105 protein-coding genes and 2 pseudogenes (1 of these 107 cut by a window edge) are annotated in these 111,439 nt (G+C 73.5%); 58 read left to right on the forward strand and 49 right to left on the reverse strand.

All coding sequences use genetic code 11. The features are described from left to right. A pseudogene (locus GA0070213_RS23780) lies at window positions 1-319 on the forward strand (hypothetical protein); the annotation flags it as partial. A gap of 40 nt (window positions 320-359) precedes the next feature. Here GA0070213_RS23780 and GA0070213_RS23785 read toward each other — a convergent pair. Beyond that, on the reverse strand, window positions 360-953 hold the full coding sequence (locus GA0070213_RS23785; RefSeq protein ID WP_245716528.1) for a class I SAM-dependent methyltransferase: 594 nt from the start codon (window positions 951-953) through the stop codon (window positions 360-362). 129 nt (window positions 954-1,082) lie between these two features. On the opposite strand from GA0070213_RS23785, the gene GA0070213_RS23790 reads away from it, so the two are divergent. The 3 genes from GA0070213_RS23790 to GA0070213_RS23800 all read left to right on the forward strand — a co-directional run bounded on the left by GA0070213_RS23790 (window position 1,083) and on the right by GA0070213_RS23800 (window position 3,756). Continuing rightward, window positions 1,083-2,258 carry a sensor histidine kinase gene (locus tag GA0070213_RS23790; protein WP_091069129.1) on the forward strand — a complete coding sequence of 392 codons (1,176 nt, stop codon included), beginning with the start codon at window positions 1,083-1,085 and terminating at the stop codon, window positions 2,256-2,258. Beyond that, entirely contained in the window at window positions 2,255-2,947 is a 693-nt protein-coding gene (locus tag GA0070213_RS23795) for a response regulator (protein ID WP_091069134.1), read from the forward strand. The genes GA0070213_RS23790 and GA0070213_RS23795 overlap by 4 nt, the downstream gene beginning before the upstream one ends. A gap of 80 nt (window positions 2,948-3,027) precedes the next feature. After that, window positions 3,028-3,756 carry a DedA family protein gene (locus GA0070213_RS23800; protein WP_091069137.1) on the forward strand — a complete coding sequence of 243 codons (729 nt, stop codon included), beginning with the start codon at window positions 3,028-3,030 and terminating at the stop codon, window positions 3,754-3,756. Window positions 3,757-3,894: 138 nt separating this feature from the next. Here the strand turns inward: GA0070213_RS23800 and GA0070213_RS23805 are convergent, their stop codons facing one another. Beyond that, window positions 3,895-4,293: a VOC family protein gene (locus GA0070213_RS23805; RefSeq protein ID WP_091069142.1), complete on the reverse strand. Its 399-nt coding sequence runs from the start codon at window positions 4,291-4,293 to the stop codon at window positions 3,895-3,897. Beyond that, window positions 4,290-4,862: a cob(I)yrinic acid a,c-diamide adenosyltransferase gene (locus tag GA0070213_RS23810; protein ID WP_091069145.1), complete on the reverse strand. Its 573-nt coding sequence runs from the start codon at window positions 4,860-4,862 to the stop codon at window positions 4,290-4,292. Before GA0070213_RS23810 ends, GA0070213_RS23805 begins: the two co-directional genes overlap by 4 nt. On the opposite strand from GA0070213_RS23810, the gene murA reads away from it, so the two are divergent. Then, on the forward strand, window positions 4,861-6,291 hold the full coding sequence (murA, locus tag GA0070213_RS23815) for a UDP-N-acetylglucosamine 1-carboxyvinyltransferase (RefSeq protein WP_091069149.1): 1,431 nt from the start codon (window positions 4,861-4,863) through the stop codon (window positions 6,289-6,291). The two genes, GA0070213_RS23810 and murA, sit on opposite strands and share 2 nt — an antisense overlap. Window positions 6,292-6,357: 66 nt before the next feature. Further along, window positions 6,358-7,206 carry a 3-hydroxyacyl-CoA dehydrogenase family protein gene (locus GA0070213_RS23820; RefSeq protein WP_091069163.1) on the forward strand — a complete coding sequence of 283 codons (849 nt, stop codon included), beginning with the start codon at window positions 6,358-6,360 and terminating at the stop codon, window positions 7,204-7,206. Between the two features lie 28 nt (window positions 7,207-7,234). On the opposite strand, the gene GA0070213_RS23825 is transcribed toward GA0070213_RS23820, so the two are convergent. The 3 genes from GA0070213_RS23825 to GA0070213_RS23835 all read right to left on the reverse strand — a co-directional run bounded on the left by GA0070213_RS23825 (window position 7,235) and on the right by GA0070213_RS23835 (window position 9,814). Next, the gene (locus GA0070213_RS23825; protein ID WP_091069166.1) at window positions 7,235-8,044 is read right to left on the reverse strand and encodes an alpha/beta hydrolase; all 810 of its coding nucleotides are present in this window, start codon (window positions 8,042-8,044) and stop codon (window positions 7,235-7,237) included. A gap of 79 nt (window positions 8,045-8,123) precedes the next feature. Next, the gene (locus GA0070213_RS23830; RefSeq protein ID WP_091069168.1) at window positions 8,124-8,969 is read right to left on the reverse strand and encodes an ABC transporter permease; all 846 of its coding nucleotides are present in this window, start codon (window positions 8,967-8,969) and stop codon (window positions 8,124-8,126) included. Next, window positions 8,966-9,814 (reverse strand): ABC transporter ATP-binding protein, encoded by an 849-nt coding sequence (locus GA0070213_RS23835; protein WP_091069170.1) that lies wholly within the window; start codon window positions 9,812-9,814, stop codon window positions 8,966-8,968. Before GA0070213_RS23835 ends, GA0070213_RS23830 begins: the two co-directional genes overlap by 4 nt. An 86-nt stretch (window positions 9,815-9,900) precedes the next feature. Between GA0070213_RS23835 and GA0070213_RS23840 the strand changes: the two genes are divergently transcribed. The 5 genes from GA0070213_RS23840 to GA0070213_RS23860 all read left to right on the forward strand — a co-directional run bounded on the left by GA0070213_RS23840 (window position 9,901) and on the right by GA0070213_RS23860 (window position 15,725). Continuing rightward, on the forward strand, window positions 9,901-10,425 hold the full coding sequence (locus tag GA0070213_RS23840) for a PadR family transcriptional regulator (RefSeq protein WP_091069172.1): 525 nt from the start codon (window positions 9,901-9,903) through the stop codon (window positions 10,423-10,425). Next, a complete protein-coding gene (locus GA0070213_RS23845) occupies window positions 10,422-11,102 on the forward strand; it encodes an ABC transporter ATP-binding protein (RefSeq protein WP_091069174.1) in 681 nt (226 codons plus the stop codon). The genes GA0070213_RS23840 and GA0070213_RS23845 overlap by 4 nt, the downstream gene beginning before the upstream one ends. Next, window positions 11,099-13,252, forward strand: a complete 2,154-nt coding sequence (locus GA0070213_RS23850) for an FtsX-like permease family protein (protein WP_091069176.1) — start codon at window positions 11,099-11,101, stop codon at window positions 13,250-13,252. The genes GA0070213_RS23845 and GA0070213_RS23850 overlap by 4 nt, the downstream gene beginning before the upstream one ends. Before the next feature lie 111 nt (window positions 13,253-13,363). Then, window positions 13,364-15,358: a protein meaA gene (locus tag GA0070213_RS23855; RefSeq protein ID WP_091069178.1), complete on the forward strand. Its 1,995-nt coding sequence runs from the start codon at window positions 13,364-13,366 to the stop codon at window positions 15,356-15,358. Between the two features lie 70 nt (window positions 15,359-15,428). Then, window positions 15,429-15,725 (forward strand): DUF1540 domain-containing protein, encoded by a 297-nt coding sequence (locus tag GA0070213_RS23860; protein WP_091069181.1) that lies wholly within the window; start codon window positions 15,429-15,431, stop codon window positions 15,723-15,725. Between the two features lie 12 nt (window positions 15,726-15,737). On the opposite strand, the gene GA0070213_RS23865 is transcribed toward GA0070213_RS23860, so the two are convergent. Next, a complete protein-coding gene (locus GA0070213_RS23865; protein ID WP_091069184.1) occupies window positions 15,738-16,355 on the reverse strand; it encodes a DUF4126 domain-containing protein in 618 nt (205 codons plus the stop codon). A 71-nt stretch (window positions 16,356-16,426) separates the two neighbouring features. On the opposite strand from GA0070213_RS23865, the gene nucS reads away from it, so the two are divergent. Next, window positions 16,427-17,086, forward strand: coding sequence for an endonuclease NucS (gene nucS, locus GA0070213_RS23870; protein ID WP_091069606.1), 660 nt, complete (start codon window positions 16,427-16,429; stop codon window positions 17,084-17,086). On the opposite strand, the gene GA0070213_RS23875 is transcribed toward nucS, so the two are convergent. Beyond that, complete coding sequence (locus GA0070213_RS23875) at window positions 17,083-18,585, reverse strand: aldehyde dehydrogenase family protein (protein WP_091069187.1); 1,503 nt, start codon at window positions 18,583-18,585, stop codon at window positions 17,083-17,085. The two genes, nucS and GA0070213_RS23875, sit on opposite strands and share 4 nt — an antisense overlap. A 241-nt stretch (window positions 18,586-18,826) precedes the next feature. Between GA0070213_RS23875 and GA0070213_RS23880 the strand changes: the two genes are divergently transcribed. The 7 genes from GA0070213_RS23880 to GA0070213_RS23910 all read left to right on the forward strand — a co-directional run bounded on the left by GA0070213_RS23880 (window position 18,827) and on the right by GA0070213_RS23910 (window position 25,220). Next, complete coding sequence (locus GA0070213_RS23880; RefSeq protein ID WP_091069193.1) at window positions 18,827-19,273, forward strand: FHA domain-containing protein; 447 nt, start codon at window positions 18,827-18,829, stop codon at window positions 19,271-19,273. An 85-nt stretch (window positions 19,274-19,358) separates the two neighbouring features. Then, window positions 19,359-20,423 (forward strand): alpha/beta fold hydrolase, encoded by a 1,065-nt coding sequence (locus tag GA0070213_RS23885; protein WP_091069197.1) that lies wholly within the window; start codon window positions 19,359-19,361, stop codon window positions 20,421-20,423. 121 nt (window positions 20,424-20,544) lie between these two features. Further along, complete coding sequence (locus GA0070213_RS23890; RefSeq protein WP_091069201.1) at window positions 20,545-22,335, forward strand: 3-hydroxyacyl-CoA dehydrogenase family protein; 1,791 nt, start codon at window positions 20,545-20,547, stop codon at window positions 22,333-22,335. Between the two features lie 41 nt (window positions 22,336-22,376). Continuing rightward, entirely contained in the window at window positions 22,377-22,871 is a 495-nt protein-coding gene (locus GA0070213_RS23895) for a SigE family RNA polymerase sigma factor (RefSeq protein ID WP_091069205.1), read from the forward strand. Then, entirely contained in the window at window positions 22,868-23,932 is a 1,065-nt protein-coding gene (locus tag GA0070213_RS23900) for a hypothetical protein (protein ID WP_091069209.1), read from the forward strand. The genes GA0070213_RS23895 and GA0070213_RS23900 overlap by 4 nt, the downstream gene beginning before the upstream one ends. 96 nt (window positions 23,933-24,028) lie before the next feature. Beyond that, entirely contained in the window at window positions 24,029-24,355 is a 327-nt protein-coding gene (locus GA0070213_RS23905; protein ID WP_091069213.1) for a hypothetical protein, read from the forward strand. Between the two features lie 55 nt (window positions 24,356-24,410). Next, window positions 24,411-25,220 (forward strand): alpha/beta hydrolase, encoded by an 810-nt coding sequence (locus tag GA0070213_RS23910; protein WP_091069216.1) that lies wholly within the window; start codon window positions 24,411-24,413, stop codon window positions 25,218-25,220. A gap of 4 nt (window positions 25,221-25,224) precedes the next feature. On the opposite strand, the gene GA0070213_RS23915 is transcribed toward GA0070213_RS23910, so the two are convergent. The 5 genes from GA0070213_RS23915 to mce all read right to left on the reverse strand — a co-directional run bounded on the left by GA0070213_RS23915 (window position 25,225) and on the right by mce (window position 32,864). After that, a complete protein-coding gene (locus tag GA0070213_RS23915) occupies window positions 25,225-26,298 on the reverse strand; it encodes an AI-2E family transporter (RefSeq protein WP_091069608.1) in 1,074 nt (357 codons plus the stop codon). Between the two features lie 671 nt (window positions 26,299-26,969). Next, window positions 26,970-29,060, reverse strand: coding sequence for a coiled-coil domain-containing protein (locus GA0070213_RS23925; RefSeq protein WP_091069220.1), 2,091 nt, complete (start codon window positions 29,058-29,060; stop codon window positions 26,970-26,972). Between the two features lie 170 nt (window positions 29,061-29,230). Next, window positions 29,231-30,484, reverse strand: coding sequence for a DivIVA domain-containing protein (locus tag GA0070213_RS23930; RefSeq protein ID WP_091069222.1), 1,254 nt, complete (start codon window positions 30,482-30,484; stop codon window positions 29,231-29,233). 264 nt (window positions 30,485-30,748) lie between these two features. Next, window positions 30,749-32,104, reverse strand: a complete 1,356-nt coding sequence (ccrA, locus tag GA0070213_RS23935) for a crotonyl-CoA carboxylase/reductase (protein ID WP_091069225.1) — start codon at window positions 32,102-32,104, stop codon at window positions 30,749-30,751. A 295-nt stretch (window positions 32,105-32,399) separates the two neighbouring features. Beyond that, window positions 32,400-32,864 carry a methylmalonyl-CoA epimerase gene (gene mce, locus GA0070213_RS23940; protein WP_091069231.1) on the reverse strand — a complete coding sequence of 155 codons (465 nt, stop codon included), beginning with the start codon at window positions 32,862-32,864 and terminating at the stop codon, window positions 32,400-32,402. 62 nt (window positions 32,865-32,926) lie between these two features. Here mce and GA0070213_RS23945 point away from each other — a divergent pair, with 62 nt between their 5' ends. From GA0070213_RS23945 to GA0070213_RS23970, 6 genes are all read left to right on the forward strand, one after another. Next, window positions 32,927-34,126, forward strand: coding sequence for an acetyl-CoA C-acetyltransferase (locus GA0070213_RS23945; protein ID WP_091069236.1), 1,200 nt, complete (start codon window positions 32,927-32,929; stop codon window positions 34,124-34,126). Beyond that, window positions 34,123-35,115, forward strand: a complete 993-nt coding sequence (meaB, locus tag GA0070213_RS23950) for a methylmalonyl Co-A mutase-associated GTPase MeaB (protein WP_091069240.1) — start codon at window positions 34,123-34,125, stop codon at window positions 35,113-35,115. The genes GA0070213_RS23945 and meaB overlap by 4 nt, the downstream gene beginning before the upstream one ends. A gap of 49 nt (window positions 35,116-35,164) precedes the next feature. Next, the gene (locus tag GA0070213_RS23955; RefSeq protein ID WP_091069244.1) at window positions 35,165-35,578 is read left to right on the forward strand and encodes an Asp23/Gls24 family envelope stress response protein; all 414 of its coding nucleotides are present in this window, start codon (window positions 35,165-35,167) and stop codon (window positions 35,576-35,578) included. A 570-nt stretch (window positions 35,579-36,148) separates the two neighbouring features. Next, window positions 36,149-37,837, forward strand: coding sequence for a coenzyme B12-dependent isobutyryl-CoA mutase large subunit (gene icmA / locus GA0070213_RS23960; protein ID WP_091069246.1), 1,689 nt, complete (start codon window positions 36,149-36,151; stop codon window positions 37,835-37,837). An 81-nt stretch (window positions 37,838-37,918) separates the two neighbouring features. After that, window positions 37,919-38,836 (forward strand): tetratricopeptide repeat protein, encoded by a 918-nt coding sequence (locus GA0070213_RS23965; protein ID WP_091069250.1) that lies wholly within the window; start codon window positions 37,919-37,921, stop codon window positions 38,834-38,836. A 65-nt stretch (window positions 38,837-38,901) separates the two neighbouring features. Beyond that, entirely contained in the window at window positions 38,902-40,113 is a 1,212-nt protein-coding gene (locus GA0070213_RS23970; protein ID WP_245716530.1) for an arginase family protein, read from the forward strand. A gap of 181 nt (window positions 40,114-40,294) precedes the next feature. Here GA0070213_RS23970 and GA0070213_RS23975 read toward each other — a convergent pair whose 3' ends face one another. Then, window positions 40,295-42,256, reverse strand: coding sequence for a penicillin-binding transpeptidase domain-containing protein (locus tag GA0070213_RS23975; RefSeq protein ID WP_091069254.1), 1,962 nt, complete (start codon window positions 42,254-42,256; stop codon window positions 40,295-40,297). Window positions 42,257-42,542: 286 nt separating this feature from the next. On the opposite strand from GA0070213_RS23975, the gene GA0070213_RS23980 reads away from it, so the two are divergent. Further along, the gene (locus GA0070213_RS23980; RefSeq protein WP_091069258.1) at window positions 42,543-47,603 is read left to right on the forward strand and encodes an NAD-glutamate dehydrogenase; all 5,061 of its coding nucleotides are present in this window, start codon (window positions 42,543-42,545) and stop codon (window positions 47,601-47,603) included. A gap of 79 nt (window positions 47,604-47,682) precedes the next feature. On the opposite strand, the gene GA0070213_RS23985 is transcribed toward GA0070213_RS23980, so the two are convergent. Both GA0070213_RS23985 and GA0070213_RS23990 read right to left on the reverse strand, forming a co-directional pair. Beyond that, on the reverse strand, window positions 47,683-48,480 hold the full coding sequence (locus tag GA0070213_RS23985) for a class F sortase (RefSeq protein WP_091069610.1): 798 nt from the start codon (window positions 48,478-48,480) through the stop codon (window positions 47,683-47,685). A gap of 79 nt (window positions 48,481-48,559) precedes the next feature. Continuing rightward, window positions 48,560-49,756, reverse strand: a complete 1,197-nt coding sequence (locus GA0070213_RS23990) for a hypothetical protein (protein WP_091069613.1) — start codon at window positions 49,754-49,756, stop codon at window positions 48,560-48,562. A gap of 485 nt (window positions 49,757-50,241) precedes the next feature. On the opposite strand from GA0070213_RS23990, the gene GA0070213_RS23995 reads away from it, so the two are divergent. Further along, window positions 50,242-52,044, forward strand: coding sequence for a glycoside hydrolase family 6 protein (locus tag GA0070213_RS23995; protein ID WP_091069261.1), 1,803 nt, complete (start codon window positions 50,242-50,244; stop codon window positions 52,042-52,044). A 109-nt stretch (window positions 52,045-52,153) separates the two neighbouring features. Here GA0070213_RS23995 and GA0070213_RS24000 read toward each other — a convergent pair whose 3' ends face one another. The 5 genes from GA0070213_RS24000 to GA0070213_RS24020 form a co-directional block, all read right to left on the reverse strand. Then, window positions 52,154-52,531: a hypothetical protein gene (locus GA0070213_RS24000; protein WP_091069265.1), complete on the reverse strand. Its 378-nt coding sequence runs from the start codon at window positions 52,529-52,531 to the stop codon at window positions 52,154-52,156. Window positions 52,532-52,612: 81 nt separating this feature from the next. After that, entirely contained in the window at window positions 52,613-52,933 is a 321-nt protein-coding gene (locus tag GA0070213_RS24005) for a hypothetical protein (RefSeq protein WP_091069268.1), read from the reverse strand. A gap of 16 nt (window positions 52,934-52,949) precedes the next feature. Continuing rightward, complete coding sequence (locus GA0070213_RS24010; RefSeq protein ID WP_091069272.1) at window positions 52,950-54,605, reverse strand: sodium:solute symporter family protein; 1,656 nt, start codon at window positions 54,603-54,605, stop codon at window positions 52,950-52,952. Window positions 54,606-54,792: 187 nt separating this feature from the next. Continuing rightward, a complete protein-coding gene (locus GA0070213_RS24015) occupies window positions 54,793-55,956 on the reverse strand; it encodes a hypothetical protein (RefSeq protein WP_091069275.1) in 1,164 nt (387 codons plus the stop codon). Between the two features lie 12 nt (window positions 55,957-55,968). Further along, window positions 55,969-56,562 carry a hypothetical protein gene (locus GA0070213_RS24020; protein WP_091069279.1) on the reverse strand — a complete coding sequence of 198 codons (594 nt, stop codon included), beginning with the start codon at window positions 56,560-56,562 and terminating at the stop codon, window positions 55,969-55,971. Window positions 56,563-56,867: 305 nt separating this feature from the next. Between GA0070213_RS24020 and GA0070213_RS24025 the strand changes: the two genes are divergently transcribed. The 7 genes from GA0070213_RS24025 (at window position 56,868) to GA0070213_RS24055 (ending at window position 65,391) form a co-directional block, all read left to right on the forward strand. Beyond that, window positions 56,868-59,240, forward strand: a complete 2,373-nt coding sequence (locus GA0070213_RS24025; RefSeq protein ID WP_091069282.1) for a sensor histidine kinase — start codon at window positions 56,868-56,870, stop codon at window positions 59,238-59,240. Further along, window positions 59,240-59,662, forward strand: a complete 423-nt coding sequence (locus GA0070213_RS24030; protein WP_091069286.1) for a roadblock/LC7 domain-containing protein — start codon at window positions 59,240-59,242, stop codon at window positions 59,660-59,662. Before GA0070213_RS24025 ends, GA0070213_RS24030 begins: the two co-directional genes overlap by 1 nt. Further along, the gene (locus GA0070213_RS24035; RefSeq protein WP_091069289.1) at window positions 59,652-60,041 is read left to right on the forward strand and encodes a DUF742 domain-containing protein; all 390 of its coding nucleotides are present in this window, start codon (window positions 59,652-59,654) and stop codon (window positions 60,039-60,041) included. Before GA0070213_RS24030 ends, GA0070213_RS24035 begins: the two co-directional genes overlap by 11 nt. Further along, window positions 60,022-60,624, forward strand: a complete 603-nt coding sequence (locus GA0070213_RS24040) for a GTP-binding protein (RefSeq protein WP_091069293.1) — start codon at window positions 60,022-60,024, stop codon at window positions 60,622-60,624. Before GA0070213_RS24035 ends, GA0070213_RS24040 begins: the two co-directional genes overlap by 20 nt. 101 nt (window positions 60,625-60,725) lie before the next feature. Beyond that, the gene (locus GA0070213_RS24045; protein ID WP_175441465.1) at window positions 60,726-61,760 is read left to right on the forward strand and encodes a lactonase family protein; all 1,035 of its coding nucleotides are present in this window, start codon (window positions 60,726-60,728) and stop codon (window positions 61,758-61,760) included. 177 nt (window positions 61,761-61,937) lie between these two features. After that, window positions 61,938-63,695: a substrate-binding domain-containing protein gene (locus GA0070213_RS24050; protein WP_091069299.1), complete on the forward strand. Its 1,758-nt coding sequence runs from the start codon at window positions 61,938-61,940 to the stop codon at window positions 63,693-63,695. A gap of 214 nt (window positions 63,696-63,909) precedes the next feature. Continuing rightward, window positions 63,910-65,391 carry a sugar transferase gene (locus GA0070213_RS24055; RefSeq protein ID WP_091069302.1) on the forward strand — a complete coding sequence of 494 codons (1,482 nt, stop codon included), beginning with the start codon at window positions 63,910-63,912 and terminating at the stop codon, window positions 65,389-65,391. Here the strand turns inward: GA0070213_RS24055 and GA0070213_RS24060 are convergent. Then, window positions 65,385-66,533 carry a PP2C family protein-serine/threonine phosphatase gene (locus GA0070213_RS24060; protein WP_091069306.1) on the reverse strand — a complete coding sequence of 383 codons (1,149 nt, stop codon included), beginning with the start codon at window positions 66,531-66,533 and terminating at the stop codon, window positions 65,385-65,387. The genes GA0070213_RS24055 and GA0070213_RS24060 overlap by 7 nt on opposite strands. A gap of 95 nt (window positions 66,534-66,628) precedes the next feature. Between GA0070213_RS24060 and GA0070213_RS24065 the strand changes: the two genes are divergently transcribed. Next, the gene (locus GA0070213_RS24065) at window positions 66,629-67,207 is read left to right on the forward strand and encodes a MarR family winged helix-turn-helix transcriptional regulator (protein ID WP_091069310.1); all 579 of its coding nucleotides are present in this window, start codon (window positions 66,629-66,631) and stop codon (window positions 67,205-67,207) included. An 8-nt stretch (window positions 67,208-67,215) separates the two neighbouring features. Here the strand turns inward: GA0070213_RS24065 and GA0070213_RS32580 are convergent, their stop codons facing one another. The 3 genes from GA0070213_RS32580 to GA0070213_RS24080 form a co-directional block, all read right to left on the reverse strand. Beyond that, entirely contained in the window at window positions 67,216-68,211 is a 996-nt protein-coding gene (locus tag GA0070213_RS32580; RefSeq protein WP_091069313.1) for a cobalamin B12-binding domain-containing protein, read from the reverse strand. Beyond that, on the reverse strand, window positions 68,208-69,797 hold the full coding sequence (locus GA0070213_RS24075) for a PP2C family protein-serine/threonine phosphatase (RefSeq protein WP_245716531.1): 1,590 nt from the start codon (window positions 69,795-69,797) through the stop codon (window positions 68,208-68,210). The genes GA0070213_RS32580 and GA0070213_RS24075 overlap by 4 nt, the downstream gene beginning before the upstream one ends. 210 nt (window positions 69,798-70,007) lie before the next feature. Further along, window positions 70,008-71,267 (reverse strand): ROK family transcriptional regulator, encoded by a 1,260-nt coding sequence (locus tag GA0070213_RS24080; RefSeq protein WP_091069316.1) that lies wholly within the window; start codon window positions 71,265-71,267, stop codon window positions 70,008-70,010. Window positions 71,268-71,316: 49 nt separating this feature from the next. On the opposite strand from GA0070213_RS24080, the gene xylA reads away from it, so the two are divergent. The 3 genes from xylA to GA0070213_RS24095 all read left to right on the forward strand — a co-directional run bounded on the left by xylA (window position 71,317) and on the right by GA0070213_RS24095 (window position 75,550). Next, window positions 71,317-72,504 carry a xylose isomerase gene (xylA, locus tag GA0070213_RS24085; RefSeq protein ID WP_091069319.1) on the forward strand — a complete coding sequence of 396 codons (1,188 nt, stop codon included), beginning with the start codon at window positions 71,317-71,319 and terminating at the stop codon, window positions 72,502-72,504. 11 nt (window positions 72,505-72,515) lie between these two features. Beyond that, window positions 72,516-74,000, forward strand: coding sequence for a xylulokinase (locus tag GA0070213_RS24090; protein WP_091069322.1), 1,485 nt, complete (start codon window positions 72,516-72,518; stop codon window positions 73,998-74,000). Window positions 74,001-74,113: 113 nt separating this feature from the next. Further along, window positions 74,114-75,550: an MFS transporter gene (locus tag GA0070213_RS24095; protein ID WP_091069326.1), complete on the forward strand. Its 1,437-nt coding sequence runs from the start codon at window positions 74,114-74,116 to the stop codon at window positions 75,548-75,550. Between the two features lie 59 nt (window positions 75,551-75,609). Here the strand turns inward: GA0070213_RS24095 and GA0070213_RS24100 are convergent, their stop codons facing one another. From GA0070213_RS24100 to GA0070213_RS24120, 5 genes are all read right to left on the reverse strand, one after another. Then, on the reverse strand, window positions 75,610-77,250 hold the full coding sequence (locus GA0070213_RS24100) for a glycoside hydrolase family 13 protein (RefSeq protein ID WP_091069330.1): 1,641 nt from the start codon (window positions 77,248-77,250) through the stop codon (window positions 75,610-75,612). Between the two features lie 40 nt (window positions 77,251-77,290). After that, window positions 77,291-78,361, reverse strand: coding sequence for a LacI family DNA-binding transcriptional regulator (locus tag GA0070213_RS24105; RefSeq protein ID WP_091069333.1), 1,071 nt, complete (start codon window positions 78,359-78,361; stop codon window positions 77,291-77,293). A gap of 63 nt (window positions 78,362-78,424) precedes the next feature. Beyond that, entirely contained in the window at window positions 78,425-79,384 is a 960-nt protein-coding gene (locus GA0070213_RS24110; protein WP_091069337.1) for a carbohydrate ABC transporter permease, read from the reverse strand. A gap of 1 nt (window position 79,385) precedes the next feature. Beyond that, window positions 79,386-80,435 (reverse strand): carbohydrate ABC transporter permease, encoded by a 1,050-nt coding sequence (locus GA0070213_RS24115; protein WP_091069340.1) that lies wholly within the window; start codon window positions 80,433-80,435, stop codon window positions 79,386-79,388. 72 nt (window positions 80,436-80,507) lie between these two features. Beyond that, window positions 80,508-81,848 (reverse strand): ABC transporter substrate-binding protein, encoded by a 1,341-nt coding sequence (locus GA0070213_RS24120; RefSeq protein ID WP_091069344.1) that lies wholly within the window; start codon window positions 81,846-81,848, stop codon window positions 80,508-80,510. Between the two features lie 238 nt (window positions 81,849-82,086). Here GA0070213_RS24120 and GA0070213_RS24125 point away from each other — a divergent pair, with 238 nt between their 5' ends. Further along, a complete protein-coding gene (locus GA0070213_RS24125) occupies window positions 82,087-82,863 on the forward strand; it encodes a M23 family metallopeptidase (protein ID WP_091069348.1) in 777 nt (258 codons plus the stop codon). Between the two features lie 43 nt (window positions 82,864-82,906). Here GA0070213_RS24125 and GA0070213_RS24130 read toward each other — a convergent pair whose 3' ends face one another. The 5 genes and pseudogenes from GA0070213_RS24130 to GA0070213_RS24145 form a co-directional block, all read right to left on the reverse strand. Then, window positions 82,907-83,404 (reverse strand): TspO/MBR family protein, encoded by a 498-nt coding sequence (locus GA0070213_RS24130; RefSeq protein WP_091069352.1) that lies wholly within the window; start codon window positions 83,402-83,404, stop codon window positions 82,907-82,909. Between the two features lie 145 nt (window positions 83,405-83,549). Continuing rightward, a complete protein-coding gene (locus GA0070213_RS31680; protein ID WP_013288160.1) occupies window positions 83,550-83,696 on the reverse strand; it encodes a GPGG-motif small membrane protein in 147 nt (48 codons plus the stop codon). Further along, window positions 83,687-84,464: pseudogene (locus GA0070213_RS24135) on the reverse strand (metallophosphoesterase family protein). Before GA0070213_RS24135 ends, GA0070213_RS31680 begins: the two are co-directional and overlap by 10 nt. A 10-nt stretch (window positions 84,465-84,474) precedes the next feature. Then, window positions 84,475-84,684, reverse strand: a complete 210-nt coding sequence (locus GA0070213_RS24140; RefSeq protein WP_245716536.1) for a hypothetical protein — start codon at window positions 84,682-84,684, stop codon at window positions 84,475-84,477. A 56-nt stretch (window positions 84,685-84,740) separates the two neighbouring features. Then, window positions 84,741-85,499, reverse strand: coding sequence for a nucleotidyltransferase (locus GA0070213_RS24145; protein ID WP_281182318.1), 759 nt, complete (start codon window positions 85,497-85,499; stop codon window positions 84,741-84,743). On the opposite strand from GA0070213_RS24145, the gene GA0070213_RS24150 reads away from it, so the two are divergent. Next, window positions 85,462-86,115, forward strand: a complete 654-nt coding sequence (locus GA0070213_RS24150; RefSeq protein ID WP_245716532.1) for a dTMP kinase — start codon at window positions 85,462-85,464, stop codon at window positions 86,113-86,115. The two genes, GA0070213_RS24145 and GA0070213_RS24150, sit on opposite strands and share 38 nt — an antisense overlap. Here the strand turns inward: GA0070213_RS24150 and GA0070213_RS24155 are convergent. After that, the gene (locus GA0070213_RS24155; RefSeq protein WP_091069621.1) at window positions 86,100-86,783 is read right to left on the reverse strand and encodes an SDR family NAD(P)-dependent oxidoreductase; all 684 of its coding nucleotides are present in this window, start codon (window positions 86,781-86,783) and stop codon (window positions 86,100-86,102) included. The two genes, GA0070213_RS24150 and GA0070213_RS24155, sit on opposite strands and share 16 nt — an antisense overlap. A 336-nt stretch (window positions 86,784-87,119) precedes the next feature. On the opposite strand from GA0070213_RS24155, the gene GA0070213_RS24160 reads away from it, so the two are divergent. The 3 genes from GA0070213_RS24160 to GA0070213_RS24170 all read left to right on the forward strand — a co-directional run bounded on the left by GA0070213_RS24160 (window position 87,120) and on the right by GA0070213_RS24170 (window position 90,423). Next, window positions 87,120-88,034, forward strand: coding sequence for a MurR/RpiR family transcriptional regulator (locus GA0070213_RS24160; protein WP_091069367.1), 915 nt, complete (start codon window positions 87,120-87,122; stop codon window positions 88,032-88,034). Further along, window positions 88,031-88,978 carry an N-acetylmuramic acid 6-phosphate etherase gene (gene murQ, locus GA0070213_RS24165; protein WP_091069370.1) on the forward strand — a complete coding sequence of 316 codons (948 nt, stop codon included), beginning with the start codon at window positions 88,031-88,033 and terminating at the stop codon, window positions 88,976-88,978. Before GA0070213_RS24160 ends, murQ begins: the two co-directional genes overlap by 4 nt. A gap of 455 nt (window positions 88,979-89,433) precedes the next feature. Continuing rightward, a complete protein-coding gene (locus tag GA0070213_RS24170) occupies window positions 89,434-90,423 on the forward strand; it encodes a sigma-70 family RNA polymerase sigma factor (RefSeq protein ID WP_175441474.1) in 990 nt (329 codons plus the stop codon). 68 nt (window positions 90,424-90,491) lie between these two features. Here the strand turns inward: GA0070213_RS24170 and GA0070213_RS24175 are convergent, their stop codons facing one another. Then, window positions 90,492-91,457: a C40 family peptidase gene (locus GA0070213_RS24175; RefSeq protein WP_091069376.1), complete on the reverse strand. Its 966-nt coding sequence runs from the start codon at window positions 91,455-91,457 to the stop codon at window positions 90,492-90,494. Window positions 91,458-91,743: 286 nt separating this feature from the next. Between GA0070213_RS24175 and GA0070213_RS24180 the strand changes: the two genes are divergently transcribed. After that, window positions 91,744-92,226 (forward strand): DUF6232 family protein, encoded by a 483-nt coding sequence (locus tag GA0070213_RS24180; RefSeq protein ID WP_091069381.1) that lies wholly within the window; start codon window positions 91,744-91,746, stop codon window positions 92,224-92,226. 7 nt (window positions 92,227-92,233) lie between these two features. On the opposite strand, the gene GA0070213_RS24185 is transcribed toward GA0070213_RS24180, so the two are convergent. Next, window positions 92,234-92,563 carry a DUF3817 domain-containing protein gene (locus GA0070213_RS24185; RefSeq protein ID WP_091069384.1) on the reverse strand — a complete coding sequence of 110 codons (330 nt, stop codon included), beginning with the start codon at window positions 92,561-92,563 and terminating at the stop codon, window positions 92,234-92,236. 25 nt (window positions 92,564-92,588) lie between these two features. Beyond that, window positions 92,589-93,038, reverse strand: a complete 450-nt coding sequence (locus GA0070213_RS24190; protein ID WP_091069624.1) for a hypothetical protein — start codon at window positions 93,036-93,038, stop codon at window positions 92,589-92,591. A gap of 121 nt (window positions 93,039-93,159) precedes the next feature. Here GA0070213_RS24190 and GA0070213_RS24195 point away from each other — a divergent pair, with 121 nt between their 5' ends. From GA0070213_RS24195 to GA0070213_RS24205, 3 genes are read left to right on the forward strand one after another with little or no spacing between them, the layout of a single operon-like run. Further along, window positions 93,160-93,459, forward strand: a complete 300-nt coding sequence (locus GA0070213_RS24195; protein ID WP_091069388.1) for a DUF6158 family protein — start codon at window positions 93,160-93,162, stop codon at window positions 93,457-93,459. Further along, window positions 93,459-93,776, forward strand: a complete 318-nt coding sequence (locus GA0070213_RS24200) for an SRPBCC family protein (RefSeq protein WP_091069392.1) — start codon at window positions 93,459-93,461, stop codon at window positions 93,774-93,776. Before GA0070213_RS24195 ends, GA0070213_RS24200 begins: the two co-directional genes overlap by 1 nt. Before the next feature lie 11 nt (window positions 93,777-93,787). Beyond that, complete coding sequence (locus tag GA0070213_RS24205; RefSeq protein ID WP_175441467.1) at window positions 93,788-94,348, forward strand: DUF1360 domain-containing protein; 561 nt, start codon at window positions 93,788-93,790, stop codon at window positions 94,346-94,348. Window positions 94,349-94,405: 57 nt separating this feature from the next. Here the strand turns inward: GA0070213_RS24205 and GA0070213_RS24210 are convergent, their stop codons facing one another. The 3 genes from GA0070213_RS24210 to GA0070213_RS24220 are packed head-to-tail and all read right to left on the reverse strand — an operon-like array spanning window position 94,406 to window position 96,006. Further along, entirely contained in the window at window positions 94,406-94,609 is a 204-nt protein-coding gene (locus tag GA0070213_RS24210; protein ID WP_091069400.1) for a hypothetical protein, read from the reverse strand. A gap of 25 nt (window positions 94,610-94,634) precedes the next feature. After that, complete coding sequence (locus GA0070213_RS24215) at window positions 94,635-94,868, reverse strand: hypothetical protein (protein ID WP_374709203.1); 234 nt, start codon at window positions 94,866-94,868, stop codon at window positions 94,635-94,637. A gap of 40 nt (window positions 94,869-94,908) precedes the next feature. Then, window positions 94,909-96,006: a 3-deoxy-7-phosphoheptulonate synthase gene (locus GA0070213_RS24220; protein WP_091069629.1), complete on the reverse strand. Its 1,098-nt coding sequence runs from the start codon at window positions 96,004-96,006 to the stop codon at window positions 94,909-94,911. A gap of 252 nt (window positions 96,007-96,258) precedes the next feature. On the opposite strand from GA0070213_RS24220, the gene GA0070213_RS24225 reads away from it, so the two are divergent. Continuing rightward, the gene (locus tag GA0070213_RS24225) at window positions 96,259-96,474 is read left to right on the forward strand and encodes a hypothetical protein (protein WP_091069403.1); all 216 of its coding nucleotides are present in this window, start codon (window positions 96,259-96,261) and stop codon (window positions 96,472-96,474) included. On the opposite strand, the gene GA0070213_RS24230 is transcribed toward GA0070213_RS24225, so the two are convergent. Then, window positions 96,449-96,700, reverse strand: a complete 252-nt coding sequence (locus tag GA0070213_RS24230) for a hypothetical protein (protein ID WP_245716533.1) — start codon at window positions 96,698-96,700, stop codon at window positions 96,449-96,451. The genes GA0070213_RS24225 and GA0070213_RS24230 overlap by 26 nt on opposite strands. 116 nt (window positions 96,701-96,816) lie before the next feature. Between GA0070213_RS24230 and GA0070213_RS24235 the strand changes: the two genes are divergently transcribed. The 7 genes from GA0070213_RS24235 to GA0070213_RS24265 all read left to right on the forward strand — a co-directional run bounded on the left by GA0070213_RS24235 (window position 96,817) and on the right by GA0070213_RS24265 (window position 104,431). Next, window positions 96,817-98,109 (forward strand): M16 family metallopeptidase, encoded by a 1,293-nt coding sequence (locus tag GA0070213_RS24235; protein ID WP_091069406.1) that lies wholly within the window; start codon window positions 96,817-96,819, stop codon window positions 98,107-98,109. Then, window positions 98,106-99,449: a M16 family metallopeptidase gene (locus tag GA0070213_RS24240; RefSeq protein ID WP_091069409.1), complete on the forward strand. Its 1,344-nt coding sequence runs from the start codon at window positions 98,106-98,108 to the stop codon at window positions 99,447-99,449. Before GA0070213_RS24235 ends, GA0070213_RS24240 begins: the two co-directional genes overlap by 4 nt. A 99-nt stretch (window positions 99,450-99,548) precedes the next feature. Then, entirely contained in the window at window positions 99,549-100,571 is a 1,023-nt protein-coding gene (locus tag GA0070213_RS24245; protein ID WP_091069412.1) for an aspartate-semialdehyde dehydrogenase, read from the forward strand. A 100-nt stretch (window positions 100,572-100,671) separates the two neighbouring features. Beyond that, a complete protein-coding gene (locus GA0070213_RS24250; RefSeq protein ID WP_091069416.1) occupies window positions 100,672-101,352 on the forward strand; it encodes a TMEM175 family protein in 681 nt (226 codons plus the stop codon). A 68-nt stretch (window positions 101,353-101,420) separates the two neighbouring features. Beyond that, window positions 101,421-101,837, forward strand: coding sequence for a CBS domain-containing protein (locus GA0070213_RS24255; RefSeq protein WP_091069419.1), 417 nt, complete (start codon window positions 101,421-101,423; stop codon window positions 101,835-101,837). A 162-nt stretch (window positions 101,838-101,999) separates the two neighbouring features. Further along, entirely contained in the window at window positions 102,000-102,371 is a 372-nt protein-coding gene (locus GA0070213_RS24260) for an SCP2 sterol-binding domain-containing protein (protein WP_091069422.1), read from the forward strand. Continuing rightward, window positions 102,371-104,431, forward strand: coding sequence for an amylo-alpha-1,6-glucosidase (locus GA0070213_RS24265; protein ID WP_091069426.1), 2,061 nt, complete (start codon window positions 102,371-102,373; stop codon window positions 104,429-104,431). Before GA0070213_RS24260 ends, GA0070213_RS24265 begins: the two co-directional genes overlap by 1 nt. Before the next feature lie 23 nt (window positions 104,432-104,454). Here GA0070213_RS24265 and GA0070213_RS24270 read toward each other — a convergent pair whose 3' ends face one another. Continuing rightward, a complete protein-coding gene (locus GA0070213_RS24270; protein ID WP_091069429.1) occupies window positions 104,455-104,847 on the reverse strand; it encodes a VOC family protein in 393 nt (130 codons plus the stop codon). Between the two features lie 9 nt (window positions 104,848-104,856). After that, window positions 104,857-105,516 (reverse strand): alpha/beta hydrolase, encoded by a 660-nt coding sequence (locus tag GA0070213_RS24275; RefSeq protein ID WP_091069433.1) that lies wholly within the window; start codon window positions 105,514-105,516, stop codon window positions 104,857-104,859. Window positions 105,517-105,615: 99 nt separating this feature from the next. On the opposite strand from GA0070213_RS24275, the gene GA0070213_RS24280 reads away from it, so the two are divergent. After that, complete coding sequence (locus GA0070213_RS24280; protein WP_091069436.1) at window positions 105,616-106,368, forward strand: lysophospholipid acyltransferase family protein; 753 nt, start codon at window positions 105,616-105,618, stop codon at window positions 106,366-106,368. A 19-nt stretch (window positions 106,369-106,387) separates the two neighbouring features. On the opposite strand, the gene GA0070213_RS24285 is transcribed toward GA0070213_RS24280, so the two are convergent. The 4 genes from GA0070213_RS24285 to GA0070213_RS24300 form a co-directional block, all read right to left on the reverse strand. After that, window positions 106,388-107,131, reverse strand: coding sequence for a hypothetical protein (locus tag GA0070213_RS24285; protein ID WP_091069440.1), 744 nt, complete (start codon window positions 107,129-107,131; stop codon window positions 106,388-106,390). A gap of 74 nt (window positions 107,132-107,205) precedes the next feature. Then, window positions 107,206-107,922 carry a response regulator transcription factor gene (locus GA0070213_RS24290; protein ID WP_091069443.1) on the reverse strand — a complete coding sequence of 239 codons (717 nt, stop codon included), beginning with the start codon at window positions 107,920-107,922 and terminating at the stop codon, window positions 107,206-107,208. Next, a complete protein-coding gene (locus GA0070213_RS24295) occupies window positions 107,892-109,088 on the reverse strand; it encodes a hypothetical protein (protein ID WP_091069446.1) in 1,197 nt (398 codons plus the stop codon). Before GA0070213_RS24295 ends, GA0070213_RS24290 begins: the two co-directional genes overlap by 31 nt. Next, entirely contained in the window at window positions 109,078-110,250 is a 1,173-nt protein-coding gene (locus GA0070213_RS24300; RefSeq protein ID WP_091069448.1) for an ATP-binding protein, read from the reverse strand. Before GA0070213_RS24300 ends, GA0070213_RS24295 begins: the two co-directional genes overlap by 11 nt. Window positions 110,251-110,391: 141 nt before the next feature. On the opposite strand from GA0070213_RS24300, the gene GA0070213_RS24305 reads away from it, so the two are divergent. Together GA0070213_RS24305 and GA0070213_RS24315 are read left to right on the forward strand one after the other, a co-directional pair. Further along, window positions 110,392-110,832, forward strand: coding sequence for an Rv0361 family membrane protein (locus GA0070213_RS24305; protein ID WP_091069450.1), 441 nt, complete (start codon window positions 110,392-110,394; stop codon window positions 110,830-110,832). Between the two features lie 250 nt (window positions 110,833-111,082). Next, window positions 111,083-111,439: the 5' portion of a hypothetical protein gene (locus GA0070213_RS24315; protein WP_091069455.1), read on the forward strand. The gene runs 30 nt beyond the window's last position; the window shows 357 of its 387 coding nt (coding positions 1-357); the start codon lies at window positions 111,083-111,085; its stop codon lies off the right edge, out of view.

Consider the following 111,439-nt stretch of genomic DNA (forward strand, 5'->3'; position numbering starts at 1 on the left):
CGCCGCGGTCGTCTCGATCGCCACCGCCCTGCAGGAGTCGAAGCTGGAGAACCTCGGGCACCTCGGCGACCGCAATGACCACGACTCGCTGGGCCTGTTCCAGCAGCGCCCCTCCAGCGGTTGGGGCACCCCGGAGCAGATCACCGACCCCGAGTACTCCACCCTGGCGTTCCTCAAGGGCCTCAAGCAGGTCGACGGCTGGCAGGACATGCCGCTGACCAAGGCCGCCCAGACCGTACAGGTCTCGGCCTACCCGGACGCCTACGCCCAGTGGGAGAAGCAGGCCACCGACCTCGTCAACCAGCACTGGACCAAGTAAGCACACACGTGAAGGCCGGCACCCCGAGGGGTGCCGGCCTTCAGCGACTCACCGGCCGGCGGCAGTGGTAGACCAGGGCCGGCGGCAGGTTGGCCCAGACCGTCCGCCCGATCGTCACCTCTTCGAACGACCCGGTCAGCAGCCGCCGGAAGCGGCGGGCGGGCCGGGTCGGCGATGCGTGTCGGTACGCGAACGTGGTGAACGCTCCGCCCGGCCGTAGGGATCGCCGCACCGCGTCCAGGACGGCGATCTGCCGCCCGCCGCCGAACGCGGCCCAGGGCAGCCCGCTCACCACGACGTCGGCGGCCGGCAGGTGCCGGTCGGCGAGCACCCGGTCGAGGCTCGCGGCGTCGGCGCGTACCACGTCCACGGTCGGGTGCCGGCGCGCCAGGGCGGCGGCGAAGGTCGGGTTGAGTTCGACCGCCAGGTGGTGTCCGCGTCCGGCCAGTCGCTGCTGGATGGCGCGGGTGAACGCGCCCGTGCCGGGGCCGAGTTCCACCACCAGCGGATGCCCGGTGCGCGGCACGGCGGCGGTGATGTCCCGGGCGAGGACCGTGCCGCTGGGCAGCACCGCGCCGGTGGCGAACGGGTAGCGGGCGAACTGGCCGAGGAAGGCGGGGGCGTCACTGATCACGCCGACCGACGCTAGGCGGGTCGGGGCTGTCCGGATCTCGTGCGGCGGGCCGGCACACCGGCCAGTCGGAGGAGGGGTAGCGGCCGGAGGTAGGGCCGTCCGGTCCGCCCGGCTCCGTATGGTGGCCGGGTGAGCGACGGGCGGTGGATCCGGTGGCCCGAACTGCTGCTCGGGCTCGGCACGGCCACCCTGGGGTTGATCAGCACGCGTACCGCCGTCCCCGCCGTCCCGCACGCGGCGCGTGTGGTCGTCTTCGCAGTGCTCGCCGGAGTGGCCCTCGTCGGAGTCCGCCGCTGGCCGTGGCCGGTGCTGCTCGTCACGTCGACGCTGACGGTCGCCGCCGACGCGGCCGGCGTGACCGCCGGGGACATCGCCCAGATCGCCGCCGCTGTCGCGCTGGGCTACGTCGCCTACCACTCGGGCTGGCCGGCCACGGCCGCCGGGTACGTGCTCTTCCTGGCCGTGACGCTGGCCAATGTGATCGACCCGGAGAACCCGGAGATGCTCCGTGGCGGTCTCGGGGTGCTCCGGCTGGTGACGCTGGCCGGGTTCGCCGCCGCGCCGGTCGCCTTCGGCCGCTACCTCGGCGGGGTGCGCCAGGCGGCGGCCGCGGCGGAGGAACGGGCCCGGGAGGCGGAGGAGCGGCGGGCGGCCGAGGCGCGCATGGCGCGGCTGACCGAGCGGACCGCGATCGCCCGGGACCTGCACGACATCGTCGCCCACCACGTCGCGGCGATCGCCCTGCGCGCCGGCGCGGCCCGGTACGCGGTGCAGCACACCGGACGCCCCGAGGAGGCGGTGCTGGCGCTCGGGGAGTTGCGGGACACCGCCGGGCAGGTGCTGGACGAGTTGCGGGATCTGCTGGAGGTGCTCCGCGACCCGGACGCGGTGGAGCCGGCGGAGTCGCAGGTCGAGCCGGAGCAGGTGATCCGGGACGCGGCCCGTCGGGTGCGGGAGGCCGGGCTGGCGGTGCAGGTGCGGATGCCGGAGGCGCTGCACCGGGTTCCGCTGGTGGTCGGGACCACGGCGGCCCGGGTGGTGCAGGAGGCGTTGACCAACAGCCTGAAGCACGCCGGACCGGGCACGATCGTCTCGGTCGACGTCGAGGTGGCCGGCGGAGCCCTGCTGGTCGAGGTGCTGGACAGCGGCCCGGTCCGCCCGCGTACCCGGCTGCCCGCCTCCGGACACGGTCTGCGGGGGATGCGTGAGCGGGTCGGTCTGCTCGGTGGCACGCTCGTCGCGGGGGCCACCGACGGAGGCGGCTGGCGGGTGCGGGTTCGGCTGCCGATCAGGGAGAACGAATGATCAGGGTGCTGGTGGTCGACGATCAGGCGCTCGTCCGTGCCGGGGTGTCCCTGGTGCTGCGGACGGCCGGTGGCTTCGAGGTGGTGGGCGAGGCGGGGGACGGCCACGAGGCGGTCCGGCTCGCCGAGCGGCTGCGGCCGGACGTGATCCTGATGGACCTGCGGATGCCCCGGCTGGACGGCATCGAGGCGACCCGGCGGATCCTGCGGCAGCAACCGGCGGCCCGGGTGCTGGTGCTCACCACGTTCGCCGACGACGCGAACGTCTACGGGGCACTCGGGGCCGGCGCGCAGGGCTACCTGGTCAAGGACGGCGCTCCTGAGGACCTGGTGGACGCGGTACGGCGGGCGGCCTCGGGCGAGCCGCTCCTGGCTCCGCCGGTGCTGGCCAGGGTGTTGCGTCGGGCGATGGCCGCCCACGACCGTGACCGTGCCCCCGATCCGGCCGCCGCGGGGCTCGGTCACCTCAGCCCCCGGGAGCGGGAGGTGCTGGCACTGGTCGGCGCGGGCCTGTCGAACGCCGAGATCGGGGCCCGGCTGCACCTCGGGGTGACCACCGTGAAGACGCACGTCTCGGCCGCGATGGAGAAGTTGGAGCTGCGCAACCGGGTGCAGGCCGCGGTGGTGGCGCACCGGCTCGGCCTGGTCGACGACGGGTTCAACCCAGTGCCGGGTCCGGGGGGACCCTAGGGCGGCGGCCGGCCAGTCGGAGGACCCGTCCGGGCCACGGGCAGGACGTCACCGGTTGGCCCACGCGTGACGCTTGGCGTATGACCTTCCTGGACTCCCTGGTGGACCGGCTCGACGCGCTGCCGCCGAGCCTCGTGCTGCTGGTCGCGGCGGCGGTGCTCGCCGGCGAGGTGGGTCTGTTGGCCGGCCTGGTGCTGCCGGCCGCGACCACCATGCTGACGGTCGGGCTGCTGGCCCGCGCCGGCCGCGTCGACCTGGGAGCCGCGCTGGCGGTGACCACCGCCGCCGCGTTCGTCGGCGACCAGATCGGCTATCTGGAGGGGCGGCTGCTCGGTCCCCGGCTCCGGCGCGGCGCGCTGGGCCGGTGGGTGGGGGAGCGGCGCTGGCGGCGGGCCGAGGAACTGGTTGCCGCCCGGGGCGGGAGCGCGGTGCTGCTCGGCCGCTGGACCGCCTTCGCCCGCACGCTGGTGCCCCGGGTGGCCGGCGCGGCCGGGTTGCCGTACCGCCGGTTCGTGCTCTTCGACGGCGCGGCGGTGGCGGTCTGGGTGCCCGGCACGGTGCTGGTCGGCTGGGCGGCCGGCGGCCTGCCGCCCGGTCTGCCGGCCGCCGCCGGGGTGGCGGTCGTGGCGGCGGTCGCCCTCGCGGCCGGGTTCCGGCGCCTTCGGGTACGCCGGCAGCGCGCCGCCCGCCGGGCCTGCTCCGGAGCGGTCCCGGCCCGGCGAGGACCGGCCCGGCGCCGGCCGGGTTCCCGCCGTCCCGGTGCGGGCCGGACCGCGCCCGTCCGGCGAGGCGCGGTCGACCGCTGCTGACCGGCCGACCCGGTTCGCCGGCCGACCGGTGCTGCCCGGCAGACGCGGTCGACCGATGCCGATAGTGCCGGCTCTGTGCGGGCGGTGACCCGGTGCTCGGCCGGCGCGCCCGGGCGCGGCGCCGCCACCGGACGCCGGTCAGCCCGTCTCGGCCACCAACTCCACCTCGTACCCCTGGTTGTCGGTGAGGTAGGCGGCGTAGCTGTCCGGGCCGCCGGCGTGCGGGTGTCGGTCGCCGAAGAGCAGCGCCCAGCCGTGCTCGGGAGCTGCCGCGACCAGGCGGTCGACGGCGGCCGGCGGACCGGCGTGGAAGGCCAGGTGGTTGAGGCCGGGCGCGAGCCGGTCGTGGGTCCGGCCGGTGAGCGCCGGCGACTCCTCCAGCACCAGGTAGGTGGGCCCGTGCCGCCAGGAGACGCCGACGGGCCAGTCCTGGTACGGCGTCCAGCCCAGTTCGCCGAGAAGCCAGCCCCAGGCACGTCTGGCCGCCGCCAGGTCGGGTACCCACACCTCCACGTGGTGCAGGCCGCCGACGGTCAGCGCTTACCGCCCGGCACCCATAGCACATCTCCACCGGGATTGGCCGTTCTTGACAGGATGAAGAGCAGGTCGGAGAGCCGGTTGAGATACTTCGCCGGGAGGGTGCTGGTCCGATCGGGGTCGTGGGTGACCAGCGCCCATGCCGCACGCTCGGCGCGCCGGGCGGTCGTCCGTGCCACGTGCAGCAGTGCCGCGCCCGCGGTGCCGCCGGGGAGGATGAAGGAGTCGAGCTTGCTCAGGCGCGCGTTGAACTCGTCGCACCACCCCTCGAGGCGCTCGACGTACTCCTCGGTGACCCGCAGCGGCGGATACTTCGGGTCCGGCTCCACCGGCGTCGCCAGGTCCGCGCCGACGTCGAACATGTCGTTCTGCACGGATTCCAGCACGGTCCGCAGCTCGTCCGGGAGCTGCCCCAGGGCGAGCGCGACGCCGATCGAGGCGTTGCACTCGTCGACGTCGGCGTACGCGGCGATCCGCGGATCGGTCTTCGGCACCTGCTCGTTGTTGCTCAGCCTGGTCATGCCGGCGTCGCCGGCCTTGGTGTAGATGCGCGTGAGGTGGACGGCCATGACGCACAGCCTACGGATACCTGACCTGACCATTCCGGTGCGGCCGGACCGGCCGACCGCGGTGGGGCCGGGCGATGCCGGCGACCCGGCGCTCGGTGACGTCGACGTCATCCGGGTGCGCGGGAACGCCCGGCTGACCGGCACCGTGCACGTGGTGGGCGCGAAGAACTCCGCGTTGAAGCTGATGGCCGCCGCGCTGCTCGCGCCCGGCCGCAGCGTGATCACCAACGTGCCCCGGATCACCGACATCGCGATCATGGGCGAGGTGCTGCGGCGGCTCGGCTGCGGCGTACGCTTCGGCCCGGACGACCCGGTCGATCCGATGGTTGCCGGCGGCGGCCGGGAACGGTCCCGCTCGGTCGTCATCGACGTGCCGGAGCGGCCCGGCGCGGAGGCCGACTACGACCTGGTCCGCCGGCTGCGCGCGTCGATCTGCGTGCTCGGCCCGCTGCTGGCCCGGCGCGGCCACGTGCGGGTGGCCCACCCCGGCGGCGACGCCATCGGCTCGCGCGGCCTGGACATGCACATCGCCGGGCTGGCCCGGATGGGCGCGGAGATCTCCGGCGAGCACGGCTTCGTCATCGCCGAGGCGCCGGACGGCCTGCACGGCGCGGACATCGTGCTGGATTTCCCGAGCGTCGGCGCGACCGAGAACCTGGTGATGGCGGCGGTGCTGGCCCGCGGCGACACGACGATCGACAACGCGGCCCGGGAGCCGGAGATCGTCGACATCTGCGCCATGCTGAGCCGGATGGGCGCGCGGATCGCCGGCGCCGGCACCTCGACGCTGCACATCGTCGGCGTGCCGGAGCTGCACCCGGTCCGGCACGCCACGGTGGGCGACCGGATCGTCGCCGGCACCTGGGCGTTCGCCGCGGCGATGACCCGGGGGGACGTCACCGTGACCGGTCTCGACCCGGCCTACCTGGAGGTCGCGCTGGACAAGCTGGTCTCGGCCGGCGGCCTGGTGGAGACCCGCGGCGACGCCTTCCGGGTACGGATGGACGACCGGCCGGCGGCCGTCGACGTGGTCACGCTGCCCTATCCGGGCTTCGCCACCGACCTGCTGCCGATGGCGATCGGGCTGGCCGCGGTCAGCGAGGGTGGATCGCTGATCACCGAGAACATCTTCGACGGCCGGTTCATGTTCGCCAACGAGATGATGCGGCTCGGCGCGGAGATCCGCACCGACGGTCACCACGCCCTGGTGTGCGGCCGGGAGCGGCTCTCCGGCGCCCCGGTGCGCGCCACCGACATCCGGGCCGGCGCCGGCCTGATCATCGCCGGGCTCTGCGCCGACGGCGTCACCGAGGTCTCGCACGTGCACCACGTCGACCGGGGCTACCCGGATTTCGTGGCGGACCTGCGGGCGCTCGGCGTCGAGGTGGAGCGGGGCACCGCGCCGGAGGAACCCGACCTGGCCATCTGACGGGCCTTATCCCTCGTTAAGTAGGGTTCTCCCAGACGTTGTAGGACACGGGCGAGGGAGAAGCAGATGGCGGGTCGACTCGCGGTCGTCGGTGCCGGGCTGATGGGCTCGGGCATCGCCCAGGTGGCGGCGCAGGCGGGCTGGCAGGTGACGCTGCGCGACGTCGACGACGCGGCCACGAAGCGGGGCGTCGACGACATCCGGAAGTCGCTGGCGAAGTTCGCCGAGAAGGGGAAGATCGAGGCGTCCGACGTCGAGGCGACGCTGGGCCGGATCACCCCGACCACCGAGCTGGAGGCGGCGGCGGACGCGGACATCGTGGTCGAGGCGGTCTTCGAGAAGATCGAGATCAAGCACGAGGTGTTCCGCGCGCTGGACAAGATCTGCAAGGCGGACGCGGTGTTGGCCACCAACACCTCGGCCATCCCGGTCACCCAGATCGCCACCGCCACGCAGCGCCCGGAGTCGGTGGTCGGCACCCACTTCTTCTCGCCGGTGCCGATGATGAAGCTCTGCGAGCTGGTCCGGGGCTACAAGACCAGCGACGCGACGATGGACACCGCCCGTGGCTTCGCCGAGGAGATCGGCAAGACCGTCGTGGTGGTCAACCGGGACATCGCCGGCTTCGTCACCACCCGGCTGATCTGCGCGCTGGCGATGGAGGCGGTCAAGCTGGTCGAGTCCGGCGTGATCTCCGCCGAGGACCTGGACACCGCCTGCAAGCTGGGCTTCGGGCACGCCATGGGCCCGCTGGCCACTGTCGACCTGACCGGCGTGGACGTGCTGCTCAACGCCACCCGCAACATCTACACCGACACCGCGGACGAGAAGTTCTTCCCGCCGGAGCTGCTCCAGCGCATGGCCACCGCCGGCGACCTGGGTCGCAAGACCGGGCAGGGCTTCTACCCGTACTGACCGTGCCGACCGCCCCGCCCCGGACGGCTCACGTCCGGGGCGGGGTGAGCGCGGCGCCGAGCAGCGCGAACGCGTCCGGGATGACGGTGCCCCAGTAGCCGAAGTTGTGCCGCCCGTCCGCCCAGGCGGCGCGTACCGGGCGCTCGGGCAGCACCCGGGCCAGCGCGCGGACGTCGGGAAGGAAGTTGTCCTGCCGGCCGCACCACAGCCCGACCGGGGTCCCGCGCAGCTTGTCCACGCCGGTGAAGACCGCGTCGCCGGGGCGCACCGCGGGGGAGAAGGCGGCGGCCATCCGCAGCCACGTCGGGTACGTCTCGGCGAGCAGCAGCGCCCCGAAGCCCCCCATCGACCAGCCCCACACGGCCAGCCGGCTGCTGTCGAAGCCCCGTCGGGCGCACCAGGTGGGCACCTCCTCGCGCACCATCCGCCGCGGGTCGTCGGCGCCGTTCGGCCGCCAGGAGAGCCGGCCGCCGGTCGCGCCGGCGAGCGCGAACGGCGGGGCGCCGCGGCGTACCGCGTCGGTGAGGAAGCGGGCCAGCCCGAACCGGCCGAAGTCGCGCGGGGTGGCCGACGCGCCGTGCAGCACCAGGCAGACGGGCAGGCCGCGGCCGTCGCCGTACCCCTCGGGCACGGCGGTCCAGAAGTCCACCTCCCGGCCGCGGGCGGCGGAGGCGATGCGGATCAGCCGCTCGTCGCCGGCCGGGGCGTCGGGCAGGTCGGGTCCCGCCCCGGGCCGGGGCCCGGACAGTTGCCGGGCGGCCAACCCGCCGACCAGCGCCGCGCCGGCGACCCCGCCCCCGGCGGTCAGCAGTGCCCGCCGGCTCAGCATGCGTCCCATGCTCGGCAGTGTGCCATCTCGTGTTAAGCGGGGCCCCTTCCGATACACCAGGCGTTAAGCGGGGCCCCCGCCTTACACCTCAGCCGTCGCGGCGGGTGGTCCACCGGAAGGTGGTCAGGCACAGGATCAGGCCGAGCACGCACCAGGCCCCGAGCACCAACGCCACCCGGCCCAGCTCGAACGAGCCGCCCGGCTCCTGGGCGCCGAAGCTGTCCGGCAGGAAGACCGAGCGCAGCCCCTGGCACATCCACTTGAGCGGGAAGATCGCGGCGACCTGCTGCATCCAGGTGGGCAGGCTGGTGAAGACGAAGAACACGCCGGAGATGAACTGGAGCACCAGCGCGACCGGGGTGACCACGGCCGAGCCGCTGCGCGCGGTGCGGGCCAGCGACGAGATGGCGATGCCGCAGAGCGTGCAGGCGGTGACGCCGAGGACCGCGACCCAGCCGAACGTCAGCCACTTGGCGGCGGTCTGTGGCAGGTCCAGGTCGAACAGGGCGACCGAGACGGCGAGCAGCAGCGCGGTCTCGGCGATGCCGATGACCACCACCATGATCACCTTGCCGGCGAACCAGACCCACTTCGGCATCGGCGTGCCCCGGTAGCGCTTGAGCACGCCCCGGTCCCGCTCGATCGGGATCCAGATGCCGAGGTTCTGGAAGCTCACCGTCATCAGGCCGGTCGCGATCATGCCGGTGATGAAGTATTGCGTGTAGCTGACGCCCGGGGCGATCTCGTCGCTGAAGATCGCCGCGAAGATCAGGATCATGATGATCGGGAAGCCCATCGTGAACACGACGGACTCCCGGCTGCGCAGGAACTGGGTGATCTCCAGCCGCCCCTGGCGCAGGGCCAGCGCGCCCGCGCCGAGCCGCCGGGCCGGCGCGGCGGTGACCGGGGCCGCCGGCTTCGTGGTGGTGGTCATGAGTGTCCGATCATCCGCAGGTAGACGTCTTCCAGGGTCGGCCGGGTCACGGCCAGGCCGGGGACCTCGCCGCCGAAGCGCGCGGCCAGCTCGGCCACCAGCGCCGTCGGCGTCGCGGTCTCCGCCGACTCGGCCAGCCCGTCCGGGGTACGCCAGGAGACGGTCGCCAGCGCCTCCTGCCGGTTGCCGAGCCGGTTCGGCGGCGCCACCTCCACCACCCGGCCGGCCGCGATCACGCCGACCCGGTCGGCGAGCGCCTCGGCCTCGTCGAGGTAGTGGGTGGTGAGCACGATCGTGGTGCCGGCGGCGGAGAGGTCCCGGATCAGCTCCCAGAACTCGCGCCGGGCCTCCGGGTCGAAGCCGGTGGTCGGCTCGTCGAGGAAGAGCAGCTCGGGGCGGCCGATGATGCCCAGCGCCACGTCGAGGCGGCGCTTCTGCCCGCCGGAGAGCGTGTGCGTACGGGCCTTGGCCTTGGCGCCCAGCCCGACCCGCTCGACGACCTTGGCCGGGTCGTCGGCGTCCGGGTAGAAGCCGGAGAAGTGCCGGACCACCTCGCCGACGGTCAGCTCGTCGAACTCGCCGGTGCCCTGGAGCACGATGCCGACCTTCGAGCGCCAGTCGGCGTCCGGCTTGGCCGGGTCGACGCCGAGCACCCGGACCTCGCCGGCGTCGCGGTGCCGGTAGCCCTCCAGGATCTCGACCGTGGTGGTCTTGCCCGCGCCGTTCGGGCCGAGCAGGGCGAACACCTCGCCCCGGTGGACGTCCAGGTCCACCCCGGCCACCGCGACGTTGTCGCCGTACGTCTTGCGCAGTCCCCGTACGGAGATCGCGAGCTGCTGGTCCATGACTCAAGTGTGCGTGCTGCCGTCGCCCGCTGCGATCCCGGGGTTCACTATATACGCGAGGTATACACCCGGTGTAGTCTGCCCGCATGACGGTGCCCCTGACCCTGCTCGGCCTGCTCGAACGCGAGCCGAGCCACGGCTACGACCTGAAGCGTGACTACGACACCTTCTTCGGGCGCGGCAAGCCGCTGCCCTACGGGCAGGTCTACTCGACGCTCAGCCGGCTGGCCCGCGACGGCAAGGTGGTGGTCAGCGACGTCGAGCCCGGCGCCGGCCCCGACCGCAAGCGCTACGTCATCACCGACCGGGGCGCCACCGAGGTGGAGCACTGGCTGACCGAGCCGGTCGAGCCGGAACCCCATCTGCAGACCGTGCTGTTCGCCAAGGTCGTGCTCGCCCTGATGCTGGGCCGCCCGGCGGAGGAGTACCTGGACACCCAGCGCGCCGCCCACCTGCGCCGGATGCGGGAGCTGACCGAGGTCAAGCGGGCCGGCGGACTGGTCGACGTGATGCTCGCCGACCACGGCCTCTACCACCTGGAGGCGGACCTGAGATGGATCGAGATGGCCGGCGCCCGACTGGACGCGCTACGGAAGGCGGTACGGCGATGACCGTGACGATCGAGGCCCGGGACGTGACGTTCTCGTTCGGCGAGACCCAGGCCCTGCGTGGCGCGAGCCTCGCCGTCGAGGCCGGTGAGATCGTCGCCGTGATGGGCCCCAGCGGCTCCGGCAAGTCGACGCTGCTGCACTGCCTGGCCGGCATCCTGGTGCCCGACTCCGGCGAGGTCCGCTTCGGCGACGTGCGGCTCGACACGCTCGGCGAGGCGGAGCGGAGCGCGCTGCGCCGCGACCGCTTCGGGTTCGTCTTCCAGTTCGGCCAGCTCGTCCCGGAACTCACCGCGGCGGAGAACGTCGCGCTGCCGCTGCTGCTCGGCGGCGTCCGGCGCGGCCCGGCGCTGCGGTCCGCCCGCGCCTGGTTCGAGCGGCTCGGGCTGGGCGGCCTGGAGCACCGCCGCTCCGGCGAACTCTCCGGCGGGCAGGCCCAACGGGTGGCGCTGGCCCGGGGCCTGGTCGCCCGGCCGCAGGTGCTCTTCGCCGACGAGCCCACCGGCGCGCTCGACTCGCTCACCGGCGAGGAGGTGATGGACCTGCTCGTCGACACCGCGCGGGAGCAGGGCACCACCGTCGTCCTGGTCACCCACGAACCGCGCGTCGCCGCGTACGCCGACCGCGAGGTCGTGGTGCGGGACGGCCGGGTCAACGCGCCGGCCGGGGTCGGCTCGTGATCGCGCTCGCGCTCCGCCTGGCGGTCGCGGGCGGCCGGGAGGCGCTCGTCCGGCTGGCCGCCGTCGCCGCCGCCGTGGCGATCGGCGCCGGGCTGCTGCTCACCACCGTGGCCGGCGTGCACGCCACCAACGCCCAGCTCGGCCGGTACGCCGCGATGTATCCGCAGGAGACGGCCGGCGGCGCGGCCGACCCGCTGCTCTGGTCGACCCGGTTCGACTACTTCCACGGCACCCAGATCCAGCGCGTCGACGTCGCCGCGACCGGGCCGACCGCGCCCACCCCGGTCGGCGTGCCCCGGGTGCCCGGCCCCGGCGAGTACTACGCCTCCCCGGCGCTGCGGAAGCTGCTGGCCACCACGCCGGCCGACCAGCTCGGCGACCGCTATCCCGGCCGCGACCTCGGCGCCGTCGGCCCGGCGGGGCTCACCTCGCCGGAGAGCCTGCTCATCCTGGTCGGCGGGACGCCGGAGCAGGTGGGTGCGCTGGACCGGGTCCGGAAGGTCACCCGGGTGGCCGGCAACGAGGCGCCGCTGCCGGAGACCGCGATCGACCTCATCCTCGGCGTGGTGGCCGGCGGGCTGCTCTTTCCCGTGCTCATCTTCATCGGCACCGCGACCCGGCTCGGCGCCGCCCGCCGGGAGCAACGCTTCGCCGCGATGCGCCTGGTCGGCGCCACCCCACGACAGATCTCGGTGGTCGCGGCCGTGGAGGCCGCGCTCGCGGCGGCGATCGGCGCCGCGGTCGGCTTCGCCCTGTTCCTCGCGTTCCGCGGGCAGCTCGCCGCGATCCCGTTCACCGGCGTGCCGTACTTCCCCGGCGACCTCGCCCTCGGGTTGCCGGACGTCCTGCTGGTGGCGCTCGGGGTGCCGGCGGGCGCGGCGGTCGCCGCCTGGGTGGCGTTGCGCCGGGTGCGGATCTCCCCGCTCGGCGTCACCCGGCGGGTGACGCCGCGGCCGCCGCGGGCGTACCGGTTGATCCCGCTCGTGCTCGGTTTCGCCGGGCTGGGCCTCGGCCTGCTCTACCGGCCCGTCACCGGCGACGGTCAGACCGCGCTCTTCCTGCCCTCCCTGCTGCTGGTGATGACCGGGCTGGTCACCGGCGGGCCCTGGCTGGCCATGGTCGGCGCCCGGGCGATGGCCGCCCGCGCCGGCCGGCCGGCCGCGCTGATCGCCGCCCGCCGGCTCGCCGACAATCCGGCCGCCGGGTTCCGGGCGGTGAGCGGGGTGATGCTCGCGTTGTTCGTGACGACCGTGGCGGTCGGCGTGATGGGGACGATCGCCGCCGAGCGCGGCCCGGCCCCGCGGGGTTCGCTGGAGGCCGGCCGGCTGTCCTTCAGCCTGCTGAACGACGCGCCGGTGCCCGCCACGCTGCCGACCGAGCTGGCCGCGGTCCCCGGCGTGCGCAACCCCGTGGTCATCCGGGAGAACCCGGTGCAGGGCGCGGGTCACGACGACGGGGTGATCGCCTGCGCCGACATCCCGGCCGCCTACGGGCGGTGCGCCGACGGGGCGACCGTCGCCGAGGTGACGGAGGGCCTGATCCCCTGGCGGGAGTCCGCCTCCGCGGACCGGGTCTGGCCCGCCTCCGAGGTCGACCCGACGGCCCTCCCTCAGCTGCCTGTCGCTTCCCTGGCGGTCGACGCGGACGGCCCGGTCGCGATCGAGCGGGCCCGGACGATCATGGTGGCCGCGTTCCCCGGCTACGTGGTGGCGCCGACCGTGCCCGGCGACTTCGAGTCCGACTTCGCGAACACCATGCGGGGTTGGCAGCGGTTGGCCGACGTGGTGGTGGTGTTCAGCCTCGCGCTCGCCGGGTGCAGCCTGGCGGTCGCCGTGGCGGCCGGCCTCAGCGAGCGGAAGCGGCCGTTCAGCCTGCTGCGGCTCAGCGGCGCGCCGGTGCGGCTGCTGCGCCGGGTGGTGGCGCTGGAGAGCGTGGTGCCGATGCTCACCGTCGCCGCGGTCGCGGTCGGGATGGGCCTGGTCGCCGCGCACCTGTTCCTGCGCGCGCAGATGCACTACGACCTGCGCCTGCCCGGGCTCGGATTCGCCGCCGTGGTGGCCGTCGGGCTGCTCGGCTGCCTCGCCGTCATCGCCGCCACGCTGCCGCTGCTGGAACGCGTCACCGGCCCGCAGGCCGCCCGCAACGAGTGAGGTCCAGGTGGGCCGGCCACATCCGGAGCCCCGGTCGGCCCACCGGCGCGGACATCCAACTGTGTGGTTTTGCACAGCCTCTTTTACTGAACGGTAACTTAGACTCCGGCCATGGACGACGCGATGCCGGGACGCCTGCCGGAGCGGGACCGCCCGTGGGTGATGCGCACGTACGCCGGGCACTCCTCCGCCGCGGCCTCCAACGCGCTCTACCGCCGCAACCTGGCCAAGGGGCAGACCGGCCTGTCGGTCGCGTTCGACCTGCCCACCCAGACCGGGTACGACCCGGACCACGAGCTGGCCGCCGGTGAGGTGGGCCGGGTCGGCGTGCCGGTGGCGCACCTCGGCGACATGCGCGCGCTCGTCGACGGCATCCCGTTGGCCGACATGAACACCTCGATGACCATCAACGCGCCGGCCATGTGGATGCTCGCGCTCTACGGCACCGCCGCCGTCGAGCAGGGCGCCGAGCTGCGCCGCTGCGCCGGCACCACGCAGAACGACATCATCAAGGAGTACCTGTCCCGGGGGACCTACATCTTCCCGCCGGCCGCGTCGCTGCGGCTGACCGCGGACGTCGTCGCGTACACGCTGCGGGAGATGCCGCGGTGGAACCCGGTCAACATCTGCTCGTACCACCTCCAGGAGGCCGGTGCGACGCCGGTGCAGGAGGTCGGCTTCGCGCTCGCCACCGCGGTCGCCGTGCTGGACACCGTGCGCGACTCCGGGCAGGTGCCGGCCGAGCGGATGGGCGACGTGGTCCAGCGGATCTCGTTCTTCGTCAACGCCGGGGTGCGCTTCGTCGAGGAGATCGCCAAGATGCGCGCGTTCGGCGCGCTGTGGGACGAGATCACCCGGGACCGCTACGGCGTTACCGAGCCCAGGCAGCGCCGGTTCCGCTACGGCGTGCAGGTCAACTCGCTGGGCCTGACCGAGGCGCAGCCGGAGAACAACATCCAGCGGATCGTGCTGGAGATGCTCGGCGTCACGCTCTCCCGCGACGCCCGGGCCCGGGCCGTGCAGCTGCCCGCCTGGAACGAGGCCCTCGGCCTGCCCCGCCCGTGGGACCAGCAGTGGTCGCTGCGCATGCAACAGGTCCTGGCGTACGAGTCGGACCTGCTCGAATATCCCGACCTGTTCGAGGGGTCGCACGTGATGACCGCGCTCGTCGACGACATCGTCGCCGGGGCCCGGGTCGAGCTGGACAAGGTGCTGGAGATGGGCGGCGTGGTGACCGCCGTGGAGTCCGGCTACCTCAAGAGCGCGCTGGTCGCCTCGCTGGCCGACCGCCGCCGACGGATGGAGTCCGGCGCGGACGTGGTGATCGGCGTCAACCGGTTCACCGAGACCGAGCCGTCCCCGTTGACCGCGGCCGGTGCCGAGGCGATCGAGCAGGTCGACCCCGCGGTCGAGGCGGCCGCCGCGGCCGGCGTACGCGAATGGCGGGCCGGGCGGGACGCGGGCGCGGTGGACGCCGCGCTGGACCGGCTGCGCGCGGACGCCGCCACCACGACGAACCTGATGCCGGCGACGCTGGCGTGCGTGGCCGCCGGGGTGACCACGGGGGAGTGGGCCGGCGCGCTGCGCCAGGTCTTCGGCGAGTACCGGGCGCCGACCGGGCTGTCCGGGGCGGCCGGGGCCGGCGGCGACGCGAGCCTCGCGGCGGTCCGCGAGCGGGTCGCCGCGACCGCCGGTGAGCTGGGCAGCGGCCGGCTGCGCCTGCTGGTCGGCAAGCCGGGGCTGGACGGGCACTCCAACGGCGCCGAGCAGATCGCGGTACGCGCCCGCGACGCCGGCTTCGAGGTGATCTACCAGGGCATCCGGCTGACCGCCGGGCAGATCGTGGCCGCCGCCGTGGAGGAGGACGTCGACCTGGTCGGGCTCTCCGTGCTCTCCGGCTCGCACCTGGCCGCCGTGCCGGCGGTGCTGGACGGGCTGCGCGCCGCCGGGCGGGGCGACCTGCCGGTGGTGGTGGGGGGCATCATCCCGCCGGCCGACGCCGAGGCGCTGCGGGCCGCCGGGGTGGCCCGGGTGTTCACGCCGAAGGACTTCGCGCTCACCGGCATCATCGACGAGCTGGTCACCGTCATCCGCGAGCGGATGTAAGCGGGGATCCGGCCCGGTGTCCGCCGGAAAAGCCTAAAGTCGGGGCAAGACACCACGGAAGGGCGGAAAGATGACCGCGTCTTTGGAGATGCCCCGGGTCCAGGAATGCGCCGTCCGGTCCTGCGCCTACAACCACACGAACGACTGCCACGCGTTCGCCATCACGATCGGCAGCAGCGACCACGCCCACTGCCACACCTACGTGGACATGCCGGTGCGCGGCGGCATCGAGCAGTTGACCGCCCAGGTCGGCGCCTGCTCGCGGTCCGACTGCCAGCACAACTCCGACCTGGAGTGCCACGCCCCGGCCATCACCGTCGGCCCGGACATGGACATGGCCGACTGCATGACCTACCGCAGCCGCTGACGCGGCCCCCGCTCAGACGCGGAAACCGGCCGCCCGGGCCGCCGCGCGTTCCCGGCGTCGGTCCTTGCGGCGGCGGAACAGCCAGACCACGAACGCCACCAGGCCGACCGCGAACACCAGCACCAGCACCGGCAGCAGGATCGCCACCACCGACATGATCACGCTGGTGGCGTCCTCGGCGGTGCTCGCCACCGGCGCGCCGAAGCCGGCCGTGGTCGCGTTGACCACCGGCCGGGCGGCGGCCTTGAGCAGGTGCACGCCGAGCGCGATGAGCACGCCGACCACCACCGGCACCCACTGGTGGGTGGAGAAGAACGTGTCCGGGTCGCTGACCGTCACCGTCTCCGAACCGGACCCGGCGCCGAACGCCAGACCACCCGCGGTCGGCCGCACCACGGTCTGCACCATGTCGTTGACGTGGTCGACCACCGGCACCTTGTCGGCCACCACCTCGACCGCGAGCAGCACGGCGAGGATCAGCAGGACCCAGCCGTTGCCCAGCCACTGCCAGCCGCCGGGCAGCTCGATCAGGTTGGTGTAGCGGGCCAGCAGGCCCATCAGCATCAGCGGGATGTAGGCGTTGAGGCCCGCCGAGGCGGCGAGACCGGAACCGGTGAGGACTTCGAGCACGATCTCAATATGGCACCGGTGCGCCAGTGGCGCTCGTCGGCGCCGGCCGGGGGCTCGGCTACCCTCGTCGGGTGCGGTTGGTCATTGCGAAGTGCTCGGTGGACTACGTCGGACGACTCTCGGCTCACCTGCCGCCGGCCACCCGGCTGCTCATGGTGAAGGCGGACGGCTCGGTGTCGATCCACGCGGACGACCGGGCCTACAAGCCTCTGAACTGGATGAGCCCGCCGTGCCGGCTGGAGGAGGCACCCGGCGTGTGGCGGGTGGTCAACAAGGCCGGCGAGGAGTTGCGCATCACCCTGGAGGAGATCTTCCAGGACACCTCGTACGAGCTGGGGGTCGACCCCGGCCTGCGCAAGGACGGCGTCGAGGCGCACCTGCAGGAGCTGCTCGCCGCCAACCCGGCAACGCTGGGCGAGGGCTACACGCTGGTCCGCCGCGAGTACATGACCGCGATCGGCCCGGTCGACCTGCTCTGCCGCGACGCCAACGCCGGCGCGGTCGCGGTCGAGGTGAAGCGGCGCGGCGAGATCGACGGGGTGGAGCAGCTCACCCGCTACCTGGAGCTGATGAACCGCGACCCGCTGCTCGCGCCGGTCACCGGCGTCTTCGCGGCGCAGGAGATCAAGCCGCAGGCCCGGGTGCTCGCCACCGACCGCGGCATCCGCTGCGTGGTGGTCGACTACGACAAGCTGCGCGGCATCGAGCGCGACGAGCTGACGCTGTTCTAGCGCTTCCGGCCGTACATCAGCTTGGCCACCCTGACCAGGCGGGCGACGTCGGCCGGGGTGCGCTCGAACGTCATGGCGGGCAGCAGCGAGCGGGCCCGCCGGCGGGTGATCGCCTTGGGGCGGCCGAACTCGCGCAGCCCGTCCTCGCCGTGGATCCGCCCGAAGCCGGACTCGCCGGTGCCGCCGAACGGCAGCGTCGACATGCCGGCGAACGTCAGCGCCGAGTTGACCGAGGCCATCCCGGAGCGCAGCCGCCGCGCCACCGCCACCGCCCGCGCCCGGCCGAAGACCGAACCCCCGAGGCCGTACGGCAGCGCGTTGGCGCGCTCCACGGCCTCGTCGACGTCGCGGACCCGGCTGACGGTCAGCGTCGGGCCGAACGTCTCCTCCCGGACGGCGGTCGAGTCCTCCGGCACGTCGACCAGCACGGTCGGGTGCACGTACGGCGGCCGCACCGCCTCCGGACCGCCGAGCACGGCCCGGCCGCCCCGGGCGACCGCGTCGTCGATGTGCCGGCGGATCACGTCGATCTGGGACGGCATGGTGATCGGGCCGAGGTCGGACCCCTCGGCGCCCACGGTCAGCCGGCCGGCCTTCGCCACCACCTTGTCGACGAACGCGTCGAAGACCTGCTCGACCGCGTAGACCCGCTCGATGCCGATGCAGGTCTGGCCGGCGTTGGTCAGGCCGCCCCAGACGGCCGCCTCGGCGGCGGCGTCCAGGTCGGCGTCGGAGTCGACGATCATCGCGTCCTTGCCGCCGGCCTCCAGCAGCACCGGGGTGAGCGTCTCGGCGCAGGCCGCCATCACCTTCTTGGCGGTGGCGGTGGACCCGGTGAAGGCCACCTTCGCCACCCCGGAGCGGCAGAGCGCCGCGCCCACGTCGCCCAGCCCGTGCACGGCCTGGAACACCGGCTGCTCCGGCACCACCTCGGCGAACCGGTCGACCAGCCACTGGCCCACGGCCGGGGTGTACTCGCTGGGCTTGAACACCACCGCGTTGCCGGCGGCCAGCGCGTAGGCGGCGGAGCCGATCGGCGTGAAGACCGGGTAGTTCCACGGCCCGATGACGCCGACCACGCCGTACGGCTGGTATTCGAGGTGGCCGGTGAACTCGGCGAGGATCAGCCGGGAGCGGACCCGCCGGGGGCCGAGCACCCGCCGGGCGTTGCGCGCGGCCCAGTCGACGTGCTCCAGGGCGGTGAGGATCTCGACCACGGCGTCGCCGACCGGCTTGCCGCCCTCGGTGTGCATCAGGTCGGCCAGCTCCTCGATGCGCCGGGCGAGCACCCCGCGCCAGCGCTGGAGCCGGTCCCGCCGGCCGTCGAAGCCGAGCCCGGCCCACCAGTCGGCGGCGGGGCGGGCCCGCTCGACGGCGGCACGCACGTCGGCCTCGGTCGCCACCGGCAGCCGGCCGGCCTCCGCGCCGGTCGCCGGGCTGGTCGACACCAGTCGGCCGGCGGAGATGAGCGGGGTCCCGGGGACATGCACGGCGGTCATGGCCGCAGTCTAGACCCGAACATTACTCACCGGTAGGTGTCGCGGGGCCCGCACGCTGCCCGTACCGATCACCATCGCATCGACATCAGCTAATGGCCGATCGCGCCCTTCCCGGCCGTCCGAACGGCGAACGGGAGTTGACCACCCGGGGTCGCGGGGGTGACCGCGCGGCGGTGGGAGCCACTACGGTGAGGTGGCAGGCTGGCGCCGCGGGGCGATGTGGGGTGGAGGTCGACTGTCCATGGAGGAGCATCCTGAGCTGATGCCGTTGCTGACGGTGTCGGGCGGGGCGATGCGCGGGCTCAGCTTCCGGGTCGGGCGGGGCGTGCAGGTGATCGGCCGGGCGCCGACCGCCGACGTGGTGCTCGCCGACCCGCACCTGAGCCGCCGGCACGCCACCGTCCAGGCCACCGGTGAGGGGGTGGTGCTGACCGACCTCGGCTCCACCAACGGCACCTGGCTCAACGACACGCGCATCACCGGCAGCGTGCCGATCTCCGACGGGGACGTGGTCCGGCTCGGCCGCACCGACCTGCGTCTCTACGATCCGGGCGTGGCCCGCACCGATCCGGTCGGAATGAGCTTCGGCCAGCCGCGCCGCGACCAGCGGCCCACCCTCCCGCTGCCCGTGCCGGCACCGCGGCAGTCGATCGAGTCGCGCGAGGCGCAGCCGGTCGACGCCGGCTGACCGGGCGCTCGGCCACAGGCGCGGGCCGCGCGGCATGGCTGCCGGCCACCTGGTCACCGACCGGGCGGTGTGTCAGCATGCGCGGATGCGGAGCGCGCGGCAGACGGTTCAGGCCAACGGCATCACCCAGGCGGTCCGGGTGGCCGGCCCACCGGACGGCGTGCCGGTGCTGCTGGTGCACGGCAACGTCTCGTCCTCGGCGTTCTGGGAGCCGTTGCTGCCCCGGCTGCCGGAGACGCTCCGGGTCGTCGCCCCCGACCTGCGCGGATACGGCGAGACCGACACCGCCCCGGTCGACGCCACCCGAGGGCTCGGTGACGTCGCCGACGACGTGGCCGCCCTGCTCGACGTCCCCGGGCTGTTCGCGCCCGGCGCCCGGCCGGTGGTGGCCGGGCACTCGCTCGGCGGCGGGGTGGCGATGCGCCTGCTGGTCGACCACCCGGAGCGGGTGGCCGGGCTGCTGCTGGCGGCGCCGGTCTCGCCGTACGGCTTCGGCGGCACCCGGGACGTCGACGGCACCCCCACCACGCCCGACTTCGCCGGCACCGGGGCGGGCGGCGCGAACCCCGACTTCGTGGCCCGCCTCGCCGCCGGTGACCGGGGCGCCGACGGCCCCACCAGCCCGCGCAACGTGCTGCACGCCGCCTACGTGGCCGACCCGGCGTCGCTCGGCGAGCACGAGGACCTGCTGTTGGAGAGCATGCTGACCACCGTCACCGGGGACGACAACTACCCGGGCACCGCGGTCGGCTCGGCCAACTGGCCGGGCACCGCCGCCGGCCGGCGCGGCGTGCTCAACGCGTTGGCCCCGGCCCACTTCCGGCTCGCCGACGAGTTGGTCGCCGTGCCGGTCAAGCCGCCGGTGACCTGGGTACGCGGCGACGCCGACGTGATCGTCTCGGACACCTCGCTGTTCGACCTGGCGTACCTCGGTCAGCTCGGGATCGTGCCCGGGTGGCCCGGCGCCGGCGAGTGCCCGCCGCAGCCGATGGTCGCCCAGACCCGCGCGGTGCTGGACCGGTACGCGGCGGCCGGCGGCGCCTACCGGGAGGTGGCGCTGCCGGGCTGCGGGCACAGCCCGCACCTGGAGCGCCCGGCCGAGTTCGTCGCCGAACTGCTGGCGCTCGCCGGGGTGGTCGCGCCCGCCTGAGGCAAGCTCGTGAAATATCCCACGGCGTCTCGACAACACAGCGTCACGTGGCAGACTCCGGCGCATAACCTTAGCGGCCGTTCAAGTCGGCAACGGCGGAGTCAACCGAGGGAGGCCGGTCGTGGCGCGCGAGTTCACCAGGGTGGGTGTGGTGGGTCTGGGCACCATGGGTGCCGGCATCGTCGAGGTGTTCGCCCGTAACGGCGTCGACGTGACCGCCGTGGAGATCTCCGACGCCGCCCTGGAGCGCGGCCGGGTCACGCTGACCGGCTCCACCGACCGCGCCGTGGCCAAGGGCAAGCTCGCCGAGGCCGACCGGGACGCGCTGATGTCGCGGGTCGACTTCCGGGTCGGGCTGGGCGCCCTGCACGACGTCGACCTGGTGATCGAGGCGGTGCCCGAGCACCTGGACCTGAAGCAGCGGATCTTCGCCGAGCTGGACCGGGTCTGCAAGCCCGACGCCATCCTGGCCACCAACACGTCGTCGCTCAGCGTCACCGAGATCTCCGTCGCGACCACCCGGCCGAACCAGGTCATCGGCATCCACTTCTTCAACCCGGCCCCGGTGATGAAGCTGGTCGAGGTGGTGCGCACGGTGGTCACCTCGGCCGAGGTGGTGGCCGACGTGGAGGCGCTCTGCGAGCGGCTCGGCAAGGTCGACGTGACCATCAGCGACCGGGCCGGGTTCATCGCCAACGCGCTGCTCTTCGGCTACCTGAACCACGCCGTCGGCATGTTCGAGGCCCGCTACGCCACCCGCGAGGACATCGACGCCGCCATGAAGCTCGGCTGCGGCCTGCCGATGGGTCCGCTGGCGCTGATGGACCTGATCGGGCTGGACACCGCCTACGAGATCCTCGACACCATGTACCGGCGCGGCGGCCGGGACCGGCGGCACGCCCCGGCCCCGCTGCTCAAGCAGATGGTCACCGCCGGGCTGCTCGGCCGGAAGTCCGGGCGCGGCTTCTACACCTACGAGCGGCCGGGCTCGCCCAAGGTGGTCGCCGACGAGCACACGCCGGTCGCCGCGGAGGCCGCGGTCGCCGACGGCGCCCGGGCCGTGGCCAAGGTGGGCGTCGTGGGGTCGGGCACCATGGCCACCGGCATCATCGAGGTCTTCGCCAAGGCCGGCTACGAGGTCGTCTCGGTCACCCGGGGCGCGGAGAAGTCCGCCAAGGTCTGCGAGGCGGTCAAGACCTCGCTCAACAAGGGCGTGGTCCGGGGCAAGCTCGCCGAGACCGACCGGGACGCCGCGATGGGCCGGATCACCTGGTCGGCCACGCTGGAGCACCTCGCCGACGTCGACCTGGTGGTCGAGGCCGTGGTCGAGGAGTTGAGCGTCAAGAAGGCGCTGTTCGCCAGCCTGGACGAGATCTGCAAGCCGGGCGTGGTGCTCGCCACCACCACCTCCTCGCTTCCGGTGATCGACGTCGCGATGGCCACCCAGCGGCCGGCCGACGTGGTCGGCCTGCACTTCTTCAACCCGGCGCCGATCATGCCGCTGGTGGAGGTGGTCCGGACCATCCGCACCTCCGCCGAGACGTCGGCCACCGCCCGGGCGATCTGCGCCGCGGTCGGCAAGACCGGTGTGGTCTGCGGCGACCGGTCCGGCTTCATCGTCAACGCGCTGCTCTTCCCGTACCTGAACGACGCGGTGAAGATGCTGGAGGCCAGCTACTCCACCGCCGACGACATCGACTACGCGATGAAGCTCGGCTGCGGTTACCCGATGGGCCCGTTCGAGCTGCTCGACGTGGTCGGCCTGGACGTCTCGCTGGCCATCCAGCGGGAGCTGTACCTGGAGCTGCGCGAGCCCGGATTCGCCCCGGCGCCGCTGCTGGAGCACCTGGTCACCGCCGGCTACCTGGGGCGCAAGAGCGGTCGCGGGTTCCGCGACCACACCAACCGCTGAGCCGGGTCAACAAGCCGCGCCGGTGACGGCGTCATGAGGGTGTGACCTTCGAGGAGTACGTCGGCAGCCGGGGCCCGGCCCTGTTACGCCTGGCCCGGCTGCTGACCGGCGACGCGCACCGCGCCGAGGACCTGACCCAGGACGTGCTGGCCCGCGCGTACGTGCACTGGCGGCGGATCGCCCGCGCGGACCGGCCCGACGTGTACGTGCGGCGGATGCTGGTCAACGCCAACAACTCCTGGTGGCGGCGGCGCTCCAGCCGCGAGCTGGCGGTGGACACGTTCGCCGAGCGGCCCCAGCGGGGCGACCTGGACGGCGAGGCGGCCGCCCGGGACGAGATGTGGCGGTTGATCCGCGCCCTGCCCGACCGCCAGCGTGCCGTGCTCGTGCTGCGCTACTACGAGGATCTGGACGACCACACGATCGCCCAGATCCTCGACTGCTCCCCGGTCACCGTCCGCACCCACGCGATGCGGGCGCTCACCCACCTCCGGGAGCGCTGCGGCGTCCCGACGACCAAGGGGAGCCGGCCGTGACCGACCTCGACCAGCGGATCGCCTCGGTGCTGCGCGAGCGCGCCGAGGGGGAGATCGACGCCCGCCGCCTGCTGCGCGGCTCCCGCGCGCTCGGCCGACGCCGGCAGATCCGCCGCCGGGCCGCCGCCGGGACCGCGCTCGCCCTGGTCGGCGTGCTCGGTTTCGTCGGCGTGGTGCGGGCGGACGTGGGCGGGCTGGCCGGGCGGCTGCCGTGGACCGCCACGACGCCGGCGGTGGCGCCGCCCCCGGTGCCGCCACTCGCCGGCGGGGTGCCCGGCGCGGCCACCGAGCCGACCCTGGTCGGTAGCGATCCGCAGGTGCTGCACTTCGGCGTGGACCCGGACCGGGCTCGCTATCTGAGCTGGGCTGCGCACCAGGGGACGATCGAATCGGTCCGGTTCAGCGTCGGCGCCGGCACGCCGGTCCTGGTCGAGGTCACCGCTGCGGCGGGAGGACTGGACGACTTCCCGGTCGAGGGACTGCCGGTGGACGTGGTGCGGGACCCGTTGCCGTTCGACGGCAGCATCAGGCCCGTGTCGGGGAGCGCCGGGCTGCTGATGAGCTGGCAGCCGGTGCCGGGGTTGTACGCCCGCGCCAGCACGACGGACCTCGACCAGAGCGCGTTTCGCCGTGCGGTGGACGTGCTCCGCTTCGACACCGCCCGCCGCTGTGCCAGCCCGGTACGGCCGACGGAGCTGCCGACCGGCGCGCGGGTCGCCGGTTGCGACGTGGACGTCTCCTCGTTCCCGGGCCTGGTGACCGCGGAGGTGACGATCAACCGCGCGCGGACGCAGTACATGTGGCTGCGGTACCGCTACGCGAGTCACGTCGCCGGTGGTCGGACCGAGGGAAACCGGACGGTGGCCGGGCGCCCCGCGTACCTCAGCCCGGACGGTACGAGCCTGGAACTGCTCGGCCTGCCGAGAGTGGACCTGATCGCCCAGTTGCGGTGGGCGGTCGCGGGAGCCGAACCGTCGGGGTTCACCGAGGCGGAGGCGGGGACGCTCCTGGCCGGCGCGAAGGTGGCCGGGAACCCCGCCGACCCGCAGACCTGGCCCTGACCCACCACGCGCGCGATCTTGGTGCGGAACCCGTCCCCTCCCGCGGGGCGTGCCCGTGCCGAGAACGCGCGGACTCGGGCCGTAGGCTTGGCAGTTGTGAGTCCCCGTCGCAATCGGCCCCGCCGGGAGGAAGGTCCCGGCCTGGACGCCGAACGAGCCCGGCACGGCGTGCCGACCGTGCAGCAGTGGCGCGACGGCGACTGGCAGGTACGCGGGATCAGCGGGGGCGCGTCCGCCAAGACGTACCGTTGTCCCGGCTGTGACCAGGAGATCCGTCCCGGCGTGCCGCACCTGGTCGCCTGGCCGGCCGACGACCGGGGGGACCTCACCGACCGCCGGCACTGGCACAGCGGTTGCTGGCGCGCCCGGGATCGACGCGCCCCCAACCTCCAGCGCGGTCGCGGCGCCCCGCGCCACGGCTGAGCGATCTGGATCACCCCGGCGGGCGGCGCGGCCGGGGACGCGGGAGACTGGCAGGGTGAGCACTGCGATCCGCGCGTCGTCGATCCTGCCCGGCCGCCGGGAGGACATCGAGCTGCACACCGCCGACGGCCTGACGCTGGTCGGCGAGCTGGCCCGGCCGCTGGACCGCGAACCGGTCGGCACGCTGATCTGCCTGCACCCGCTGCCCACCCACGGCGGGATGATGGACAGCCACGTGTTCCGCAAGGCGGCCTGGCGGCTGCCCGCGCTGGCCGACCTGGCCGTGCTCCGGTTCAACACCCGGGGCACCAGCAGCGTCCGGGGCACCAGCGAGGGGGCGTTCGACAACGCCGACGGCGAGCGGTTCGACGTGGCCGCCGCGATCGAGTACGCCGAGTTCCACGAGCTGCCGAACATCTGGCTGGTGGGCTGGTCGTTCGGCACCGACCTGGCGCTGAAGCACGGCTGTGACCCGGCGGTCACCGGCGCGATCCTGCTCTCCCCGCCGCTGCGTTTCTCCGCCCCGGAGGACCTCGCGGTCTGGGCCGAGTCGGGCCGGCCGCTGACCGCCCTGGTGCCGGAGTTCGACGACTACCTGCGCCCCGAGGAGGCCCGCCGGCGGTTCGCCGCGATTCCGCAGGCCGAGGTGGTCGGCGTGGACGGCGCGAAGCACCTCTGGGTCGGCGACGCGGAGACGGTGCTCGACGAGATCGTCCGGCGGGTCGCCCCGGCCGTGCCGCTGCCGCTGCCGACGACCTGGGACGGCCCGATGGAGACCGGCGACGTCAGCTCGTACGCCGACCGCACGGTGGCCGCGTTCGCCGACACGCCGGTTCCCGGCCCGGCCCAGCGCAGCGCCGAGTAGCGCCTCAGCGCGCGTCCTGGCGGGGCAGCACCACCTCGCGCAGGATCAACTGCAACGCGGCCACCGTCGGGATGGCGATCAGCGCGCCCACCACGCCCAGCAGCGACACCCCGAGGAGCGCGGCGAGCAACGCGGCCACCTCGTTCACCGACACCGCCCGGCGCATGATCTTCGGGTAGATCAGGTAGTTCTCCACCTGCTGGTAGACCACGAAGAACACCAGGCAGGCGATGCCCACCGGCAGGTCGGTGGCGAGGCCGACAAGCGTCACCACCACCGCGCCCAGGGTCGCCCCGATCTGCGGGATCAGGTCGGTCACCGCCACCACCACGGCCAGTGCGAACGGGTAGGGCAGGTCGACGACCATCGCGAACACGAACGTGCTCGCCCCGGCGAGCACCGCGATGGCCAGCGCGCCGACCATGTACGCGCCGACCCGGGTGAGGATCTCGTCGCCGATCAGCCGTACCCGCTCCCGGCGCGAGCGCGGCACCAGCGCGTACCCGAGGCTGCGCAGCTTGTCGAAGTAGGCCAGGAAGTAGATCGTCAGCACCAGCACGGTCAGGACCCGGAAGATCGTGCCGAAGATCAGTTGCGCTCCGCCGAGCACGCCGCCGAGCGCCCGGCTGATGGTGTCGGCGTTCGCGGCCGACCGGACCCGCTCCATCACGTCGTAGCGGACCACGAGGTCGTTGACGGTGGGATTGCGGCGCAGGTCCTCGACGTAGCCGGGTAGCTGCTGGACGAACTGCCCGGACTGGGTCACCACCGGGGGCACCAGCGCGAGCAGGCCGCCCACGATCAGCAGCACCACGGTCAGCGTCACCACCGCCACCGCCAACCCGTGCGGCAGGCCCCAGCGGCGCAGCCGGACCACCGCCGGGTGCAGGCCGACCGCCAGGAAGAGCGCGATCACCACCAGGACCAGGATGCCGGCCGCGTTCCGGACGCCCAGGAAGACGGCGTACGCCAGCAGCACGCCGAGCGCGCCGGTGAACCCGACCAGGAAGCTGTTGCGCCGCAGCGGCCGCCCCGGCACGCCGAAGCGCCCGGACGGCTCGAACTCGCCCGGCTCGATCTCGGTGACGGCGGCGCCGGTGCTTCCGGCCCGGGGTGTCGGGCCGGCGCCGGTGCTTGCGGTCGGGGTGGTCGGGCCGGGTTCGGTGCGGGCGGTGCCGGTGCTTGCGGTCGCGGTGGTCGGGCCGGGTCCGGTGCGGGCGGTGCCGGTGCTTGCGGTCGGGTTCGTCGGGCCGGGTCCGGAGCTGGAGCGGCGCGCTGCGCCGGAACCCGGAGGTCGGGCCGGCGCGGTGTCCTTCGGAGCGGCCTCGTGCGGCGGTGTCGGCGCGCGACCCGGGTCGCGCGGCTCCGGCTCCTCGCGCAACGCCTCGAACGGGTCGTCGTCCTCCGGCGCGGCGGATCCCTCCTGCGACACCGTGCCTCCCCCGCAGCTCCCCGTCGCCCCGACCGGCATGTCGGAGCGCTCCTGAGCCGCCCGCGCGTGGTCGACGCCGCGGCCCCGCCCCGCAGGTTAGCGGCCGCCACGCGTGCCGACCATCCCTCGGCCCGCCCTCTCCCCGCCCGGTCGATCATGAGGCTGACGGTGTGGAAAGCGCTCTCCGAGGCGGACAACTTCATGATCACCCACGCGACGTGCCCCGGTGGGGTGGGGCCGGATGGTGATCAAGGGGTTCGTGTCATCGGGGAGATCGACTCCGACACGAACTCCTTGATCAATCCGAGGGGGGCGGGTCAGTCCTTGTCGACGGTGACGGCGCTGGGGTTGGCGCTGCGCTCGTCGGTGGTGGGCTTGGTCGGGCGCTTGCCGTTCTCGCCGGTGCTGGTGATCTTCGTGGGTGTGGCGCCCCGGCCGCCCTCGCCCGGTACGGCGGCCACGGTGGGCTCGCCGTCGACGCCCGCCCCGACGGCCGAGTCCATCGTCGTCACCGGCTCGGCGATCGGCTTCGCCTGCCCGGCCTCGGCCGGCTCGCCGGTCGACCGGGTCCCGCCCTTCTCCGGCCCGGTGCCGTTGGCCGGCACCGCGGCCGTGCCCTTCGCCGCCCCGGCGCCGACCAAGGCGCCACCGTCGGCCGGGTCGCCGCCGCCCACGGGAACACCGTCACCCGTCGACCGGCCGCCGCTGCCCACGGGAACGCCGTCGCCCGTCGGCCGGCCGCCGTTGGCGGCGGTGGCGAGGTCACCGGGGTCGACCGGGGTGGCGGCGATGCCGGCCGAGTCGGCGTCCCGCCGCAGCGCGGTGAGCCGGTTCTCCAGGTCGTCGGACTCCTGCCGGGACTTCCACGTCTCGGTGCGCAGGTCGGCAAGCTCCTGCTGGGCCTTGGCGATCTCCAGCATCACCCCGGCGAGCTGCTGCCGGCCGGCGGCCACCTCCTGCTGGGTGGCGGCGAGGTGCTGCTGGGTGGTGGCCAGGTGCTGCTGGGTGGTGGCCGCGTACTCCTCGAACTGGCGACGCGAGGCCGCGACGTGCTCGTCGGCCTTGCGGCGCTGCTCGGTGGCGCTCGCCTCGGCCCGGCGCAGCAACTCGGCGGCCTCCAGCTCGGCCTGCTGCCGCATGGTCAGCGCGTCTTCCTCGGCGGCCTGCCGGATGCTCGCGGCGTTGCGCTCGATCTCGTCACGCCGGGTCGTGTACGCCTGCTCCAGCTCCTCGTGCCGGGCGGTGTGCTGCTTGTCCAGCTCGTCGCGGCGCTTGGCGAACTCCTGCTCGGCGGCGGCCCGGCGCTGGGCCAGCTCCTTCTCCGCCTTCTCCCGCTGCCCGGCCACCTCCTTCTCCACCCCGGCCCGCCAGGCGCCCAGCTCCTGCTGGGTCTGGGCGCGGGACTGCTGCACGTACGCCTCGGTCTCGGTGCGCATGCGCTGCACGTACGCCTCGACCTCGGCGCGGTTGCGCTTGCCGGCCTCGACGGCCTCGGTGGTGAGCCGGTTGGCCTCGGTGCGGGCCCGGCCACGGGTGGCCTTGGCGGCCTCCTCCGCGTCGTCCACGATCTTCTTGGCCTCGGCCAGCGCCTTGGCGTGGGTGGCCCGACCGGCCTCGGCGGCGGCGTCGGTGAGCCGCTTGGCCTCCTGCTGACCCTTGGCGTGCACCTCCTTGGCCGCCTCGCGCAGCTGGTTGGCCTCCTGCTGGGCCTTGGCCAGCGCCTCCTTGGCCGACTCGCGCAGTCGCGCGGCCTCCTGCTGGGCCCGGGAGTGGATCTCCTTGGCGGTGTCCCGCAGCTGGGTGGCCTCCTGCTGGGCCTTGGCCAGCGCGTCCTGGGCGGTCCGGCGCAGCTTCTCGGCCTCGTCCTGGGCGGCCGTCCGCAGCTTGGTGGACTCGTCCTTGGCGGCCTTCAGCGTGGCCTCCGCCTCGGCCTTGCGGGCGGCGGTGTGCCGCTCCTCCTCGGCCCGGCGGGCGGCGAGCGCGATCTCGAAGTCCTTGAGGGCCTGCGCGGCCTGCTCCCGGGCCTCCTCGACGATGTGCTCGGCGGCGGCCCGGCGAGCCTCGATCTCCTCGTTGGCGGCGGCGAGGATGTCGTCGGCCTGTTCCTCGGCCATGGTGAGGATCTGCTCGACCCGGGGACCGAGATGCCGGAACGAGGCTCGGTCGACCACACCCACCTGCTTGCGCACCTGGGCGAGGTCGCGTTGCAGCACCTCGACCTGGCCGGCCAGCTTGTGGATCTGGGTGTACGCCTGCTCCCGCTCGGTGGTCAGCGCCGCGATCTCGTGCTCGGCGCGGGCGACGTAGCGGTCGACCTGACGTTTCTCGTATCCCCGCAGCGCGGACTCGAAGCTGGGTTCCGTGGTCACGTCCCCGCCGAGCGCGAACAGTTCCTCGCCGTGCGACATGCCCCCATCCTCACACGCATCCGGCTCTGTGGGGGCGATACGGACGCCCCTTCTGGGACCTACTTCACCCTCGTGGCGAAACGGTCCGGAGAAAGCATGACGGCGCGGAGTGGCACCGGTAACCCGGTGTCACTCCGCGCCGCGGCTCATGCCCCGTCAGCGGGTGGTGCTCAGCCGGCCGACTCGGCCGTGACCTTCTGGCCGGCGGCGTCGGCCTTCGGCGCCTCGGCCTTGTTGCCGCCCGCCGGCACGCCCGGCACGATGCCGGCCAGGCCGGAGAGCATCTGCCCGAGCTGCGAGGTGACCGCGTCCTTCTGGCGGGTGAGGTCCTCCACCTCGCGGCGGGCCGCCTGCGTGGTCAGCTCGGCCTCGGTGCGAGCCTCGTTGAGCACCCGCTGCGACTCGGCCCGGGCCTCGTTCAGCGTCTTGTCGGCCAGCGCCTTGGCCTTGTCGACGGTGTCGTTGGCGGTGCGCTCGGACTCGACCCGGCGCGCCTCGGCCCGCTGCTCGATCTCCTTCGCCCGCTCCTGGGCGGCGCGCGCCCGCTGCTCGGCCTCGTTGACCATCTTCTGGGTCTGGCTGACCTGGGCGGCGTGCCGCGCCGACTCCTCGCGCTCGGCCTTCTCGCGCCGCTCGGCGAGCTGCAGCTCCAGCGCCTGCAGGTCCTTGTCGCGCTTGTCGCGCGCGTCGGTGAGCAGCTTGGTGGCCTCGGCCCGCTTCTCCTCGGCCTCCCGGGCGGCCTTGGCCCGCTGCTGGGTGATCTCCCGCTCGGCGGTGGCGCGCAGGGTGGCGACCTCCCGCTCGACGGTCGACTTCAGCTCGGCCACCTCGTGCGCGGTGACCGTACGCAGCTGCTTGGTCTCCCGGTCGGCGTCGGCGCGCAGGGTGTCCGCCTCCCGGCGGGCCTGCACGCGCACCTCGGCGGCCTCACGCTCGGCGGCGGTGCGGACGCTGCCGGCCTCACGCTCGGCGGTGGCCTTCATGGCGGCCGCCTCGGCGCGCGCCTTGTCGGTGATCTCCCGGGCCTCGAGGCGGGCGGCGGAGAGGATGCCCTCCGACTCGCGCTTGGCCTCGTTGCGGTGGTCGTTGGCCTGCTCCTCGGCCAGCCGGAGGATCTGCTCGACGCGGGTGCCCAGGCCGGAGAGGGTCGGCCGGCTGTTCTCCTCGAGCTGCTTGTTGGTCTCGGTGAGCTTCTGCTCGAGCGCGCCCTGGCGCTGCTCGGCCTGCCGGAGGCGGCGCTGGGCGTCGTTCATCCGCTGCTCGGCCTCGGCGCGGGCCTGCTCGGACTGGCTCAGTGCGGCGCTCAGCCGGCCGATGAAGTCGTCGACCTGGTTGGTGTTGTATCCGCGCAGGCCAACAGTGAAATCGGGCTGTGAGTTCGCGTTATCGAAGAACGCAAGAGGGGAGGACTGCTGCTGGGGCATTGGGACATACTCGCAGACGCCCCAGGGTGGTTCGCAAGAGTGGTCGGCAGCTTTCGCGTCCTCTTTACATGGTCAACTCGCACGACCGGCGAGGCCGGACCAACCGGCGATCTTGGCAGGTCCCGGGCGCGGCGGGCGTCGCGGCGACGATGCCGGGAAAGGGCCGCGGGTCGGTACCCGCGGCCCTTTGTCCGCACGACTGTCTGCACGCCAGTCGAATGGCGTCACGGTCGGCCGGAAAGGCAATCCGGCGTCGCCGTACGGTCAGTGCCCGCGGAACCTGTTGATCGCGCTTTCGTGCCGGGACCGCAGCTCGGTGTCCCGGACGCCGAGCCCGTCGCCCGGCGCGAGGCAGCGCACGCCGACCTTGCCCTGGTGCGCGTTGCGGTGCACCTCGTACGCGGCCTGGCCGGTCTGCTCCAACGGGTACGTCTTCGACACGGTCGGATGCACCTTGCCGAGCGCGACCAGCCGGTTGGCCTGCCACGCCTCGTGGTAGTTGGCGAAGTGGCTGCCGACGATGCGCTTGAGGTGCATCCACAGGTAGCGGTTGTCGTACTGGTGCAGGAAGCCGCTGGTGGAGGCGCAGGTGACGATCGTGCCGCCCTTCTTGGCGACGTAGACGCTGGCGCCGAACGTCTCCCGGCCCGGGTGCTCGAACACGATGTCCGGGTCCTCGCCGCCGGTCAGCTGACGGATCCGCTCGCCGAAGCGGCGCCACTCGTCCTGGTCCTGCGTGTTCTCGTCGGACCAGAACCGGAAGCCCTCGGCGGTGCGGTCGATGACCAGCTCGGCGCCCATCTTCCGGCACAGCTCGGCCTTCTCCGGGGAGGAGACCACGCAGACCGGGATCGCGCCGCCGTTGAGCGCCATCTGGGTGGCGTACCCGCCCAGGCCGCCGGAGGCGCCCCAGATCAGCACCACGTCGCCCTGCTTCATGTTCGCCCCGTGGTGCGAGACGAGCTGCCGGTAGGCGGTGGAGTTGACCAGCCCGGGGCTGGCCGCCTCCTCCCAGCTCAGGTGGCGCGGCTTCGGCATCAGCTGATTGGCCTTGACCACGCACAGCTCGGCCAGGCCGCCGAAGTTGGTCTCGAAACCCCAGATCCGCTGCTGCGGGTCGAGCATGGTGTCGTCGTGGCCGGCGGCGTCCTCCAGCTCGACCGACAGGCAGTGCGCGACGACCTCGTCGCCGGCCTTCCACCGGGTCACCCCGGGCCCGGTCCGCAGCACCACGCCGGCCGCGTCCGAGCCGACCACGTGGTACGGCAGGTCGTGCCGGCGGGTCAGCTCGGAGAGCCGGCCGTAGCGCTGGAGGAACTTGAACGTGGGCAGCGGCTCGAAGATGCTCGTCCACACGGTGTTGTAGTTGATCGCGCTGGCCATCACCGCGACCAGCGCCTCACCGGGAGCCAGCTCCGGGGTGGGCACCTCCTGCAGGTGCAGCGCCTTGCGCGGGTCCTTGTCCCGGGTGGCCATGCCGTCGAACATCCGGGTGTCCTCGGCGCGGACCACCACGCCGCGGTAGCTCTCCGGCACCGGCAGGCCGGCGAGGCCGGCGAGTTCCCGTTCCGGCTGCGTCGAGCCCTCCGCCGCCATGATCGCTTCAAGGATGTCCTGCACGGTGACCTCCCGTTCGTCAGCACCCGCACCGGGGCAGGGGTGCTGCCATCGTCGGCGCCGGCGCGACGGGGAACCATGTCGGCAATCGACACATCCGGCACCGGTCGCGCTCCTGTGGGCCCGGACGTTACTGAACGGTAGCTAGGGCGGGAAGTCCTCTGTGAAAAACTGCATCGGCCGATGCGTGGAGATGTCCGTGGGAACGTGAAACCGCGCATGGCCGCGCGTCTTCCCACGTGTTAGGAAGGGCCCCCTATTAACAGACGTCTGTTAACAAGGGGGCCCTGCTTGCATCTCAGGCGGGCTGGACCAGCTCGATCAGCACGCCGCCGGCGTCCTTCGGGTGCACGAAGTTGACCCGGGAGTCGGACGTCCCGCGCCGCGGGGCCTCGTAGAGCAGCCGGACGCCGCGCTCGCGCAGCGCCGCGCAGGCCACGTCGATGTCCGCCACCGTGTAGGCGACCTGCTGGATGCCGGGACCGCGCTTGTCCAGGAACTTGCCGATCGTGCTGTCCGGCGAGAGCGGGGCCAGCAGCTGCACCATGCCGCCGGAGGCGTCCGGCCCGACCGCCAGCATCGCCTCGCGTACGCCCTGCTCGTCGTTCGTCTCGGTGTGCACGCAGCGCATGCCGAAGGTGCGCTGGTAGAAGTCGATCGCGGCGTCCAGGTCCGCGACCGCGATCCCGACGTGGTCGATGCGGCGCAGACCGATGTCTGTGACAAACTCGGCAGCGGGCTCGACGGAGGAGTTCTCAGCCATGGCGCTAGTCTGACCGAACAATCGTTAAGGCGTACAGGTCGGCACCCCCCTCGGAGGCAGGCATGGCTTCGGTGATCGTCAGCGGCGCGCGGACCCCGATGGGCCGCCTGCTGGGCAACCTCAAGGACCTCCCGGCGACCAGGCTCGGCGGCATCGCGATCAAGGCGGCGCTGGAGCGCGCCGGCGCGGCACCCGACCAGGTGCAGTACGTGATCATGGGGCAGGTGCTCCAGGCCGGCGCGGGCCAGATCCCGGCCCGGCAGGCCGCCGTCGAGGCCGGCATCCCGATGTCCACCCCGGCGCTGACCATCAACAAGGTCTGCCTCTCCGGCCTGGACGCGATCGCGCTGGCCGACCAGCTCATCCGCGCCGGCGAGTTCGACATCGTGGTGGCCGGTGGCATGGAGTCGATGACCAACGCCCCGCACCTGCTGCTCGGGCAGCGCTCCGGCTACAAGTACGGCGACGTGACGGTCAAGGACCACATGGCGCTCGACGGCCTCACCGACGCCTGGGACTGCTGCTCCATGGGTGAGTCCACCGAGCGGCACGGCGCGCGGCACGGCATCGCCCGCGAGGAGCAGGACGCGTTCGCCGCCGCCAGCCACCAGCGCGCCGCCGCCGCCCAGAAGAACGGCCACTTCGCCGAGGAGATCACCCCGGTGATCATCCCGCAGCGCAAGGGTGACCCGCTCGTGGTCGGCGAGGACGAGGGCATCCGGCCGGACACCACCGCCGAGTCGCTGGGCAGGCTGCGCCCCGCCTTCACCAAGGACGGCACCATCACCGCCGGCAGCTCCTCCCCGATCTCCGACGGCGCCGCCGCGGTGGTCGTGATGAGCAAGGCCAAGGCGACCGAGCTGGGGCTCACCTGGCTGGCCGAGATCGGCGCGCACGGCAACGTGGCCGGGCCGGACAACTCCCTGCACTCGCAGCCGTCGAACGCCATCAACCACGCCCTGAAGAAGGGCGGCCTGGGCATCGACGACCTCGACCTCATCGAGATCAACGAGGCGTTCGCCGCGGTCGGCATCCAGTCCACCCGTGACCTCGGGATCAGCCCGGACAAGGTCAACGTCAACGGCGGCGCCATCGCGCTCGGCCACCCGATCGGCATGTCCGGCGCCCGACTGGTGCTCACGCTCGCGCTGGAGCTGAAGCGGCGGGGTGGCGGCACCGGCGCGGCCGCGCTCTGCGGTGGCGGCGGCCAGGGTGACGCGCTGATCATCCACGTGCCGACGGGCGGCGAGTCGCACGCGTGAGTGACGTGACCAACCCGGGCCCCGGCCCGGTGCGCCGCAGCCGGGACGTACCCCTGCTGGTCGAGCGGGCCCGCGCGGGCGACCCCCGCGCGGTGGCCCGGCTGATCACCCTGGTCGAGTCCGGCGACGAGGTGCTGCCGCGGGTCGCGGCCGCGCTGGCGCCCTACGCCGGGCACGCCCAGGTGGTCGGCCTGACCGGTTCGCCGGGCGTGGGCAAGTCGACCACCACGAACGAGCTGGTACGCGCCCTTCGGGCGCGCGGTCACCGGGTCGGCGTGCTGGCCATCGACCCGTCCAGCCCGTTCACCGGCGGGGCGATCCTCGGCGACCGGGTCCGGATGCAGGACCACGCCACCGACCCCGGGGTGTACATCCGTTCCATGTCCAGCCGGGGCCACCTCGGCGGGCTCTCCGCGGCCACGCCCCAGGCGGTCCGTGTGCTGGAGGGCGCCGGCTGCGACGTGGTGCTGGTCGAGACCGTCGGGGTCGGGCAGGCCGAGGTGGAGGTGGCCTCGCTGGCCGACACCACGCTGGTCCTGCTCGCCCCGGGCATGGGCGACGCGATCCAGGCGGTCAAGGCCGGCATCCTGGAGATCGCCGACGTCTTCGTGGTCAACAAGGCCGACCGGGACGGTGTCGACGCCACCGTGCGCGACATCCAGGGCATGATCGCGCTCGGCGAGCGCGGCCCGGGGGAGTGGCGCCCGCAGGTGGTGCGTGCGATCGCCGCCCGGGCCGAGGGCATCGACGACATCGCGGCCGCGATCGACAAGCACCGCGACTGGCTGGAGCAGCACGACGAGCTGCGCCGCCGCCGGGAGGCGCGGGCCGCCGCCGAGATCGAGGCCATCGCGCTCGGCGCCCTCCGCGCCAAGATCGGTTCGCTGCGCGACGGTACGCAGCTCCCGTCGCTCGCCGCCAAGGTGGCCGAGGGCACCCTTGATCCGTACGCCGCGGCGGACGAGTTGCTGACCCAGCTCGGCACCTGAACCGCTACGCTCCCGGGGTCTGGTTGGGCGAGGGGGATGGGGAGCAGGCGTGGAGCACGAGGCTACGCAGGAGCTGTCGATGACGCCGGACGCCACCGCGGGCGGGACGACGCACGTCGCCGACGAGGTGGTGGAGAAGATCGCGGTGGCCGCCGCGAAGTCCGTCCCCGGCGTGGCCGAGCTGGGTGGTGACGTGGCCCGGTTCTTCAACGCCGTGTTCGACCGGGTCGGTCTGGACCAGCTCGGCGACGCCCGACGGGGCTGCTCGGCGCACGTCACCGACGGCGCGGCGGTGGTCAACCTGGTCATCGTGATCGACGGTGGTCACCCGGTGCCACAGGTCACCGACGGCGTGCGGGCCGCTGTCACGTCCGCGGTCGAGGCGTACGGGCTGCGCGTCGACGAGATCAACATCCGGGTGGACGACGTGGCGATCGGTGCCCCGGGCACGTCGCTCAGCTGATTCCGTCCTCCGGACGCCGGCCCGCCCGCCCGGGCGGTACGTCACCGCCCCCGCGCCGTACGCGGACCGTGGGTGGAACACCATGGGTGTGTTCGAGGCACCGCGAACGCGTCGAACGGACATGCAGGCCCACCGGACGCGAGGCAACGGCGGGTGCCTGAGTCATCCTCGTCGTCGGCTCGACAGGCGCCCAGCCTGGCGTTGATCAACGCCGGTACGCCGAAGTGGCGGTGTCACGCCGGTGGGGATCCCGCCACTTCGACGAACTGGCGTCGGTTGCGAGTCGGCCCGTGACTCGGGGCGTCGGGGCTGACGGGCCAGGTCGGGACGATGCCCGAGGCTGGTCGGTCGGGTCAGGCGTCGTGGGGGCGGACCAGCTCGACCTCGTCGCCGGGCAGCAGGTCCACCTCGCCCGTCGGGCCGTGGACCTCCGTGTCGGCCGAGGACGCGGGCCGGCCACGACGGGCCCTGCTCGCGGGTTACCGGCCGGTACGCCCGTCCTTAGCGATCGTTCAGGTGCACGTTCTACACTCGGTCTTCTGACGAGGACTTCGAGGAGGAGCTCCGCGCATGGACGCTGACGAGATCGCCGCTGGCCGTGCCCGCTGGCAGGCCCGCTACGACGCCGCCCGCAAGCGCGACGCGGACTTCACCACGCTCTCCGGGCTGCCGGTCGACCCGGTGTACGGCCCGCCGGAGGGGACCGCGTACCCGGGCTTCGAGCGGATCGGCTGGCCGGGCGAGTTCCCGTACACCCGGGGTCTGCACCCCACCGGCTACCGCGGACGGGCCTGGACCATCCGGCAGTTCGCCGGCTTCGGCAACGCCCGGCAGACCAACGAGCGCTACAAGATGATCCTCGGCGCCGGTGGCGGCGGGCTCTCCGTCGCCTTCGACATGCCGACGCTGATGGGGCGCGACTCGGACGACCCGCAGTCGCTCGGCGAGGTCGGTCACTGCGGCGTGGCGGTCGACTCGGCCGCCGACATGGAGGTGCTCTTCGACGGCATCGACCTGGCCGGCGTCACCACCTCGATGACCATCTCCGGCCCGGCCGTGCCGGTCTTCTGCATGTACCTGGTGGCCGCCGAGCGGCAGGGCGCCGACCTGTCCACGCTGGACGGCACGCTGCAGACCGACATCTTCAAGGAGTACATCGCGCAGAAGGAGTGGCTCTTCGACCCCGAGCCGCACCTGCGCCTGATCGGCGACCTGATGGAATACTGCGCCGCCGAGATCCCGCGCTACAAGCCGCTCTCGGTCTCCGGCTACCACATCCGGGAGGCCGGCTCGACCGCCGCGCAGGAGCTGGCGTACACGCTGGCCGACGGCTTCGGCTACGTCGAGCTGGGCCTGTCGCGCGGGTTGGACGTCAACGTCTTCGCCCCCGGGCTGAGCTTCTTCTTCGACTCGCACCTCGACTTCTTCGAGGAGATCGCCAAGTTCCGGGCCGCGCGCCGGATCTGGGCCCGCTGGCTGCGCGACGTCTACGGGGCCACCAGCGAGAAGGCGCAGTGGCTGCGGTTCCACACGCAGACCGCCGGGGTGTCGTTGACCGCCCAGCAGCCGGTCAACAACGTGGTACGCACCGCGGTGGAGGCGCTGGCGGCGGTGCTCGGCGGCACCAACTCGCTGCACACCAACGCGCTGGACGAGACGCTCGCGCTGCCCACCGACGAGTCCGCCGAGATCGCCCTGCGTACCCAGCAGGTGCTGATGGAGGAGACCGGGGTGACGAACGTGGCCGACCCGCTCGGCGGCGCCTGGTACGTCGAGGCGCTCACCGACCGGATCGAGGCCGAGGCGGAGGAGATCTTCGCGCGGATCAAGCAGCTCGGCGGCGAGGGTCCGCACCAGATCGGCCCGATGACGTCGGGCATCCTGCGCGGCATCGAGGACGGCTGGTTCACCGGGCACATCGCCGAGTCGGCGTTCGTCTACCAGCAGGCGCTGGAGAAGGGCGACAAGAAGATCGTCGGCGTGAACTGCCACACCGGCACGGTCGCCAAGGAGCTGGAGATCCTGCGTATCTCGCACGAGGTGGAGCTGGAGCAGCGCCGGGTGCTGGCCGAGCGCAAGTCGGTCCGCGACGACGCCGCGGTCACCGCCGCCGTACGCCACATGGTGGAGGTCAGCCGCACCGGGGAGAACATGATCCCGGCGATGCTGGACGCGGTCCGCGCCGAGGCCACCCTGGGCGAGATCTGCGACGCGCTGCGCGGCGAGTGGGGCGTCTACCGGGAGCCCGCCCGTTTCTAGCGTCTGAGCAGGGGTGAGAGTCGCAACGTCGCCGTTGCGGCTGAGCGGAGTTCGGTGCGGCACGTGCGAGACTAGACAACCATGAGCGACCCACGGATCACCTCGTCGATCTTCACCCGCGGCGCGGTCGACCTCAGCGCGCTGCGCACCCCCGCACCGGCCGACACCCCTCCCGCCACACCGTCCCAGGGCGCCCCACCCGCCGGGCTGCCGGGCAGCCCGGCGGGCTCGGCCGCCGTGATCGACGTGACCGAGGCGAACATCCAGTCCGAGGTGCTCGAACGCTCGCTCAGCACACCGGTCGTGGTCTTCTTCGGCGCCGCCGGTTACCCGGAGAGCGACCAGTTCGCCCCGGTGCTGGAGAAGCTGGCCGCCGAGGGCGCCGGAGCGTGGCTCCTGGCCCGGGTCGACGTGCAGCAGCAGCCCCGGCTCGCGCAGATGTTCCAGCTCCAGGCGCTGCCCACCACCTACGCCATCGTCGGTGGCCGCCCGGTCGACGCCTTTCCCGGCCCGCTGCCCGAGTCGGAGTTGCGCAAGTGGCTCCAGGCCGTGCTCAAGGCCGCCGGGGTCAGCGTGGCCGAGCCGGAGGATCCGAGGCTCGACGCGGCCGACGACGCGCTGATGAGCGGCGACCTCGACGCCGCCGAGGCGGAATACCGGAAGATCCTGGCCGAGTCCCCGGCCGACGCGGCGGCGGAGGCCGGCCTGGCGCAGGTCGGGTTGGCCCGTCGGGTGGCCGGCGCGGACCCGCAGGGCGCGCTCGACGCCGCGGCGGCCGCCCCCGACGACGTGGACGCCCAGTTGCTGGCCGCGGACATCGAGGTGCTCAGCGGCCTGGCCGAGCAGGCCTACCAGCGCCTGGTCGCCACCGTCCGCCGGACCGCCGGCGAGGAGCGGGACCGGGTACGCCAGCACCTGATCGCCCTGTTCACCATCGCCGGCCCGGACGACCCCGCCGTGGCCTCCGCCCGACGCGCACTGGCCAGCGCGTTGTTCTGAACCCGACGCACACCCGCGCGGGCCGGCGCACCGCCGGCCCGCCCGACCACCGAGGACGGGAGCTCATGATGCGCCGGATCGCCGTCCTCGACGCGCCGACGAACCTCGGGCTGCGCCCGCCCACGGCCAGCTCCGTCCCCGGCTGCGGCAAGGCGCCCGGCGCGCTGCGCGACCACGGGCTGCTGGCCCGGCTGCGGGCCCGCGACGCCGGCTGCCTCACCTCGCCCCGGTACGACCCCGGTGACTGGCGCCCGGGCGACGGCGTCTGCCACGCGCCGGAGATCTCCGCGTACTCGGTGGCGCTGGCCGACCGGATCGGCGCCATCATCGACCGTGGCGAGTTCCCGCTGGTGCTCGGCGGGGACTGCTCGGTGCTGCTCGGTTCGGCGCTGGCCATGCACCGGCTCGGCGAGGCGGTCGGCGGGCGGATCGGGCTGGTCTTCGTCGACGGCCACTCCGACTTCCGGCACCCCGGCAACGCCTCGTACGTCGGTGCCGCGGCCGGGGAGGACCTGGCGCTGGTCACCGGGCGGGGGCAGCCCGACCTGGCCGCGATCGAGGGGCGCCGCCCCTACTTCCGGGACGTCGACGTGGTGGTGCTCGGCATCCGCGCGCAGGACGAGTACCGGCTCGACCTGCAGGCCGCCGGCATCACGACCCGGCCGGTGCCGGCGCTGCGCGCGGAGGGTGCCGCCCGGACCGCGCAGTGGGCGCACGAGCAGCTCGTGGACTGCGCCGGTTACTGGGTGCACATCGACGTGGACGTGCTCGACCCGGCGGTGATGCCGGCCGTCGACGCGCCCGACCCCGGCGGGATCGCCTTCGCCGAGCTGGAGATCCTGCTCGCCGGGCTGGTCGACACCCCGCACTGCCTCGGCGTCGAGCTGACCGTCTTCGACCCGGACTACGACCCGGACGGCGCGTACGCGGCGGAGATCGTGAACACCGTGGTGGCCGGCCTCGCCCCGGTCGCCGCCCCGGGAGCGGTGCCGCCCCGGCTGCTGCCGGCCGGGCCGGTCGCCCCGGCGCCCCGCGCGGGCACGAGCCACCCGGCCGAACGTGTCGCGGCGGGCGTGCCCGCGCCCGCCGTCGCGACCGACCCGATCGGCCCGCCGGCCGCCCCGGAGGGCGTCGAGCGCGACCCGGCGCCGGAGGCGCCCGGTGGCGGGGAACCCCGGTCGGCGGTCGGCCCCGGCCTGCTCCGCCGGGTCGCGGTCCCCGACGCGGACGCGGCCCCGATCGGGGAGGCGTCTGCCGTCGGCGACGGCACCGACTGACCGGGCGGCGGAGCCGGGCGGACAGCGCGCCCAGTGCCTCCGCCGCCGACCTCGGTCGGTGGGACGCCGTCGGCTCGCCGGGCCGACCTCGGTCGGTGGGACGCCGTCGGCTCGCCGGCCGACCTCGGTCGGTGGGACGCCGGTGGGGTCGCCGGGCCGCTCCCGGTCGGACGCCTCCGGGTCAGCGGGGCAGACCGCGCAGGAAGCGCTCGGCGATCGGCACCGCGCTGGTGGTGCTGGAGCCGCCCTGCTCGACGAAGACGGCGAAGGCCACGTCGCCCTGCCAGCCCACGAACCAGGCGTGGGTGTGCGCCGGGTTGTTGTCGTATTCGGCGGTGCCGGTCTTGCCGTGCACCGGGTCGCCGGGCACGTCCGCCAGCGCGGCGCCGGTGCCGCCGGTGACCACGCCGCGCATCAGCGTCCGCAGCGCCGCCACGGACTCCGGCTTGAGCTCCGGCCCGGCCGGGGCGGGCTCGGCCGGCGCCGGGTCGAGCAGCAGCTTGGGCTGCTCGAAACGGCCCCGGGCCACCGCCGCGGTGGCACCGGCCATCGCCAGCGGGCTGACCACCGTGGTGCCCTGGCCGATCGCGGCGGCCGCCTGCTCGGTCAGCCCGCCGTTCGCGGAGACCTTGCCGGTGAACACGTCCACCCCGAGGTCCCACCCGGCCTCCAGACCGAGCGTACGGCCGGCGCGGGCGAGGCCGTCCGCGCCGAGCTTCGGGGCCAGCGCGGTGAAGGCGGTGTTGCAGGACTTGGCGAAGTCGGTGGCGAACGGCACCGCGCCCAGCTCGAAGTTGTCCGAGTTCTTGAAGATCCGGCCGTCGACCTCGGCGGTCTTCGGGCAGGCGACAGTGGTCTGCGGCGTCACCGCGCCCTGGTCGAGCAGGCCGAGCGCGCTGACCATCTTGAACGTCGAACCCGGCGGCACCTGGGCGGTGAAGGCGAGGTTCTCGCCGGCCGCGCCGGGGCCGTTCGCGGTCGCCAGCACCGCGCCGTCGCTGATTCGCAGGGCGACCAGCGCGGAGCGCCGCTTCTCGCTCCGTAGCGCCGAGTCGGCGGCGTTCTGGGTGGCGACGTCCAGAGTGGTCCGCACCGACTGCCCGGGCTTCGGGTCGCTGCGGAACACCTCGGTGCCGGTGGGTTCGGTGGCGCCCTCGGCGGCCGGCCGCTCGGTGATCACGGTGACGCCGGGGGCACCGCGCAGCCGTTCGTCGTAGCGGCCCTGGAGACCGCCGTGGCCGACCAGGTCGCCGCGGGCGTAGCGGTCGGGGTGGGCCTTGAGGTCGTCGGCCTGGGCCGGGTCGACCGAGCCGAGCAGCGCCCGGGCGAACTCCCGGGTCGGTGCGAGCATGAGCTTGTCGGTGGGAAACCGGGTGCCGGGCAGGTCGTAGATGCGGGGCTTGATCTGCCGGTAGGCCTCGTCGCGCAGGGTCACCACCTCGACGAGCGCGCCCCGGTCCGCCTCCTTGAGGCGCTTGGGCAGGTCGCTGAGGTCGACCGGCGGGTTGAGCGGGGGCCGGATCGCCTTGAACGCGGCGTCGAGCCGCCGGACCAGGCCCGGCGCGTCGGTGACCTCGCCCGGCGCGATCTGCACCCGGACCACCGGGCGGGGCGAGACGATCGGGTTGCCCGCGGCGTCCAGCACCCCGGCGCGCTCCGCCACCTCCCGGCGCAGGGCGAGATGGTCGTCGGCCTCCAGCTTCTCGTGCACCAGGCTCGGCTCCCAGATCACCTGCCACTCGTCACCGCCGCCGCGGAGGCGGACCGGGTTCTCGTACGCCCAGCGGGCGCCGCCCGGCAGCGGCCAGGTCACCCGGACACGGGCGGTCGCGATGTCCCCGGCGACCTTGATCTCGCCGGTGCGCGCCAGCTCCGGCGGGTTCGCGGCCAGCTCGCCGGAGAGCGCCCGGAGCCGCTTCGTCACCTCGGTGGCCGGCACCCGCCCGCCGGTCGGCTCGACGAAGCCGACCGCCTGCAGGTCACCCGAGCGCCAACCGCTCAGGAAGGCGTCGACGGTGCGCTCCGGCCCGTCCTCGCCCGAGCACCCGGCCAGCACTCCGGCGGCCATCAGCGTGGCGGCCAGCGCCGCGGTCAGCCGGCGGCGGGATTGGCGGCGGGGGCGAACGGGGTACGACACGGGCATGAAGGGGTCCCTCCGGTGCGTAGCTGACCTGCACGCTAATACGGCACGTGGTTCCCCACCGCCCCGCCACCGTGTGGGCGGGGTGAGAAGTGGCGTGTGGCAGTGTGATGAACATCGCCAGCCGGGGTACTCCGGGACCGGCCGACCACGCACCCGCAACAGGTGAAAGGGCACAGTCCCGATCCGGACGTCCGGCCAGTGGTCCGCCGACCGAGGGGCACGACGGCAGGCCTAGGCTGGGCGGCAGAGTGACCCACAACGCGGTGGGTCGAGGGGAGTGGCACCGATGGACCGGCGTCCGGCGATCAAACCGGGACCCGATCTCCAGGCTGACACCAGCCGGGACGATGACAGCTTCGATTCGGCGACCGACGGGGACGGTTTCGGCCGTCTCGACACAGGAGTGACCGGCCTGACCGGTTCCAGCATCGACACCCTCTACGACCTGGGTCTGCCCGCGCAGGCGCTGGCCGACGACGTCGAGGACGCCGAGCTGGACGAGCCGGTGCCCAACGCGGAACGGCTGGTCGCCCAGGCGGTCGCGCTGGCCGGCGAGGACCATGACGCCGCCACGCTGGTGGACCGCTTCTGGCGGTTCGCGCCGGACGAGGAGCTGATCGGCTTCACCGCCGAGGAGATGCTGGAGGCGGCCCGGGCGCACCGGGACCTGGCCCAGCAGCGGGTGCCGGGCGAGCTGAAGCTGCGGATCCACGAGCCGGACGCCGAGCAGCACCACACCGTCGTCGAGATCGTCACCGACGACATGCCGTTCCTGGTCGACTCGGTCACCGCGCTGCTGAACTCCCGGCACCTCGACGTGCACCTGCTGGTGCACCCGCTGGTGGTGGTCCGGCGCGAGCCGCTGGGCCGGCTCACCGAGGTCTCCGCCGACGTGGAGCCGGACGACGCGATCGCCGGTGACCTGGTCGAGAGCTGGATGCGGATCGAGATCGACCCGGTTCGCGACCCGGCCGAGCGGGAGACGGTGCGGCGCGAGCTGCAGCGGGTGCTCACCGACGTGCGGGAGGCGGTCGAGGACTGGCCCAAGATGCGCCAGCGGGCGCTGGCGCTCGCCGACGAGCTGGCCGCCGCACGCACCTCGGACAATCGCCCGCCGGTGCCGGAGAAGGACATCACCGACTCGGTGGAGCTGCTGCGCTGGCTGGCGCACGACCACTTCACCTTCCTCGGCTACCGGGAGTACCGCCTGGTCGACACGGACGGGGCGGACGGCGGGCAGGCGCTCGAGGCGGTCCTCGGCACCGGGCTGGGCATCCTGCGGTCCGACTCGCCGGAGGCCCGGTCGCTGAACTCGATGACCCCCGAGGCGCACGAGCGGGTGCTGGAGAAGCGCCTGCTCATCATCACCAAGGCCAACTCCCGCGCCACCGTGCACCGGTCGGCCTACCTGGACTACATCGGCTTCAAGATTTTCAACGAGGCCGGCGAGGTGGTCGGGGAGCGGCGCTTCCTGGGCCTGTTCTCCACCGCCGCCTACCGGACCAGCGTGCAGGAGCTGCCGGTGGTCCGCCGCAAGGTGGCCGAGGTGCTCGACCGTTCCGGCCTGAGCCTGCGCAGCCACTCCGGCAAGGACCTGCTCCAGATCCTGGAGACCTACCCGCGCGACGAGCTGTTCCAGATCAAGACCGACGACCTCTACCACGCGGTGATCGGCGTGCTGCGGATGGCGGGTCGCCGGCAGTTGCGGGTCTTCCTGCGCCGGGACGCGTACGGGCGGTTCATCTCCTGCCTGATCTACCTGCCCCGGGACCGGTTCACCACCCAGAACCGGCTGCGCATGCAGGACATCCTGCTGCGCGAGCTGAACGGCGTCGGGGTCGACTACACCACCCGGGTCACCGAGTCGATGCTGGCCCGGGTGCACTTCATCGTCCGCACCGACCCGAACAATCCGCCCGGTGAGATCGACGCCGACCTGCTGGCCGAGGAGTTGGCCGACGCCACCCGGCTCTGGGACGACGACTACCGGCTGGTGCTGGAGCGCAAGCTCGGTGACGAGCAGGCCAAGCACCTGTTCGGCCGCTACGCCGACGCGTTCCCGGAGGGCTACAAGGACGGGCACACGCCGTACGAGGCGATGAAGGACCTGGCCAAGCTGGAGCTGCTGGAGGAGCCCGGCCAGCTGGAGATGCACCTGTTCCGCAAGCAGTTGGCGCCGCGCGCCTACTCGGGCCGGGCGAACGACGCCGACGAGTCGATGGACGTGCGGTTCAAGGTCTACCGGTACGGCGAGCCGATGATGCTCTCCGCCGTGCTGCCGGTGCTGCACTCGCTCGGCGTGAAGGTGGTCGACGAGCACCCGTACGAGGTGGAGCGGGTCGACGGCCGGATCTGGCTCTACGACTTCGGTCTGGAGCTGCCCGAGCGGCACCAGGACCTGGCCGAGGTGCGCCCGCACGTGGAGAACGCCTTCGCCGCCGCCTGGCGGGGCGAGGCCGAGGTGGACGGCTTCAACGAGCTGGTGCTGCGTACCGGGCTCACCTGGCGGCAGGTGGTGGTGCTGCGGGCCTACGCGAAGTACCTGCGGCAGGCCGGCACCGTGTTCTCCCAGGAGTACATGGAGCAGACGTTCATCGCGTACCCGCGCATCGCCGGGTTGCTGGTGCAACTCTTCGAGACCCGGTTCGCGCCCGGCGCGACCACCCTGGACGAGCGCCGGCAGCGCAGCGGCGAGCTGGTCGACGCGATCGGTGAGGCGTTGGACGAGGTGGCCAGCCTCGACCAGGACCGCATCCTGCGGGCCTACCTGACGCTGATCCAGGCCACCCTGCGCACCAGCTTCTACCAGAAGCCGGTGGGCGGTCGGCCCAAGCCGTACGTGGCGTTCAAGCTGGACCCGCAGGCGATCCCGGACCTGCCGGCCCCGCGGCCCAAGTTCGAGATCTTCGTCTACTCGCCCCGCTTCGAGGGCGTGCACCTGCGGTTCGGGCCGGTGGCCCGGGGCGGCCTGCGCTGGTCCGACCGGCGCGAGGACTTCCGCACCGAGGTGTTGGGCCTGGTCAAGGCGCAGATGGTGAAGAACGCGGTGATCGTGCCGGTCGGTGCCAAGGGCGGCTTCGTGCTGAAGCAGAAGCCGGGCGACCGGGACGAGGCGGTGGTCTGCTACAAGGAGTTCATCTCCGCGCTGCTCGACGTCACCGACAACATCGTCAGCGGCGAGATCGTGCCGCCGGACGACGTGGTGCGGCACGACGCCGACGACCCGTACCTGGTGGTGGCGGCGGACAAGGGCACGGCGACGTTCTCCGACATCGCCAACGAGATCTCCACCGCGCACCGCTTCTGGCTGGGCGACGCGTTCGCCTCCGGCGGCTCGGCCGGCTACGACCACAAGAAGATGGGCATCACCGCCCGCGGCGCCTGGGAGTCGGTGAAGCGGCACTTCCGGGAGCTGGGGCACGACACCCAGACCCAGGACTTCACAGTGGTCGGCGTCGGCGACATGTCCGGTGACGTGTTCGGCAACGGCATGCTGCTGTCGGAGCACATCCGGCTGCTGGCCGCCTTCGACCACCGGCACATCTTCCTGGACCCGGACCCGGACGCGGCCACCTCGTTCGCCGAGCGCAAGCGGCTGTTCGACCGGCCCCGGTCCTCGTGGGAGGACTACGACCCGGGGCTGATCTCGGCCGGTGGCGGCATCTTCCCGCGTACCGCGAAGTCGGTGCCGATCACGCCGCAGGTGCGCGCGGTGCTCGACCTCGACGACGACGTCACGCAGCTCAGCCCGCAGGAGTTGATGAAGGCGATCGTCACCGCGCCGGTGGACCTGTTCTGGAACGGCGGCATCGGCACCTACGTCAAGGCGTCGACGCAGACCAACGCCGAGGTCGGGGACAAATCCAACGACGCCATCCGGGTGGACGGCAAGAGCCTGCGCTGCCGGGTGGTCGGCGAGGGCGGCAACCTGGGCTTCACCCAGCAGGGCCGGATCGAGTACGCCGCGACCGGTGGCCGCATCTACACCGACTTCATCGACAACGCGGCCGGGGTGGACTGCTCCGACCACGAGGTGAACATCAAGATCCTGCTCAACACCGCGGTCGCCGACGGGGAGCTGGACCGGCCCGAGCGCGACGAGCTGCTGGCCCAGATGACCGACGAGGTCGCCGAGCTGGTGCTGCGGGACAACTACGACCAGGCGCGGGCGCTCAACAACGCCCAGGCCCAGGCGGCCTCGCTGCTCCCGGTGCACCGCCGCATGATCAACGAGCTGGAGCGGTCCGGCGCGCTGGACCGGGCGCTGGAGGCGCTGCCGCCGGACGAGGAGCTGGCCGTCCGCACCGAGAGCGGCCTCACCGCGCCGGAGTTCGCGGTGCTGCTCGCGTACGTGAAGATCGTGCTGGAGCGGGAGATCGTCAGCGAGGGGCTGGCGGACGAGGAGTGGACGACCGACGTCCTGGTCAACTACTTCCCGACGCCGCTGCGGCAGCGCTTCGCCGACCGGATGGGGCGGCACCGGCTACGCCGGGACATCGTCACCACGGTGCTGGTCAACGAGGCGATCAACCGGGGCGGCATCTCGTTCGTGTTCCGGGTGGTCGAGGAGACGGCCGCCTCGGCGGCGGACGTGCTGCGGGCGTACGTGGTGGTCCGCGAGGTGTTCGAGCTGGGCGACCTGTGGAACGCGGTGGAGGCGCTGGACAACAAGGTCTCGCCCGAGCTGCAGACCGCCGTCTACCTGGACACCCGGCGGCTGCTCGACCGGGCGGTGCGCTGGCTGGTCACCAACCGGCGCTCGCCGATCGACGTGCCGGCGGAGATCGCCCGGCTGCGCGACGGGGTGGCCCGGCTCATGCCGGACCTGGAGCACCTCTTCTGGGGCACCGAGCGGGAGGCCATCGCGGCGCACATCGAGGCGCTGGTCGGCAAGGGGCTGCCGCGGGAGCTGGCCGTGCAGGCGACCCGCCTGATGTACAGCTTCGGCCTGCTCGACATCGTCGAGACGGCGCAAACGAGCGGGCGGGAGGTGAGCGAGGTGGCCTCGGTCTACTTCGTGCTCTCCGACCGGTTCCGGGTGGACGCCCTGCTGTCGAAGATCTCCCTGCTGCCGCGGGAGGACCGCTGGCAGACGCTGGCCCGGATGGCGCTGCGCTACGACCTGTACGCCGCGCTGGCCGCGCTCACCGCGGAGGTGCTGGGCTCCACCTCCGACGACCTGCCGCCGGTGGAGCGGGTGCAGGAGTGGGAGCAGGCGAACGCGACGTCCATCCACCGGGCGCACCGGGCGATGGGGGAGTTCGACGAGTCCCGCGCCGACCTCTCCGCGTTGTCGGTGCTGCTGCGGCAGATCCGTACCCTGGTGCGGACCTCGGCGGCGGCCTGACGGTAAGGCGGGGCCCCCTGTTAACGCCTCCGGTAGAGGAGGGGGCCCCGCTTAACACCACCCCGACGCGCCGCGCCGGTCACGCGGTCATGTGTGCGTAGACCACGATGTTGTTCAGGTAGCTGCCGGCGCTCCGGTCGAACACCCCGCCACAGGTGACCACCCGCAGGCCGGGCACGCCGGACGGTCCGTAGACCTGCTCCGCGGGAAAGGCGGTCTTCGGGTACGACCGGACCTCGTCCACGGTGAAGGTGGCGGTCGAGCCGTCCTGCCGGGAGACCGCGATGGTGTCGCCGCGCACCAGCGCACCGAGGTTGAAGAAGACCGCCGGGCCGAGCTTGGCGGAGTCGACGTGCCCGACCACCACCGCGTTGCCGACCTCACCGGGGCTGGCGCCGGGGGAGTACCAGCCCGCCTTCATCGCCTGGTCCAGCGGGGGCACCTGCACCGTGCCGTCCGGGTTGGTGCCGAGCGTCATGATCTCTGCGCGTACCCCGATCCGGGGGATCGTGATGGTGGTCGGCGCCGATCGGGGCAGACCGACCGGCACGCCGCCGGCGCCCGCCGGGGAGCCGGGCGGCGCGGCCGGAGCGGCTCCGGCCGTGGCCGGCGGGACGGCTCCGCCCGGCGAGACCGCCGGCGTCTGCCCGGTCGGTGCCCCGGGGGTGGTGGGACCCGTCGACGGTGCGGGAACCGTCGGGGCCGGAGTGGTCGGGGGAGTCCAGTCCCACGGCGCGGCGGTCGCGACGTCCGCGTCGGGAACGCCGGCCGGATCGGCGGTGCCGGTCGGGCCGGCCTGCGCGATCGGCTGCGGCTGCGGCGGGGTGGGCGACGGCACGGTACGGACCGACGCGCCGATCAGGCCGGAGCCCACCATGGCGAGCAGGACGACGAGCGCCGCGCCGGCGGCACGCCACGGTCTCCCGTGACGGCCGCCGGCCCGGTTCGTCGTCCGGTCAGACCAGGTCACCGGCCCGCCGCCGGCGCAGCAGCACCAGCCCGCCCAGTGCGGCGGCACCGATCATGCCGGCGCCCCCGGTGGCGAGACCGCGGTCCAGACCGGTGCCGGCCATGCCGCCGTCACCGCCGTCGACCCCGCCGTGCGGCAGGACCACCAGTTCGCCCTCGCCGCAGGAGCCCCGCAGCTCGTAGCGGCCCGGGTGGACGTCCTTCCAGACGCTGGCCTCGCCGTAGTAGACGAAGTCCTTGCCGTGCTCCCAGCCGGCCTCGTCGCCGCCGGAGCCGTACTCGTCCCCGCCCTGCCAGGCGTCGCCGCCCTGCCACTCGGCCCCGTGCTCGTCCTTGCCGTCCTTGCCGTACTCGTCCCCGGCCTCGGGGCCCTTGCCGTGGTCGTCCTTGGCCTCGGGGCCCTTGCCGTGCTCGTCCTTGGCCTCGGGGCCCTTGCCGTGCTCGTCCTTGGCCTCGGGGCCCTTGCCGTGCTCGTCCTTGGCCTCCGGGCCCTTGCCGTGGTCGTCCTTGCCGTCCGGGCCGTGCCCCTCCTTGCCGTCCTTGCCGTGCTCGTCGTCGGCCCAGTCGGCGGCGTCCCAGCCCGGCTCGGCGGCCTGGCCGTACTCCTCCGGGACCTGCAGGTCCGCACCCTGGGCGGCGGGGTCGGCGGCGGCACCGGCACCCGTGCCGCCGGGCTGGGGCGCGTCGGCCGGCGGCTGCGGCATCCCCGCCTCGCCCGGCCCGTGCCCGTCCTTGCCCTGCTCGTCCTTGCCCTCGGGGGCCTTGCCGTCGGGGCCCTTGCCGTGGTCGTCCTTGCCCTGCTCGTCCTTGCCCTCCGGGCCCTTGCCGTGGTCGTCGCCGCCGTGCGCGTCCTTGCCGTCGGGACCCTGGTCCGCGTCGGCCCAGTCGCCACCACGATCGGCCCAGTCGGCGCCGTCGGCCCAGTCGCCGTGCTCGCCGTCGCGGGCCGGGTGCAGGTCGACCTTCCCGGTCACCTTCGACCAGACGTAGGCGTGCTCCTGAGGCTCGGAGCAGATCTGGAGCAGTTCCACGGTGTCGCCCGCCTTGACCACGTGCGGCTTGGCGATGACCTTGCCCTCGTCGTCGTGCCCGCCCGCGTAGGCCAGCCCTGGGGTGAACACGAGAAGGCCCGCGCCGCCGAGAGCGGCACCCGCGACGACCTTCCCGAGCATCTTCTTAGCCATGAGCAGCGTCACTCCATCCCTGTTCGTCCTGAGCCCGACGTCAGTCGAGCTACCGCCGACGTTAGACCTTTTCGCGACTTATTCGGGGAAAGATTCGTTTTTAGGACTTTGCCGATGATGTGGCTTTCGCGCGTGCGGAGCGCCGCCGCGCCCGGTCTGGGCCTCGAAGAACCCGCTGCGCGGTAGGGTCGGGGAGGGCGTATCGAGGCATTGCCATGGAAGCGCTCCCATGCAAGAATCGCTGCACGCGGTTCGGGGAGCCACACCGCGAGCTCAGACGTCGAGGGCAACCGGCACCGCCGGACGACGTCCGCTCCTACGGCCGGTCCTGCGGACCGGTCGGCACCACCACCCCCTCACGCCCGTCCGGGTCGGGCGTCCCCCGAAGCAACCCGTGGCGCGCACGGTCGATCCCGCAGGGCGACCGCCACCGCCATTCCGCCGGGCCGTACGCGGATCCGGTCTCGCCCAAGGAGATCAGTGGTATGAATCTGTGGAGAAGGCTGTCCGGCCGGAGCCGGACGCTCGCGCTCACCGGCGCCGGCGTCCTCGTGGCCGGTGGGCTCGTGACCCTTCCGGTCACCGCGGCGCAGGCCGCGACCCAGTGCAGCGTGGAATACACCACCAACGACTGGGCCGGCGGCTTCACCGCCAGCGTGGTCATCAAGAACCTCGGTGACCCGGTCAGCTCGTGGAACCTCGGCTTCACGTTCCCGAACAGCAGCCAGCGCGTGCAGCAGGGCTGGTCGGCGAAGTGGACCCAGAGCGGCCAGAACGTCACCGCGCAGAACGAGTCCTACAACGGCTCGCTGGGCACCGGCGCCAGCACCAACATCGGGTTCAACGGCGCCTGGAGCGGCAGCAACCCGAAGCCGACGCAGTTCACGCTGAACGGCACGGTCTGCAACGGCGGCACGCCGCCCACCAGCACGCCGCCCACGAGCACCCCGCCGACCAGCACCCCGCCCACCAGCACCCCGCCGACCAGCACGCCGCCCACGAGCACGCCGCCCACCAGCACCCCGCCGGGGCAGAAGGTGGACAACCCCTTCGTCGGGGTCAAGGGCTACGTGAACCCGGAGTGGAAGGCCAAGGCCGAGTCGGTCGCCGGCGGCAGCCGGGTGTCGAACAACCCGACCGCGGTCTGGATCGACCGGATCGCCGCCATCAACGGCACCCCGGACAGCAGCTCCAACGGCGCGATGGGGGTCAAGGCACACCTGGACGCCGCGCTCGCCCAGGGCGCCGGCTACATCCAGTTCGTCATCTACAACCTGCCCGGCCGGGACTGCTCCGCGCTCGCCTCGAACGGTGAGCTGGGCCCGAACGAGCTGCCCCGCTACAAGGCCGAGTACATCGACCCGATCGCCGCGATCCAGGGCGACGCGAAGTACAAGAACCTGCGGATCGTCAACATCATCGAGATCGACTCGCTGCCCAACCTGGTGACCAACACCTCGGGCAACCCGGGCGGCACCGCGATGTGCGACACGGTCAAGGCCAACGGCGCGTACGTCAACGGCGTGGGCTACGCCCTGGCCAAGCTCGGCGCCATCGGCAACGTCTACAACTACATCGACGCCGGCCACCACGGCTGGCTCGGCTGGGACAGCAACTTCGGCCCGGTCGCCGACCAGCTCAAGGCCGCCGCCGTCGCGTCCGGCAGCACCGTGCACAACGTGCAGGGCTTCATCACCAACACGGCGAACTACTCCGCGCTCAAGGAGCCGTACGTCAAGATCACCGACTCGGTGAACGGCCAGACCGTGCGGCAGTCCAAGTGGGTCGACTGGAACATGTACGTCGACGAGCTCTCGTTCGCCCAGGCCTTCCGGCAGAAGCTGGTCTCGATCGGCTTCGACAGCAACATCGGCATGCTGATCGACACCTCCCGCAACGGCTGGGGCGGCGCCGCCCGACCCACCGGACCTGGCCCGTCGACCTCGGTGGACGCCTACGTCGACGGTGGTCGGATCGACCGTCGCTTCCACGCCGGCAACTGGTGCAACCAGGCGGGTGCGGGCCTCGGCGAGCGGCCGAAGGCGGCGCCGGAGTCCGGCATCGACGCCTACGTCTGGGTGAAGCCCCCGGGTGAGTCGGACGGCTCCAGCAAGGAGATCCCGAACAACGAGGGCAAGGGCTTCGACCGGATGTGCGACCCGACGTACACCGGCAACGCCCGCAACGGGAACAGCATGTCCGGCGCCCTGCCGGACGCGCCGATCTCCGGCGCCTGGTTCCCGGCCCAGTTCGCGCAGCTGATGCAGAACGCCTACCCGGCGCTCTGATTCCGCGGCCGGACCACCCGCCGCGGCGGGAGTGAGGCACCGCCGCGCGGGTTCCCCCGGGCCCCTGGTCGACGCCCACGTCGACCAGGGGCCCCCGGCCGTCCAGGGGTCAGGGCACCGTCTTCTCGATCGCCGCCCGGCCCAGCTCATCCAGGTCACGGCGGGCCCGCTCCACGTTCTCCGCCGTCACGTCCTGACCACGGGCCCGCACCAGGTCCTCCGGCTCCCAGGGCTGCTCCGCGCCGGTACGGATGTTGTCCCCGCCCGCGCCGGTGCCGGTGCCGGTCGCGCCGGTCCCGGCCGCGTACGGGTCACCGAGGATGTCCGGCGACCCGGTGTCGGCCACCGCGCCGTCCGGTTCGGTGAAGGTGGGGTTGTCCGGGTCGGTGCCGCCGGTACGCAGCTGCGGCACCGTGCTGTCGTCGTCCACCGCCGCGGCCACCTCGGGGGTCTCCTCCAGCGGTCGTCCGGGGTCACGATCGGCCATGCTGCTGCCTCCTTGTCCCAATCGGTGATCCCCCTGGCGTACCCCCTGCGGGGGCGGCCATGCCGGCCCTCCGCCGACGGCTCAGGACTCGTCGGAGCGCGTCTTCGGCGCCTCCGTCGGGCTCACCTTCTGCCACAGCAGCATGAGCAGCCCGAAGACCAGCATCACCGCACCGGCCCACAGGTTGATCCGCAGGCCCTGCGCCTTGTCGATCTCGGCCGACGAGTCGAAGAGCCCCATCAGCCCGACGATCAGCCCGTACGCGACGAACAGCCCGCCGATGACCCGGCGGATGTCGAACAGCCGGGCCGCGGCCGAGTTCTCCTCCCGGGCGTCCTCGGTCTCGTCGACAAGCGGGTCGTGGGCCTCGCCGCCCTGGTAGCGGTCCTCGTTGTCTGCCATGACCTGGGTCCCTTCCTCAGAAGACCGGGATGTAGAAGAGGGCGGCGAGCACCACGGCGACCAGGCCGAGCAGCACCGGGGACCGGTACCAGGCCGCGTCGCCGGCCAACGAGTCGTCCTTGAGCGTGGTGTCGCTCATGCCGTACACCAGACCGGTCAGCTCGTCGTCGGTCTTCGGCCGGGTCAGCGGCGTGATGATCGCGGCCACCACCGCGACGGTGACGAAGGCCAGCCCCGCGCCCCAGAAACTCTCCTCCAGGTCGGAGTTGAAGCTGATCACGCCGAGCTTGTAGAGCAGGTAGGTGGCGATCGCCACCACGGTGCCGGAGAGCAGCGACCAGAAGCCGGCCAGCGCGCTCATCCGCCGCCAGAACATGCCGATGATGAAGGTGCCGAAGAGCGGGGCGTTGAAGACCGAGAAGAGCGCCTGGATGTAGTTCATGATGTTGCTGAAGCCGGCCGCGATGAACGCGGTGCCGATGCCGACCACCACGGCCACCACCGTGGCGATCCGACCCACCTTCACGTAGTAGCCGTCCGGGCGGTCCCGCCGGAAGTACGCCTGCCAGATGTCGTACGTGAAGACGGTGTTGAAGCCGCTGACGTTGGCCGCCATGCCGGCCATGAACGACGCCACCAGGCCGGTGACCGCGATGCCGAGCACGCCGTTGGGCAGCAGGTCGCGCATCAGCAGCGGGATGGCGTTGTTGTAGACCAGGTCGCCCTGGTCGGCGCCCAGCCCCTTGACCGTGATCAGGGCGATCAGGCCGGGGATCACGGTCACCACCGGGATGAGCAGCTTCGGGTACGCCCCGATGATCGGGGTACGCCGGGCGGCGCTCATGTTCCGCGCCGACAGCGCGCGCTGCACCTCGGCGAAGTTGGTGGTCCAGTAGCCGAAGGAGAGCACGAAGCCGAGACCGAAGACGATGCCCAGCCAGTGCGCGCCGAGCGGGTTGTCGGTGCTGCCGGTGCCCTGCCAGGCGTGCAGGCCGGCCTCGCCGAGCTTGGACTCCCGGACCGCGTCCATCAGCCCGCTCACGCCGCCGACCTTGACCAGGCCGATCACCGTGATCGGCACCAGCCCGGCGATGATCACGAAGAACTGGAGCACCTCGTTGTAGATGGCGCCGGACAGGCCGCCGACGGTGATGTACGCCAGCACGATCACCGCACCGATCACGATCGCCACCCAGAGCGGCCAGCCCAGCAGCGCCTGCATGATCAGCGCCAGCGCGTAGAGGTTGACGCCGGCGATCAGCACCTGGGCGACCGCGAAGCTGATCGCGTTGAGCAGGTGGGTCGGGCGGTTGAAGCGCAGCCGCAGGTACTCCGGCACGCTGCGGACCTTGGAGCCGTAGTAGAACGGCATCATCACGATGCCGAGGAAGACCATCGCCGGCACCGCGCCGATCCAGTAGTAGTGCACCGTCATGATGCCGTACTGGGCGCCGTTGGCGGCCATGCCGATGATCTCCAGCGCGCCCAGGTTCGCCGAGACGAACGCCAGGCCGGTGACCCAGGCGGGCAGCGACCGCCCGGAGAGGAAGAAGTCGACGCTGGTCTTGATGGCGCGCCGGGCGGCGAAACCGACCCCGAGCACCGTGACGAAGTAGAGCGCCAGGATCAGGTAGTCCAGGGCGTTCATGTTCAACCGTAGGCCGCTGCCCATGCCTGTTGCTCCCCTCGTGTGGGTGCGTGCTGCGCCGGCAGTTACCCCGATCGCGACGTTTCATGCCTGCTGTTCCGGTTCACCCGGGGACGCAAGGAGGGGCCCCTTCTTAACGCCTGGCGTCGAGAAGGGGCCCCTTCTCACCGGTCGGCCGGTGAGGTGCAGGTGCAGGTGCGGGTTGCGGGCCTCAGCGCCCCAGCACGCGGTCCAGGAAGTCGCGGTAGCCGCGTACCGCGACCCGAAGCTGCTCGGTGTCCGACGAGCCGGACTCCTGCCAGGTGCCGAGCTTGGTGCGCTGCTCCCGGAGCGCCGTGGACAGCGCCTCGATCGCCTCCTCGACCAGCGACTCCGCCTCGCCGACCGCGGCCTTCGGGTCGTCCACGAAGCGCAGCTGGACGTCGCGCCAGCGGTCCCGGAAGCCCTGCGCGGCGTCCGCGGCGAACAGCGTCGCCGCGTCGCCCGGCACGGCGCCGGGCGTGGGCCGGTCGGCGCCGGCCAGTGCCGCGCCGGCCGCGCCACCGGCCACCGCGCCGGCCGCCGCGGTGGCGGCGTCCGGGGCGACGGTGTCGTGATGCCGTCCGGTGGCCTCGGCGTCCGTGGGGACCGGCTCGGCGTCGGGGTCTACCAGGCCCGGCTCCGGGCTGCCGTAGCCGACCGCGCCGGCGGCCACCGCGTCGTCCCGGTCCCGGTCCGGCGCGCCGTCGCGGTCCGTGTCGGCGGCCAGGGCGTCGTCCCGGTGCTCGTCGTCCACGAGGGTGTCGTCGCGGTCCGCGTGCGCGTCGGCCACGGAACCGTCCCGGTCCCCGTCGTCGACGAGGTCGCCGTCGGGGTCCGCGTCGGGGTGCTCGGCCGCCCAGTGGTCCCGGTCGTGCAGCCGGTCACCGGCCGTCGGGTCGGCCCGCTCGTCGTCCAGCGGGTCGGTCCGGCCCGGCGCGCCGTCGCCCGGCACGGCGGTGTCCTCGCCGCGCGCGTCCCGCTCGTCCTGCGGACGGCCGCCGGCCAGCGCCGAGGCGGCCACCGCGTCGCCGACCGTCGCCGCGCCGAACGCCGTCGGCAGCGGCGCCGGCTCGGCGAACCCCGGGCGTCCGTCGTCGTCGCGTGCCTCGTCGTCGTCCGACCTGTCGGCCTCGTCCCGCAGCTCACCGGCGTCGTACGCCCGGGTCTCGTCGAGCCCGGCGGCCCGGTCGTCGCCCACGGCCGGGTCGTCGAACGTGCCCCGGTCGTCCAGGGCGTCCTCGGGCCCGTCGGCCCGGCCGTCCCGGTCCTGGTCACCCGGCGGGGGGACCGGTACCGGCGTGGACCGTACGGCCTCGGGGTGGTCCTGCGTGACCTGCTGCTCTTCCTGGCGCATGGCGGCGGCTCCTCAGCGGCTCGTGGCGTCGTGCTCGGAATCGGGGTGGCGCTGCTCCGGCGCCCGCTGGCCGACCGGATCCTCGCCGAGCAGGTCGGCGAAGAGGGCCCGGTAGTGCACCAGCGCCTGCCGGAGGTCCTCGGTGCCGGCCTCACCGCGCTCGTTGCGCTGCCGGATCTCGTGGGCGTCGCGGTAGTGGGTCAGCGTGCGGGCGTGCTCGACGGAGAGGTGGGCGATCTGGTCCGAGAAATCCCCGGTGGGGTAGCCGCGCTCGGCGATCAACCGGCCGACCAGCTCGTCGGCGTCGCCGACGGTCTCCGCCGGCGAGTCGACGAAGCGCACCTGGAGGTCCTCCCAGGCAGCGGCGTAGCGGGCCCGGGACTCCGGGCTGAGCGGGGTGAGCTCCAGCTCGGCGTGCCGGCGCTCGCGCTCCCGCAGCTCACGCTCGGCGGCGCCCCGGCTGTCCTGCTCCTGCACGGCCCGGTCGTACTCGGGGCCGAAACGCTGCCGCAGCGCCCGCCGGCGGTTCGCGACCACGGCGAACGCGACCAGAGCGGCGACCACGACGACGACGATGACTATGACGACTACCTGGGTGGGCGACATGGCTCCTCCTTCGGCAGCTGGTATTCCCTGGTGGGGGTGATCGCCAATCCCGTTCCGGCGCACTTTCCCGGCCGGAACGCGAAAGCTGAGCCGTTCCAGAAACGCCCGTACGGCGACGGGGCGGGCTCCACCGGCCGTCCGGCATGGTCATCTCGGACGGTAGTGAGGGGCGAGACGGCCGGTAGTGCATCCGCCGGGGATTACGTATCCTGCCCAAGGCGTCCGGGTCGGGGCCCGGCGTCGTGGCCGGTCACCTGACGGCCGCTGCCGGCGCCACCCAGCGAACCTTCCCGGGCGAGGTCTTATTGAACACCCGCGACTGGCCGATCCGCGCCAAGCTGACCGCGCTGGTCATCGGTCCGGTGACCGGGCTGCTGGCATTGTGGATCTTCGCCACCACGCTGACCTTCGGGCCGGCGCTGGATCTGCTCGCCGCCCGTACCCTCCTCTACGACCTGGGCCGGCCGGGCGAGAACGTGGTCGCCGAGCTGCAGCGGGAACGGCGGCTCTCGGTGGTCCAGCTCGCCGGCGACGGCGTCCTGCCGGAGCTGGCCGGGCAACGCGACCGCACCGACCGGGCGGTCGTCGAGCTGCGCCGGCGGATCGACGGCGAGGAGTTGCGCGACGCCGCCGACGACCAGCTCGACGCGCGGCTCGACCAGCTCGGCGCGGCGCTCGAGGCGCTGCCCGCGGGGCGGGTCTTCATCGACGACCGGAAGGTGGACCGGGCCGGCGCGGTCGGGCTCTACAGCGGGATGATCGGCTCCGCGTTCCAGGCGTTCTCCGCCATGGCCACGCTCCCCGACGTCCACCTCAATCGGGAGGCCTCGGCGCTCACCGCGCTGGGCCGCTCCCGCGAGCTTCTCGGTCAGGCCGACGCGCTGCTGGCCGGCGCGCTCACCGCCGGCCGGTACGCCGAGGGCGAGCACGAGCAGCTGGTGCGGACCGTGGAGAACCAGCGGTTCCTGGCCGAGAGCGCGGTCGCCGACCTGCCGCCCGACGAGCGGGCCGGCTACCAGCGGCTCACCGAGGGCGCGGGGTTCCTGCGCCTGCGCGCCCTGCAGGACGCGCTGATCCGCGCCGACGAACTGCCCGCCCGGTTCGACGTCCGGGCCTGGGAGAGCAGCCACGCCGAGGTCTGGCAGGGGCTGCGGGACTTCGAGCTGCGCGGCGCGGACAGTCTGGCCGAACGCTCGGTGCCGATGGCGGTGCGCATCCTGGTCCAGCTCGCCGCCGCGGGGGTGCTCGGCCTGGTCGCGATCGTCGTCTGCGTGCTGGTGGCGCTGCGGGTGGGCCGGTCGCTGGCGCACCGGCTGACCGGCGTGCGGTCGGCCGCGACCGAGATGGCCGAGGAACGGCTGCCCGACGTGGTCGCCCGGCTGCGCCGGGGCGAGGAGGTCGACGTCGCCCGCGAGGCCCCCGAGATGGACCACGGCGGGGACGAGATCGGCCAGGTGGCGAGCGCCTTCAACGAGGTACGCCGCACCGCCGTGCAGGCCGCCGTCGACGAGGTCACCCTGCGCCGCGGCTTCCACGAGGTCATCCTCAACCTCGCCCGGCGCAGCCAGGGCCTGGTCCATCGCCAGTTGGCGCTGCTGGACCGGCTGGAACGGCGCACCGAGGACCCGGACGAGCTGGCCGGGCTGTTCCAGGTCGACCACCTCGCCACCCGGCTCCGCCGGCACGCCGAGGACCTGGTCATCCTGGCCGGCGCCGCGCCCGGGCGGGGTTGGCGTCGGCCGGTCGCCGCGGTGGACGTGATGCGCGGGGCGATCTCCGAGGTCGAGGCGTACCACCGGGTCGACGTGGGTGAGGTGCAGCCGGCCGGCGTGCTCGGCCGGGCCGTCGGTGACGTCATCCACCTGCTCGCCGAGCTGATCGAGAACGCGACCGCCTTCTCCCCGCCCGGCACCCGGGTGGACGTGACCGGCCGTACCGTGCCGGGTGGCTACACCATCGAGATCACCGACCGGGGGTTGGGCATGTCGGCGGCGACGATGGCGGCGGCCAACCGCAAGCTGGCCGCCCCGCCCGAGTTCGACCCGGCCGACAGCGCCCGGCTGGGCCTGTTCGTGGTGGCCCGGCTGGCCGCACGGCACGGCGTTCGGGTGGAACTCCGGCCGGGCCGGCCGACCGGGACGACGGCCTCCGTGTTCATCCCGTCCGACCTGGTCACCGACGAGCCCGCGGTCGGCCCGGACGCCGCCTCCGCCGGGCCGGAACGCCGGCGGATGGCGAAGGTGAGCCGGCTGACCACGGTGCCGCGCGGGCGGGCGGGCCGGCCGGCCCGGGAACGCCCCGAGTCCACGGTGATCCCGCTGCCGACCACCCGGGCCTCGACGGTGGAACCGCCCGCCGACTCCGACGGCCTGCCCCGCCGGGTGCGGCGGCGCGGCCCGGTGGCGCGCCCGCGCACGGTCGCCGCCGACACGCCGGCCCACCGCCCGCCGGAGGAGGCGCGCCGGGCCATGTCCGCGTTGCAGGCCGGTACCGCGCGGGGGCGTCGGGACGGCGTCCGCACGGGCGGCCCGGCGGTCACCCGGATCCGGGGCGCCGGCCCGGACACGCCCACCGACGTGCCGGCCGACACCGGTACCCCGCCCATCGCGCCGGATCCGACCACGGAGCCCTCCCCGCCGGCGCCGGACCGACGAACCGCGACTGAGAGGGACGCCTAGTGGTGCACACGACGCGGCAGAACGCCGATCTCGACTGGCTGCTCGACGACCTGGTGGAGCGGGTGCCGGCGGCCCGCCGGGCGGTGGTCCTCTCGGCGGACGGGCTCCTGCTCGGTGCCTCCGCCGACCAGGACCGCACCGACGCGGAGCACCTCTGCGCGCTGGCGTCCGGCTTCTCCGGCCTGGCCAAGGGGGCCACCCGGCACCTGGACGGCGGCGCGGTCCGCCAGACGGTGGTGGAGATGGAGTCGGCGTACCTGTTCGTCACCGCCGCCGGGCAGGGCGCCTGCCTGGCCGTGGCGAGCGACGCCGACGCCGACATCGGCCTGGTGGCGTACGAGATGGCGATGCTCGTCATCCGCGTCGGTGAGAACCTGGCCGCGCCGGCCCGGACGCCGGGAGCGCCGACCGATGCGGGCTGAGTCGCCGGGGCCCCAGCACGAGTGGCTGGACGCCGACGCGGGCCCGGTGGTCCGCCCCTACACGCTCACCGGTGGGCGGGTACGCCCGCCGGTCGACGGGTTCGACCTGCTGGCCTTCGTGCTCACCACGTCGGCGGCCGAGTCGGCGGGTGTTCCCGGTCTCCAGCCGGAGCACCGCCGCCTGGTCGAGCTGGCCCGGCGGCCGAAGGCCGTCGCCGACCTCGCCGCCGACCTGGATCTCGCCGTCGGCGTGGTCCGGGTGCTGCTCGGCGATCTCCTCGCCCATGGGTTCGTCGCGGTGCACCGGCCCCCGGCCACCGCGTACCTGCCCGACGACAACATCCTCAAGGCGGTGGTCAGTGGACTCCGTGCGCTTTGACCGGGAGCCGGCCGCGTCGCGGGTGCCGCTGGCCCTCAAGATCCTCATCGCGGGTGGTTTCGGCGCCGGCAAGACGACGCTGGTCAGCGCGTTGAGTGAGGTCCGGCCGTTGCAGACCGAGGAGGTGCTGACCGGGGCCGGTCTCGGCACCGACGACGTCTCCGGCGTGGAGCAGAAGTCGACCACCACGGTGGCGATGGACTTCGGCCGGATCACCATCAACGACGACCTCCAGGTCTACCTGTTCGGCACCCCGGGTCAGGACCGGTTCTGGTTCCTCTGGGACGAGTTGGCGTTCGGCGCGCTCGGCGCGGTGGTGCTCGCGGACACCCGTCGGCTGGCCGACTGCTTCCCCTCGATCGACTACTTCGAGCAGCGCGGCGTCCCCTTCGTGGTCGGGGTGAACTGCTTCGAGGGTTCCCGGCGGTTCGGCCTGGAGGCGGTGCGCGACGCGCTGGACCTCGACCCGGACGTCCCGCTGGTGCTCTGCGACGCGCGCGACCGGCAGTCCGGGAAGATGGTGCTGATCTCACTCGTCGAGCACGTGGCCCGGCAGCGCGGCGAGCCGGTGCCGGTGGGCTGAGCCGCCCGGCTCCCGATTCCCGCCCGGCGTTCCACGACTGACCGGGCGGCCCGCCGGGAAGGCTGGTTGGATCACAGCAGGATCGGCGGAAGGTGGGAGCGTTGACCGGGCAGCACGAGGTCGTCCACATCGGCGGCTACACGGCGGAGTCGGACGGGCGGGCGGACGGGATCGTCGCGGCCCGGCGGGACCCGGTGACCGGGGCGTTGACGCCGCTCGGGACCGTGGCGGCGACGCCGTCGCCGTCGTTCCTCGCCCGGCATCCGGCGCTGCCGGTGCTCTACGCCGTCAACGAGCTTCCCGACGGGCTGGTGAGCGCGTTCCGGGTGGGGTCCGACGGCGACCTCATGCCGCTGGTCGTGCGCCCGACCGGTGGGGCCGAGCCGTGCCATCTGGCGGTCGCGCCGGACGGCCGGAACCTGTTCGTGGCGAACTACGGCGGCGGCAGTCTGGCGGTGTTCGGCCTGGACGCCGACGGCGTGCCGGGGGAGCGCACCGACCTGGTCCGGCACGAGGGACACGGCGCCGATCCCGATCGGCAGGAGCGGGCGCACTGCCACATGGTCTCGCCGGACCCGGCCGGGGGGCCGTTGCTCGCCGTCGACCTGGGCACCGACTCGGTCTACCGCTACGACCTGGAGGCCGCCTCCGGGCGGCTGGTGCCTCGGGCGCCCCGGCTGCGGACGCCGGCCGGCACCGGACCCCGGCATCTGGCCCGGCACCCGGACGGGCGGCGCTGCTGGCTGGTCGGCGAGCTGGACGGCACCGTCACCGCGTACGACCTGACGCCGGACGGGCCGCACCAGCGGGCCCGGGTGGACGCCAGCGGCCGGGCCGGGCACGTGCAACCCTCCGAGGTGGCGGTCGGGCCGGACGGACGATTCCTCTACGTGGGCAACCGCGGCGTGGGCACGGTGGCCGTCTTCGCGCTGGACGGCGCGGCGCCGGAGCTGGTGGCCGAGGTGGACACCGGTGGCGGCTGGCCGCGGCACTTCGCGCTGACCGGCGCGCACCTGTACGTCGCCGACGAACGGGCCGACCTGATCAGGATCTTCCAGGTGGACCGGGCCAGCGGGGTCCCGGAGCCGGTCGGCGAGCCGGTTCCGGCGGCCAGCCCGACCTGCGTGCTGCTGTGACCGGGCGGTAACCGAGGGCGCTGTCCGGAGTGGATGGCGATCATCTGCGTCACTGAGGCATAACTCAGCGTATCGAATATGTGATCAACTGTTTCTCCTGCGTAACTTTCGTCCGAACGGTTGTGGCAGTAACCCCACGAGATACGCAAGATGGTCACCGTGTCTGGCCGCCATCGCATGCGATCCAACCTCCGTGGGGCAGGTGCCGCCGCCGCGGCGACCGCCCTCGTCGCCGTCGTAGCCGGCTCCTGGTTCGGTTACCAGCAGCTGGCCGGCCCGAGTTGTTCGGGCCGGATCGAGCTGTCCGTGTCGGCCGCCCCGGAGATCGCCCCCGCGGTCCGCGGCGCCGCCGACGACTGGGTTGCCAACGGCGCGGCCGTCGGCGGCACCTGCATCGCGGTGAACGTCCTCTCCGCCGAGTCGGTCGACGTGGCCGCCGCCGTGGCGAGCAAGCACGGCGCCACGCTCGCCGGAGTCGGGCAGGCCAGCGGCACCGCGGTCACCCCCGACGTCTGGGTGCCCGACTCGTCGACCTGGCTGGTGCGGCTCAAGGCGGGCGGCGCCAGCGCCTTCGCGCCGGCCAACGGCGCCTCGATCGCGCGCAGCCCGGTGGTGGTCGCGCTGCCCGAGCCGGTGGCCACCCGGATCGGCTGGCCGAACAAGGAACTGCGCTGGTCCGACATGCTCGACCAGGTCACCGCCAGCAAGCCGCTGCGGGCCGGCATCGTCGAGCCGACCCAGGACGCGGCCGGCCTGTCCGGCCTGCTCTCGCTGACCGCTGCGGCCAGCTCCACCGGCGAGGCCGGCTCCCCGAAGGCGCAGGAGGCGATGGTCGGGGCGCTGCGCGCGCTCGCCACCAACCGCTCCTCGCTGCGGCAGGACCTGCTCGCGCGGTTCCCGCGTTCGACCGACCCGACGGCCATCGCCAACGGGTTGGGCGCGGCGGCACTGTCCGAGGAGGACGTGATCGCCTACAACAACACGAAGCCGCCGATCAAGCTGGCCGCGCTCTACCTGGATCCGGCGCCGATCCCGCTGGACTTCCCGTTCGCGGTGCTGCCCGGCATCGAGCCGAGCAAGGCCTCGGCCGCGCGGGTGCTCTTCGAGGCGCTGCGCTCGCCCGACTTCAAGGACCGGCTCGCGGCGCAGGCGCTGCGTGCCCCGGACGGCAACTGGGGCAGCGGCTTCCAGGCGCCGACCGGCGCGCCGAGCCCGGCCAACGGCGGTGAGAAGCAGGTCCCGCCGTCCGGTCAGGGCGGCGCGGCCGACCTCGACCCGGTCGCCATCTCGACCGCGACCACCACCTGGTCGGTGGCCACCCAGTCCGGCCGGATGCTCTGCGTCATCGACGTGTCCGGTTCGATGAAGAAGCCGGTCGCCACCGCCAACGGGGCGAGTCGTGAGCAGGTCACCGTCGCGGCGGCGAGCCAGGGCCTGGGGCTCTTCGACGACTCCTGGTCGATCGGCCTGTGGACCTTCTCCACGAACCTCCAGGGCTCGCAGGACTGGAAGGAGCTGGTCGGGATCCGGCCGCTGTCGAGCAACCGGGGCGAGTTGCAGCGCGGCCTCGCCTCGATCCGGCCCTCCAGCGGCAACACCGGTCTCTACGACACCGTGCTCGCGGCGTACAAGAAGGTCCAGCAGGACTGGGAACCCGGCAAGGTCAACTCGATCGTGCTCTTCACCGACGGCAAGAACGAGGACGACGCCAACGGCATCTCGCAGAAGGGTCTGCTCGCGCAGATCAAGAAGCTCCGGGACGACGAGCAGCCGGTGCAGGTGATCATCATCGGTATCGGCACCGAGGTGAACCGGGCCGAGCTCAAGTCCATCACGGACGCCGCCGGCGGTGGTGCCTTCGTGACCACCGACCCCAGCAAGATCGGTGAGATCTTCCTCCAGGCGATCGCGCTGCGGCCCCCCGCACCGCGCTGACCTGTGAGTCAGCGATAGCCTTCCGCCGTACCGGGAATCCGGTACGGCGGAAGGCTTCCCGGGTCAAGGTACGAGAAGTGAACTGACGGTAATGTGTCCGAATCAATCGGTAACCATAATTGTCCTGGCATGATGTCCGGGTGCCTCGACCGCGGGTCCCGGGGCGGGACCGGACGGGAACGGGGCGGTCGGTGAGTTGAGTGGGGGAGGGCCGGTGACCTCGGCGACGCTGTTGACTCCTGCCAGGACGTCGCGACCCGGGGGTGAGCGACCCGGTGCGACGACACGAGCCGCGGAACGGGCCTACATCCGGGTCCTGGTGGTGCTCGACACCGCCGTGCTGGCCGTGGCCATCCTGGTCGGCTACCTGGCCCGGTTCGGTGACGAGCAGCCCAGCGGCTCCGAGATCCCCTACGTGGTGGTCGCCCCGGTGCTCCTGCTGGTCTGGCTGGTGTCGCTCAAGGCCATGCGCTGTTACGACGACCAGGTGCTCGGCTACGGCGCGGACGAATACCGCCGGGTCAGCGCGGCCAGCCTGCGGCTGGCCGGCGGCATCGCGATCGCCGGCTACATCGCCGACGTCGGAGTGTCCCGGGGCTTCCTGGCCATCTCCTTCGCGGTCGGCACCATCGGGCTGGAGGTGGCGCGGTTCGCCGCCCGCAAGCGGTTGCACCGGGCCCGTGACCGGGGCGCCGGCTGGTCCCGCAAGGTGCTGGTGGTCGGCGACACCGCGCACGTGCTGGAGCTGGTGCACACGCTGCGTCGGGAGCCCTACGCCGGCTACCAGGTGGTCGGCGCCTGCATCCCGGACGCGCTGCTCGCCCCGGTGCCGCAGCGCCTCGGCGACGTGCCGGTGGTCGGGTCGTTCCGGGGCATCCCGGAGGCGGCCACCGCGATCGGCGCGGACACGGTGGCGGTCACCGCCTCCGGTGAGCTGACCGCGACCCGGCTGCGCCGCCTCGGCTGGCAGTTGGAGGGCACCGGGGTCGACCTGGTGGTGGCTCCGGCGTTGACCGACGTGGCCGGCCCGCGCATCCACACCCGGCCGGTCGCCGGCCTGCCGCTGATCCACGTCGAGGCGCCCGAGTTCCGCGGCGCCCGCAAGCTCGTCAAGGGCTTCGTCGACCGGTCGCTCTCGCTGATCGCCCTGCTCCTGCTGTCGCCGTTGCTGGCGGTGCTCGCGCTCGCCATCAAGCTGGACAGCCGCGGCCCGGTGCTGTTCCGGCAGACCCGGGTCGGCCAGGGCGGCGAGGAGTTCGGGGTCTTCAAGTTCCGCACCATGGTGGTCAACGCCGATGCCCTGCTCGCCGAGCTGGCCGCGCGCAACGAGACCGACGGCCTGATGTTCAAGATGCGCGACGACCCCCGGGTGACCCGGACGGGCCGGCTGCTGCGCAGGTGGTCGCTGGACGAGCTGCCCCAGCTCGCCAACGTGCTGCTCGGCCAGATGAGCCTGGTGGGTCCGCGCCCGCCGCTGCCCTCCGAGGTGGCCCGCTACGACGGCGACGTGGCCCGCCGACTGCTGGTCAAGCCGGGCATGACCGGTCTCTGGCAGGTCAGCGGCCGGTCCGACCTCAGCTGGGAGGACGGCATCCGGCTGGACCTCTACTACGTGGAGAACTGGTCGCTCGCCGCCGACCTGACCATCCTCTGGAAGACGTTCGGGGCGGTGCTGGGCAGCCGCGGCGCCTACTGAGGCGGGCCGGCCTCCGGCTGCGGGCCCAGCCAGTCCAGGCAGACCACCACCGCGTCGTCCACCAGGTCACCGGCGACGAAGGCCCGCAGGTCGCCGATCAGCGACCGGACCGCGTCCAGCGGCTCCAGCGGGCCGGTCCGGCGCAGGAACCGGTCCAGGGCCGACTCGCCGTAGCGGACCCGGTCCGAGGTGGCGTCGATCACCCCGTCGCTGACCACGAAGAGCCGGTCCCCACGGTCCAGCTGGAACCGCTGCTCCCGGTAGTCGGTGCCGTCGAACATGCCGAGCGGGAACTGCTTGTCCAGCGTCTGCTGGGCCACCTCGCCGGCGCGCAGCCGGATCAGGTGCGGTGAGCCGGCGTCGACCGCGGTCAGCGTCCCGGTGGCCAGGTCCAGCTCCATCAGGAGCACGGAGAGGTGCTGCCCACCCCGGTGCTGTGCGTAGATCGCCTGGTCGGCCAGGGCGGCCTGGTCGGCCAGACCGAGCCCGGCCCGGCGCGCGTTGCGCAGCGCGTAGGTGGCCAGCGAGGTGAGCAGCGCCGCGGCCACCCCCTCGCCGAAGCCGTTCAGCACCGCCAGCCGGAGCCGGTGGCCGTCGTCCGACCAGTCGAAGCTGTCCCCGCGCACCGCGTACGCCGGTTCGAGCTGGCCGGCCAGGCTGAACGACGGGCGGATCCGGCTGCGCCCGGGCAGCAGGTCCCACTGCATCTCGGCGGCCAGGGTGAGCCGCCGGCTGCGCCGGTTGGTCAGGTAGATGTCGGTGGTCGACGTGACGGCGGCCAGTTCGTGCCCGAGAACGGTGGCGATGGTGTCCAGCTCGTGGCGGGCGGACCGGTCGGCCGGCATCGGCGAGACCCGCAGCACGCCGCGTCGCTCGCCCCGCATCCCGACCGGGAACCAGCCGGTGCCGTCGGCGACGATCGGCTCCTGCTGGTCGAAGGCGTGCCAGGCGGGGTGGCCGGGGCCGGTGAGCGCCTCGCCGCCGCCCAGCGGCAGCAGCTCGGCGAGCCGGTAGTCGACCTGGTACAGCTCGGTGCGGGTGATCCCGTACGTGCGCCGCAGCTCGGCGGCGAGCCGGTCGACGATGAGATCGGTCGGCGCATCGGTCAGGATCTGACGCGCGCGTGCCTCCGGTTCGCTCATCTTTGCTCCTTTGCACAGGTCGCCGGCCTGGTCCGGGGAGTAGTGTCGGGCCCACCATGACCGAAGAGCCCGGTCCCGTGGGACCTGAAGCGAGTATGTCCGCCGCCCTGGACGAGGCAGCGGGCACCCTGCTCGGCGTCTGGGAGGCGGCCCGGGAGCAGACCACCAGCCGGCTCTCCGGGGCACAGTTGCGCGCGGTCATGGTCGTCGAGCAGCACGACGGGATCAACCTCCGTCGGCTCGCCACGCTCACCGACATGCTGCTCTCCTCCGCCAGCCGGCTCTGCGACCGCCTGGTGGCCGCCGGCATGCTGGAGCGGGAGCCGGGCCGCCACGACCGCCGGGAGATCTCGCTGCACCTCACCCCGGAGGCCGAGCGGCTCCTCGCCGAGCTGCGCGCCGACCGGCGGCGTCGCCTGGCGCGGATCCTCGGCGCGATGAGCCCGGACGGGCGGGCGGCGTTGCTGCGCGGGATGCGCGAGTTCGACGAGATCGGCCGCCGGGGGGCGGCGGCGGTCGCCGGAGGCTGGCCGGTGTTGCAGCCGTCGGGCGAGCGGCTCGGTGATCCCCTGGCCGACCTGGCGGCGCCGCCCCGGTCCGGCGGGCCGGCGCTGACCCGACGACCCGGCGAGCCGATCCCGCCCGACGAACCCCCGGTGATCCGCACCGCCTGACGTCGCGTTCAGCCGGTTGCGACCGCGGCCCGGGCGTTCCGCAGTCGCGCGGCCACCCGGGGATGCTCGGCCAGGGCCCGCTCCAGGGCGGCGAGCACGTCGTCGAGCAGGCGCCGGCCGCCCCGGGCGGTGAGCGCCTCCTCCTGCCACCCGAGGAAGTCCAGCAGCAGCCGGTCGTCGTCCACCCGCGCCGTCGCGATCAGCGCGTCCACCAGGTGCGCGATGCCGGACGCGACGTCCTCGGCGGCCTCCTCCGGCACGTCCACCGCCGCCAGCGCGAGCCGGACCAGTTCCCGCCGGCGGTGCAGCACCGCCACGTACGCGTCGTCCGCCGGCGGTGGCGGTGGGCCGGTGTGCGTGCCGGCGGGCAGCGGCCCGGACAGCAGCCGCACCGCGTCCCGGGCGCTGGCCCCCCAGGCCGCCGCGCCGATCGCCGTCGCCCATCGGCCCTCGGGGCCGAAGCCGGGACCACCGGCCAGCACCGGCACCCCGGCGGCCCGACTGGCCTCCACCATCCGCGCCGCCCGGACCAACCGGTTGGGTTGTACGCAGCTCAGCAGCACCGCGTCGGGGCCCGTCTGGTGCAGGTAGGAGACCAGGTGCCGGGCCGGCACGCTGGCACCCAGGAACGTCACCCGCCAGCCGGCCGCCCGGACCACCTCGCTGACGATCCGGGCCGCCAACGCGTGCCACTCGCCCTCGACGCAGGCCACCACCACGTGCCCACGGCGCGGCGCGCCGACGGCCGTACCCAGCGCGTCGACCACCAGCTCGCTGACGTGGGTGGCGGCGTGTTCCTGGGCGACGCTCCAGGAACCGGTGAGCCAGCGTCGCCCGATCTCCCGCTGGGCCACCGCGACCAGGTCGACCAGGACGTCCGCGACCGAGCAGCCCTCCGCCAGCAGGCCCCGGGCCAACGCCACGGCGCCGGCCCGGTCGGCCCGTTCCAGGTGCTCGAGGTACGCGGCCAGGGTCGCCGGCCCGATCCGGCCGCCCGGACTCACGACGCCGCCACGGCCAGCATGGCGATGTCGTCGTGCGGCTGCCCGTCGAGCCACTCGTCGACGAGTTGGAGCACCCGGTCGACCAGCGCGGCCGGCGGCAGCCCGGCCCCGGAGGCGAGCGCCTGGCGCAGCCGGTCGTCGCCGAACATGGCCAGCTCGGTGGGGCCGCCCCGGGCCTCGGTCACCCCGTCGGTGTACGCCAGCAGCAGGTCGCCCGGGGCCAGTCGCACCTCCGCCTCCGCGAACCTCGCCGCGGTCAGCGCGCCCACCGGCATGCCGCCCACCCGCACCACGTCGATCCCGCCGCCGGCGCGGATCACCAGGGGCGCGGGGTGCCCACCACCGGCCACCCGGACCAGCAGCCCGCCGTCGGGTTGCCGGTCCAGCGTCCCGAGCAGGAGCGTGGTGAACTGGGCCCGGGCGGCCGCGCCCGGCGCGTCCAGCAGCGCCCGGTTGAGCAGCGCGATCAGCTCCCGGGGACGCTGCTCGACCAGGCGCAGCGTCTGCAACGACTGGCGGACCCGGCCGGTGAGCACCGCCGCGCCCACCCCCTTGCCGCAGACGTCACCGAGCGCGAAGAGGCCGCCGGTCGGGGTGGGGAACAGGTCGTAGAAGTCGCCGCCGATGCGCAGGCTGTCCCCGGCGGCGCGGTAGCCGCCGGCCAGGGTCACCCCGTCCAGGTGCGGCAGCTTCGGCGGGAGCAGGCTGTTCTGCAGGACCCGGGCCAGGTGGGTCTGCTCGCCGTACAGTTCGGCAGCGGCCAGCGCGGCGCCGGCCCGGCCGGCGAACTCCCGGGCCAGCGCGATCTCCCGCTGGTCGAATCCGGCGCGGTCGGGGCGGCGGGCCAGGATCAGTGCGCCGGCCGGCCCACCGGCGCTGGGCATGGGGCTGATCAGCACGGTGCCCGGGCGGCCGAAGCCCGCCGGCAGCACCTCGGCCAGGTCGGCCAGCTCGGCGTCGAGCCAGGGACTGGGCTCGGTGAGGTCGCCTTCGAGCGCCTCGACCAGGCCGGGGACCGATTCCGCCGTACGCCAGCCGGCCACGCCGGTGACCGGGGTGGACTCGCCGTCGGCGCACCGGATCCAGTGCGGCTCGTCCTCGGCCGGTGGCGGCGGCCGGTGCACCACCACGGCGACGTCGGCCAGGTAGGGCACCGGCAGGGTCACCGCGGTGCGCAGGGTCTGCTCCCGGTGCAGGGAGAGCCCGAGCCGGCTGCCGGCCCGGGCCAGGAAGGCGGTGCGGGAGCGCTCGGCGAGCAGCGCGTCCGTGCGGGCCTGCTCCTCGGTGACGTCCCGCACATACCAGGCGCAGCGGTCGCCGGCCAGCTCGCGGCGCAGGCCGCGCAACCGCCGGCCGTGATGCTCGGTCTCGAACGTGTCGGCGCCGTCGCGGGCCGCCTCGGCCAGCGCCGGCACCCGGCACCCGGCCAGGCCCACGCCGGGCGTCAGCTCGGGGAGCAGCTCCGCCGCCATGGCGTTGACCAGTGTCACCACGCCGGCCGGGTCGATCGTGACGACCGCCTCGGCCAGCCCGTCCAGCAGCTCGCGGGCGAGCCGGTCGTCGGCCGGCAGCGCGGCCCCGGCCACCCGCCGGGGTCGTTTCCGGGGGACGGGTCCACCGCCGCTGACCGGCCCGGCGACACCGCCCCGGCGTGCGGCGGTCACCGCCGGTGGCCGGGCGCTTCGGCCGGTCGACCGGTGTGCATGCTGTCGGTGCGCTCCTCGCTCGGCGGACAGGTTGCCTCCCGGCAAGCGTACCGAGCGGGTACGACGAATGCCCGTCGAGGACGGCTCCGATCAGGGCGTCCGGGTGAGCCAGCCGACCGGCCGGTCGACGATCCGGCGGACCACCGAGGTGGCGCCGCCGACCGCTGCGGACTGGGCCCCGAGCACGGCGGGCCGCACCGTGACCGGGGACCACGCGGCGGTCAGCACCCGGCGGGAGATCTCTGCCACCACCGGCGGGCGCAACCAGGGCGCGAGCGGCGCGTATCCGCCCCCGAGCACCACCGTGTCCAGGTCCAGCAGGTTCACCACGCCGGCCACCGCCACGCCGAGCGCGGTGCCGGCGTCGGCCAGCGCCGCCAGGGTGGCCGGGTCGCCGCCCTCGGCCAGGTCGGCCAGGCGGGTGGCGGCGGTGTCGGCGGGCAGTTCCGCGCCGGGCAGCCCGGCGGCGGCCAGGATCGCCTCCTGGCCGGCGTACCGCTCCAGGCAGCCCTGGCCGCCGCAGCGGCACGGCCGTCCCTGCGGTTGGACCGGGAAGTGACCGATCTCTCCGCTCCAGCCACGGGCGCCCCGGTAGAGGGCCCCGTCGAGCACGATGCCGGCGCCGATGCCGATCTCGCCGGTGACGTGCAGGAAGCTGCGGGGCCCGGGCGCCGTGGCGTACAGCTCGCCGAGCGCGGCGAGGTTTGCCTCGTTGTCGACCACCAGCGGCGGCACCCCGTCGACCGGCTCGGCGAGCGGGTGCCCGGCCAGCAGCGCCGGCACGTCCACGTCCCGCCAGCCGAGGTTCGGCGCGAGCCGGACCAGGCCGCCGTCGCCCACCAGGCCGGGCACGGCCAGCGCCGCGCCGGCCAGGGTCAGTCCGTCGCGTACGGCGGCGGCGCGGGCCTCGGCGGCGAGCGCGGCCAGCCGGGCGAGCGCGTCGGCGGGGGAGGCCGGGCGCAGGTCGGCGCGGCGGACCAGGTGGTGCCGGACCGTACCGGTGAGGTCCACCACGCAGGCCGCCAGGTAGTCGACGTTCACCTCCAGGCCCAGCCCGGCCGGGCCGTCGGCGGCCAGCAGCAGGCCACGGGCCGGCCGGCCCGCCCCGGTGCGGGGAGCCGGTTCCGCCTCGACGACCAGCCGCCCGGCGATCAGGTCGTCGACGACCGCGGAGACGGTGGCCCGGGTCAGCCCGGTCCGCGCGGCGAGCTCCGCCCGCGACGGCGGGCGGTCGGCGGCGGCGATCCGCCGGAGCACCACCGCGAGGTTCAACTCGCGCAGGCTGCCCTGCCGGACCGCTCCGGCGGTGCTGGCGCTGGTCACCACTTGACACTGCCACATCCCCGCCATTTAATTCAACCGCTGAACAAATCGCGGACCACACCACCCGGAGGTTCCCATGGCACCCCGTCCCACCCCCGCGGACAAGTTCTCCTTCGGTCTCTGGACCGTGGGCTGGCCGGCCCGCGACCCGTTCGGCGACGCCACCCGGCCCGAGCTGGACGCCGTCGAGGCGGTGCACCGGCTCGCCGAACTCGGCGCGTACGGGATCACGTTCCACGACGACGACCTGGTCCCGTTCGGCGCGGACGCCGCCACCCGCGACGCCCGGATCGGCCGGTTCCGCAAGGCCCTCGACGAGACCGGCCTGGTGGTGCCGATGGTCACCACCAACCTCTTCACCCACCCGGTGTTCAAGGACGGCGGGTTCACCAGCAACGACCGCGACGTCCGCCGGTACGCGCTGCGCAAGGTGCTGCGCAACGTCGACCTCGCCGCCGAGATGGGCGCGAAGACGTTCGTCATGTGGGGCGGCCGGGAGGGCGCCGAGTACGACGTGGCCAAGAACGTCCAGGCCGCGCTGGACCGCTACCGCGAGGCCGTCGACCTGCTCTGCCAGTACGTCGTCGACAACGGTTACGACCTGCGCTTCGCGCTGGAGCCCAAGCCGAACGAGCCCCGGGGCGACATCCTGCTGCCCACCGTCGGCCACGCGCTCGGCTTCATCTCCACCCTGGCCCGCCCGGAGATGGTCGGGCTCAACCCGGAGGTCGGCCACGAGCAGATGGCCGGGCTGAACTTCGCCCACGGCATCGCCCAGGCGCTCTGGCAGGGCAAGCTGTTCCACATCGACCTCAACGGCCAGCGCGGCATCAAGTACGACCAGGACCTGGTCTTCGGCCACGGCGACCTGCTCAACGCGTTCGCCCTGGTCGACCTGCTGGAGCACGGCGGTCCGGACGGTGGCCAGGCCTACGACGGCCCGCGCCACTTCGACTACAAGCCCTCGCGCACCGAGGACATGGACGGGGTGTGGGCCTCGGCGGCCGCGAACATGAGCACCTACCTGCTGCTCAAGGAGCGGGCCGCGGCGTTCCGCGCCGACCCCGAGGTGGCCGAGGCGCTCGCCGCCGCCCGGGTGGCCGAGCTGGCCACCCCGACGCTCGACGCGGGTGAGGGCTACGCCGAGCTGCTCGCCGACCGGACCGCGTTCGAGGAGTTCGACCCGGAGGCCGCCGGGGCGAAGGGCTTCGGCTTCGTCCGGCTCAACCAGCTCGCCGTCGAGCACCTGCTCGGCGCTCGCTGAGGCGGCCCGCCATGCCGCTCGTCGCCGGGGTCGACTCGTCGACCCAGTCCTGCAAGGTGGTGGTCCGGGACGCGGAGACCGGCGCGCTGGTCCGGCAGGGCCGCGCGCCGCACCCGCCCGGCACCGAGGTCGACCCGTACGCCTGGTGGAACGCCCTGCGGGCGGCGGTGGCCGAGGCCGGCGGGCTGGCCGACGTGGCCGCCGTCTCGGTCGGCGGCCAGCAGCACGGCATGGTCTGCCTGGACGAGGCGGGCGAGGTGGTGCGCCCGGCGCTGCTGTGGAACGACACCCGCTCCGCCGACGCGGCCCGGGACCTGGTCGAGGAGGCCGGCGGCGGGGAGATCGGCCGCCGGTTCTGGGCCGACGCGACCGGCGCGGTGCCGGTGGCCAGCTTCACCGCCACCAAGCTGCGCTGGCTGGCCCGGCACGAGCCGGCGAACGCGGACCGGGTGGCCGCGGTGTGCCTGCCGCACGACTGGCTCACCTGGAAGCTCGCCGGCGCGCCCGGGCTGGCCGCGCTGCGCACCGACCGGGGCGACGCCAGCGGCACCGGCTACTGGTCGCCGCACACCGGTGAATACCGGTTCGACCTGCTGGAGCGGGCGTTCGGCCGGCGGATCCGGGTGCCGGTCGTGCTGGGCCCGGCCGAGGTGGCCGGGCGGCTCGACCCGGCGGTGCTCGGCGACGTCCCGCCCGGCCCGGGGTCCGGCGCGGTCGGTCCGTCCGGCCCGAGCGCCGGCGCGGCCGATGGTCCGGGGGCCGGTGGGGTGCTGCTCGGGCCGGGGACCGGCGACAACGCCGCGGCGGCGCTCGGCGTCGGCGCCGGCCCGGGCGACGTGGTCGTCTCCATCGGCACCTCCGGCACCGTCTTCGCGGTCGCCGACACCCCGGCCGCCGACGCCACCGGCGCGGTGGCCGGCTTCGCCGACGCCGGCGGCCGGTTCCTGCCGCTGGTCGCCACGCTGAACGCGGCCCGGGTGCTCGACGCCGCCGCGACCCTGCTCGGCGTCGACCTGGACACGCTCGGCGAGCTGGCCCTCTCCGCCCCGCCCGGCGCGGACGGGCTGGTCCTGGTGCCCTACCTGGAGGGGGAGCGCACGCCGAACCGGCCGGACGCCACCGGCACGCTGCACGGCCTCACGCTGGCCACCTCGAACCCGGCCCACCTGGCCCGGGCCGCCGTCGAGGGGCTGCTCTGCGGGCTGGCCGACGGCCTCGACGCGCTGCTCGCCCAGGGCGCCCGCGCCGACCGGATCATCCTGGTCGGCGGCGGCGCCCGGTCCGCCGCGGTACGGCGGATCGCCCCGCAGGTCTTCGGCCGCCCGGTGGTGGTCCCGCCACCCGGGGAGTACGTCGCCGACGGCGCGGCCCGGCAGGCCGCCTGGGTGGCGCTGGGCGGCGACACCCCGCCGGACTGGTCGATCGGCGACACCGAGGAGTACACCGCCACCCCCGTCCCCACCATCCGCGAGCGCTACGCCCACGCCCGGGGTTAAGGAGGGGCCCCCGCTTAACGGATTCTGCATAGGCGGGGGCCCCGCTTAACACCGGACGCGGCGCGCCGGGGGGTCGTGGTGCGCGCCGGGCGCAAGCCTGGTTGGCTGCCGGCATGAGCGGCACGATGGTCTCCCGGCGCGGGAACGCGGCGCACCGGCTCTACAGCGTCGTCGTCTTCGTGGTGCTCGCCTCGCTGGACAACGTGGCGATCGGCCTGGTGCCACCGCTGTACGGGCCGATCTCCGGCGCGCTCGGCGTACCCCAGCGGTTGCTCGGCCTGGTCACCGCCGTCAGCTTCCTGGTCAGCGCGGTGGCCGCGGTGGGCTGGGCGTACGTCGGCGACCGCACCAACCGCAAGCCGCTGCTCATGGTCGGCACGCTGATCTGGGCGGCCGGCACCGGCGGCAGCGCGCTGGCCGAGCGGTACCCGACGTTCCTGGCCGCGCAGCTCGTCGCCGCTGTCGGGCTGGGCGCGGTCGGCTCGGTCGGCTTCTCCGTGGTCACCGATCTGATCTCGCCGCGCCGCCGCGGCCTGGTGATGAGCTTCTGGGGCCTGTCCCAGGGCGTCGGCACGCTGGCCGGCACGCTGGCCGGGGGCCTGCTCGGGGCGACCGACTGGCGGCGGCCGTTCCTGCTGCTGACCGGCGTCGGTCTGGCCGCCACCGTGGCCTACCTGTTCACGTACGACATCGCGCGCGGGCAGAGCGAGCCGGAGCTGGCCGACGCGCTGGACGCCGGCGGCGAGTACGACTACCGGATCAGCCGCGCCGACCTGCCCCGGATCCTGGCCCGGCGGACCAACCGCTGGCTGATCCTGCAGGGGCTCACCGCCCAGGCCGCGTTCGGCTCGCTGGTCTGGCTGCCGGTGCTGTTCAGCCAGCGGGCCGAGGCGCAGGGCTACTCGGCGGCCACCGCCGTCGTGGTGGGCAGCGTGTTCGCCACCCTGTTCCAGCTCGGCGGCGTGCTGTCCATCGTGGGCGGGCTGGTCGGCGACGCGCTGCAACGGCGTACGCCGAGTGGCCGGGCCCTGGTCGCGGCCGTGGGCATCCTCGCGGCCGTGCCGTTCTACCTGGTCCTGTTCTTCGTGCCGATCCACATCGACGTGCCCGACGGCGCCGGCTCCGGCGCGGTGGTGGCGGCCGTGCTGTCCAGCGTGCTGACCGAGCCGACGGTCGGGCTGAGCCTGCTCACCGCCGTGGTCGCGCTGGCGCTCACCTCGGCCAACTCGCCGAACTGGTTCGCGCTGATCGCCGACGTGAACCCGCCCGAGCACCGGGGCACGGTCTACAGCCTCGGCAACCTGGTCAACGGCGTGGGGCGGGCGGCCGGCAACGGGCTGGTCGGGGTGGCGTTCGCCGCGCTGCGGGTGGCTTTCCCGCCGCCGCTGAACTACGCCGTCGGGCTGGCCGCGTTCCAGCTGTTCTTCGTGCCGACCGGGATCATGTACTGGCTGGCCGCCCGCACCTCACCCCGGGACATCGCCCAGGTGCACGCGCTCCTGCACACCCGCGCCGACCGCCTGGAAGCCGAAGGCGGGGGCCCCGCTTAACAGGTGGGTGTTAAGCGGGGCCCCCGCCTATGCAGAAAGCGTTAAGCGGGGCCCCCTCCTTACACCCACCACACGGTGACGTCGGTGGGGACGGCGGTGCCGTCCAGGGGGGCGCTGGAGGCCAGCACCGTGGCGCCGTCGGGCAACGGCACCGGGGCCGCGCCGAAGTTGGTCAGCACGGTCAGGTCGCCGTTGGTGAACGTGAGCACCTCGTCGCCGGAGGAGAGGAAGCGCATCGGCCCCCGGGCCAGCCCGTGCTCGCGGCGCAGCCGCAACGCGGTCCGGTACAGCTCGTACGTCGAGCCGGGCACCCCGCGCTGCCGGTCCAGCGCGTACTCGGCCCAGACCGGCGGCTGGGGCAGCCAGCTCGCGTCGGTCGGGCCGAAGCCGTACGACGGGGCGTCGGCCTCCCACGGGATCGGCACCCGGCAGCCGTCCCGGCCGCGCTGGGTGTGCCCGCTGCGGGCCCAGGTCGGGTCCTGCCGGGCCTCGTCGGGCAGCGTGGTGTGCTCCGGCAGCCCCAGCTCCTCACCCTGGTAGAGGTAGGCCGACCCGGGCAGCGCGAGCATCAGCAGGCTGGCCGCCCGGGCCCGGCGCAGGCCGAGCGCCGCGTCGGGCTGCGGGTCGTCGACGCCGATGCCGTTGGTCCGCCCGCCGCCGGTGCTCAGCCCGAGCCGGGAGGCGTGCCGGACCACGTCGTGGTTGGACAGCACCCACGTGGTGGGCGCGCCGACCGCGTCGGTGGCCTCCAGCGAACGGGTGATCACCGCGTACTGGGCCGGGGCGGTCCAGGCGGCCATCAGGTACTCGAAGTTGAACGCCTGGTGCATCTCGTCGGGCCGGACGTAGCGGGCCAGCCGCTCGGCCGGCTCCACCCACGCCTCGGCGACCAGGACCCGCTCCCCGGCGTACGAGTCGAGCAGCCGCCGCCACTCCCGGTAGATCTCGTGCACGCCGTCCTGGTCCCACATCGGCGGGCGCGGCTTGTCCGCCTCGTTGCCGGAGAGGATTTCCTGCGGCTCCTGCCAGTCGGCCAGGTCGGCCTGCTTGATCAGGCCGTGCGCCACGTCCACCCGGAACCCGTCGACGCCCCGGTCCAGCCAGAAGCGCAGCACGTCGAGGAACTCCTCGCGGACCTCCGGGTTGTCCCAGTCGAGGTCGGGCTGGCCGGTGTCGAACAGGTGCAGGTACCACTGGCCGTCGGGCAGCCGGGTCCAGGCCGGGCCGCCGAACACGCTCTCCCAGTCGTTCGGCGGCTCGGCGCCGTCCGGGCCCTTGCCGTCGCGGATGACGTAGCGCCGCCGTTCCGGGCTGCCCGGCGCGGCGGCGACGGCCGCGGCGAACCAGCGGTGCGCGGACGAGGTGTGGTTGGGCACCAGGTCGACGATCACGCGCAGGCCGCGGGCCTTCGCCTCGGCGATCATCTTGTCGGCGTCGGCGAGCGTGCCGAAGAGCGGATCGACGTCCCGGTAGTCGGCCACGTCGTAGCCGGCGTCGGCCTGCGGGGACGGATAGAACGGGGACAGCCAGACCGCGTCGACCCCCAGCTCGGCGAGGTGGTCGAGACGGGCCGTGATGCCGGGCAGGTCGCCGATGCCGTCGCCGTCGGAGTCGGCGAACGAGCGGGGGTAGACCTGGTAGATGACCGCCTCGGTCCACCAGCCGGTGGCCGGGGCCTGCTTCGTCGCGTCGGTGTTCAGCGCCTTCTCCCTGTCGTTGGTGCGGGACGAACGGGTCCGTTCAGTGTGCCCGGGGCGGCGCGGTCGACTCGCGCACGACGAGCCGAGTGGGGAGGATCACCGAGGTCGGCGTCCGCCGGTCGCCGTCGGCGCCGCGCGGCTCCGGCACCAGCCCGGGGTACGGGTCGGCGGCGCGCGTGCCCAGCGGGTCCAGCAGGATGCGGGCGGCGAGCCGTCCCTGGTCGGCGGCGGGCTGGGCGATGGTGCTCAACCCCAGCACGCCGGCCAGGTCGTGGTCGTCGATGCCGATCACGCTGACGTCCTGCGGCACCCGCAGCCCGGCGTCGCGCAGCGCGGTGACCGCGCCCATCGCCATCTCGTCGCAGGCGGCGAAGATGGCGGTGGGCGGTTCGCCCCGGGCGAGCAGCTCGGCGGTGGCGTGGGTGCCCCCGTCGATGGTGAACCGGGATTCGACGTCGAGGCTCGGGTCGGGTCGGAGGCCGGCGGCGCGCAGCGCCTCCTGGTAGCCGCGCCGGCGGTCCAGGTGGGTGGTGAAGGCCAACTCGTCGTCCGGGTCGCCGGAGATGTGCGCGATCCGGGTGTGCCCGAGGTCGAGCAGGTGGCGGGTGGCGGTGCGGGCGGCGGCCACGTCGTCGATCCGGACGCAGGGCCAGCCGGGCACGCCGCTGCCGGAGCTGATGGTCACGCCGGGCAGGTCGAGTTTGGTGAGCGCGTGCACGTCGGCGGCGCGCAGCGGGGTGGCGACCAGGATGATCGCGTCGACCCGCTTGTGTAGGGCGGCCGTGCGCAGCACCCGCTGGCGGGTCTGCTCCCGGCCGCCGAGGTTGTAGAGCAGCAGGTCGTAGCCGTTCTGCTGGAGGTAGTCCTCGACGGCCTCGACGACCGTGCCGAAGAACCACCTGGTGATCCGGGGGACCACCACCGCGACGGTGCCGGTCCGCCCGCCGGCCAGCCGGGAGGCGCTGGGCGAGACCGCGTACTGGAGCTGCTCGGCGGCGGCGAGCACCCGGCGGCGGGTGGCGGCGGAGACGGTCGGCAGGCCGCGCAGCGCGCGGGACACGGTGGCCGTGGAGACCCCGGCCAGCCGGGCGACGTCGTCAATCTTGGTCATCGTGGCTCCCCGCTGCGACCCGGGCCCCGCCGCCGTCGGACCCGGCGGCGGCGGGGCGGCGGATCAACCCTTGACGCTGCCGGCGAGCAGGCCCCGCACGAAGTAGCGCTGGAGGGACAGGAACACCAGCAGCGGTACGACGATCGACACGAACGCGCCGGCGGTGAGCCGTTGCCACTCGTTGCCCCGGGTGCCGGCCAGCTCGGCGAGCCGGACCGTCAGCGGGGCGGTCTCGTCGCCGCCCCCGGCGAAGATCAGCGCGACCAGCAGGTCGTTCCAGACCCAGAGGAACTGGAAGATGCCGATCGCCGCCAGCGCGGGCGTGATCAGCGGCAGCACGATGGTGCGGAAGATCTTCGGGTGGGTGGCGCCGTCGACCCGGGCCGCCTCCATCAGGTCGCCGGGGAGCTGCGAGATGAAGTTGTGCAGCAGGTAGACGGCGAACGGAAGCGCGAAGCAGGTGTGCGCGAACCACACCTGGGCGAACTTCTGCTCGTCGACCAGGTCCCAGGCGGGGAGGAGCTGGACCCCGCCGAGGGTGACGCCGGTGGAGAAGAACCGCAGCAGCGGTACGAGGGCCATCTGCAGCGGCACGATCTGCAGCGCGAAGATGCCGATGTAGAGCCAGTCCCGCCCCTTGAAGTTGATCCACGCCAGCGCGTACGCGGCGAGGGAGGCGAACGCGATGGGGAACAGCACCGAGGGGATGGTGATCGCCAGCGAGTTGATGAAGTAGCTGGCGAGCTGCCCCGACGAGCCGGTGCTGAACAGCACGTCCTGGTAGTTCTGCAGGGTGAACTGCGGGTCGCTGAAGAACGTCCACCAACCGGTGGTCTTGATCTGGTCCTCGGGCCGGAACGAGGAGATGAACAGGCCGAAGGTCGGGATCGTCCAGAGCAGCGCGAGCACGATCGAGACGAGCGTGGCGGTGCGGCTGTTGAGCCGCTTGCGGACCCGGGCGGCCCGGGTGAGCGGCGCCGGGGGTTGGACGCCGGCTCCGACGGTGGGCGAGGCGGTGGTCATCTCAGCCCTCCCGCTGCTTGCGCAGGTTGCGGATCTGGTAGATCACGAGCGGCAGGACCAGGACGAACAGGAAGACCGCGAGCGCCGAGCCCTGCCCGTTCTCGCCGTACCGGAACGCCTGGTTGTACATCTCGGTCGCGATCACGTTGGTGTCGTAGTTGCCGTTGGTGGCGGTCCGTACGATGTCGAAGACCTTGAGCGTGGCGATGGAGATCGTCACCACCACCACGATCAGCGCCGGCCGGATGCTCGGCATGGTGATCCGCCAGAACATCTGCCACGGCGTGGTGCCGTCCAGTCGGGCCGCCTCGATGATGTCCGCCGGGATGGCCTTGATGGCTGCGGAGAGCACCACCATGGCGAAGCCGGCCTGGATCCACACCATGATCACGATGAGCAGGAACGTGTTCAACGGCGAGTCCAGCAGCCACTGCTTCGGCTCGCCGCCCAGGGTGACCACGATCTGGTTGAGCAGGCCGATCTGGTCCTGCTCGTCGCCCCGGTAGGCGTAGATGAACTTCCAGATGATGGCGGCGCCGACGAACGAGATGGCCATCGGCAGGAAGATCAGCGACTTGGCGGCCGACTCGAACCTGGCCTTGTCCACCAGGACCGCGTAGATCAGGCCGAACGCGCTGGCCACCAGCGGCACCAGCAGCACCCAGATCAGGGTGTTGATCAGGACCCGGAAGATCGAGTCCTCGTCGAACATCCAGCCGTAGTTGTCCAGACCCACCCAGTTGGTGCTGCTCGAGTCCATGAAGGAGAGCAGCGTGGTGCGGACGGCCGGGATCACCAGCCCGATGGTCAGGAACAGCAGCGTCGGCAGCAGGAAGAAGAACGCGAACGCCCCCTCGCGCTGCTTGCGCCGGCGGGGTGCCGGGGCGCCGCTCGCCGAGGCCGCGACCAGTTGCGCCTCCCGGCGCCGGGCGAAGAAGGCCGGCACCACGTCGAGGAGCAGGAGCAGCCCGCCCACCACCGCGACGAAAGCGATCAGCCCGTACATCAGCATGAGGAACTTCGGCTGTTCCGCCGCGAAGTCGAACTCCATCAACCCTCCCTCAAGGGTTCGGATACGGGTGGGTGGTCCGGCCCGCGACGCGGACCGGACCACCCGCTCGGATCACTTCCAGCTGCCCTCGATGTCGTTCAGGACGGTGGTGGTGTCCTTGCCGTTGATCCAGGCGACCATGCCCTTCCAGAACGTGCCCGCGCCGACCGCGGCCGGCATCAGGTCCGAGCCGTCGAAGCGGAAGACGGTCTTGGGGTCCTGGAGGATGCCCACGGAGAGCTTGTCCACCGGGTTCGGGACGTTGTTGATGTCCAGCTTCTTGTTCGCGGACACCCAGTCACCGATCTTGGCCCGGCTGTTGGCGTACTCGCCGGAGGCCAGGTAGGTCTGCACGGCCTGGACCTCGGGACGGTCGGCGAAGGCGGCGACGAACTCGCCACCACCCAGCACCGGCTTGCCCTTGGCCGGGTCGATGGCCGGGAAGTAGAACGCGAAGACGTCGCCGTCCTCGGCCACCTTGGTGCCCTTCGCCCACTGGTTGGCGTAGAAGGACGCCTGCCGGTGCAGCGCGCACTTGCCGCTGAGGACCGGCGCGCCGGCCTCCTGGAACGAGGTGGTGGCGATGCTCTTCACGCCGCCGAACCCGCCGTTGACGTACTTCTCGTTCTTCAGGATGGTGCCGGCCTGGTTGACGGCCGTGGCGACCTGCGGGTCGTTGAACGGGATCCCGTGGGTGGTCCACTTGTCGTAGACCTCCGGCCCGCCGGTGCGCAGCAGGACGTCCTCGATCCAGTCGGTGGCCGGCCAGCCGGTGGCGTCACCGGACTCGATGCCGGCGCACCACGGCTTGGTGCCGCTCGCCGCGATCTTGTCGCTGAGGTCGATCAGCTCCTGCCAGGTGGTCGGGACCGACCAGCCCTTCTCCTTGAAGGTCTTCGGCGAGTACCACACGAAGGACTTCACGTTGGAGCCCAGCGGGGCGCCGTAGAACTGGCCGTTGACGGTGCTGTACTTCAGCCAGTCGGGGGAGTAGTTCTGCTCGGCCATGGCCTTGGTGTCGGCGCCGGCCGGCTTGAGCTTGCCCGAGTCGACGAACCGCTTGAGCAGGCCCGGCTGCGGGATGAAGGCGATGTCGGGGGCGTTGCCGCCGTCCACCCGGACGGGGAGCTGGGCCTCGAACTCGCCGGAGCCCTCGTGGTCGATGTCGATGCCGGTGCAGTCCTCGAACTCCTTCCAGGACTGCTGGAGGCGCTCGTCCTCGATGTCCCGGATCGACGAGTAGATCGAGACCTTCTTACCGTCGTTGCCCTGGTACTTCTCGTATGCCGCGCACTCGGCCGAGCCCGCCTTGTCGCTCTTCTTGTCGTTGCCGGTGCCGCAGGCGGCGACGCCGAGCGCCAGCCCCAGCACGCCGGTGACCGCGAGAGCCTGGCGTGATCTGGCAAACGCCATGCCGATCTCCTTCCTTGCCGGCGCGTGGGGGATATCGAACCCGCGCCGGTCCGATGGTCGTCCCCACATGTAAGCGCTTGCATCCCGCGTGGTCCACCCCTAGCGCGGACACGGCCCGGTAACAATCCCGAAACCCGGTCACCCCTGGTGGGTGCGCTCCCACGGATCTTCCGCGGAACGGAACTTTCTGCCACGCTGTCCGTATCGAATTGAAGACTTTCAACATAGGAGGCAGTGGATGCGCAAGCGGTGGCTCAGTCTCGCGGCGGGCGTGGCGGTCCTGGCCGCGACCGTGGTCCCGGCGGCGCCGGCGCTGGCCGCGCCGACGTTCAAGGTCCCGTTCCCGTGCAACCAGTCCTGGTCCGGGCAGACCCGGTCGGACCACAGCCCGGCCAACGCGATCGACTTCAACCGCACCGACGACCTGGGCGACCCGGTGGTGGCCAGCGCGCCCGGCACCGTCGACGTGGTGACCAACCTCGGCGACACCAGCTACGGCAAGTACGTCCGGATCAACCACGGTGGCGGCTACACGACCTACTACGCCCACCTGAACGCCTTCAACGTCTCGGTCGGGCAGACCGTCGGCTACGGCCGGGTGATCGGCTACGTCGGCACCACGGGCGGCTCCACCGGCCCGCACCTGCACTACGAGCAGCGCCTGAACGGCAGCTCCGTGAAGATCAAGTTCAACGGCGCGCAGGCTCTCTACTGGGGTACCAAGACCTACACCAGCGACAACGGCTGCGCCGGATCGAACACCGGCGCCGGCACGGTGAACACCGCGGGCGCACCGCTGACCGTGCGCTCCGGCCCGGGCACCGGCTACAGCGCGGTCGGCACGGTGGCCGACGGGGCCGGCGTGACGATCCACTGCCAGACCACCGGCACCACGGTCACCGGCACCTACGGCACCAGCTCGATCTGGGACCGGATCGGCTCCGGCCGGTTCGTCTCCGACGCCTACGTCTACACCGGCTACGACGGCTACATCCCGAGCGTGCCCCGCTGCTGACGCCGGCCGGCGCGGGGGCGGCGGCCCCCGCGCCCGGAGCGGGTCAGGCGTTCATCCGCCAGATGGCGAGGTTCAGCGCGGCGGCGAACGTGACCCACGCCCAGTACGGCAGCATCAGGAACGTCGCCGGCCGGGACACCCGCCGGAACAGGAACACGGTCACGCCGATCGCCAGCCACATCAGCACGATCTCGGCGAACGCCAGCCCGTAGCGGCCGGCGCCGAAGAAGAGCGGGGTCCAGATCGCGTTCAGCACGAGCTGCGCACACCAGGCCCAGAGCGCGGGGCCGAAGCCGACCCGTCGCCAGACCAGCCAGCCGGCGATCGCGATCAGCGCGTAGAGCACGGTCCAGACCGGGCCGAACAGCCACGACGGTGGCGCCCAGGACGGCTGGTCGAGGCTCTGGTACTCGGCGGAGGTGCCCCGGACACCCAGACCGCCGATGGCGGCGGCGGCGAACGTGGCGGCGCCGAAGCCCACCAGCGCCCACCACTTCCGGGCCCCGGCGGTGCGCCGGGTGGCACGCTGCGACATCTCCATGGTCGAGATATTGCCGTTTCGCGCCGGGGGCAAACCCACCCGGACGCGAAAGCGCCGGGATCGTCGGGTCCGGGCGCTCCGGTCTGGGAGGACAGAGCGCCGAACCCGACGACCCCGGCGGGTCAGGGGTGTTGCGGTCGGACGGTTACGTGTTGAAGATGCTGACGCCACCCGGGCCGACCAGCAGGCCGACGACGATGAGGACGATGCCCCAGAGGATCTGCCGGCGGAAGAGGGCGAGAATTCCGGCGACCACGAGTACGACTGCGAGAATCCAGAGAATCAGCTCCATGGCGGCTGGATACCCGGGTGTCCGATCCCGGAAACCTCCCGCTCAGTCGAGCTGTTCTCCCAGGTGGAAGACGCTGTACGCCTGCTTGATCACGGGGTGCGCGACGTTGCGTACCCGGACCCCGCCCGGGGTGGTGCCCCGCTCGGTGCCGTGGTGGGCGTGCCCGTGCAACGCCAGCGCGGTGGGCGCCGAGTCGATCGCCTGCCCGAGCTGGTAGCAGCCGAGGAACGGGTAGATCTCCAGCGGCTCACCGGCGAGCGTGTCCGGCACGGGGGCGTAGTGGGTGAGCGCGACCAGCGCGTCGCAGTCCAGGGAGAGCAACGCGGACGCCAGCGCGTCGGCGCTCTCCCGGGTGGTCCGCACGAACGACTTCATCTCCGGCTCGCCGAAGTCGCTGGCGCACCGCCCGGCGAACCCGCCGCCGAAGCCCTTCACCCCGGCCACGCCGAGCCGCCCGCCGGCGCACTCCAGCACGGTGCCGGTGCCCTCCAGCACGGTGATCCCGGCATCCTCGAGCACCTTGACCACCTGTGGCACCTGGTCGCACTGGTGGTCGTGGTTGCCGAGCACGGTGATCACCGGCACCCCGAGACCGCCGAACTCGCGCGCCACGCAGCGCGCCTCGGCCTCGGTACCGTGTCGGGTCAGGTCGCCGGCGAGCAGCAGCACGTCCGCGCAGTCCGGCAACTCCTCCAGCGCCGGGCGGAACCGGCCAACCACGTCCTCGTCCACGTGCACGTCGCCGACGGCGGCGATCCGGATCACCATCGAACCTCCCTCACGGCAGCTCCTCGACCTGGGTGGGCGCCTGCGTGCGGATCACACCGATGTCGCTGGTCACCGGCGTGTCGGGGAAACGCTCGGCCACCCGCCGCAGGATCTCCTCCCGCCGGTGCGGGCTCTCCACCTCGCCGGAGAGCACCAGCCCGCGCTCGTGGCGCGCCACCGTGATGCCCTGTTCGGCCACGGACGGGTCCTCGGTCAGCATGTTCTGGATCTCGGCCTCGACGTATTCGTCGGGGGGCGCGTCGCCGGGCTGTCCGGTCACGGGGTCTCCCTTCCGCCGGGCGCGCCGTCGGGCAGCACGTCCAGCCGGTCGAGCAGCACCAGAAACGCCTCCGCGTACGGCGAGTGCTGCGTTTCCTTCCGTACCCGTTCCCAGTCGATCTGCTCCCGCAGCGAGCGGGCGAGCGGCAGGGCGCGGGCGAAGTCGCAGTAGTGCTGGGAGAAGCTGAGCAGCTTGTGCACCATGAGCTGGCTGGCCGAGAGCACCGGCATGCGGATCGCGTCGACCGGCCGCACGATCGTGTCGGCGAATGTCTCCTCGGTCACCGGGGTCTCGATCGGCCGGTGGATGAGGTCCACCATCCGGTCCTCGTCGTAGACCTTGACCAGCCAGTCCTCCGGCGGGCGCTCGGCGGTGAAGCCGGCCTCGACCAGCGCCTCCAGCGCCCGGTCGACGTCGCACTCGCGGAGCAGGAAGTCGACGTCGTGGTCGCTGGAGTGCCCGCCGTGGGCGTACACCGCGAAGCTGCCGCCCAGCGCGAACGGGATCTCGGACTGCTTGAGCACGGCGGCGACCTTCTTCAGCGTGTGCACCAGGGTCTCGTCCCCGCGCTCGGCCATCTGGGTCTCCCGTCGTCGTCGTGGGCGGTGAGATTGAGTGGCGTACCCGGCGGACGCTCCGGTCACACCTTCCGCATCCACCTGGGGAGGAACGCGACAAAACGGTAGCCGCGAGCACCTGTCGGATATCCTCGGGGAGGTGGCCAGCTCACTGCGCACCGTCGCCCTGATCGGCATCGACGGCTCGGGCAAGACCACCCAGGCCCACCTGCTCGCCGAGGCGCTCACCGCCGCCGGCCACCGGGCCACCTACCACCGCAACGCCGGCGGCCGTCGCTGGCTCGGCCGGCTCGCCCAGCGGGTCGGTCGACCCGACGCGCAGCGCCTGGTCGGGCGCGACGGCCTGCTCGCCGTCGAATCCGTGCTGCGCTGGCTGGCCATCGCGCTCGCGCTGCTCAGCTGCCTGCTCACCGGTCGCACCGCGGTGATGGACCGCTGGTCCGCCTGCCAGTACGCCAGCATCCGGGCGCACGGCGGCCAGCGGTGGGAGCGGCTGGCCCGGGCCGGCTACCGGGTCTTCCCGCCGCCCCGGGTCACCTTTCTGCTGACCGTCGACCCGGTCGAGGCGTACCGGCGGATCGAGCGGCGCGGCACCGACCACGAGAGCATGCGGTGGCTCACCGCCGCCGACGCCGCCTACCGGTCGCTACCGGAGTACGCCGGTTTCGTGGTGGTGGACGGCAGCGGCGAGCCGGAGGAGGTGTCCCGCCGGATCCGGGCGCACCTGAGCGAGTGGCTGCCGGACGACCCGACCGCCCTGGCCGGCCCGGTGCCGGTTCAGGCCAGCCCGTAGACCGGGACGCTCGCGCCGCTGGTCGGCGCGGACTCGTCGCCGGCCAGGAAGCGGATCACCGAGGCGATCTCGGCCGGCGGCACCCACCGCCGGTGGTCGGCCTCGGGCTGGGCGGCCCGGTTGGCCGGGGTGTCGATGACACTGGGCAGCACCGTGTTGCACCGCACCCCGCGCTGCCGGTACTCCACCGCTACCGCGTTGGCGAACGCCTGCACCGCGGCCTTGGCGGTCACGTAACCGGCCGCGCCGGGGAAGGGCGCCACCGCGGCGCGCGCCGAGACGCAGACCACCGCGCCGCCGCCGGCCGCCACCAGGTGCGGCAGCGCCGCGTGGGTGACCAGGTAGGTCGGGCGCAGGTTGAGCCGCAGCAGGCGCTCGAACTCCTCGACCGGGGTCTCGTGCACCAGGCCGCCACTGGCGTACCCACCGACGAGGTTGACCACCGCGCGCAGCGGCGCCGCGGCCTCGGCGGTGGCCTCCGCCACCGCCCGCGCGGCCCCCTCGGGGGTGAGCAGGTCCGCCACCACCCGGACCGGGCCCTCGGCCGCCGTCTCCCCGGCCTCCCGACCGGGTACGACCACCCGCCAGCCGTCGGCGAGGAACGCGGCGGTGACCGCGCCGCCCAGTCCACCCGTGCCTCCGGTCACCAGCACCGTGCGATCCACCATGACCACACGGTAGCGGCCGCGGGTCCGCCGGCCGCCCGCCACAGCACCACCCGGCGGTCACGATGAGCGACGTCGAGGGTCGGCGGCGGTCGGCGCGGCGGCGGCGGGAGGTCGGCCCGGCTGACCGGTGGTCCGATGCCGGCCGTCCGGGCCGGGTGGGCGGCGTGACGGTCGATCGGGCGCACCTCCGACGGGCTCGAGTCGACCGGACCGGATGAGGCGGCCGGGCTGCGGTGATGGGACCCTGGGCGTGGGTGCCGGGCGCGGAAGGCGGTAAATTTCCCGATACGCGGCGTCATGGTTGACGCTCACGCCCTCTGAAAGTAAGTTTCATCCGTGGCGAAGAGTCCGAAGATTTCTGCGAGTCACGAGCCCGGTGGACTGATCGTCCACATCAGCGGGCTCCTGCCCTCGCTGTCCCCGGCCGAGCAGCGGGTGGCCCGGCTGGTCGTCGCCGATCCGGCGGACGCGGCCCGGCGCACCATCACCGACCTCGCCACCGCCGCGGAGACATCCGAGGCGACAGTGATCCGGTTCTGCCGCTCGGTCGGCATGGACGGTTATCCCCAGCTGCGCATCCGGCTCGCCGCCGAGGCCGCCCGCCGGGTCGAGCCACCGGACGCCCGGGTGGTGGGCGGCGACATCCCGCCCGGCGCCGACCTGGCCCAGATCATCGCCACCATCGCGTTCAACGACGCGCGGGCGGTCGAGGAAACCGCCGAGCAGCTCGACCCGGCGGTCTGCGAGCAGGTGGTCGAGGCGATCGGCGCGGCCGGCCGGATCGACGTCTACGGGGCCGGCGCGAGCGGCTTCGTCGCCTCCGACTTCCAGCAGAAGTTGCACCGCATCGGCCGTATCGCCTTCTACTTCCCGGACGTGCACACCGCGCTCACCTCGGCCGCGCTCCTGGGCCGGGGCGACGTCGCGGTCGGCATCTCGCACACCGGCACCACCTCCGACGTCATCGAGGTCCTGGAGCAGGCCCGGGCGCGCGGGGCCACCACGGTGGCGCTGACCAACTTCCCCCGCTCGCCGATCACCGAGGTCGCCGACCACGTGCTCACCACCGCGGCCCGCGAGACGACCTACCGGTCCGGCGCCACGGCGAGCCGGCTGGCCCAGCTCACCGTGGTCGACTGCCTCTTCGTCGGGGTGGCCGCCCGCAGCCGGGCCCGGACGAAGAAGGCCCTGGAGGCCACCGCCGAGGCGGTCCGGTCGCGCCGGGTCGGCCCCGGCCGGAGGCGGGCATGACGGCGGGCCGGGTGGAGCGCGACGAGGTCGCCGCGGTCCGTCCGGTGGTACGCGTCGGCGCGCCGACCGAGCGACGCAACCCGCAGAGCGTCGACCTCGACCTGATGTCGACCCGGGACGTGCTCACCGTCATCAACGAGGCCGACCGGCGGGTGCCGGCGGCGGTCGCCGCCGTGCTCGACGAGATCGCCGAGACCGTCGACCTGGCCGTGGCCGCGCTGCGCGGCGGGCGCCGGGTGCACTACTTCGGCGCCGGCACGTCCGGCCGCCTCGGCGTCCTGGACGCCGCCGAGCTGGCCCCGACGTTCAACTCGCCGCGGCACTGGTTCTGCGCGCACCTGGCGGGCGGGCCGGAGGCCATGTGGCGGGCCGTCGAGGACGCCGAGGACGACGAGCGTGGCGGCGCCGCGGAGGCCACCGAGTGCGTGCGTCCCGGCGACCTGGTGGTCGGCCTGGCGGCCAGCGGGCGCACCCCGTACGTCCTCGGGGCGCTCCGCGCGTCCCGGGCGCGGGGGGCCGGGACGGTGCTGCTCTGCGCCAATCCGGAGGCCGAGGCCGCCGGATCGGTCGACGTGTTCATCGGGGTGGACACCGGACCCGAGGTGGTGACCGGGTCGACCCGGATGAAGGCCGGCACCGCGCAGAAGCTGGTGCTCAACACGTTCTCCACGGCCGTGATGGTGCGCCTCGGCCGGGTCTACTCGAACCTCATGATCGACATGGTGGCCACCAACGCGAAGCTGCGCGGCCGGATGATCTCGATCCTGATGGAGGCCACCGGGTGCGCCGAGGAGGTTTGCCGGGTCGCCCTCCAGCAGGCCGACGGCGACCTCAAGACCGCCCTCGTCGCGCTGGTCTCCGGCGCCGAGGTGCCCGCCGCCCGGGCCGCGCTGGCCCGCTCCGCCGACCAGGTACGCGGCGCCCTGGCCCTGCTCGCCTCCTGAGTTCCGCACGTTCCACCCGCCGGCGCATCCGCCCGGCGGGTGCGACGCGTATCACGTGGCGGGAGGGGACGGCTCTCCCCGTGCGGATTGTTCAACCAGGCGGAGGGTAATCCTTCCCCGTGGCTGAACCGACCGGTCCGCTCCGCGCGTATCTCGCAGTGACCAGGATCGCAAAGGCACGGTGACGCGGCTCGCTGTGTTCATGGAACACGCAATGGTGCCATTCCATGGGCGGGCGGCGAATCCGCTGCTCCGGGCCCCGTTCACCAGGGCGTCCGCGGGCTGCCCGAGCAGGGGTCCTGACAGGAAACATGGACCGGGCTCTCAGCTACTACTCAGGCATTCGTGACAGTTTCGACTCACGGCATGGAATCCCCGACACGTCACATCTGTTGTGTAGGTGTCAGCACCTACGGGCACAGCGGAAGTTACGGGGAGGGCTGATGAACGTGGGGATGGCAAGGAACCGGGCAACCGGCGCGAGCGAGGGGACCGTGGCAATCGTGGACAAGAAGATCGGCATGCGTACCGACGAGGTCGCCGAGGAGCGGGACCTGGTCGGCGTCTACCTGCACGAGATCTCCCGGACGCCGCTGCTGGACGCCGCCCGGGAGGTCGATCTCTCCAAGGCGATCGAGGGGGGCCTCTACGCTGAGCACCTGCTCGAGCAGGAGCGCGTCCCCGACGGGGTCACCCGGGAGGAGCTGGAGCGCGTCGTCGCCGACGGTGAGCGGGCGAAGGACCTCTTCATCCGCGCCAACCTGCGGCTGGTCGTCTCCATCGCCCGGCGCTACGTGCGCTCCGGTATGCCCATGCTGGACCTGATCCAGGAGGGCAACACCGGCCTGGTCCGGGCGGTCGAGAAGTTCGACTACGAGCGGGGCTTCAAGTTCTCCACCTACGCGACCTGGTGGATCCGCCAGGCCATCAGCCGGGCGATCGCCCAGCAGGAGCGGACCGTCCGGCTGCCCGTGCACCTGGTGGAGGACGTCAACCGGATGCGCAACGTGGCCCGGCAGCTCACCCGCGAGCTGGGCGCCGACCCCGAGCCGGAGCAGATCGCGGCCTCGCTCGGCGTCACCGTCGAGCGGGTCAACGAGCTGCGCCGCTGGTCGCAGGACACCGTCTCGCTGGACACCCCGGTGGGCGACGACGGCGACACCAACCTCGGTGACCTGGTCGCCGACAGCGACGCGCCGTCGCCGGAGGAGATCGTGCTCACCGGCCTGGAGCGGCAGCGGATCGAGGGCCTGCTCAACCACCTCGACGACCGGTCGGCGGGCATCATGCGGGCCCGCTACGGCCTGGAGGACGGGCGGGAGCACTCGCTCACCGAGGTCGCGTCCCGGTTCTCGCTCTCCCGGGAGCGGATCCGCCAGCTGGAGATCCAGGCCCTCGGCCGGCTCCGCGAGCTGGCCCGCGCCGAGGGGCTGCAGGCGGCCTGACCGGGTAGTGATAAACGACGAAACGGCCGGCGTCCGACAGGGGGACGCCGGCCGTTTCGTCGTCGCGGTCAGACCCGGCCGTAGCCGGCGATCGTCATGATGTTCATGCTCCGCTTGCTCACGTTGCGCCCCGCGCTCGGCGCGTCGATGATCTGACCACCACCGACGTAGAGCGCCACGTGCCCGAGCCCCGAATAGAACACCAGGTCACCCGGTTGCAGCGCGCTACGGCTGATCCGGGTGGTCGCGTTCCACTGGGCCGCCGCGTTGTGCGGCAGGGACTTCCCGGCCGCCCGCCAGGAGGCCAGCGTGAGGCCGGAGCAGTCGTAGCTGCCCGGGCCCTCGGAGCCCCAGCCGTACGGCTTGCCGACCGCGCCGTAGGCGTAGCGCACCGCCACCCCGGCCTTGCCGGAGACGGCCGGCGGCTTGCCCGCCGAGTTCGCCTTGGTGGGCGCCTCGGTGGCCCGTCCGTACGCCTTACGCCGCATCTCGTAGAGACGGGACAGGTCCGACTCGATCCGCTTCTTGCCGGCGACGAGCTGCTTCGCCTGCGCCGCCTCCCGGGCCAGCGTGAGGTCGAGCTTGGACTTCTGGTCGATCAGCCGCCGCTGGTCGGCGGTGAAGCCGGTGATGGTGCGCTGCCGCTGTCGGGTGAGCTGGTCGAGCGTGCCCAGCCGCTCCGGCAGCGCGGCCGTGCCACCCGGCTCCAGCAGAGCCGCCGCGGTGCGCATGCCACCGGTCTTGTACGCCGTGGCGGCCAGCACGCCCACGTCGGCGCGGCTCCGCTCGGCCTGTTCCTGCAACGGGCCGATCCGGGCCTCCAACGCGGCCGCCTCGGCCTTGTTGGCCTTGATCTCCTCGTTGAGCTTGTTGTAGGACTCGACGATTCGCTCCAGCTCAGTCGAGGACTTCTCGATCTGCTTCGTCAGCTCGGCGGGGGTGGGCTCGGCCCGAGCCACCGAGGCCGGGGCGAGCAGCACGGCCGAGAGGCCGGCCACCGCAAGCGAGCGGAGCAGCATCAGTAAGGACGACAAGAGCGGAAAGCTCCTCTCCAGGGTCGGCGGAGCGCGGGGTCGCGATCCGTCGACACCGGCCCGGCGCCGTCCGGGTGGACGGCGGTCGACCGGACCGACCTGGACAACCTAACCCGTGATCGGAGTTGCCGGGAGTTCAAGGAGGGGCGAAAGTTGGCAAAGTGTCGAAAAGTGACAATGATGACGTTGACGGTCGGTGACGGTTTTCCCGGGTAGCGGGAGAGCCACACAATGGGTTGCGGATCCGGGAATCCCACCGCGGGATCCGCGACCCCGGGAGGCCACCGTGCAGACCGATCGCTCCTCCGCCGCGCCCACCCTGCTCTACGCCCGGCCCGGCATCGTCGTCACCGCCGAACGCTTCACCGTCGGCCGCACCAGCTGGCCGGTCGCCGACATCACCCAGCTCCGCACCGCCCGGGGCCCGCACGACCGGCTCGCCGTCCGGGCGGTCGCCGTCTCCGCCGCGTTGATCGCGTCGGTCGGCCTGCTGCTCGGCTTCACCGGCGGCCTGGAGCGGCTCACCGCCGGGGCGTACCTCACCCTCGGCGCGGTGGGCCTGCTGCCGCTGCTGCTCGTGCTGGTCGGCGACCGCTGGCGACCCCCGGCGCACGAGCTGTGGGGCCGCGTCCGGGGCGCCGAGGTGCTGCTGTTCAGCAGCGACGACGAGCGGCAGTTCGGCCAGGTCACCCGCGCGTTGCGCCGGGCCCGCGAGGGGGCGCGCCGGGCTGACCCGCCGGGCGCCGGCCCGTGGCGGCCGACGCGCTGACGCGCGGTCAGCCGGCGACCGGCTCCGGGGTACGGGGGCGGTGCTCGGCGGCCACCCAGTGGCTCACCCGCCGCTCGGCGTAGAACGAGACGAACGGCACGGTGCCGGCCAGCATCACCAGCAGCATCCGCTTCAACGGCCAGTCGGCCCGGCGGGACAGGTCGAACGTGAGCGCCAGATAGAGCATGTAGAGCCAGCCGTGCGCGACGCCGACCACGGCCACCACGCTCGGGTTGTCGAAGCCGTACTTCAGCGGCATGCCGATCAGGACCAGCACCACCAGCGCCACGCCCACGATCCAGGCGATCACGCGGTACCGGGTAAGGGCTCCGCCCACCGTCGTCCGTCCTTCCGCACCGGCCTCAGCCGGGATAGTCGCCGGGCCGGGCGCCCGGATTGGCGTTCAACCAGGAAAGATAGCGGTTGTACGCGGCAAGCTCGCCGTCGTCCGCCCCGTCCGCCGGGCGCACCGGCGTCCGGGCGACGCGCACCGGCCGGCGTACCGCCGGGGTGGCGGCGACCGGCCCGCGTACCGCCGGGGTGGCGGCGACCGGCTCGTCGCCGGCGGTCGCCGACGGCGCCGGACCCGCCGGCCGCTCCCGCTCGGCCCGCAGGGCCTGCCGCACCTCGCGCCACCACACGAAGACCACGAAGCCGGCGAAGACCGGCCACTCGATCGCGTAGCCGAAGCTCAGCGCGTTGCCCCCGGCGGCCCGGGTGACCTGCCACCAGCCCAGCCCGAGGAAGCCCACCACCAGCACGACCATGGCCACGTGGCGGATGATCCACGCCGGTGTCCGGAGCCGCTGCATGCCATCGAGGGTACCGGGGTCGCCGGCCGTCTCCGACGCGGCGTCGTAGTGCGCGGGGTTTGGTGGCATCCCGGCTGGGCATCCGTCTAGTCGCCAGCCCGAACGAGACGAGGGGGCGACGATGACCGAATCGGTACGCGGGGACACCAGCCCGGAACAGCGCGTCACCGAGTGGGACGGCGACCACGCCCGCACCGGGCCCGCCGACGACGAGATGATCGGGGTGGACCCGGCCGAACTGGGCGACGAGGACCTGGTCCGGGAGATGCGGAGCCTGCACCGGACCCGGCTGGACACGCTGCGGCACGCCACCGACTCCGCGCTCGCCAACCACCTGCGCCGCACCGCCGAGCTGGAGACCGAGTACCTGGCCCGACACCCCGGCCGCGAGGTCGACCCGCACCGGCTGCGGGACGCCTGATGGCCAGCCACGCCGAGCGCGGCATGTCCGCGCCGCCCGAGGTGGTCTTCAACACCGCCACCGACCCGGACCGCTCCTCCGCCTGGCTGCCCGAGGAACTGCGTCGCTCCGGCGCCTGCCGGGTGGAGGTGCTCGACGCCGACGACATGCGGGCCCGGTGGAGCACCGCCGACTGGTCGGCGGAGATCGACGTGGAACCGGCCGACGCCGGTGGTGCGCGGGTCCGGCTGGACCTGGCCGGCCCGGACCACGGGCTGGCCGACGAGATCCTGGCCAACCTCGACCGCGAGGTGGCCGACAACCTGACCGCCGGTTGAGCCCGGCCGCCATGACGACGAGGGAGGCCGGGTTGACCGGGAGTGGCCTGAAGCAGAAGGTGGCGCGCCTGCGCCAGGCGTACGCGCCGCACGAGCACCGACCGCTGGAGGGCTACCTGAAGGCGATGGGCACCTACGCCGGCGTGACCGCCGCGCTGGTCGGGGTGGTCCGGGCGACCGGCCGACCGGTGCCGGAGCGGCCCTCGCCCGGCGACGTGGTGCTGCTCTCGATCGCCACGCACAAGCTGAGCCGGTTGATCTCCAAGGACGCGATCACCAGCCCGTTGCGGGCGCCGTTCACCCGCTACGACCACCCGATCGGCAGCGGCGAGGTGATGGAACAGGTCCGCGACGAGGGCAGCCCCACCCGGCACGCGCTCGGTGAGCTGGTCAGCTGTCCGTTCTGCCTGGCGGTGTGGGTGGCCACCGGGCTCACCGGCGGCCTGGTGCTCGCGCCCCGGCTGACCCGGCTGGTGGCCACCGCGCTGACCGCGGTCGCCGCCTCCGACTTCCTCCAGATGGGCTACGCGGTGGCCCAGCAGGCGGCCGAGGGCGGCCACCACGAGAAGTGACCGCAAGACGACGGGGCCGGCGCGACGCGCCGGCCCCGTCCTCGTTCGTCGGCCGGATCAGGTGGGGGTGGTGCCGTGGTCCTCGCCGGCCCAGCCGCGCGACGTCTCCGGCTCCCGGTCGTCCTCCCCGGTGATGATGTCCCGGTCCACCGCGGTGCGGTCGTGCTCGTTGGCGAAGTCCGGCTCCGGCAGCGTGTCCACGCCCTCCGGGGGCTGGCCGAGCGCCGGCAGGTGCTCGTGCTCGGGCTCACGGTCGGTCATCTGCGTCCTCTCGTCGGCGGGGTGCTCAGGCGACCGTGCCGCCCAGCAGGTCGGCCACCTCGTCCACCGCGTACTCGCCCTGGGGGAGCGCGGCGATCCGGGTGAGCAGCTCCGCGGGGAGTTCCGCGGCCACCGCCCGGCGGTAGATGTCGGTCTGACTGATCCGCTCCTGGCCGTGGTAGAGGTCGTCGAGCAGGTCGTCGAGCGGCCTGGTGTCCGGCTGCTCGGTCACGGGCGCGTCATCGGTCACGCCGACCACCTACCCGACCCCGAACCGGTCAAACTCCGCCGAATGCCGCTCAGGCCGGTGCCGGGAGGGCGGCCCGGCGGGCGCGGACGGCCTGGGCCAGGTGGTCGAGCACCTCGGCGGTGGTGTCCCAGCCGATGCAGGCGTCCGTGACCGACCGGCCGTACTCCAGCTCCCGGGTCGGGTCCAGGTCCTGCCGGCCGGGGAGCAGGAAGCTCTCCAGCATGATCCCGACGATGCCGCGCTGGCCGGCGGCGAGCTGCTCGGCCACGTCCGCGGCGACCAGCGGCTGGTTGCGGTGGTCCTTGCCGCTGTTGGCGTGGCTGGCGTCGATCACCACCCGCTCGGGCAGGCCCGCGGCGCGCAGCAGGTCCAGCGCCCCGGCCACCGACTCGGCGTCGTAGTTGGGCCGGCCGCCCCCGCCGCGCAGCACCAGGTGACCGTCGGCGTTGCCCCGGGTGTGCATGATCGCCGGGATGCCGGAGACGTCGATGCCGGGGAAGACGTGCGGCACGCCGGCGGCGCGGATCGCGTCCACGGCGGTGGCGATGCTGCCGTCGGGGCGGTTCTTCATCCCGATCGGCATGGACAGGCCGGAGGCGAGCTGCCGGTGCACCTGGCTCTCCACCGTCCGGGCCCCGATCGCGCCCCAGGCCACCGTGTCCGCGATGTACTGCGGGGTGATCGGGTCGAGGAACTCGCAACCCACCGGCAGGCCCAGCCGCAACACGTCGAGCAGGAGCGCCCGCGCGGTGCGCAGGCCGGTGTTCACGTCACCGGAGCCGTCCAGCGCCGGGTCGTTGATCAGGCCCTTCCAGCCCACTGTCGAGCGCGGCTTCTCGAAGTAGACCCGCATCACCACCAGCAGGTCGTCGGCGACCCGGTCGGCGGCCGCGCGCAGCCGTCCCGCGTACTCCAGCGCGGCCGCCGGGTCGTGCACCGAGCACGGGCCGACCACCACCAGCAGGCGGTCGTCGGCGCGGTCCAGCACCCGGCCGACCGCGCGCCGGCCGGCCACGACGGCCTCGGCGAGGGACGCGTCGAGCGGCAGGTGGTGGTGCAGCAGGGCCGGGGTGGTCAACGGCACGACGCGGTCGATCCGCTGGTCGATGACCCGGCGGGCGTCCGGGGACGTGGTCACGGTGGGGATCCTTCCGCCGACCGCGCCCCGGGGCCGGCGCCCAGGGTGTCGAGCCGGCTGCTCGCATGCGAAAGGGCAGGGAACCATCCCTGCCCGGCCGGCTCGAAGAGGAAGTGACGTCAGCTCACGGTCGAGTCACCGGCTCCTCCAGCCGGCTGCCTAAACCATCGATACGAACGCGTCACGACGGCCAGCGTACCCGACGCGCCCGGGAACGCCCCTACCGTTCCGCGAAGCGGGACGCGGGGTATGAGGACTCTCATGAGTCACCACCAGAGCGACCAGGACCGGATCGAGTCCCGCGCCCACCTGCTGCCCGAGGAGGCGGCGGCGGGCAGCGACGACCCGCAGGCCCAGGCCGACGCGATCCTCGCCGAATCGGATCTTCGGGAGGAGGACCAGAACGCCGCCCCGGACACGGTGCTGGAGCACCGCACCTCCGCCGAGACCGTCAACCCCGTCGAGCCACCCGACTGACCGCGACGCCCCGCCCCCGACGCGACCCCCGGTAACCGGTGTCCCGCAGCCGGGCCGGCGGGCCGGCCAGCCGCAGGCCCGGCGGCACGTTGCCGATCGGGTCGAAGGCCGGCGCGGCGTCCGCCCGGGCGCCGCGCCGGGCACTCAGCCGTACCTCGCCGAACGGCCGCCACGGCCCCGCCGCCGAGGCCACCGCGAGCACCGGCCGGGGCTCGTCGCCGGCCACCGCCGCGTCGGCCCCGGCGAGGGTGCGACCCAGGTCGGGTGGGTCCGGGTCGGCGAGCGGCGACGACGCGGACCGGGCGTCCCCTTTCCGCCCACCGGATCGGATAGCGTCGTGCCATGCCCGACAGCGGTTTCCCCTGGCCGATCGAGACGACCCGACTGGACAACGGCCTGCGTGTGGTGGTGAGCGAGGACCGCACCGCGCCGGCCGTGGCGGTCAACCTCTGGTACGACGTGGGTTCCCGCCACGAACCGGCGGGCCAGACCGGCTTCGCCCACCTCTTCGAGCACCTGATGTTCGAGGGCTCGGTGAACGTGGCGAAGACCGAGCACATGAAGCTGATCCAGGGTGCCGGCGGCTCGCTCAACGCGACCACCAACCCGGACCGGACCAACTACTTCGAGACGGTCCCGGCCGAGCACCTGGAGCTGGCGCTCTGGCTGGAGGCCGACCGGATGGGCGGCCTGGTGCCGGCGCTGACCCAGGAGACGCTGGACAACCAGCGTGACGTGGTGAAGAACGAGCGGCGGCAGCGCTACGAGAACGTGCCGTACGGCGACGCCTGGCTGCGGCTGCTGCCGCTGCTCTATCCGCCCGGCCACCCCTACCACCACGCCACGATCGGCTCGATGGCCGACCTGAACGCCGCTGACCTGGCCACCTTCCAGGCGTTCCACAGCACCTACTACGCGCCGAACAACGCGGTCCTGACCGTGGTCGGCGACACCACCGCGGCCGAGGTGTTCGCGCTGGCCGACAAGTACTTCGGCGGCCTGGCGCCGCGGCCGGACATCCCGGCCGCCCCGGACGGGCGCACGGTGCCGGCGACCGGCCGCCCGGCGGTGGAGACCGTCACCGCCGACGTGCCCGCCCCCCGCGTCTACCTGGCGCACCGCACCCACCCGTTCGGCGACCCCGGCTACGACGTGACCACGGTCCTCGCCACCGTGCTCGGCAGCGGCCGGGGCAGCCGGCTCTACCAGCGGCTCGCCGACGGCGAGCGGATCGCCCAGCCGGACCTGGTCGGCGCGTACGGCGTCGACCTGGCGCACGCGCCGGCCCCGCTGATCGCCACCGCCACCGCCCGTCCCGGCGTGACCGCCGAGCGGCTGCGCGACGGCCTGGCCGAGGTGGTCGACGAGCTGGCCACCGTGCCGGTGACCGCCGCCGAGCTGGACCGGGCCAAGGCGCTGCTGAGCACCATGTGGTGGCGGCAGATGTCCACCGTGGACGGTCGGGCCGACACGCTCGGCCGCTACGCCACCCAGTTCGGCGACCCGGCCACGGCCGCCGACCGGCTGCCCGGCTGGCTGGCCGTCACCGCCGACCAGATCGCGGAGCAGGCCGCCGAGCTGTTCGGCGCCGACGACCGGGTGATCCTGACCTACCTGCCCGAGGAGACCTCATGACGCTGATCGCCACCCGTCCCGGTCCCGGCGCCGCCCGCGCCTACCGGTTCCCCCAGGTGGTCCGGCGGACGGTCGCCGGCGGGCAGGTCGTCGCCGCGCACCTGCCGGGGCAGAACCTCGCCGTCGCGTTGCTGCTGCTCGACGGCGGCGCGGGCCGGGAGCCGGTCGGCAAGGAGGGCCTCGGCGCGGTGCTGGCCAAGGCGCTGGAGGAGGGCACCGCGCAGCGGGACGCCACCGCGTACGCGCTGGCCATCGAGGCGCTCGGCACCGAGCTGGTGAGCGGGCTCGACTGGGACTCGTTCCAGGTCAGCGTGCAGGTCCCGGTGGGTCGGCTGAGCGCCGCGGTGGAGTTGATGGCCGAGGCGGTCCGCACGCCGCGTCTCGACCCGGCCGACGTGCTGCGGGTCCGTGACGACGAGGCGACCGCGCTGCGGATGGACTGGGCCAACCCGGGCCCCCGCGCCGACGCGGTGCTGCGCGCCGACCTGTTCGGCGCCGAGCACCGCTGGGGGCGTCCGCTCTACGGCGACCCGGAGAGCGTGGCCGCGCTGGAGCCCGACGACATCACGGTCTTCCACTCCGAGTGGTTCATCCGTCCCGGCACCCTGGTGGTCGCCGGGGACCTCGACCGGATCGACCTGGACGCGCTCGGCGCGGCGGCGTTCGCCGGCACCGGCGGTGGCCCGGTGGACCGGGGCGGCCCGATCGAGGTGCCGCTGGCCGACCGGCGGCGGATCATCCTGGTGGACCGGCCCGGCTCGGTGCAGTCCACGCTGCGGCTGGGTCACCCGTCGCCGCACCGTGCCCACCCCGACCACGTGCCGATGACGCTCGCCGGCACGGTGCTCGGCGGCGCGTTCACCTCCCGCCTCAACCACCTGATCCGCGAGGTGCGCGGCTACACGTACGGGATCCGCGGCGACTTCGCCTCGTCCCGGCGCTTCGGCCGGTTCGCGGTCAGCTCCGGGGTGCAGACCGCGGTGACCGCGCCGGCGCTGGTCGAGTCGGTGGGCGAGGTCTCGCGCACCCGGCTCACCGGGGTGACCGAGGACGAGCTGGAGGTGGCCCGCTCCTGGCGGGCCGGCCAGCTCTCGGTGGAGCTGCAGAGCCCTCGGGCGATCGCGTCGGCGCTGACCACGCTCGTGGTGCACGACCTGCCGGACGACTACCACGCCCGGCTGCGCGAGGCGCTGCTCGCGGCCACCGTCGAGGAGGTCTCCGCGGCGGCCGCGGCGCACCTGCACCCGGAGGCGCTGACGCTCGTCGTCGAGGGGGACGCGGCGGTGATCCGGGACGAACTGGTGGCCGCCGACCTCGGCGAGGTGGTCGACCACGCGTGACCGGGCGGGGGCGGCGGGTCGATGTGATTCCCGTCGCCCCGGCCCGCGCGCTGGGAAAGGCTTCCCGCCCGCGCGTCCCGGCTGGGTAGCCTCGCGGGCATGAGGATCGGCATTGTGGGTGCCACCGGCCAGGTCGGTGGCGTGATGCGGCAGGTGCTGGCGGAGCGCGACTTCCCGGCGGAGCAGGTGCGGTTGTTCGCCTCGGCCCGGTCGGCCGGGCGGGCCCTGCCCTGGCGCGACGGCGAGGTGACCGTCGAGGACGCGGCCACCGCGGACTACCGCGGTCTGGACATCGTGCTCTTCTCGGCCGGCAAGGGCACCGCGAAGGAGTTGGCGCCCCGGGTCGCCGAGGCCGGAGCCGTGGTGATCGACAACTCGTCGGCGTACCGGATGGACCCCGAGGTGCCGCTGGTGGTCGCCGAGGTCAACCCGCACGCGATCGCCGACCGCCCCAAGGGCATCGTGGCCAACCCGAACTGCACCACGATGGCCGCCATGCCGGTGCTGCGTCCGCTGCACGCCGAGGCCGAGCTGGTCAGCCTCGTGGTCGCCACCTACCAGGCGGTCTCCGGCGCCGGCCTGGCCGGCGTGGCCGAGCTGGACGAACAGGTCCGCAAGGTGGCCGAGGACGCGAGCGCGCTCGCGTTCGACGGCTCGGCCGTCGAGTTCCCGGCCCCGCGCTCGTTCGCCCGCCCGATCGCCTTCAACGTGCTCCCGTTGGCCGGCTCGATCGTCGACGACGGCTCGTTCGAGACCGACGAGGAGCAGAAGCTGCGCAACGAGAGCCGCAAGATCCTCGGCATCCCCGGGCTGAAGGTCTCCGGCACCTGCGTGCGGGTGCCCGTCTTCACCGGCCACTCGTTGCAGATCAACGCCCGGTTCGCCCGGCCGATCGACCCGGCCCGGGCCCGCGAGCTGCTCGCCGACGCGCCCGGGGTGGCGCTCAGCGACGTGCCCACCCCGTTGGAGGCGGCCGGTCAGGACCCGACGTACGTGGGACGGATCCGGGTCGACGAGACGGTCGAGCACGGGCTGGCCCTGTTCTGCGCCAACGACAACCTGCGCAAGGGTGCGGCGCTCAACGCCGTACAGCTCGCCGAGCTGGTCGCCGCCGAGCGCTGACCCGGTCGTACCGCCGCGGGGGTGTCCGGGACACGGACGCCCCCGCAGCGGGTATACCGGCCCGGTCGCCGGCGGCCCGCGCCGGCGGGCGGGGGGAACGATGACGGCCGAACGGGGCACGGAGGACGTCGACGAGGTCGACATCGGGCTGCACTCGGACACGGCCCGGGCGATCGGCTTCAGTGACGCGGTCTTCGCCATCGTCGTCACGCTGCTGGTGCTCGACCTGCGCGTGCCCGAGGTGGCGCCGGGCGGGCTGCTGCGCGCGTTGCTCGACCAGTGGCCGGTCTACCTCGCCTACGTCACGTCCTACCTGTACGTGGCGGTCAACTGGCTGAACCACAAGGGAACGTTCCACCGGGTCCGCTGCGCCGATCGAGGTCTGCACTGGGCGAATCTCGGGGTGTTGTTCAGCGTGGCGCTGCTGCCGTTCGTCACCGCGCTCGTCTCCCGCGCGGTGGAGAAGGGCGACGCCTACGACGAGCGGGTCGCCGTCACCGCCTACGCGGTGGTCGGCGTCGTCCTCTCGGCGGCCTGGCTCTGGCTCTACCACTACCTGAGCCGGCACCCCGAACTGCTCCAGGCGGGCGTGACCTCCCGGTTCTTCGAGGCCGAACGGATCCGGGCGGCGCTCGGCGTGGTCGCGTACGCGGTCGCCGGTCTGGTGGGCTGGGTGAACGTGCCGACGGCGCTGGTGGTGCTCCTGCTGCTGCCGCTCTTCTACGGGCTGTCCAGCAACGGCACCTACGACCTGCGCCGTCGGGTGCGCCGTCGCCGGTGAACCGGCCTCGCGTTACCCCGCCTCGGGCGGCGGGTAGACCGCGGTGCCGACACCGAGAGGGGAGCACCATGACAACGGTCGGAGAGTTCATGACGACCCGGTTGGTGACGATGGACGGCAACGACACGCTCGCCGCGGCGGCCCAGGAGATGCGCGACAGCGCCATCGGCGACGTGGTGGTGACCGACGGCGACAACGTGGTCGGCATCGTCACGGACCGGGACATCACGGTCCGGGGCGTCGCCGAGGACCGGAACCCCGCCACCACCCGGCTCAACGAGATCACCAGCAAGGACGTGGTGACGGTCAGCCAGAACGACGACGCGGTGGCCGCCGCCGACCTGATGCGCACGTACGCCGTCCGCCGGCTCCCGGTGACCGAGGACGGCAAGCTGATCGGCCTGGTCTCGATGGGTGACCTGGCGGTCGAGCGGGAACCCCAGTCGGTGCTCGCGGACATCAGCGCCGACGACCCCAACAACTGACCGTCCGCCGCGGTGACGCCGGCCCCCGGTTCGGGGGCCGGCGTCTCGCGTGTCCGGCCCGGCCGCGCCCTCACCCGATCCGGGCGAGGTTGACCCGGGAACCGCCGGGGACCCGTGCTGACGACGAGGAGGCCGCTGGCATCGCGGGAGGAGTCGCCTTCGATGGTGGACATGACCACGAGATTCTTCGAGGACCTGGATCGGCGGGGGTTCGAGCCGCTGCTGGTCAAGACATCCGGAACGCTCCGGTTCGACCTGCACGAGGGCGCGCAGACCACGCACTGGCTGCTGGAGATCGACCGGGGCAACCTGCGGGTCCGGCAGGAGGACGGTGAGGCGGACACCGTGGTCGGCACCGACCCGCGGCTCTTCGGCGCGCTCGTCGACGGCGAGGAGAACGCCATCGCGGCGCTGCTGCGCGGCGACATGACAGTCGTCGGTGACCTGCGGCTCGTCCTCCAGATCGAGCGCGTCTTCCCCGGCCCGCCGGACTCCCGCGGGCCGCACCACGCCTTTGCCAGGAGGGCCGCCTGATGGCCGGTAGCAACACCGTCCGGATCCTGGACGGCAACACGTTCGTGGTCTCCGAGGACACCGGCGACATCGAGGCCACGCCGAGCGAGCCGACCGGTCTCTTCTCGCTCGACACCCGGTACCTCTCGAAGTGGGTGCTCACGGTCAACGGCGAGCGGCTCAACGCGCTCTCCTACGACGACCTCCAGTACTACGAGGCCCGCTTCTTCCTGGTGCCGGGCATGGCGACGCACTACGTCGACGCGAAACTGTCGATCATCCGGGAACGGGTGGTGGGCGGCAGCTTCCGGGAGACGCTGACCATCCTCAACCACGACGAGAAGGCGGTCGACCTGGAGATCCGGATGGACGCCGGCTCCGACTTCGCCGACCTCTTCCAGGTCAAGGACGAGATCCTCAACAAGAAGGGCGAGCTGTACGCCGAGGCGGAACCGGACCGGCTGCGACTGGGCTACCGGCGGGGGAACTTCAAGCGGGAGACGGTCGTCTCCACCAACCAGCCGGCCCGCTACGACAACCGGGGCTTCGCCTTCAGCGTCCACCTGGAGCCCAACGAGCAGTGGAACGTCCTCATCGACGTGCAGACGTTCGCCATCGGGCCCGGCGGCCGGGACCTGCGGATCGGCTTGCGGGCGCACGGCACCGAGCGGCTCGCGCTCCAGCACGACCTGGAGGAGTGGATCGAGAAGGCGCCGAAGGTGAACAGCGAGCACGGCCGGGTCGCCGCGACCTACCGGCGGAGCCTGGTCGACCTGGCGGCGCTGCGCTTCTCGCCGCTGTCGCTCGGCGGGCAGACGCTGCCCGCGGCCGGGCTGCCCTGGTTCATGACCATGTTCGGGCGGGACAGCATCCTCACCTGCCTCCAGGTGCTGCCGTTCGCACCCGAGATGTCGAAGACCACGCTGCGCATCCTCGGTGCCCTCCAGGGCACCCGGTTCGACGACTTCCGGGACGAGGACCCGGGTCGGATCCTGCACGAGATGCGCTACGGCGAGACCGCCGCGTTCGAGGAGCAACCGCACTCGCCCTACTACGGCTCGGTGGACGCCACCCCGCTGTTCGTGGTGCTGCTCGACGAGTACGAGCGGTGGAGCGGCGACGTGGCGCTGGTCAAGGAGCTGGAACGGGAGTGTCGCGCCGCGCTGAGGTGGATCGACGACTACGCCGACCTGGTCGGCAACGGCTACATCTGGTACGAGCGGCGCAACACCGACACCGGCCTGGAGAACCAGTGCTGGAAGGACTCCTGGGACTCCGTCTCGTACGCCGACGGCTCGCTGCCGCCGTTCCCGCGGGCGAGCTGCGAGGTGCAGGGGTACGCGTACGACGCGAAGATCCGGGCCGCCCGGATGGCCCGGGAGTTCTGGGGTGACCCCGGGTACGCCGAGCAGCTGGAACGCGAGGCGGCGGAGCTGAAGGCGCGGTTCAACCGGGACTGGTGGGTCGACGACGGTGGCTTCTACGCGCTGGCGCTGGACCCGCAGGGGCGCAAGTGCGACGTGCTCAGCTCCAACATCGGCCACCTGCTGTGGAGTGGGATCGTCGACGACGAGCGGGCGCCGCGGATCGCCGAGCACCTGATCGGGCCGCGCCTGTGGTCCGGCTGGGGGGTGCGGACGCTGGCCGAGGGCGAGGTCCGCTACAACCCGATCGGCTACCACAACGGCGCGATCTGGCCGTTCGACAACTCGTTCGTCGCCTGGGGTCTGCGCCGCTACGGCTTCGCCGAGGAGGCGGCGACGGTGGCGAACGGGATCCTGGACGCGGCGACCTACTTCGACGGCCGGCTGCCCGAGGCGTTCGGCGGCTACCAGCGGGAACTGACGAAGTTCCCGGTGGAGTATCCGACCGCGTGCAGCCCGCAGGCCTGGTCGACCGGGGCGCCGCTGCTGCTGATCCGGACCATGCTGGGGCTGGAGCCGCACGAGGGTCACCTGGCGGTGGACCCGCGGCTGCCGGTGGGCATGGGGCGGATCGAGGTGCTGGACATCCCGGGCCGGTGGGGTCGGGTGGACGCGTTCGCCCGGGGCCGGCTGGACCTGCACAACCTGGCGGGTTGACCTGCCGGCCGGCCCGGCCGCGCTCAGTGGCCGGGCGACGGCTCGGCGGCGTGCGCCTCGTGCGGGGGCAGCAGGCAGAACTCGTTGCCCTCCGGGTCGGCGAGCACGGTCCACCGGGGCAGCTCGCGGACCACTGTCGCGCCCGCCTCCAGCACCGCGGCCCGTTCCTCGGCGTCGCCGACCAGGTCCAGGTGGATCCGGCCGGGCGCGGGCAGGTCACCGGTCGGGCTGATCCACAGGTCCGGCCGCCGCCCGTGCGGGTCGCGCAGCAGCACCGCCTCGGTCGGCCCGAGCGTACGGTCGGCGAGCTTCGCGCGGTCCTCGTCGACCACCGGCAGCCCGCTGACGGCGCTCCAGAACGGGGCGAGCAGGTAGGGATCGCGGCAGTGGATGACGATCGCGGCGAGGTCGGGCATGCCTCGAACCTAGTGGGCGGGGACCGCCGGCAGGACGGTGTCCAGGAACGTGGCGGCGACCGCGCGCAGATCCGGCCGGGCCAGGTCGAGCGCGTGCCCGCCGTGGGTGAGCCACAGGTGGGTCGGGTGGCCGGCGGCGAGCAGGCGACCGGCCAGCTCGACCGCCTGGGCGGCCGGCACCGGGACGTCGTCGCGCCCCTGCACCAGCAGCACCGGCACCCCGGAGCCGAGATGGTGGGCCACGGTGGCGTCGGCGGTGGCCGGGTCGCCGGCGGCCGGCGGGTGCCCGAGCAGGTCGGTCCACGGGTCGTCGCCGGGTGGACGGTGGCGCCGCTGCTCCGGGTCGAGCGGGTCCACCGGCGCCCAGTACGCCAGCACACCCGCCACGTCACCCGGCCGGTCCACCCCGCGCAGCCCCAGGTGCAGGGCGAGCATCGCGCCGGCCGAGTCGCCGCCGACCAGCAGCGGCAGGCCGCCCGCCGCGGCCCGGGTGGCCCGCGCTGCGGCGCGGACGTCGTCGAGCTGCGCCGGCCAGCGCGCCTCGTGCGAGAACCGGTGGGTCGCGGCGACCACCCGCAGGCCGAGCGACGCCAGCGCGGCGCCGTCCTCGTCGGAGCGGGCCCGCCATCCGCCGCCGTGGATCCAGAGCAGCACGCCGCGTTCGGTCACCGGCCCATCGTGGTCTCGTCTAGGTCGGTCCGCGACCCCGGTCTGCTCAGGGCAGAGCGTCCCTACGGTCGGGTAACCTACTCGGGGTAAAGTTGCCGGATGCCGGAACTCGTGTACCCGCCCGTGATCACCGCCGCCAAGACGATGTTCCGCGCTCTCGACCTGCGCCTGGACGTGCGGGGCAGCGAGCACGTGCCCGCCACCGGCGGGGCGGTGCTGGCGTCCAACCATGTGAGCTATCTCGACTTCATCTTCTGCGGCTACGGCGCGCACGAGTCCCGCCGGCTGGTCCGGTTCATGGCCAAGGAGAGCGTCTTCCGGCACCGGGTCTCCGGTCCCCTGATGCGCGGCATGAAGCACATCCCGGTCAACCGCGCCGCCGGCGCCGGGTCGTACGCCGCCGCGGTCGCCGCGCTGCGCCGGGGTGAGGTGGTCGGCGTCTTCCCGGAGGCGACGATCAGCCGCTCCTTCACCGTCAAGGACCTCAAGAACGGCGCGGCCCGGATGGCGCAGGAGGCCGCCGTGCCGCTGCTGCCGGTGGCGCTCTGGGGCACCCAGCGGCTGTGGACCAAGGGTCGCCCGCGCACCCTGACCCGCCGGCACACCCCGATCACCATCCTGGTGGGCGAGCCGATGGACCCGGCCGCCTACCCGGATGCCACCGCGCTGACCGCCGAGCTGCGCACCCGGCTGTCGGCGCTCGTCGACCGCGCCCAGCGGGACTATCCGGAGCAGCCGGCCGGCCCGGACGACGCCTGGTGGCAGCCGGCCCACCTCGGCGGCTCCGCGCCCACCCCGGAGCAGGCCGCCGAGCTGGACCGCTCGGACCGCCGCTCCCGCAGCACCTCCTGACCGCCGCCCGACCGGCGGGTCAGCAGGCGGAGCCGGGCTGGTCCCGGGCCGGGGCGTCGAGCCGTGGCCAACCCGTGGCCTCCGCCACCGGCTGGCGGTAGTAGTCGTCGCGGGACAGGAACTCCACCGGGAGCGAGCCGGGCAGCGTCACCGCGCCCAGCGTCGGGCCGGGGGAGGCGGCCACCCGGGTGGCGAGGGCGTCACGCTCCGGCGGGGACAGGTCCACCAGGTCGGGGTGGGCCAGCCGGAACCCGGCCACCGAGCGGCGTACCTGCCGGGCCAGCGCGGTGACCAGCGCGACCGGGCCGGTGAGCGCCAGCGCCGGCTGCCGGATGGTGCGCAGCGCGTCGCAGACCACGCGCAGCTCCACCGCGTCGTCGCCGACCTCGGCCAGCTCCAGCCGGGACGGCCACTGCCAGCGGATCTGACCGCTGACCAGGCGGGACAGCCGGACCGGGCGCCGGTGCCGGGCGCCGGTCGGGCCGTCCCGCCCGGGGACCAGGGACAGCTCGGGGCCGGTGCACACGTAGGCCAGACGCCGGTCGGTCACGGTGACCGACGCCGGGTCGGGCAGCGCCCAGCAGCGCACGTCCTCGGTGGGGCCGAGCAGGTGACCGGCGACCGACAGCCGGTGCTGGCCGAGCAGCCGCTCGCCCGGCTCGGGCACCAGCGCGTAGCGCCGGTCGAGCAGCGGACGGGTGGGGTCGTCGTCGGCGTCGAAGCGGTGTGGCCCGATGAAGAAGGGTGCGGCGTCCTCCGGCACGGTACGACCTCCCGGTGACGGTTGGCGGTGCCGATGAGCCTGACCGATTCCTGGGGTGATTGTCATGACACCCGTTAGGGGGTCGGCCGGTCGGCCGACGCCTGCGACCGGTAGATGCCGATATCTTCCGGTCGGACGAGGCCGTCCTCGATCGCCCGGGCGAGCAGGGCCGCCTTGGTGGCCGCCGGACGACCCGCTCGGGTGTACTTGATCCGCGCCCGGTCGACGTACTGCTTGACGGTGTGCTCGCTGATCTGCATCCGGCGCGCCACCGACGCCTTCGACATCGACTGGAACCAGAGCAGCAGCGCCTCGCGCTCCTTGTCCGACAGGGCCGGCCGGTCCGGGCGGGCATCGCCGACCATCGCGCCGGCCAGCGCCGGCGGCACGTACGGGCGGTCGCTCGCCGCCGCGAGCACGGTGCCCACGCAGTGTTCCCGCCCCTCGTGCTTGGCCAGGAACGCCACCGCACCCGCGTCCAGGGCGGCCAGCATGGTCTGCGGGTCGGTGTGCTCGGAGTAGACCACCACGCGCCGCCCGGCCGCGCTCAGCTCGGCCAGCTTGTCGAGCACCATCCGCCCGTGCAGCCGCAGGTCGAGCAGGACCACCTCGGCGTCCGGCGCGGCCCGCAGCACCGCGTCCGGGTCGTCGCCGGTCGCCAGCACCCGCAACCGCGGCTCGGTGGCCAGCCAGGCGCGCACCCCGTCGATCACCACGGGGTGGTCGTCGACGATCGCCACCCCGATCGGGTGGCCGGCGTTCACGTCCGACTCCAGCGGGTCTGCGTCCATCTGATCTCCCCGTCCCGCTCGTGCAGGCGCTCCACCGGGCCGTCGCCGCCGGCCGGCGCCCCGGAGTCGTCCGGGCCGTCGTCGTCCGGCGTCACCAGACTGACCACCACCTCGTCCGGGTTGGCGACCACGGTCAGCCGGGCCCAGCCGCGGGCGCCGGCGAGCGCGGCGGTGAGCGGGTCGGCCAGCCCTCGGCGCACGTCGACCGGCAGCTCCGGCGGCGTACCGACCGCGATCAGCTCGATCGGCAGGCCGTTCCGTTCGGCCAGGTCGGCGGCGGCGCGCAACTCGTGCAGCAGCGGGTCGGGCACGTCGTCGGACTCGGCGATCAGCCGGCGCAGCCGGGCGGCGGCCAGCACCGCGCGGCGGCGTACCGCCGGGTCGGCCGGGTCGGCCTCGCCGGCCGCCAACGCCGCCAGCACCTCCTCGGCGGTGCCGCTGACCAGGGCGAGCCGGGCCTGCCGCTCGCCCTGGGCGCGCTCGGCCGCCTCCCGTTCCGCGGCCATGGCCAGCACCGCCGCGGCGGTGCCGGCCCGGTCCCGGGCCAGCGCGGTCAGCGCCGCCGCGCCGGCGAAGACCGCCACCGGCAGGGTGGAGGTGCCGTAGACGTACATCGCGTAACGGCTCAGGTCGGCCGGCGCGGTCGCGCCGTGCAGCACCACGGCCACCAGCGCGATCGTCGCGTGCGCCGCGAGCACGGCCAGCAGCCAGCGCACCGGACGCCGCCAGAGCACCAGCAGGAAGAACCAGGCCAGCCCGCCCCACACCCAGTTCGCGGTGCTGAACAGGAACCGCTCGCCGGCCGCCGCGAAGACCGCCGCGTCGACCACCAGCAGCGCCGCGGCCAACCGCCGGGCCGGGGGCAGCCCGCCGCGCAGCAGGCGTACGCCGGTGGCGACGCCGACCAGCGCGGTCACCAGCCAGCCGCCCGCCACCACCGCCGGGGCGGCCATCCCGGGGCCCGCCCCCAGCACCGCCGGCAGCCCGATCACCAGGTGCCAGGCCAGCGCGATGACCACCGCGACGAGCCGGGCGCCCCGGTCCGACGCGTCCGCCACGGCGTGCGCCTCCGGCGGCGCGGCGGCCGACCCGGCGCGCGCGAACACCCGCGGCCGGGGGAGCGGCGCCGGGCGGGTGGTCACCGCCGCCGGGGACTCAGTCGCCATCCGGCCACTCCAGCCGGACGCGGGTGCCCGCGCCAGGGGCGGAGGTCACCACCGCTCGACCGTCCACCGTGGCCATCCGCCCGTGGATCGACTCGCGCAGCCCGTACCGGTGGGCCGGGACCATCGTCGGGTCGAAGCCCGGCCCGTCGTCGACCACCTCGACCACCACGGCGCCGCCCTCGCGGGCCAGGCGCAGCGCGGTGGTCGCGCCCGGCGCGTGCCGCACCACGTTGGCCAGCGCGGCGGCGGCGCTGTCGGCGAGCGCCGCGGCCACCTCCGCCGGCACCCGGCACGGCGGCAGCGTCGCGGTCACCGGCACCTGCGGCAGCCCGGCGAGGACCGTGCGCAGCCGCTCGTCCAGGTCCGCCTCGCCGGTCGCGGCCCGCGCCCCGGCCAGCGCGCCGAGGGTACGCAGATCAGCCGCGCACCGCTCGCGCAGCGCCGCCGAGCCGCCGGGGACCGCGCCCAGCCCGACCATGGTCAGCGTGCCGAGCACGGTGTCGTGCAGGTCCCGGTTGTGCCGCCGTTCCGCCTCGCGCGCGGCGCGGGCCACCACCGCCTCGTGGGACATCCGCCGGAACTCGGCGAACGCGGCGTCGCCCCGGCTGATCCACCGGCGCATCACCGCGGTCATCACCGCCGTGCAGCCGGTCTGCACCAGCAACGTGCCGGTGTGCGCCCGCGCCTCGACCGGGTTGCCGGCCAGGGTGGCGCCGGTCGCGTAGGCGGCGGTGACCAGCAGGCCGGCCGGCACCGACCAGCGGGCCGGTGCGGTGGCCTGTGCGTTGATCACCGTGGTGCTGGCCAGCACCGCGACCCAGCTCGCCTCGCCGGGCAGCACCTCCGGCGCGACCAGCCAACCGAGGGCCAGCGCGGTGGCGGTGGTGAGCGCCACGTCGCCGGCCACCAGCGCGACGCCGATGCCGTGCCGGAACGCGCGGACGGCGTACCAGCCGGACCACGCGGTGAGCGCGACGACGGCCGGGACCAGCAGCGCCACCCGCACCGGCGGCGTCCGCACCGACAGGGCGACCACCGCGCCGACCAGGCCGCAGGTGAGCCGGAGCAGCGCCGGCAGGGTGGTGAAGATCAGCGTGAACGCGCCGCCCGCCGGACGGTCCAGTGGGGACCGGGGCAGGGTCGTGGCGGCAGCCACCGGCATCGGGGAGGTGTCCTTCCGGCAGCGACCCGGCCGGGTCCGCACGGCATAGATTGACGCCGGAGAATAACATGCTTTGTCGGAACCGGTCACCCTCGGTGCGCGGCGCGTCGACGGGTTGTCCGAGGTCTCTACCCTGCGGTCATGGCGTACGAGCCGGCCATGGTGCCGCCGAAGAAGTCCAAGCGGACGCTGTTCATCGTGCTGGGTGTGGTGCTCGCCCTCTGCTGTTGCGGCGGCGCGACCGGTGGCTTCCTGCTCTACCGGGTGGCCAAGGACGCCACGGACCCGGCCCGCGCCACTGTCGACACTTTCGCCACGGCGGTGGTCGCCCGCGACTACCCCGCCGCGTACGGGCAGTTCTGTGCCCAGGTGCGCGACCGGCTCGGCGAGGCGGACTTCGCCCGGCAGCAGTCCGCCCAGCCGGAGCTGACCGGCTACGAGATCCTCGGGGTGAACGTCATGAACACCAACGGCCGGGTGCACGGGTCGGCGAACGTCCGCTTCACCCCGCGCGACGGAGTCGCCATCACCCAGGTCCTCCCGCTGGTCAAGGAGGACGGCGACTGGCGGGTCTGCGACTGAGCCACCCCAGGGCCGCCTCGGCGCGTCCAGGCGTCCTCGCGACGCCGTGGGCACGGGCGTGGTTCCGGCGCGTGCCTTTCGAGCTGATGGCGGAAACGACTCAGTGCGAGAGGCGGCGAGGGTTCCGTCGTCGGGGGATACTCGGCGACATGCCGCCCCCTGATCGAGCCCAGTGGAAGCGGGCGATGCCGGTGATGCTCGGCTGCCACGGCGCGGTCGTCGTGGCGTACGCCCTCCTCGTGGTCGCCCGGTGACGACGGAGTCCGTCGAGGACGGGACCCAGCGCCTCCTGCGGACAGGTCCGTTCCTGGCCGCGCTGCTCGGTGCCGTCGTGGTCGCGTTCCGGCTGCTCATGCCGATCCGGATCGGGCCCGGCGACCACGAGAAGAACACCAGCTGCGGCACCGCCGTGGCCATGGACCTCGGTGCGTGGCAACGGTTTCCGGGGCAGCCGGACTCGGCTCACTACCTGGACCTGGCCTTCCGGGCGTGCACCGCCGAACGCGTCGACCGGATCGCCCAGTCCGTCGCGGTGCTGACGGTGACACTGCTCGTCGTGGTCGTACTGGGGTGGTGGCGCTCGTCGAGGGAGGAATGGTCCAGCCTG

The organism is Micromonospora humi (assembly GCF_900090105.1).
Lineage (GTDB): Bacteria > Actinomycetota > Actinomycetes > Mycobacteriales > Micromonosporaceae > Micromonospora > Micromonospora humi.

What these genes read in the sequence shown, in the direction of transcription:
- GA0070213_RS23795 (WP_091069134.1), top strand. Translation starts at nt 2,255, where the DNA reads ATGATCAGGGTGCTGGTGGTCGACGATCAGGCGCTCGTCCGTGCCGGG.
- GA0070213_RS23800 (WP_091069137.1), top strand. Translation starts at nt 3,028, where the DNA reads ATGACCTTCCTGGACTCCCTGGTGGACCGGCTCGACGCGCTGCCGCCG.
- murA (WP_091069149.1), top strand. Translation starts at nt 4,861, where the DNA reads ATGACGCACAGCCTACGGATACCTGACCTGACCATTCCGGTGCGGCCG.
- GA0070213_RS23810 (WP_091069145.1), bottom strand. Translation starts at nt 4,862, where the DNA reads ATGGCCGTCCACCTCACGCGCATCTACACCAAGGCCGGCGACGCCGGC.
- GA0070213_RS23820 (WP_091069163.1), top strand. Translation starts at nt 6,358, where the DNA reads ATGGCGGGTCGACTCGCGGTCGTCGGTGCCGGGCTGATGGGCTCGGGC.
- GA0070213_RS23825 (WP_091069166.1), bottom strand. Translation starts at nt 8,044, where the DNA reads ATGGGACGCATGCTGAGCCGGCGGGCACTGCTGACCGCCGGGGGCGGG.
- GA0070213_RS23830 (WP_091069168.1), bottom strand. Translation starts at nt 8,969, where the DNA reads ATGACCACCACCACGAAGCCGGCGGCCCCGGTCACCGCCGCGCCGGCC.
- GA0070213_RS23835 (WP_091069170.1), bottom strand. Translation starts at nt 9,814, where the DNA reads ATGGACCAGCAGCTCGCGATCTCCGTACGGGGACTGCGCAAGACGTAC.
- GA0070213_RS23840 (WP_091069172.1), top strand. Translation starts at nt 9,901, where the DNA reads ATGACGGTGCCCCTGACCCTGCTCGGCCTGCTCGAACGCGAGCCGAGC.
- GA0070213_RS23845 (WP_091069174.1), top strand. Translation starts at nt 10,422, where the DNA reads ATGACCGTGACGATCGAGGCCCGGGACGTGACGTTCTCGTTCGGCGAG.
- GA0070213_RS23855 (WP_091069178.1), top strand. Translation starts at nt 13,364, where the DNA reads ATGGACGACGCGATGCCGGGACGCCTGCCGGAGCGGGACCGCCCGTGG.
- GA0070213_RS23860 (WP_091069181.1), top strand. Translation starts at nt 15,429, where the DNA reads ATGACCGCGTCTTTGGAGATGCCCCGGGTCCAGGAATGCGCCGTCCGG.
- GA0070213_RS23875 (WP_091069187.1), bottom strand. Translation starts at nt 18,585, where the DNA reads ATGACCGCCGTGCATGTCCCCGGGACCCCGCTCATCTCCGCCGGCCGA.
- GA0070213_RS23880 (WP_091069193.1), top strand. Translation starts at nt 18,827, where the DNA reads ATGGAGGAGCATCCTGAGCTGATGCCGTTGCTGACGGTGTCGGGCGGG.
- GA0070213_RS23885 (WP_091069197.1), top strand. Translation starts at nt 19,359, where the DNA reads ATGCGGAGCGCGCGGCAGACGGTTCAGGCCAACGGCATCACCCAGGCG.
- GA0070213_RS23925 (WP_091069220.1), bottom strand. Translation starts at nt 29,060, where the DNA reads ATGTCGCACGGCGAGGAACTGTTCGCGCTCGGCGGGGACGTGACCACG.
- GA0070213_RS23930 (WP_091069222.1), bottom strand. Translation starts at nt 30,484, where the DNA reads ATGCCCCAGCAGCAGTCCTCCCCTCTTGCGTTCTTCGATAACGCGAAC.
- mce (WP_091069231.1), bottom strand. Translation starts at nt 32,864, where the DNA reads ATGGCTGAGAACTCCTCCGTCGAGCCCGCTGCCGAGTTTGTCACAGAC.
- GA0070213_RS23945 (WP_091069236.1), top strand. Translation starts at nt 32,927, where the DNA reads ATGGCTTCGGTGATCGTCAGCGGCGCGCGGACCCCGATGGGCCGCCTG.
- icmA (WP_091069246.1), top strand. Translation starts at nt 36,149, where the DNA reads ATGGACGCTGACGAGATCGCCGCTGGCCGTGCCCGCTGGCAGGCCCGC.
- GA0070213_RS23965 (WP_091069250.1), top strand. Translation starts at nt 37,919, where the DNA reads ATGAGCGACCCACGGATCACCTCGTCGATCTTCACCCGCGGCGCGGTC.
- GA0070213_RS23970 (WP_245716530.1), top strand. Translation starts at nt 38,902, where the DNA reads ATGATGCGCCGGATCGCCGTCCTCGACGCGCCGACGAACCTCGGGCTG.
- GA0070213_RS23975 (WP_091069254.1), bottom strand. Translation starts at nt 42,256, where the DNA reads ATGCCCGTGTCGTACCCCGTTCGCCCCCGCCGCCAATCCCGCCGCCGG.
- GA0070213_RS23980 (WP_091069258.1), top strand. Translation starts at nt 42,543, where the DNA reads ATGGACCGGCGTCCGGCGATCAAACCGGGACCCGATCTCCAGGCTGAC.
- GA0070213_RS23985 (WP_091069610.1), bottom strand. Translation starts at nt 48,480, where the DNA reads ATGGTGGGCTCCGGCCTGATCGGCGCGTCGGTCCGTACCGTGCCGTCG.
- GA0070213_RS23990 (WP_091069613.1), bottom strand. Translation starts at nt 49,756, where the DNA reads ATGGCTAAGAAGATGCTCGGGAAGGTCGTCGCGGGTGCCGCTCTCGGC.
- GA0070213_RS23995 (WP_091069261.1), top strand. Translation starts at nt 50,242, where the DNA reads ATGAATCTGTGGAGAAGGCTGTCCGGCCGGAGCCGGACGCTCGCGCTC.
- GA0070213_RS24000 (WP_091069265.1), bottom strand. Translation starts at nt 52,531, where the DNA reads ATGGCCGATCGTGACCCCGGACGACCGCTGGAGGAGACCCCCGAGGTG.
- GA0070213_RS24005 (WP_091069268.1), bottom strand. Translation starts at nt 52,933, where the DNA reads ATGGCAGACAACGAGGACCGCTACCAGGGCGGCGAGGCCCACGACCCG.
- GA0070213_RS24010 (WP_091069272.1), bottom strand. Translation starts at nt 54,605, where the DNA reads ATGGGCAGCGGCCTACGGTTGAACATGAACGCCCTGGACTACCTGATC.
- GA0070213_RS24015 (WP_091069275.1), bottom strand. Translation starts at nt 55,956, where the DNA reads ATGCGCCAGGAAGAGCAGCAGGTCACGCAGGACCACCCCGAGGCCGTA.
- GA0070213_RS24020 (WP_091069279.1), bottom strand. Translation starts at nt 56,562, where the DNA reads ATGTCGCCCACCCAGGTAGTCGTCATAGTCATCGTCGTCGTCGTGGTC.
- GA0070213_RS24035 (WP_091069289.1), top strand. Translation starts at nt 59,652, where the DNA reads ATGCGGGCTGAGTCGCCGGGGCCCCAGCACGAGTGGCTGGACGCCGAC.
- GA0070213_RS24050 (WP_091069299.1), top strand. Translation starts at nt 61,938, where the DNA reads ATGCGATCCAACCTCCGTGGGGCAGGTGCCGCCGCCGCGGCGACCGCC.
- GA0070213_RS24060 (WP_091069306.1), bottom strand. Translation starts at nt 66,533, where the DNA reads ATGAGCGAACCGGAGGCACGCGCGCGTCAGATCCTGACCGATGCGCCG.
- GA0070213_RS24065 (WP_091069310.1), top strand. Translation starts at nt 66,629, where the DNA reads ATGTCCGCCGCCCTGGACGAGGCAGCGGGCACCCTGCTCGGCGTCTGG.
- GA0070213_RS24080 (WP_091069316.1), bottom strand. Translation starts at nt 71,267, where the DNA reads ATGGCGGGGATGTGGCAGTGTCAAGTGGTGACCAGCGCCAGCACCGCC.
- xylA (WP_091069319.1), top strand. Translation starts at nt 71,317, where the DNA reads ATGGCACCCCGTCCCACCCCCGCGGACAAGTTCTCCTTCGGTCTCTGG.
- GA0070213_RS24090 (WP_091069322.1), top strand. Translation starts at nt 72,516, where the DNA reads ATGCCGCTCGTCGCCGGGGTCGACTCGTCGACCCAGTCCTGCAAGGTG.
- GA0070213_RS24095 (WP_091069326.1), top strand. Translation starts at nt 74,114, where the DNA reads ATGAGCGGCACGATGGTCTCCCGGCGCGGGAACGCGGCGCACCGGCTC.
- GA0070213_RS24105 (WP_091069333.1), bottom strand. Translation starts at nt 78,361, where the DNA reads ATGACCAAGATTGACGACGTCGCCCGGCTGGCCGGGGTCTCCACGGCC.
- GA0070213_RS24110 (WP_091069337.1), bottom strand. Translation starts at nt 79,384, where the DNA reads ATGACCACCGCCTCGCCCACCGTCGGAGCCGGCGTCCAACCCCCGGCG.
- GA0070213_RS24115 (WP_091069340.1), bottom strand. Translation starts at nt 80,435, where the DNA reads ATGGAGTTCGACTTCGCGGCGGAACAGCCGAAGTTCCTCATGCTGATG.
- GA0070213_RS24120 (WP_091069344.1), bottom strand. Translation starts at nt 81,848, where the DNA reads ATGGCGTTTGCCAGATCACGCCAGGCTCTCGCGGTCACCGGCGTGCTG.
- GA0070213_RS24125 (WP_091069348.1), top strand. Translation starts at nt 82,087, where the DNA reads ATGCGCAAGCGGTGGCTCAGTCTCGCGGCGGGCGTGGCGGTCCTGGCC.
- GA0070213_RS24130 (WP_091069352.1), bottom strand. Translation starts at nt 83,404, where the DNA reads ATGGAGATGTCGCAGCGTGCCACCCGGCGCACCGCCGGGGCCCGGAAG.
- GA0070213_RS31680 (WP_013288160.1), bottom strand. Translation starts at nt 83,696, where the DNA reads ATGGAGCTGATTCTCTGGATTCTCGCAGTCGTACTCGTGGTCGCCGGA.
- GA0070213_RS24140 (WP_245716536.1), bottom strand. Translation starts at nt 84,684, where the DNA reads ATGCTGACCGAGGACCCGTCCGTGGCCGAACAGGGCATCACGGTGGCG.
- GA0070213_RS24145 (WP_281182318.1), bottom strand. Translation starts at nt 85,499, where the DNA reads ATGCCGATCAGGGCGACGGTGCGCAGTGAGCTGGCCACCTCCCCGAGG.
- GA0070213_RS24155 (WP_091069621.1), bottom strand. Translation starts at nt 86,783, where the DNA reads ATGGTGGATCGCACGGTGCTGGTGACCGGAGGCACGGGTGGACTGGGC.
- murQ (WP_091069370.1), top strand. Translation starts at nt 88,031, where the DNA reads ATGACGGCGGGCCGGGTGGAGCGCGACGAGGTCGCCGCGGTCCGTCCG.
- GA0070213_RS24170 (WP_175441474.1), top strand. Translation starts at nt 89,434, where the DNA reads ATGGCAAGGAACCGGGCAACCGGCGCGAGCGAGGGGACCGTGGCAATC.
- GA0070213_RS24190 (WP_091069624.1), bottom strand. Translation starts at nt 93,038, where the DNA reads ATGCAGCGGCTCCGGACACCGGCGTGGATCATCCGCCACGTGGCCATG.
- GA0070213_RS24195 (WP_091069388.1), top strand. Translation starts at nt 93,160, where the DNA reads ATGACCGAATCGGTACGCGGGGACACCAGCCCGGAACAGCGCGTCACC.
- GA0070213_RS24200 (WP_091069392.1), top strand. Translation starts at nt 93,459, where the DNA reads ATGGCCAGCCACGCCGAGCGCGGCATGTCCGCGCCGCCCGAGGTGGTC.
- GA0070213_RS24205 (WP_175441467.1), top strand. Translation starts at nt 93,788, where the DNA reads ATGACGACGAGGGAGGCCGGGTTGACCGGGAGTGGCCTGAAGCAGAAG.
- GA0070213_RS24210 (WP_091069400.1), bottom strand. Translation starts at nt 94,609, where the DNA reads ATGACCGACCGTGAGCCCGAGCACGAGCACCTGCCGGCGCTCGGCCAG.
- GA0070213_RS24225 (WP_091069403.1), top strand. Translation starts at nt 96,259, where the DNA reads ATGAGTCACCACCAGAGCGACCAGGACCGGATCGAGTCCCGCGCCCAC.
- GA0070213_RS24235 (WP_091069406.1), top strand. Translation starts at nt 96,817, where the DNA reads ATGCCCGACAGCGGTTTCCCCTGGCCGATCGAGACGACCCGACTGGAC.
- GA0070213_RS24240 (WP_091069409.1), top strand. Translation starts at nt 98,106, where the DNA reads ATGACGCTGATCGCCACCCGTCCCGGTCCCGGCGCCGCCCGCGCCTAC.
- GA0070213_RS24245 (WP_091069412.1), top strand. Translation starts at nt 99,549, where the DNA reads ATGAGGATCGGCATTGTGGGTGCCACCGGCCAGGTCGGTGGCGTGATG.
- GA0070213_RS24250 (WP_091069416.1), top strand. Translation starts at nt 100,672, where the DNA reads ATGACGGCCGAACGGGGCACGGAGGACGTCGACGAGGTCGACATCGGG.
- GA0070213_RS24255 (WP_091069419.1), top strand. Translation starts at nt 101,421, where the DNA reads ATGACAACGGTCGGAGAGTTCATGACGACCCGGTTGGTGACGATGGAC.
- GA0070213_RS24260 (WP_091069422.1), top strand. Translation starts at nt 102,000, where the DNA reads ATGGTGGACATGACCACGAGATTCTTCGAGGACCTGGATCGGCGGGGG.
- GA0070213_RS24265 (WP_091069426.1), top strand. Translation starts at nt 102,371, where the DNA reads ATGGCCGGTAGCAACACCGTCCGGATCCTGGACGGCAACACGTTCGTG.
- GA0070213_RS24270 (WP_091069429.1), bottom strand. Translation starts at nt 104,847, where the DNA reads ATGCCCGACCTCGCCGCGATCGTCATCCACTGCCGCGATCCCTACCTG.
- GA0070213_RS24280 (WP_091069436.1), top strand. Translation starts at nt 105,616, where the DNA reads ATGCCGGAACTCGTGTACCCGCCCGTGATCACCGCCGCCAAGACGATG.
- GA0070213_RS24290 (WP_091069443.1), bottom strand. Translation starts at nt 107,922, where the DNA reads ATGGACGCAGACCCGCTGGAGTCGGACGTGAACGCCGGCCACCCGATC.
- GA0070213_RS24295 (WP_091069446.1), bottom strand. Translation starts at nt 109,088, where the DNA reads ATGGCGACTGAGTCCCCGGCGGCGGTGACCACCCGCCCGGCGCCGCTC.
- GA0070213_RS24300 (WP_091069448.1), bottom strand. Translation starts at nt 110,250, where the DNA reads ATGCCGGTGGCTGCCGCCACGACCCTGCCCCGGTCCCCACTGGACCGT.
- GA0070213_RS24305 (WP_091069450.1), top strand. Translation starts at nt 110,392, where the DNA reads ATGGCGTACGAGCCGGCCATGGTGCCGCCGAAGAAGTCCAAGCGGACG.